Below are 115,343 nucleotides of genomic sequence, written 5' to 3' on the forward strand. Positions count from 1 at the left end.
CCCGCCATAAAGGCCCCGAGCGCCATAGACAAGCCTAACCACTGGGTAAAAGCCCCCGTGACTAAGGCCACCACCAGCGTCGAGAGTACAAAGAGTTCATTAGAGCGCGATCTCGCCACCTCATCAAACAGTCGAGGTAAGGCCCATTTGCCTAAGGCCATCAGCAAGAAGAAAGCAAGAATTCCCTTCAACAGCGCCAAGGCGATTGCCGCTAACATCAAGGGCTCATCATTATTTTGGGCCAGTAAAGGCAGTAGAATAAGTAGAGGAACGACAGCTAAATCCTGAAATAACAACACACTAACCGACAACTCACCATGGCGGCGTCTTAGCCAGCCCTGCTCGTTAAGTAGCTTGAGCACAATCGCAGTGGAAGAAAGCGCAATTGCCGCGCCGATAACCAGAGACTCAATCCAATTCTGGCCACAGGCCAACGCAACCAGCATAGTGAGTACTGTTGTGACGATGACCTGCGCGCTACCTAAACCAAATACAGTTCTGCGCATCGCCCATAATCTTGGCACCGAAAATTCTAACCCTAGGGTAAACATCAAGAGCACAACCCCAAGCTCGGCGACAGATTGCATTTGCTGCTGAGTAAACCAGTGGAACCCACTGGGTCCACTCACCACACCCGTTAATAAATACGCCAAAATGGCTGGTAAACCGATACGTCGTAACAAGGCAATCGCGACGATAGCAATGACCAGCATCAGCAGAATTTGGATCAAGAAACCATGTTCCATAGATACATTTGCTCCTGTCAAATAACTGGCATGTTAAAAAATTGGGAGGGGTGCTTTAAGCTTAACTGAGTGACATATAAAGACAAATTTTATTAGCAAATAATACGGCACACATATTGCTTAACCAAGGTAACAGTTTTTATCGCCATTTCATTTTGCTGGGGTAATCATAATGGACTTTGGCTTAGCGACAACCTTATATCCTGATGAATTTAACTATCAAACAGAGGCATACAGTCCTGTTTCCACGCCACTGGATTTGGTACAAGTTATTCAGCAACTGCACGCTAGCTTAGATCCGCGGACAGTCTTTGCCTGCTACGGCAAAGTGTTGGGACAACATCTGCCTATTCAAGGCGTTCGCCTGCAATCCACACAATATAAATTCAGCTGGGGCAAACGTTATGGAATTAGCCTTAAACGGCAACTCATCTGTGGTGGCATGCCAATTACATTGCAGTATCAACTGCTGACGCCGCTCACACCATCGCAAGCGATTACGCTGCAAGAAATTGAGCCACTACTACTGCTACCTTTGTTAAATGCCATTCAGTATCAAGAGATGTCGATGCAGGCGATGTTCGATTCCCTCACCGGCCTTGGCAATCGCCATTATTACACTCAAAGTCTGATAAATGCGGTGGCCAGAGCCCACAGAAAACAGGGCGCAGTGTCACTAATTGTGTTGGATTTGGATAATTTTAAGCAGCTTAACGATAAATATGGCCACAAATGCGGTGACTATATTTTGAAAGAGTTCGGAGACACTATCCGCAGCAGTATTCGCAGTACAGATCAGGCCTTTCGCATCGGTGGTGACGAGTTTGTGGTGATAGTACAAGGGAATATTCATGCGGCGGGTTTACTGTGCGAACGTATCGTCACAGCCACCAATGCTAATGCAAGCTTCCATCAATTTGGCGTGAGCAGTAGCTTGGGAGCCGCTGAGGCGAACGACACCATGGAAGCCGAACAACTCTATGAGCAGGCCGATAAAACCTTGTATCAAGCCAAAGCCTCGGGCCGTAATTGCTACAAGTTAAGCCCAGCCCAATTGTCTTAATCGAGCATGGATGCTGCTCACTTTCGATAAAGCACGGCAAATACACTTTGCTATCCGATTGTATGCCCATCAAATGTAAGCCCGACATCATCTCCTTGGGCACAAAATGCCTTTTCGACCCACAGACCGAGAGCCATCACTAAACGCTCGTTATAGAACAAGAACCCTACATCAGCACGTAACCATGGCGGCACAGCGCATTCTTGCCAGAGTTTTTTAAGCTCGCGACCCTTATCACGAAAATGCGGCTGGCAGCGAAATTGACCCGGTAACTGATAACGCAGGCTCACCACCTCACTCGCCTTGGGTAAACGCAGCCGAGGGCCTGCGGTAGCCAAGGTAAATGGCGCAATTTTATCTTCAAGCCTTGTTGATGCTTGAGTCAGTAAAGCCAGAATATCTTGATGCAGTTCGCGCGCAGTGATGCGTGGCGCGGCGGATGCGGTGTTTACATTATCCAGATAAAGCATGCCTGCAAAGCGGCGCAGCACACAGTCACCAATCTGGATCTGTACTTTAGCATCTTCTTTTGCCCCCATTAACTGCTGCAGAATTTGCTGTAGCTGCACATAGGAAGGCAATCCAAAGCCTTGGGATTCGATAAAGCCCCGCAGCAGTAATCCTTGCCATTCGCTGGTTTGCGTAGAGAGCTCATCAAGCTTAAGCACGGTTTGCAGGGTAAAGGGCGCCTCGGTTAACAGCTTAGGTAAACGCTCACTCACCTCGGCATCCACTATGGCCTGCTGCTCGGCGCAAAGCTGGGCGCTGCGACTTGCGGTGGTGGCGATACTGGGCCAACGTGCTTTTAGACGTGGGATAATCTCGAGGCGTAAAAAGTTACGATCGTATTTATCATCTTGATTACTTTCATCTTCAATATGCACTAACTGCCGTGTTTGAGCGAAAGCTTCAATCTGCTCACGGCTAATATCGAGCAAGGGACGCGCTTGCAGGCAAGTTCCCTTCTCGCCGAGTGGGAGCATTTGGATAGGCCCCATGGCGGCTAATCCTTTAGGGCCCTGACCACGTTTGAGGGCGAGTAGAATCGTCTCGAGCTGGTCGTCTACATGGTGGGCGGTCAGCAGCACATCCTGAGGCTTAAGGTGCTGCAATATCGCCTGATAACGCATTTTTCGCGCCTCGGCCTCAACACTCACTCTCGGCCCTAGGGTAAGTTGCACTCGTTCCACCGTGATTGGCAAACCATAGCTGGCGGCACGAGTTTGGCAGTGCTCGGCCCAAGCATCGGCATTAGGGCTCAAGCCATGGTGCACATAAATCAGCTGATAATGAAACTCGGGGTGATGTTTGGCGAATTCACTCAAACCGTAGGCGAGCACTTCGGAGTCGACGCCGCCGCTGTAAGCAAGGACTAACTTGCTCCCCGTTTGCAGCGGTAAGCTCGCTAAAAATCGCGCTATATGGGCACCCAGTTCCACCGCCACCATTGCATTTACCCTATAAAATCCATCACTCGCTGATGCTCAATTATTCCCTGCCAACCCTAAGCCTTTGTCAGCTCATCGATTAGGGGAACAAAATCCGCACCTTATTTGGCCCAAGCAGGCTCTCAAGGGCAAACACCAATTCATCGGTTGGGTTGACTCGCCAATTTTCCGCCAACCTAAATTGGCCCTTGGCCTGCGCTTGACTGTAGTTAATCACCACGGGTACGGCACCATTTCGCCATGGGCTTATCGACTGCTCGATACTTTCGAGCACGCTAGGCGTTAGCTGCGAGGCGTCTAAATCGATTTCTAAGGCGCTGGCAAAGTGGCTACGCGCCTCGCTGATATCGATAATGTTACGCGCCGTCATGCGGTTGCCACCGGCAAAATCATCGAAGCTTACTTCACCTTCGCAGATCAGGATCCTGTCCTTCTCGAGCAAATGGTTAAACTTCTCAAAGGCTTCGGTAAAGAGCATCACCTCGAGGCGTGCACTCTTATCATCTAAGGTCAGCAGGCCCATTTTTGAGCCACGCTTAGTGAGCATCACCCGGGTTGCCACCACAAGACCCGCCGCCTTCACCGTTTTGCCGCGGTCGGTTGGGTGCACGTCCTTTAAGCGCCCAGAAGTGTAATGCTTAAGCTCTTTAAGATATTGATTAATCGGGTGACCAGTTAAATATAGACCTAAGGTCTCACGCTCCCCTTCGAGCCAAATTTTATCCGGCCACGGGGTACATTCGACAAACTGCTGCTTGCTGTCCTCAGGGTCGCTATTAAGCAGACCAAACATATCATGCTGGCCAATGGCCTCGGCCTTAGCGTGCTGATCGGCGGCGCTTATCGCCTCGGGCAAAGTGGCCATCATAGAGGCGCGGTGCGGCCCAAGCGCATCTAAGGCGCCAGCACAGATAAGCTTTTCAATCACCCGCTTGTTAAGCTTTTTAAGATCGATACGGGCGCAAAAGTCGAATAAGTCTTTAAAGGGGCCGTCCTTACGCGCCTCTAAAATCGACTCAACTGGCCCCTCACCCACACCTTTGATGGCGCCGATACCGTAGACGATACGCAGATCATCATCGACGGTAAACTTAAACAGACCTTTGTTTACATCCGGCGGAATAATGGTGAGTCCCATGCGCTCACACTCATCCACTAGGGTGACGATTTTGTCTGTGTTGTCCATATCGGCGGACATTACCGCGGCCATAAACTGCGACGGGAAGTGAGTCTTGAGCCACAGAGTTTGATAGGACACAAGGGCGTACGCGGCGGAGTGAGATTTGTTAAAGCCGTAGCCCGCAAACTTTTCCACTAAGTCGAAGATTTTCATCGCCAACTCGCCATCGACGCCGTTCTTAATCGCTCCTTCTTTAAAGGTACCGCGCTGTTTGGCCATCTCCTCAGGCTTTTTCTTACCCATAGCGCGGCGAAGCATGTCCGCGCCGCCTAAGGTATAACCCGATAGTACCTGCGCAATCTGCATCACCTGCTCTTGGTACAAAATAATGCCGTAGGTGGGGGACAATAATCCTTTTAGAGATTCGTGCTGGTACTGCGAGTCGGGATAAGAAACCTCCTCACGGCCATGCTTACGCTCGATAAAGTTATCCACCATGCCCGATTGCAGCGGGCCAGGGCGGAACAGTGCAACGAGTGCAATCATATCTTCGAAGCAGTCGGGTTGCAGACGCTTAATCAAATCCTTCATACCGCGGGATTCAAGCTGGAATACCGCGGTGGTTTCATAGCGTTGCAGCAAGCGGAACGACGCTGGGTCATCTAGGGGAATAGCCTCAATCCTCACCGGTGGACGGCCGTTTTTAACCTCCACCTTGTTGATCATTTCCAGCGCCCAGTCGACGATGGTGAGGGTTCTTAACCCTAAGAAGTCGAATTTTACTAAGCCAGCGGTTTCCACGTCGTTCTTATCGAACTGGGTTACCGGGTTTTTCCCTTCGGCGTCGCAGTAAAGCGGCGAGAAGTCGGTGATCTTGGTGGGCGCAATCACCACGCCCCCCGCGTGCTTACCGGCGTTACGGGTCACCCCCTCGAGTTTGCGGCACATGTCGATAAGATCTTTCACATCCTCATCGGCATCGTAGGACTCCTGCAACGCAGGCTCGACCTCAAAGGCCTTGGCGAGCGTCATGCCAGGCTCTGGCGGAATAAGTTTTGAAATGCGGTCCACAAAGCCATAGGGATGGCCGAGCACACGGCCTACGTCACGGATAACCGCCTTGGCCGCCATGGTACCAAAGGTAATAATTTGCGATACTGCTTCACGGCCGTAGAGTTCGGCCACGTGATCAATCACCTCATCGCGTCTATCCATACAGAAGTCAACGTCGAAGTCGGGCATCGACACCCGTTCTGGGTTCAAGAAACGTTCGAACAGCAGATCGAACTCGAGGGGATCTAAGTCGGTAATCTTAAGGGCATAGGCCACAAGCGATCCTGCACCCGAACCACGTCCTGGCCCCACGGGGATACCATTATCCTTACCCCATTGGATAAACTCCATTACGATAAGGAAGTAACCGGGGAAGCCCATCTGGTTGATAACCTTGAGCTCAACGTCGAGACGCTCGTCATATTCACCGCGGCGCTCAGCACGCACTTGTGGATCGGGGAATAAGAATGCTAAACGCTCTTCGAGCCCCTTCTTTGAGCGATCAACCAAATAATCCTCAATCGACATATCACCAGTAGGGAAATTCGGTAAAAAGTACTCGTTTAAGCGAATGGTTACGTTGCAGCGCTTGGCGATTTCAACGGTATTTTCGAGCGCGGCGGGAATATCGGCAAACAGCTCGCACATTTCCTCTTCACTGCGAAGGTACTGCTGCTCGCTGTATTTTTTAGGACGGCGGGGATCGGCGAGCGTAAAACCATCGTGAATCGCAACGCGGATCTCATGGGCCTCAAAGTCTTCGGGTTTTAAAAACACCACCTGATTGGTAGCCACCACAGGAATACCCTTTTCCTGTGCCAGTCCCACCGCCATGTGCAGGTAACGCTCCTCATCAGGGCGCCCCGTGCGCAATAACTCGAGGTAATAACGGCCCTCAAAATGCTGCTGATAAAACTCGCATAAGGATTCTACTTGGGTATTGTTGCCCTTAAGCAGCGCCTTACCCACGTCTCCTTCTCGACCGCCAGACAGCAGCAAAATGCCTTCGTTGTAGGTGACAAGCCACTCTTGGTCAATCACCACGCGCCCTTGAACATGGCCACGTAAATAGGCTTGGCTGATGATTTGGGTGAGGTTTTGATAACCCTCATTATTCATTGCGATAATGGTTAAAGCACAAAACTCGCCATCAAATCCCGGCACTTGCATCCAAAAATCCGCACCGATAATCGGCTTAATCCCCGCCCCGTGACAGCCGCCATAAAACTTAACCAGACCGCAGAGGTTGTTTTGATCCGTTAAGGCCACCGCAGCCATGCCCTTCGCCTCAACTTGGGCGAGGATGGGTTTGACCTTAGCCACACCATCGGACATAGAGAAGTCACTGTGGACACGAAGATGCACAAAACGAGGATCGGACATAATTAGAATTATCTTTGAATAGCAGGTTAACAATCACTAAAAAAGCAGACTAACAAAGTCACAGCCCTTGGGCTAGTGACTTTGCTCTCAAGCTGAAGTGAAAACACTCAATCGGTGTTAACGCTCCAGTAATGCCTTGACGGGTTTGAAACTTTTACGATATTGGTCGAACACACCGTGCTCGGCGATGGCGTCAAAATGCGCCTTAGTCGGATACCCCTTATGCTTGGCAAATCCATACTGGGGATAAGCGGCATCGAGGGCATCCATCTCCCGATCGCGGGTGACTTTGGCAATAATCGACGCCGCACTGATACTCGCAATCAGGCCATCACCTTTGACTATGCTATGACTCATCAGAGACAGTCCCTGGTGCGTAAACGCCGGGCTGCGATTACCATCAACTAAGACCAACTCAGGCGTAAGTACAAGCCCGGCTACCGCGCGCTGCATGGCAAGCATGGTCGCGTGCAGAATATTGAGTTCATCAATTTCCGCAGGGGTTGCCCGCCCCACATGATAGCTTAAGGCTTTTTCACAAATTTCATCGAACAGGGCCTCGCGGCGCTTCTCGCTGAGTTTTTTAGAATCATTTAAGCCAGCAATGGGACGATTGGGGTCTAGGATCACCGCTGCGGTGACCACATCCCCCACCAGCGGGCCACGGCCAACTTCATCCACGCCCGCCACTAAACCTGTAGAGAAGGTGGCGATATCGGCGTCGGTTAACGTCTTAAATACCGCCATTAGTTCACATCCTTGGCATCAACGAGTGCTAACACCGCCTCGGCCGCTTTTTGGCTGGCATCACAGCGCAGTATTTGGTGTAAACGCTCAAACTCGGCTTTGATTGGCGCAAAATCGCGGTTTAATTCAATGCCAACGGCTTCGGCAATCTTCTCGGGCGTACAATCATGCTGAATAAGCTCTGGCACTACATCTCGCCCCGCTAACAGATTCGGCAAGGAGAAACGCTTCACCTGCATCATACGCTTAGCAATACGGTAGGTCATTGGACTCACACGATACGCCACCACCATAGGACGTTTGATCAGCATGGCCTCAAGCGTTGCCGTGCCCGAGGCTAGCAAAATGCCATCGGCGGCGGCCATCACTTCACGGGACTTACCTTCCACCATATGGATTTCCAGATCCGGTGCATAGTCTTTTAACGCTTGCTCAAACTGCTCACGACGCTTTTGATTCACTAAAGGCGTCACAAAGCGAATATCAGGAAATTGCTGTTTGATAAGTAGCGCGGCCTTCACAAAAGGCTCGGCCAATTGCTTTAATTCGCCGCCACGTGATCCGGGTAAAATCGCAAGATATTCGGCCTCAGGATCGAGCTCAAGCAACTGACGGGCGCTCGCCTTATCACTCTCTAACGGTATATCATCAGCCAAGGTATGGCCAACAAAGGTGCAAGGCACCTGATGCTTATCGTAAAAGGCCTTCTCAAAGGGTAATAACGACAACACCATATTGGTGGCCTTAGCGATTTTAAAAATACGCTTAGGGCGCCATGCCCATACCGAAGGGCTCACATAATGGACGGTTTTAATCCCCTGCGCCTTTAACTTAAGCTCAAGACCGATATTAAAATCCGGTGCATCGATACCGATAAAGCAATCGGGCTTAAGTTCGGTGATGGACTTAATCAGGGATGAGCGCACATGGAGTAAGCGTGGCAAGCGTGATAGCACTTCGACTATCCCCATCACGGCTAATTCTTCCATCGCGAACAGGGATTCGAAGCCTAAGGCTTCCATACGAGGTCCACCAATACCAACAAAACGGGCGTTGGGGTGTGTTTTTTGCAGTGCAGCCATTAAACCTGCACCTAAAATATCGCCGGAGAGTTCTCCGGCGACCATTGCAAACACTAATTGAGATTTTTTGCTCATAAACCAATCATATCTGACAAGTGAATGGCACCGCAGCGCATCTCTGCCATGGCATTATCTAAAGCAGAATATTACGAGCAGTGCCTATGAATGGCATAGTGTAGAGTCTAAGACTCTTAACGAATAATGCCGCGACCCGATGATTTAACAAACTCAATGAACGACTTAACTTGTTCATCGTTCTGCGCATCCTCGGCAAGCGCTTCAACCGCTTCGTCAACAGTTAAACTGCTGCGATATAAGGTTTTATAGGCACGACGCACCGCTAATTGGCTCTCCTTTGAGAAACCACGGCGTTTCATGCCTTCGCTGTTTAAACCACGGGGAATGGCAGGTTGTCCCGCCGCCATCACAAAGGGTGGCACATCCTGTAGCAGTAACGAACAACCCGCAGTAAAGGCATGGGCCCCGATATGCACAAATTGGTGAACGCCAGTCATACCACCGAGAATCGCCCAGTCCCCCACATGCACATGGCCTGCGATAGACGCATTGTTGGCCATAATCACGTTATTACCAACCACACAGTCATGGGCGATATGCGCATAGTTCATAAACAGGTTGTTTGAGCCGATACGGGTTTCGCTATTGTCTTGAACCGTACCACGGTGAATGGTCACATGCTCACGGATAACGTTGTTATCGCCAATAATGAGTCGAGTCGGCTCGCCAGCGTATTTCTTGTCTTGGCATTCTTCACCCACGGAGGCGAATTGGAAAATACGGTTGCCTTTACCGATAATGGTTGGGCCCTTCACCACTACGTGGGAACTTAACCAACAATCATCACCAATCTCGACACCCGCGCCCACATAACTCCATGGACCTATGGTGACGTTTTTACCAATTTTTGCATCGGGATGCACAAACGCTAATGTATCTATCACTGATTAATCTCTCTGCGGGCACACATGATTTCAGCGGAACAAACCACTTCACCATCCACTTTGGCCTCACCATAGAAAACGCCAATCCCGCGGCGCTCTTTAATCATTTTGACTTCAAAATGGATTTGGTCGCCGGGTTCAACCACACGTCTAAAACGCGCGTTATCGATACCAGCAAAATAGTACAACACACCTGGAGGCGGCACGTCATCGCTCATTGTTTTAAATGCGAGCAATCCAGTGGCCTGTGCCATAGCTTCTAAAATCAGCACGCCTGGCATAACAGGCTGAACAGGGAAATGCCCCTGGAAAAAGGGCTCATTAATCGTCACGTTTTTAATCGCATGGAGACTCTCACCTGGGGTGAAATCCAAAACGCGATCGATTAATAAAAATGGATATCTATGGGGTAGATACTTAAGGATCTCCGTAATATCCATAGTGTTCATTTGATTAGACACGAACCTAGTTCCTCAAAATTGCCTTGGGGCAATTACTCTGGTGTATTTGAATTCTTTTCCAACGTTTTAACGCGTTGAAACAGTTCATCCAATTGACGGAAGCGAACTGTATTTTTACGCCACACTTTGTTTTCCATTGCCACTGTCGCAGAAGAATACAAACCAGGTTCACGCATGTTACCTGTAATGTTTGTCGCGCCAGAAAGATGGACACCGTCGGCAATGCTCAAGTGGCCCGCAATCGCGCAGTTACCACCAATAATACAGTGTTTACCAATAGTGACACTGCCAGCAATGGTCGTGCTGCCAGCGATCGCGGTATTTTCACCAATAATATCGTTATGGGCAACCTGTACTTGGTTGTCGATGATCACACCGTTGTGGATCTCGGTATGACCTAAAGCACCGCGGTCGATGGTTGAGTTCGCACCGATTTCAACGCGATCGCCAATACGGACACCACCGGTTTGTGGAATTTTAATCCACTGACCACGCTCATTGGCGTAACCGAAACCGTCGGAGCCAATAATGGCGCCGGAATGGATAATACAATCTTGACCTAAATGAACATTATGATAGAGGGTCACATTGGCCCACAGACGAGTGTTAGAGCCTACGATGGAATCTTGACCAATCACAGAACCCGCACCAATCTGCACGTTTTCGCCGAGGATCACGTTCGCGCCGATCACCACATTAGCACCAATTGCCACCCCTTCACCTAACTGGGCAGAAGGGTCAATTTGCGCCGAAGGATGGATACCCACAGCCGCTTTGGGCGTGGTATCTAAAAACTGTGCCACACGGGCAAACCCCACATAGGGATCTTTTACGACTAACGCAGTGCCTGAGTAGTCCTGCGCGTCTTTAGCCGACAATAACACCGCGCTCGCTTGAGTTGACTCAAGCTGAGCACGGTATTTGCTGTTGGCTAAAAAAGAGATTTGACCCGATTGGGCATGTTCAAGTGTCGCAACGCTGTTGATCACTAACGTTTCATCGCCCTGAACAACGCCGTCTAATAACAGGCTTAGCTCTTTTAAAGTCACACTTTTCATCAATTACTTGCCTTTGCTTAAGGCTTCAACCACTTTGCCACTGATGTCAGCATTTGGCTTAACATAAATGACAGCACCACGCTGTAAAACTAAATCGTATTTTTCTTTTTCAGCGATAGTGTTAATAGCTTTTTGCACCTTAACTAACAGTTTGTTTTGCTCTTCACCTTGGCGACGACGTAAGTCTTCATCCAATGCTTTACCTTTCAACTGATATTCAGATTTTAACGCTTCCATCTTGCGAACCAGCTCAGTTTTTTGCGTGTCATTCATTAACGCGCCATCACGTTGCTGCTTCTCCATCAGAGAGCGCATTTCTTCTTGCATTTTCTGAACTTCAGACATGCGATCACCAAACTCAGATTTGAGAGATTGAGTGATTTGCTCACGTTGAGGTAACTGTTCAAACACAGCGCCCATATCAACAACAGCAATATTTTCTGCCTGCGCCGCTAAAGGTGCACCTAATAAAGCCAACGTCACCAGGGCACGGTTTACCATCTTGTTCAAAATAGACTCCTTGTTACCTTTGTTATATTCAGCAAAACCTGCCGAGTGTATGCCTTTTAAAAAGTTTTGCCAATATTGAACGAGAAGATCTCTGTTTGATCGCCTTCGTATTCTTTAATCGGCCATGCCAAGCTGAATACCATTGGCCCCATAGGAGACAGCCACTGTAAGCTTACCCCCCAAGATGCCCTGATACGACCCGGGTCGCTGTAGTCCTGCAACTTATCAAACTCTTCCGCTGGCAGCGTTTGATACTTAGCAAAATCGAACTCAGTATCCCATACGTTACCCGCATCGACGAAGAAGCTGGTACGAACAGAATTCGTGTAAGCCTCATCCAAGAATGGCGTTGGCACAATCAGCTCCATACTGGCCGTTGCAATGGCGTTACCACCGATTGAACGGCCAGTGTTAACTTGGATGCGGTTTGGATCACCAGGTAAGCTACAACCGTCACCCGATGGGTCTGGAGAACAAGGTTCACTACCGCGGAACAGGTAAAATGAACGCGGACCAACCGAGTTAGACTTAAAGCCACGCAGTGAACTACTTCCACCTGAATAGTAGTTTTCCCAGAATGGCAGAATTTGGTCATTATCATTAAATTGACCATAGCCGTTGCCATAACCTAAACGACCACGTGCTAACAGCACAAAACTGTGACTGCGGGTGATAGGGAAATAATAGTTAGTGTCGAAATCCGTCTTAAAGTACTGCAGATCCGAGCCTGGTACTGTCATCTTACCGCTTAAACGCTGTGACGAACCGTCCGTTGGGAAGGTGCCACGGTTTAAGGTGCTGCGGTACCAGCCTAAGCTCAGCTCGAAGTTATCGAAGCTTAAATCGGCATTCGGATCATCGTCACGGTAGATATTGTAGAAACGCAGTGCCTGTTCGTAGGCTGAGATTTCTGAAATCGTGTTATGACGATAGCCAATACCACCGTTGATACGGTTGTATTCGTTAATCGGGAAGCCTGAGTTTAACGCCACACCGTAGGAGCTGTTTTTATAGCGTTCAAGGTTAGCCTCATTCGCATCGAACTCGTTCCAGTAAACGCTACCACCTAAGCTCACTCCATCTTTGGTCCAATAAGGATCGGTGTAAGACAAGTTAACGTTCTTAGAATACTTGTTGGTGCTTAAACTCACGCCCGCTTGGTTACCCGTACCGAGGAAGTTATTTTGCTGCACACCAAACTGCAGACTTAAACCCGATTCAGTACCATAACCCACACCGGCGTTAAATGAGCCCGATGGTTGCTCTTTGACCTTAACAGCCACGTCGACTAAATCATCGGTACCTGGCACTTGAATGGTTTCGGTATCAACGGTCTCGAAGAAGCCTAAGCGGTTTAGACGGGCTTTAGATTGCTCAACCTGCGCTGAGTTTAACCAAGCACCTTCCATCTGACGCAGCTCGCGGCGCATCACTTCATCTTTAGTAACTGTGTTGCCCGTAAAGTTGATAGAGCGAACATATACACGTTTACCCGGTTTGATATTGATGTTTAAGGTCACTTCCTTGGTTTTATCATCAATTTCAGGGTAGGTTTTCACTTCAGGGTAGGCGTAACCGAAACGGCCTAAGTACTTGCTGTACATCTCTTCGGTGAAGGTCACATCACCACCGTTGTACATATCGCCCGCCTTAATTGGCAGAATCGATTTCATTAACTCTTCACGGCCCATTAAGTCGCCAGTGAGGTTAACGTCTTTAACCTTGTACTTCTCACCTTCGTTGACGTTGATGGTGATATACAAACCTTTACGGTCAGGCGTCATCGCCACTTGAGTCGAGGTGACTTCAAAGCGGATATAACCCTTGTTGTGGTAATAGGTTTTAATGGTTTCAAGGTCGGCTTGCAACTTTTGCTTCTGGTAACGACGCTCACCGAACAGATCCCACCAGGCCACGTAGTCTTTAAGCTCTAACATGCCGATAAGCTCGGCATCAGTGAACTCTTTGTTGCCAACCACGTTAATTTGGCGAATTTCAGCCGCTAAACCTTCAGTGAACTTGAATTTGAGTTCGACACGGTTACGGGGTAAATTAATCACCTGCGCTTCCACTTTGGCGCCGTATTTACCTACACCGTAGTAGAAGTCTTGTAATCCCTTCTCGATGCCCGTCAGCATAGTACGGTCTAAGGACTCACCGACTTTCACGCCTGAGCCGTCCAGACTTTCCTGTAACTGCTCATCTTTAATGTCTTTGTTGCCTTCAAAGGTCACGGCACTGATCGTTGGTCGCTCAGTGACTTTGACAATCAACACACCGCCATCATGACTGACTGAGATGTTCTCAAAGTTAGTCGATGCGTACAGGCTTTTAATGGCTTGTTGAATTTTTAACTGGTCAACAGTGTCACCCACTTTCACTGGTAAGCTTAACAAGGCAGCACCCAGTGCGACTCGCTGCAAACCTTCAACTTGGATGTCGGTCACTTCAAAGGGTTGGAAAGTATCCGCCAACACAGTCCCTGAAAACGACGCACCGACGAATAACATCGAGGCAAAAAGTTTATTCAATCTCATAGAGCACTTCTAATTATTAGTCTGTCCTTGCTCAGAGTCGGGCAAAGTCATTGAAGAGCGCGATGCTCATCAACATCAGCAGCAATGCTGCCCCAAATCTGAATCCTATTTCCTGCACCTTTTCAGACACAGGTTTACCAGTGATTACCTCAACGAAGTAATACAGCAGGTGTCCCCCATCGAGCACAGGCAATGGCAGCAGGTTAATGATGCCTAAATTGACACTGATAAGCGCGAGGAAACCGAGAAAGTAAACCAAGCCATAGTTTGCACTATTGCCCGCACCCTGTGCGATTGAGATAGGTCCACTTAAGTTTTTCACTGACACATCGCCAGTAAATAATTTGCCAATCATCTTAAAGCTCACAGCAACAAGTTGCCATGTTTTATCGGCTGCGATAGCAAAAGATTCGATTGGGCCATATTCGAGTTGCAGGCGCATATTCTCAGGCCACTGTGCCTGAGCTGGGCTTACCCCGAGCACGCCTACCTCTTTGCCATCACTATTTTTAACACTTGCAGGTGTCACGGAGATGGCAAACTGCTCGCCATTACGGCGCACTGTTAACTCCACAGGCACATTGGCAGAATGTTGAATAATGTCAACAAAAGCTTGCCAATCGGTGTAATTTTGGCCATTGATGGCAACCAAGGTATCACCGACCTTCAGGTCACTCTTAGCCGCCGCACTGCCTTCGCTGATGAGCGCAATTTGTGGCTCAATCGCAGGGCGATACACGCCCAGACCCAACGCTGTAATTGGCGACTCTTTTTCTGGGTCGAAACGCCACTCGCGGGTATCAAGGGTGTAAGTGCGAGCTGCGGTGTCTAAGCCCTGCAAGCCATTTAGCGGCGCGAGGGAGACGGTTAAGCTGTCATCGCCGATATGGCCAACTAGCGCTAAATTCACTTCTTCCCAATTGCGTACTGGCTGGCCTGAAATCGCCGTCACTTGCATTGGCTCATTCACTTGGATTTGCGCCGCTGCCGTGCCAGGTGTGGTTGAGGTAATCACAGGCTTGAGCGATGGCACGCCAATTAAGTACATAAAATACAGTGCGATAATCGCAAAGATAAAGTTTGCAATCGGCCCTGCGGCCACAATCGCAATCCGTTGCCATACCGTTTTACGGTTAAAGGCTTGGTCCTTTAACTCATCGGGTACATCTTCTACTCGCTCATCGAGCATTTTGACATAGCCGCCTAACGGGATCATGGCGATGACGTACTCAGTGCCATCTTGACCCACTTTGCGCCAAATCGCCTTACCAAAACCAATCGAGAAACGTTCAACCTTCACGCCACAGCGGCGTGCAACATAGAAATGGCCGTATTCGTGAGCGGTAATAAGCAGCCCAAGCGCAACGATAAACGAACCTAAGTTCCACAAAAAATCTAACATTCCACTCCTTATGTCGTCGTCAAATCCGCTTAAACTTCACCCAATGAGGGATTAAGCAAATTTTGCTAACTGCTCACGGGCATAAATCCGCGTTTGTGCATCGAGGGCGATAATATCATCGATGCTGGTCATCGCACGTTTAGGCACAGAGGATAAACAGGCTTCATTCATCTTAGCAATATGGGTAAAACCAATCTGTCCCTGTAAAAATGCCTCGACGGCGATTTCATTGGCGGCATTGAGTACCGTAGTTGCTTCTTGGCCTTGGGCACAAGCGGCGATCGCTAACGCCAAACAAGGAAAGCGATTAAAGTCTGGCTCACAAAAGCTTAACTGTCCGACTTTGAAAAAATCTAAAGGTTCAACACCTGAGCGAATTCTTTGTGGATAGGACATACAATGTGCAATCGGTGTACGCATATCCGGGTTGCCCATTTGCGCGATCACGCTACCATCTCGGTATTGCACCATCGAATGGATAACACTCTGCGGATGGATAACCACCTTTAATTGGTCTTTCTGGGTATTAAACAACCAACGCGCTTCAATAAACTCCAAGCCCTTATTCATCATAGTGGCGGAGTCGACTGAAATTTTCGGCCCCATCGACCAGTTTGGATGTTTACAGGCCTGCGCAGGCGTCATAGCCGCAAGGCTGGCAAGCTCAGTGGTTAAAAAGGGGCCGCCAGAGCCTGTCAGTAAAATATGGTAAATACCCGATGCAGCTAAGTCACAGCGGCCTAAATTGGACTGCACCTCTTCGGGTAAGCATTGGAAAATCGCATTGTGCTCACTATCGACCGGCAACAGTGTGGCGCCCGATGCTTTAGTGGCCTCTATAAAGAGTTCACCGGACATCACCAAGGCTTCTTTATTGGCGAGCAATACCCGCTTACCCGCCTTGACGGCAGCTAAGGTGGGCACTAGCCCCGCTGCGCCGACGATAGCGGCCATCACAGTATCCACCTCGGTGGCTGTGACTAGGGCGATGAGTTCATCCTCACCGCTACTGACTTGGATATTAAGCTCAGGGGGAAGCTTAGCTTGTAACGCTAATGCGGCCTGACTATCAACCATATGGGCGACTTGGGGGCGATAGGTCAAACACAGGGCGAGCATCTTATCGACACTCGCATTCGCCACTAAAGCGTAAACTCGATAGGCATCGGGATTAGCCGAAATCACACTTAAAGTGCTGGCACCAATCGACCCGGTTGCGCCCAAAATCACAATATTTTGCATAGCGTTACATCCAGAATGCAATATAGATTAAGGTAAACACCGGCAAGGCCGCAGTGAGGCTGTCGATGCGATCGAGTACGCCACCATGCCCAGGCAGAATGGTGCCCGAGTCTTTGATACAGGCGGCACGCTTAAACATACTCTCGGATAAATCGCCAAGCGCCGATATCAGCGCCACAAAAAGGGTGACCGCGACCACTAAACCTAATTCCTGCTCAGGCGAAATATACATCACGCCAGCGACTACAATCAGTGTCGTCATCAGGCCGCCCAGTAACCCTTCTAAGGTTTTAGCGGGGCTCACCGCAGGCATCAGCTTGGTCTTGCCGACCGCTTTACCGACAAAATACGCGCCCGAGTCCGCCGCCCAAACAATCAGCATCACCAGTAATACCAATGACCCACCATAGTAAGGCGATATTTGCGAGCTAATGGATTTGAGAGCAATCAGCGCCACAAAACAAGGCACTAAGGTGAGTTGTCCAAACATGGACTTTAGCATCGGGTTCTTTTGCCAGAGTTTGGCGCTCTTAGGGTAAGTCACCACCAACAGCAGTGACACTATCCACCACAGTGCACCAATGGCCATCACGGCAAGATAGATGGGATGAATTTGTCCCCTAAGCCAAATGGTGTCGGCGGGAACAATTAAATTCAACGCGATAAGTAAAATACCGACGGTGCAAGTAAAACTCCATTGAGTGACATCACATTGACTATCGATGATCCTGCCCCACTCCTTAGCGGCGATCAGAAACACGGCCACTAAGGCCCAAGCAAAGTACTCGACGGGGAGTAAAAAGATCGCTCCCAAAACTAATGGAATTAACCAAATTGCTGTTATTATACGTTGTTTTAGCAAAAAAAATCCCTCATGACGTTTTACAATGCGCGCATCTCATCAATTTGACTTCCGGTCAAACCAAAACGGCGCTGGCGACTGGCAAAAGTGGCAATCGCTTCATGAAAAGCCTGTTCATCGAAATCAGGCCAAAGGGTGTCCATAAACACCAATTCAGCATAGGCAGCCTGCCAGAGCACAAAATTGCTGATCCGGTAATCCCCACCCGTACGGATCATTAAATCAACTTCACTCTGATTTTGCATGCACAAATGTTCACTAAGGGCTTCTTCGGTGAACTGACTGCTGGTCATTTCGCCATTTTCCACCTTTTCAGCTAACTTTTGCGCAGCTTGCAGTATGTCCCAACGGCCACCGTAATTGGCCGCTACATTCAATATCAATCCACTGTTGCCTGCGGTTTTTTCTTCTGCTGCACGAATTTGTTTTTGTAAACGCGCAGAAAAACGGCTGATATCGCCGATGATATTCAATCTGACTTGGTTCTTATCGAGTAACTTAATTTCCCGTTGTAACACGGTAAAAAATAATTCCATCAGCAAGCTGACTTCTTTATCGGGTCTACGCCAATTCTCGCTGGAAAACGCAAATAGCGTCAGCGATTGTATCCCTAACTGACTGGCCGCACTCACCGCACGTCTCACCGCCTTTACGCCGGCTTTATGCCCCATCACTCGTGGTTTGCCCTGGGTTTGGGCCCAACGTCCATTACCATCCATAATAATCGCAACATGTTTAGGTAATGACTGTTTAACGAGTTCGGGTAATACCTCCGGTAAGCTTGTCTGAGCACAAGCATCCTGCTCAGTCGACCTAGATTGCGGATCAAATTCCACTGTGGATGACATCTATTACAACCCTTTAAAATAGACAAACGCCGTGTAGTATACCCCTACACGGCGTAGCAACTCTAGCTTATAGCGCCTGAGATTAGACTTCCATCAACTCAATTTCTTTGGCCGCTAAAATCTCATCGACCTTCTTAATGTGAGCATCGGTGAACTTTTGCACTTCGTCTTCAAAGCGGCGAACATCATCTTCAGTACATTCTTTGGCTTTTTCGAGCTTTTTCACTTCAGAAATCGCGTCACGACGTACGTTACGAATCGCCACACGGCCGCCTTCGGCTTCTGCACGAACCACTTTGATGAAGTCTTTACGACGTTCTTCAGTCAGTGCGGGTAATGGAATACGTAAGGTTGCGCCCGCTGACATTGGGTTTAAGCCAAGGTCAGAGCTCATAATCGCTTTCTCAACCGCTTGGATTGCACTACGGTCGAACACAGTCACAGACAGGGTGCGCGCATCTTCAACACCCACGTTTGCCACTTGATTGAGTGGAGTCATAGTGCCGTAGTAAGACACTTGGATAGAGTCCAGTAAGCTTGGGTGTGCACGACCAGTTCGTACTTTCGCCATTTGGTTCTTAGTCGCTTCTACGCATTTACCCATGCGCTCTTGAGCATCTTTTTTAATATCTGCAATCACGTTAAATGTCCTTCTTGGTCATTAAATAACTTATTTCGCTTTGATCAATGTGCCTTCTTCTTCACCCATGACCACGCGGCGCAGTGCACCTGGTTTGTTCATGTTGAATACTAGGATTGGCATGTCATGATCACGCGCCATCGTAAAGGCTGCTAAGTCCATTACTTTTAATTCTTTGTCCAGTACTTCAGTGTACGATAATTCATCGTACTTCACGGCTTCTGGATTTTTCATCGGGTCGTCAGAATAAACGCCGTCAACTTTAGTGCCTTTTAGCACGACTTCTGCTTCGATTTCAATGCCGCGTAAGCAAGCAGCAGAATCGGTAGTGCAGAATGGGTTACCAGTACCCGCAGCAAAAATCACTACACGGCCTGATTTTAATAAGCTGATAGCCTCAGCCCAATTGTAGTCGTCACACACCCCTTTTAACGGGATTGCCGACATCAGACGAGCATTAACATAGGCACGGTGCAGGGCATCACGCATGGCCAAGCCGTTCATAACCGTTGCCAGCATACCCATGTGATCGCCCACCACACGGTTCATGCCAGCTTTTGCTAGGCCTTCACCGCGAAATAGATTACCACCACCAATGACCACACCCACCTGAATGCCTAACTCTACCAGCTCTTTCACTTCTTGAGCCATGCGATCTAACACTTTAGGGTCGATGCCGAAGCCTTCGTCGCCCATCAGTGCTTCGCCACTTAATTTTAGAAGAATGCGTCTAAATGCAGGTTTTGGATTGGTGCTCATAATTTTTATATCCTGGTCATAACAAGACCGCAGCCATTGCTGCGGTCTTGGGGGTATTTAGCGTTGGCGATTAAGCCTTTTTAGAAGCGGCGATTTGAGCAGCAACTTCAGCTGCGAAATCTTCTTCTTTCTTCTCAATACCTTCACCCACTTCTAAACGAATGAAGTTAGTGACTTTAGCGCCTTTCTCTTTCAAGAATTCGCCAACAGTTTTCTTTGGTTCCATGATGTAAGCTTGGCCAGTCAGAGAGATCTCACCGGTGAACTTCTTCATACGACCAACAACCATTTTCTCTGCGATTTCAGCAGGCTTGCCTTCATTCATAGAGATTTCGATTTGCAGAGCTTGTTCACGAGCGACTACGTCAGCTGGAACGTCTTCTGGGTTAACGTATTCAGGCTTAGAAGCAGCAACGTGCATTGCTAGGTGCTTCAGAGTTTCCTCATCCGCTTCACCCGTTACTACAACACCAATACGCTCACCATGACGGTAAGATGCTAATTGAGTGCCGTCGATGTACTCAACGCGACGAACGTTGATGTTTTCACCGATTTTAGCAACCAGAGCAACACGGGCTTCTTCGAATTGGGCTTTTAAGTCTTCTAAAGACACTTTAGACGCTGCAGCAACGTCTAAAACAGCGTTAGCAAAACCTAAGAAGTTCGCATCTTTAGCAACGAAGTCAGTTTGGCAGTTTACTTCTAACAGTACTGCGAAACCTTCACCGTTTTTGATCAGGATAGTACCGTCAGCAGCGATGTTACCTGCTTTCTTAGCAGCTTTAGCAGCACCAGACTTACGCATGTTGTCAATTGCTAACTCCATGTCGCCGTTGGTTTCTTCTAACGCTTTTTTACAATCCATCATGCCTGCGCCAGTACGCTCGCGCAGTTCTTTAACTTGGGCAGCAGAAATTGCCATTGTTAAATCCTCTCTAAAAATTCGACTAATTTGCAGATATAAAACAGGGGCCGAATGGCCCCTGTTAACCAATCAAAATCTTGGTTAATAAGGGTGATGAGACTCATCCCGCCTTATTATTATTCGGCTTCTACGAAACCGTCTTGCTCAGCTTGAACAGCTAAATCTTGACCACGGCCAGCGTTAGCAGCTGCAGCAACAGAAGTAGTGTACAGGCGAATAGCGCGCATTGCGTCGTCGTTACCAGGAACGATGTAGTTAACACCGTCTGGAGCAGAGTTAGTATCAACAACTGCAACAACAGGGATACCCAGGTTGTTAGCTTCTTTAATAGCGATATGCTCGTGGTCAGCGCCGATAACGAATAATACGTCTGGCAGGCCGCCCATGTTCTTAATACCGCCTAAAGATTTTTCCAGCTTTTCAAGCTCACGAGTACGCATCAGCGCTTCTTTCTTGGTCAGCTTGTCGAAAGTACCGTCTACTGATTGGCTTTCCAGTTCTTTCAGACGTTTGATTGACTGACGAACGGTTTTCCAGTTAGTCAGCATACCGCCTAACCAGCGGTGATCAACGTAGTACTGATCGCAAGAAATAGCAGCTTCTTTGATCGCTTCGCCAGCAGCACGTTTAGTACCAACGAATAATACTTTACCTTTCTTTGAAGCAACGTTGCTGATGAAAGCCAGTGCTTCATTGAACATTGGCACAGTATGCTCTAGGTTGATGATGTGAACGCCGTTGCGAGCACCGAAAATGAATGGCTTCATTTTTGGGTTCCAGTAACGGGTTTGGTGACCGAAGTGGACACCGGCCTGGAGCATATCGCGCATTGAAACTGTAGTCATTTCTATTACCTTAAAATTTAGGGGGTTAGACCTCCACGTATCCCATGTCTTCGACCCCGCAGTTAACAGCTGAGGGCACCCCGAAGAATGTGTCGACACGTGTGTGATTTAGTATTTAGATAAATTGCCATGTATAATGGCCGCCATCTTTAGTCTTGCCTTGGGTTAAGATAAGCAAAAGCTAACCTTAAACAACCTGCAAGACTTAAACATAACGGCGCGCTTTATACCATAAATAGCCCTAAAGCACAAATTTTTGCATCGGGTAGATAGCGCCAATAGACATCGAAGACACAAGAGAAAACGCAATGAGTATAGTCATTAAGACAGCAGAAGAAATCGAGAAAATGCGCGCAGCGGGTAAGCTGGCCGCACAAGTATTAGAAATGATCGCCCCCTATGTTAAGGCCGGCGTGAGCACTAATGAACTCAACGATATCTGCGCCAAATATACCGAAGAGCAAGGGGCGATTTCTGCCCCGCTCAACTACCATGGTTTTCCTAAGTCGATTTGTACTTCGCTAAACAACGTGATTTGCCATGGTATTCCTAGCGACCGCGTTCTCAAGGATGGCGATATTCTCAATATCGATATCACAGTCATCAAAGACGGTTACCACGGCGATACCTCTAAAATGTTCTTAATCGGTGAAGTCAGCCCTAAGGACAAGCGCCTGTGCCGCATCGCGCAAGAGAGTTTATACCTCGCCATTCGTAAGGTTCGCCCGGGGTTAAAACTGGGAGAAATCGGCAATACTATCGAAAAATTCATCAAAGCCAGCAAAACAGGTCTTGAGAAATATTCCATCGTGCAAGATTATTGTGGTCACGGTATTGGTGCTGGTTTCCATGAAGAGCCGCAGGTTATGCACTACCGTAATGGCGATAACACCATTTTACGCCCAGGCATGTGTTTTACCATTGAGCCGATGATCAACGCTGGTCGCCACACCACAGTGTTAGACCGCAATGATAATTGGACTGTAACCACCTCAGATGGTAAAAATTCAGCCCAATGGGAACACACATTATTAGTGACTGAAACCGGTGTAGAAGTCCTGACTCTGCGTGACGAGGAAGACTTCCCGCGTATCATTAATCACTAAGCGACATACTTAGTACGTTAGGACTCAGAGGATTACTGAACACCTAACTCATCCAAACAAGGGACTCGATGAATACAGCTCTGCTAGCTAAACAATCATTAATCGAACAGAATCAAACGCTTTTAGCAAGATTCAAGGCCAAAACCCCGATTGAAGAGCTAGTGACGCAGCGCTGTCAGTTTGTCGATTCCCTCGTCAAACAGGCCTGGCAACAGCACGGTCTGGATCAATATCCCATCGCCCTGATTGCCGTTGGTGGCTATGGTCGCGGCGAGTTACATCCACACTCGGATGTCGATTTATTATTCCTGTTGGAAGGTGAGTTATCAAAGGCGGCCGAAACCGCGCTAAGCGAATTTATCGCCTTTTTATGGGACGCCAGCCTTGAGATTGGCCACAGTGTTCGCACCCTCAGCGATACTCTAAATCTGGGGCGAGAAGACATCACCATCGCCACTAACCTGCTCGAGGCTCGGTTGCTCTCAGGCCCAGAAACCCTGTTCGACCAGCTTTATGACGCCATCCGTCAGAGCGACTTTTGGACGTCGAGCCAGTTCTTTATCGCCAAACGTGATGAACAAACGGCCCGCCATGCCAAGGCGAGCGCCTTTGACCTTGAGCCCAATATCAAGAGTTGCCCCGGCGGCCTGAGGGACATTCAAACCATCGCCTGGGTTGCTATGCGCCACTTTGGCGCCTCACGCCTAGAAGAACTGGTTCAATACGAGTTTTTAGAACCCGCAGAATTGGAGGAACTGCTCGAATGTCAGCATTTTCTGTGGAAGCTGCGCTTTGCCCTGCATATGGCGGTCGGTCGAGATGAAAATCGTCTGCTGTTCGATGTCCAACGCCAAGTGGCCGAGCTCATGGGTTATGAAGACGCCACCCAACTCGCCGTTGAGCAGATGATGAAACGCTACTATCGCACGGTGCGCCGCGTGATGGAGCTGAACGAAATGCTGTTGCAGCTGTTTAAGCGGGCGACACTGGGCCAAACCAAGGCCTTAGAGATTCAAGCGATTGACAATAACTATCAACGCCGTGGTGCTTTTATCGAGGCCTTAAGGGACGATTTATTCGATAGCGGCGAAGAGATTGTACGCCTCTTTGTCCACGTCGCTAAAAACTCCAATATCAAAGGCATTTATGCGCCGACACTGAGATCGCTAAGACGCGCACGCCGGGCACAGCTGCAACCCTTGCAGGAAAATCCGCAGTGCCGCCAAGCCTTTATGGAAATTTTAAAACATCCTCGTGGCATCGCGGCCTTATCGCTGATGCACAAACACGGGGTGCTGTCGGCCTATTTGCCCGCATGGCGCAATATCGAAGGCCAAATGCAGTTTGACCTGTTCCACGCCTACACGGTAGATGAACACACCCACAGATTGCTGCTCAATATCGAGCGCTTCTCTCAGCCTGAGCAGAAGGAAGAGTTTCCTTTAGGCTCTGTGCTTATCAATCAGTTACCGAAAAAAGGTTTGTTGGTACTTGGCGCAATTTTCCATGATATCGCCAAGGGACGCGGCGGCGATCACAGCAAACTTGGCTCGAGCGATGCCCTCGCCTTCTGTAAGCTCCATGGTTTGAACGACCATGATGGCCGCTTAGTCGCTTGGTTAGTCGAAAATCACTTAGTGATGTCGGTAACTGCCCAGCGCCGCGATATTTCCGATCCCGATGTGGTGGCCGACTTCGCCAGCAAAGTACGCGATGCGGTGCATTTAAGTTATTTATACTGCTTAACCGTCGCTGATATCTGCGCCACCAACGAGAAGACCTGGAACAACTGGAAGGGCTCACTGCTACGCGACTTATATTTTTCCACCCAAAGGGTGCTTGCGCGCGGCAAAGAAAAACCCGTCGATATTCGGGCCCGAGTGCGTGAATACCAAGCCAAGGCCAAAAAAGAATTACTGCGGCGCGGCATAAAAGAAAAAGACTTAGATACTCTCTGGCAACGCTTTAAGGCCGACTACTTTTTGCGACACCAGCCGAATCAGGTTGCTTGGCATGCCGAAGCCATCCTTAAGCATAAACAGCTAGATGAGCCGTTGGTGCTGGTGTCTAAACACACGACACGCGGCGGCACTGAACTCTTTGTCTACTGTCAGGATAGACCTAAGCTATTCGCGACTGTGATGGCGGTACTCGATAATAAAAACATCAACGTCCACGACGCTAACATTATGACATCGAAGGATAATTACGCCCTCGACACCTTCGTTATCCTCGAGCAAGACGGCGCCCCCGTGAGCCAGCTCTCACGTATTCAGAGTATCCGTAAGGCCCTTGAAAAGGCGCTTGCAAGCGATAATCCTAAGCTGCCGCGCTTTAGAAAGCTGTCACGCAAGATGAAACCTTTTAATGTTCCCACTCAGGTGAGTTTCCTTGAGAGTAACCGTCATGGTACAAGTATGATGGAACTCATCGCCTTGGATACGCCGGGATTATTAGCTAAAGTGGGCGATATTTTTTATCGCTGCAACACCACCTTACTGGCCGCCAAGATCACCACTATTGGTGAGCGAGCCGAAGACTTTTTTATTTTGCAAACCAATGATGGCTTGCAACTCAATGAAACCCAAGAGAATACGCTCAAGGAAGCCTTGATTAGCGCGCTGAGCGCCATCAACACAGAGTCAACCAATTAACCAAAACGGGAGAAGTAAATGGAGGCTTTACGCCAACGTATTGAGGCCGCATTTGAAGCGCGTGCCGACATCACACCAAGCACTGTTGACGCAAGCGTGCGTAACGATGTGCAAAATGTCATCAATATGCTCGATAAAGGTGAACTGCGCGTCGCCGAGAAAATCGATGGCCAATGGCATGTACATCAATGGTTGAAGAAGGCGGTATTACTGTCATTCCGTATTTTCGATAACGCGGTTATCGATGGTGCAGAAACCAAATATTTCGATAAAGTACCGTTAAAGTTCGCCGAATATGACGAAGCCCGCTTTAAAGTCGAAGCTATCCGTGTGGTGCCATCGGCAACCGTACGTAAAGGTTCATTCATCGGTAAAAACACTGTGTTAATGCCATCTTATGTAAACCTTGGTGCTTACGTTGACGAAGGCACTATGGTTGACACTTGGGCAACCGTTGGCTCATGCGCGCAAATTGGTAAAAACGTGCACTTATCCGGCGGTGTTGGCATCGGTGGCGTACTCGAGCCGCTGCAAGCGGGCCCTACCATTATTGAAGACAACTGCTTTATCGGCGCACGCTCAGAAATCGTTGAAGGCGTCGTGGTTGAAGAAGGCTCAGTGATTTCAATGGGCGTTTATATCGGCCAAAGCACCCGTATTTATGACCGTGAAACGGGCGAAATCCACTACGGCCGTGTACCAGCTGGCTCAGTCGTGGTATCGGGTAACCTGCCATCGGCTTGCGGTAAATACAGCCTATACGCTGCTATCATTGTGAAAAAAGTGGACGCAAAAACCCGCGGTAAAGTGGGTATCAACGAACTGTTACGTATCGTCGATTAAGCGTTTCGCTACATAGCGGGATAACAAAATGCCAAGCAAGCTACTTGGCATTTTTATCAACCAAGTTCTGTTAAATTAAACGCTCTACATCCTGCCTTAACTTATTCGCCATCGCTATTGCACGCCAGCCGATTACGCCTATTGCATGTTGCGCCTTATTCACAACCACCAAAAACTCAGAGTCAGACTCATTAAGCTGCTGCAACGCATCTTCTGAAGTCGCCACATCACTAATTAAAGGAACAGAATGCTCCATGATTTGATGGGCTTTTTTACGCAAAAAAGCCCTATCCTGTTCTCGCTCGGCTGCACTGCCAATGAGAGGGCTGAGCCAATAGTCCAATAATCTTAGGGTGATAACGCCAATGAGGTGATGTTCTTCATCCTGCACAACTGCCACCTTAGCATGGGCGTGAGTCAGTAGTCGTTTAATGTCGGCTAACTCATGGTCTAAAGTGACTGTCACTACCGGGTCTAGCGCGGCAGAACCTATATGATCGCTAATACTAATTTCACGGTTAATAAGTACCTCTAAACAGGTTTCAACTATGTCAGGATCAAATAAGGTCCCTTTACCCGCCCGCAGCACTTCTGTCATCTTCGCCAATCCCAATGACGGACGATAAGGTCGATGTGATAGGATTGAATCAGCCACATCGGCAACGGCAATAATTTTAGCCTCATAAAGAATTGCTTTATCCTTCAATCCCAAGGGGTAACCCGATCCATCAAGCCGCTCATGATGCTGTAATATCATCTGTTTTATGGGCCAAGGAAATTCGACATCCTCTACTATTTCTGCTCCATGCTGTGGATGAGTTTGAATTAAGGCGTATTCTTCTTTGGATAGTTTTGAAGGCTTAGTCAATATCTGCGATGGTATGGCAAGTTTACCTATGTCATGCACCAGTGCACCGATTTTTAGCCCCTCTAAACGCTGCGGTTCAAGTCCGAGTTTTTCACCTATTAGATAACTTAATTGGGCTACCGACTTTTGATGCCCCGCGGTATAAGCATCTTTAAGCTCTAATGCCTCGGAAATGGCGCTGATAAGCTGGGTTAACGATTGGGATAATTGTTCCTTTTGCGCCTTGATGATTTTGGACTGACGAGACACCGCCCTTAAACTTCGTGGAAGCTCAATCGAGTGCCATAAAATACTCGCAAAAGTGAGCAATGAGCGGGCATCTTGACGACTGTAGGGGTCACTTCGACCAACGACGCAAATAATTCCCATCAACCGATTTCGAAATAAAATGGGTACCGCTAAATAGCGTTCATCAAGCAGTAATTTATCGAATACTCGCTCGGTACCCGCTGGCTTACCTAGGCTATTTTTAATGATAGGTTTAAAGTTTTGAGCGCATTCAAGCCAGACAAGACTTTCAGTTTCAGGAGCTTGGGTTTCTTCTTCGACTATGTCTTGGGGGCCAATCTTAGACTGGGGATATTGGGTTCTAGCCGCCAAGGTAAGTAATTTCGATTTTTCGTTATGTAAAAGAATAAATCCATGTTGACTACTACTGAGTGCAACAGATTTGGCTACAGCAACGCGGAAAACATCCTCTGGAGAAGACCTTATGACTTCTTCATTATGCTGTAACCAAACGTCGCTCGCTTGGATTGCTCGGCGATAATCTACATGCAACTCTTTAATTTTGGGATCTTCAAAATTTATCTCTGATAAGATCAAGTACCATCCATCTTCTGGGACTGCATGCAAAGCAAAATGCACATTCGTACCATTATTGTCCTGTAACTGGAAACCGATATAGCCATCGCTACGATGCTCAATATCGGCACATAAATCAGTGTCAAAAGCACTGAATAACTGACAAATGGGTTTATTAATGATTTGCGCTGCTGAGCGGTTACAGCGCTCATAAAAGGCTTGACTCATTTTTTGAACACGAAACTCTTTATCGAGTTGTGCCCAAGACAAATGCAAACCATCGGGTAGATCCATCGTTCCGACAATTAGACCGCGATTTGTTGACATCCAACCTCCATCCTTGATTAAAAATAGGAATGTAGACTTAAAAACTCATTAGGACATGAACAAAGCAAAAATCCTATTAAACATAAGGATAGCAAAGCTAATGTAAGCCACAGGCTAAAACTGAAACATAAGATCCCCATCACGGTATAGGCAAGAGCGTGCTGGGGATACTCAAATAAAATTTAACGACTTAAAACACAATGGTCTTATTGCCGTAGACCACTACTTGCTCATTCAGCACAAGTTGTAATGCTTTGCTGAGGACGCTTTTTTCGACATCTCGCCCCGCTTTGGCCATTTCAAGCGCGCTGTAACTGTGATCGACAGGGATCACATCCTGTTTAATGATGGGCCCTTCATCGAGGCAATTATTCACAAAATGCGCCGTCGCACCGATAATCTTTACCCCTCGCTCCCAGGCTTGGCGGTAAGGTGCGGCACCGATAAATGCTGGCAAGAAAGAATGATGGATATTGATGATACGGTTTGGATATTCGGCGACGAAATCCGGCGTCAGCACCCGCATATATTTAGCGAGCACCAGATAATCGGGCGCGTATTGCGACACAGCGGCCAGTAACGCCTGCTCATGCTGAATTCTGTCTAGTCCTTCGTGACTTACTAGATGAAAAGGAATATCAAATTTTTCAACCAATTCCCTTAACACATCATGATTGCCCACCACGGCTGCTATCTCAACATTCAAGCCGCCATAGTAGGCCTTCATCAGCAGATCGCCCAAACAATGGGCTTCTTTGGTGACTAATACGACGATACGCTTCTTACCCGCGCTGACCAAGGTCATATGATTTTGCGCGGGTAACACCTCCCGCAGATCCTGTAGCAATTGCTCGCTGTTAAAGTGCCCTTCGAGCTCAGTGCGCATAAAAAATCGCCCCTGAGCATTATCCACAAACTCACTGTTTTTAATGATGTTAAGCTGATGATTGAAGCAAACACTGGTGATTTTGGCGATAAGCCCTTGGGCATCGGCGCAATCTGTCATCAGGATTTTACGTGCTAAGGCGGGTTTCGCGTTCGATACTTGTTCATGCTGTGACTGCAAAATCTGATCTCCTCTATGGTCCCTTATTTGAGTGTGCCATAGCCCATTCACTCACACAGCATGAAAAGCTTATTTTTTGTGATAAAAAGTGAATTTATTGTGAGTTAACTTTATTAAACACAATAAAGCAGCGATTAATTTCAATAAGATTCAATATTAACGCCGAGTATCTAAATAACGCTGCAAGACTTTGCGTAGGGTTTCGGCTTTGGTGCCATACACCACTTGTACACCTTTGCCCATCACAATCACGCCCTTAGCACCGAGCTGGCTGAGTCGCACTTTATTGACGAGCTCAGGGCTGTGCACACTTAAACGTAAACGGGTGAGACAAGCATTGAGCTCAACAATATTCTCGCGACCGCCCAATGCCGCAATGATGGCCCTTAAGCTCTCTTTGGCACCATGGGGTTCATCGGGTTCGAGTCGTCCTGGCGTCTTTAAATTAAATGCCAAAATACTGCCCCTAAACAGCAGGTAATAAATCACCGCCGTCAGCGGCCCTAAAAATGCAAACCAGCCCGTATTGCGCGACAGGGAAAACAACAGCGTGAAATCCACCAACCCATGGGAGAACACAATACTGTGGTGAATATCGAGTAAGATGCAGACAAAATATGCCAGCCCCGACAACACCACGTGAATAAGAAATAAAATCGGCGCCACAAACATAAAGGCGAACTCAATCGGCTCTGTGACTCCTGTCAGCCAACTGGCCGCCGCAGCGGAAAGCATAATGCCCGCAACCCGATTACGCTCCGAGGGATCGGCACAGCGCCAAATCGCCAGCGCCGCTGCGGGCAATCCCCACATTTTAATCAAATAGCCGCCCGCTAAATTCCCCGCCTGCGGATCGCCCGCTAAATAGCGCGCCACTTCACCCCGAACCACTTCAGAGTTCTGTAACTGGTATTGGCCAACTTCTAAATAGAAAGGTGCATTCCAGATATGATGCAAACCAAGGGGAATGAGTAAACGTTCGAGCGCGCCATAAACACCAAAGGCGATGGCCGGCTTTTGGTAAACGGCCCAATCGGAAACACGCTCGATTAAAAGAGATAACGGTGGCCACACATGGGCAAGGATATAACCTAACCCCATCGCCAACGGAATGATCAATAAAGAGGCGCTGCGCCGCCCCTCGAAAAAGGAGAAAATCGCAGGCAGGCGAATATATTGGCTCCAGCGCACGGCAAAGCAAGTCACGCCACCAATCAACATGCCGCCAGCAATCCCTGTATCTAAGGTTTCCATGCCAAGTAGTAATTGGGTCGGCAGTTGATAAAGATCCGCTAATGCGGCTAAGGTGGCCGTCATCACCCCATAACCAAATACGGCAGTAAAAGCGGCGATGCCTTGATCGCGGCAAAACCCTATCGCCACCGCCACCGCAAACAACATGGGCATGATGGCAAAAATCAGCTTGCCAACCGCCAGCATCAATACGGTTAGCACCTCAGGCATAAAAGGGATTGGACTTACGGTTAAGCCCAGCATCACACCCGCCGCGGGCAAAATGGCAATAGGGATTAACAGCGCCTGACTTAAACGCTGGGCAAATTTAAACCACTGTTGAGTAACGAAATGGCCTAAGCGGCGCGTCCGGATTTGACGATTTGATTCCAGCTTTCCAGCCATTTTATCGCTTCGACCTCAGGTTCCATGGTTTCACAGGCATCAATTTCAAGACGCGCCACAACGGGTTTAGCACCTAACTCACTGAGCAATTCATCTACCGATTTACCCGCACCGCAAAAGGTATCGTAACTCGAATCACCAAGTGCGATTACGCTGTATTTCAGCTCAGGCAGATAAGGCGCCGTCTCCTTAAGATGATAATACCAAGGCTGGATATCGTCGGGTAAATCCCCTTGCCCTGTCGTCGAGGTCACCACCACTAACAACTCATCCTGTGGTGGCGTAAATTGGCTAATTTCATTCGGTTGCCACAATTTGGCGTCATAACCAAGTTCTGTCAGCGCTTTTTCTAAGGTTTCGGCGGTAAATTGTGCGCTACCATACACAGTGCCGAACACCAGATTAACTTTTTTCATGATATACTCCGTGCCACATGCGTAAACGCAACTTAGCTGAAGTTACTTTATTGTGAGGCTTTAGGGCAAGCAACAAGGTAAAAATTTTATAAATCAAGTTATTGAGCATGGGGAAGCAAACTGATGCGACAGAGCAATAGGCAAAAACACCTCAAGCACCAACATAAAACCACCCAAATACGACGTAAACATTACTTTCACGCCGCCCAGCAAAATCTGCAATTACCGCCTAACGCCTCGGCGGAATACTCGACCTTAGCCAGCTTGATATCCAACCTCAAAGCAACCGTTAGTTAAGACCGCCGAATGTTGCAGTGAATTGCATGCAACTAGACATATCTCCAAGATGCAAGCTTAAGTCAGCACTCGCCTTAGGCTAGAAGTATCTTTAAGCTAGGAGTCGCCTCTTAAGCGACCACAGACCCTAAATGCCCAAACAAGCATTGCCTTAAACGGTCGTCGTTTGCTCTGCAATCAACACACTTGGCTCGCAACAAAGTACGGCATCATCCCAACCCAGTCCTGAAAACACGGTTTCCCATTCTGGCTCAAGCTCGGTTTCAATACTTAAGCGCTCAAGTGTCACCGGGTGAGTGAAGGTTAACTTTTTCGCAATCAACCACAGTCGATTGAAATCGAAATGCGCGCGGAAGAACGCATTTTGCTTACCATCGCCGTGGGTGGTATCGCCAATAATCGGGTGACGTAAATGCGCCATATGGCGTCTGAGTTGGTGCTTACGCCCCGTTTTTGGACTCAGTTTCACTAACGCGAAGCGACTAGTTGCATAACGCCCCGACGGATAAGGAATTTCGGTATTTAATAGCGGCTCATATTGAGTCACAGCGTCCTGCGCGGCCTTATCTTGATTGGCAAACTTGTCTGCCACCTCATCTAATTCGACTTTGAGCGCATAATCCAACACACCACTCTCATGCATATTGCCACGCACCAAGGCCAAATATTGTTTTTCAATACTGTGGTTGGCAAATTGCTCGCAAAGGGCGTTGGCTACCTCTCTGCTTTTGGCAAATAACAACACGCCCGAGGTGGGTCTATCTAAACGGTGTACCGGAAACACATGGCAACCAACAAGATCCCGTGTCAGTTGCATCGCAAAAAAGCGCTCACGCCGCGCTAAGTAGCTGCGATGAACCAATAATCCCGCGGGTTTATGAATAGCTACCAAGTGCTCGTCTTGATACAAGATACGCAGCTCTGGCGCAGGCTCTGACTGTTCGTCGTTCTCGCTTGGATTGTATTTATCCTCTGGCATATCCAGCCAATCATCATCTAGGTTCATTTAACAACATATCCAATTCATTTAAGACGGCGATTAAAGGTGTTAACGCCGCTTGTTCTGACCACACATGTTCCGCCATTGGGGCTATCGCAATTTTGCTTGGCAAAGGTTGCCCCGCATCGATAAGGGCTTGCATGCGCGGAATAAAGATAAACTGCAACCATTGTTCTAACGACATAAGATCACAGGCAAAAGGCGCCGTACTGGCCATGGCTTCATCACTGGGCGCACGAGTAGACCAAAGCCCGGCACTTTGTAACTCGTGGGCAATTTGGGCTAGTTTGGATTGAGTTTGGCTGTAAAGCATCGATATAAGGTCCATTAAGCCACGGTCATTCGACAATTAAGCGTTGCGACTGAGGCGATAAAAGTGTGGCAATCATACCATCGCGCACAACTTCCCCCTATAATGTCGCCAATTTATTGAGCCTTTTTGATTGATATGGCAGCCAAATGACTGAAATTACCACGCTTAGCCAATTTTTAACGACCGCCAAAACCCAATTCCAAGTCTATGAATTAGGACGAAGAGTACAGCACATCGATATGCTGGCCTTCCATCAAATCGAATCATTAGTCACACCCTACCCTTACCCAATTCAAGGGCATGCCCAATTTGCCATCGTGTTTTGGAACGAAAGCCAACAGCACTTTATTTGGTTCCTAAAACTACCGTTAGACGAACAAGGACTGCTTTCGCCTGCGCCGCGCTCACAGTTTATTGAAATGGTATTAACGGCACTGGGGCAAGATCCGACTCAACCCTTAACCGATGAGCAACAGGATCGCCTCGCTAACAATCCGTTTAGCTTTAAGCCCAGCCAAGAAAAACTGGCGGTATTTAACGCCTTAGTGCGTAAACAATTAGGGTTAAGCGCTTCTATTCAATATGAATTTGCAGTGCAATATCTCTCGGGACAAATTGCACCGAGTGAATGGCAGCATATTGGCCTGCAAGGTTTGAGCGACGTATGTGTTCGCCTTGGTGAGTTAGATCACGAGCAGCAACTCCTTGCCAGTTTTGACAATAGTGCGATTGAAGTGCAAATTGCCCTGTGCCAATGTCTCGAACATCTGCATTTAACAGAAGGACTTGCGAATAAACTTTATGCTAAGTTTGTGGCAGCTCCTCCCGAGTACCAAGCCTATTACTTACGCGCACTCGCTTCTCATACCGAATTGAGCCAACAAGCCCTCGCCCATCTTCAGCAAACCGAGCGCTTAGAGGCCAATGAACTCATCAGTATCGCAGGCCGAAACTGGACGGTATTAAAGCAAGAGCTGAGTCGCAGTATTTACCTCGAAGCATTGGCGCGACAACCCCAGGCCTTTTTTAATCAGATCTTTGCTGATATTGTGGCGATACCGAGTTTACGCAATCACTTATTGGGTGAATTAAGGAATCCCAATCGGAGTGTTCAACTATCACAGGCCATTGGTGGCTTGTTTAAGGCTACAAGTAAATGATGTCAGATCTGCTGTTAATTATTGCGCTAATTGTGGTTGCGGCCTTCTTTTGGCAATTACGTCAAATGGCAGAATTAAGCCGTATTTTTGCCGAAAAAGAATGTTGTAGACAAAAAGTACAACTCTTAGCCATCGCAATGGAAACGGCTCGCCCCAGCCTTGGCGGCACGACAGGGATCTGTTGGAGGGCAAAATACCTATTCGAATTCAGCACCGATGGCATTAACCAATACCGCGGCCATATATGGATGCTAGGGAAAAAAGTGCAAAAGATTGAATGGCCTATTTTCCCAGAGCCAGAATGGCAAGAAGCACCAATGGCCAAAGGCAAGTTTGGTGGTTGCGGCAGCCAAAGTAGCTGTAGCTCGGGCAAATGCCATTAATTGACTGCCGTAGACCTTTGAGTTGAATAGACAATGCCGAGTCGTATAGATAACACTCAGCTATAGCTCGGCTCTACATCCGTACTCAATCAGCTTTATCTGCACGAATACCAAAAAAGAAAGGGCGTGGTCATAAGACCACGCCCTTCTGTTCTCTGTTAAGCTATCCCGCTATTTTCGTGCTCCCTGCACCATCCATGCGTCAACTTGCGTCCTGCATCATCCCTGTTCAATCCGTGATATTTCCCTGTACTCAACGTACTTCCCTATCTCTTGGCGTTCCTTTTACCAAGCTTGCTCTTTCCTGAGCGGTTCCAGCATCATCCGTGAAATAGGTTCAGTAGCATCCTTTCTATTGCACTCCATGTGCCATTGCAATCCTATGCAATTAGGCTATCTATCCCTGATAGTCTTTCCTTCCGTGGTTCGCATCGCTTTCATCCTGAAAGTCTCTCCTTACCACTCCATCAGTGTTTATTCCTTAAACACTGTCCAGTCATCCTGACTGCTAACTTCCTGTTCGCTGTAGTTCCGTCTACAAATGAATTCTACGACAGCTACGGCTGGCCAGCTTTCGTAAAAGCCAAAAATCTAAGCTGCCATATTAAGTTCACACAGGGGGAAATTTATTAACGTTTTGATTAAAAATAATTTATTAAAAACAATATTGTCATTGTCAGTCAAAGAACTTACAAATTACTTACACACTTGTGAGATATATCTCACAAAGACAATGGCAATTTTTATCCTTGTCAAACATTTTGACATCCAAAAAATCTGAATCCCCCTGACACAATTATCTCAATAAATAAGCAGAAATCCGTCACTTTATAGAATTACGTCTGTATCAACATATAAAAATGGACAATATGACCTAATTCATGTTGTGAAGCAGAAATTAATGCTGTTCATTCTAGGGCGTGTTGGCGTTTCGAGATCAGATGTTGTTCGTTCTGGCAAGCACGTGCTCGCGAAACCAGGAATGATGTGTCGTTATTCTCACCCAATGACAAGCAGCTCTTGTGGTAGAAAATATGTATAAACGACTCCGCTTGTAAACGTTACAGGCGTTATTATACCAATCGTATTAAATATCTGTTCATTCAGCGGGAGTTAAACGGGCTTTAGACAAGGCGAAGACTTTTACTTCACCTAAACTTCATCAAACCGTACAGATCTTTGCCTAATTGTCTGCTGTATTGCAGCCCAAATATCTCAGCAACGCCAACACGCACTAGCCAAATAGCCATGACTCGAATTGCAAAAAAGAAAAGGGCGCACCGTGTGCGCCCCATTTATTCTCTGTAAGCCATCCTGCTCAGTTTGAGCTCCCTGCACCTTCCATGCGTACGTTTGCTTCCTGCAATCGTCCTTGTATCCCTTTTCCCTGTGTATGGAAAACCATAACACTTAATCCGTTGCACCGAAAATCCTGCTTCGGTTATAACCACATCCTATGGTTCGTCCTCGTCGCATCCTGCTTAACACCATCCATAGTATTAGTACAAGCTGTTCACCTTATACTTATCCTTTAACCCAAGGCTTAACACTTTGAGTAACGCTTAATCCTTAAGTTTGGCTTTTATCATCCTGAAACCTGCCATACCAGCAGATATAAATTCCATATCATCCATGAGAAAGCAGCCCTGCTTTTCCTTAACCTATCCTAGGCATATGACAGCTTTCCTGCAGTCAGAGATTCAAATCCAAGAATCTTAATTCGTCGCTTCTTGCGTCCCTCTCGCCTGTATTGCAATCCCTGCTATCCGTTTGTTTTGGCGTTGAGTAAATTCTACGTGGTTCTCGCTATTTTTGTTTCGCTTAAAGAACACACGCTAGCGCATTTTTCATACAACCACGTTTTATTCAAACATAACACAATGATTTTAAATACACTTTAAAAACTATGATTACAAAACAGTCAGTGAGAAAACATTTTATCCTACAGGCTTTGTAAGCGATCTCTCACACGGAAGTAAGCTTCCTACTTGCCATACAAATTCAGCGTTTGAGTTTTCCGGTGAGAATTTGTGCAAACATCACCCAATCGCCCATCAAACTGTAAAGCGGATATTGAAATGTCGCGGGGCGATTACGTTCAAAAATAAAGTGACCCACCCAGGCAAATCCGTACCCTACGACCGGAGTTAATAACAATAATCCCCAATGGGAAGTGACTACCGCCATGACAATTAATAACAAAACCAGAATGCTGCCAATAAAATGTAGCCGCCTACAGGTCAAATCTTGGTGCTGCGAAAGATAAAAAGGATAAAACTCAGCAAAAGAGCGATACGGTTTATTCATCTTGTTGACTCGTATAAAAGAGCAATTGTCCTGCAACACTGCCAATATTAAGTTCACCCAAAGACACAAAATCATGCATTAAAAAAAGACGAGTGTGAGCTTCCTGCGCGCTAAAGACCCCAACACCTTCAAGCTCAGGTTGTTCATCACACCAACTCACTACGGCTTGCACGAGTTGATGCCCTAAACCTTTATGCTGTTCGTTGGGTGACAAGGCAATAAACTGCAGAATGCCGCACTGCTTACTCGGCAACAGCTCTAAAATGCTCGATTCCTTCTTTATAATCGCTTGAGTAGATTGCCATCCTGTACCGAGCAACATTTTGAGTCGCCAGTGCCAATAGCGACCTTCACCTAACGGTACCTTTTGAGTCACAACACAAGCAACGCCGACTAATCGCGTCTGATGAAAGAGTCCTATTAGTGCTTGTTTTTCCTGCCAAAGTGTATTGAGTTCCTCACGGATCGCTGCGCGTAACTTTTGTTCATAAGCGAATTTGTCTGAAGTGGACAAAGCATCCACAAAGAAAGGGTCGTCATGATAGGCGTTATACAGAATCGAAGCGGCAAGGCGTAAATCTTCGGCGGTGAGGTAAACTGCACGGCACTCATCCAAGGTATTATTGTCCATTATTAGAATTCCTTGATTTAGATCACACTCTTATGAGTAGTAATCAATGTATCAAGTAAACCAAAAAGTGCAAATTTTAATCATAGATTGCTTTTTCTAGTGAGTTGCATACCCTAGATAAAGGCACGCAGAGAGGATGTAAACATGGATACAACACCCGTCGATATGAGCCATTTATTTGAACAGTTAGGATTAGCCAATCAAGCTCAAGCCATTACACAATTTATTGCGACCCACAAACTTTCACCACAAACACATTTAACTGACGCCCCATTTTGGACTCAGGCACAAAAGAGTTTTCTTATTGAAGCGTTAGAGGCTGACGCGCAATGGACCGAGCTTATTGAGCAACTTGACGCACAATTAAGAAGGCCCTAATAATTTAGGGCCTTGTTTAATATAGTGAAGTTGTTAAATCTTGCTGTAGGCGGTATCACCCCAACCCACTAGCACATTATTGCTTAAGACGATTGGCGTGCATTCATCCTTAGTGGTTTTACCGTCACTGTGGGCATGCTGGGTGCGATAAAAGAGTACCAACACTTCTTTATCGGCTTGGCCGCCATTCTGCTGCAGATAAGATTCGCTAAAATCCGAGGCGCCCATTAAGGTCATCACTTGGTCTTTGCTCATACCAAGGCTGAGCTTAGTCAGATTATTGCGGTTTTTATCCTGTGTTATTTCCCAAGATTCGCTGCTATCCCACTTAGATTCACTGTCGCCGACATTGACCACACAACCACTAAGACCTAAGCTTGCTAACCCTAAAAATGTGACCGCGATGAGTTTGCGATTAATATTTGCGTTCATATTATGACTTCCTGTGTACTTGTTATAAAAATGCTCAAAAAGCAAAATCAATGCCAAAAAGCAATGTGTTGATTTATAAGAACTAAAATAATCAAGCTCCAGTGAGTTAGTGAAAAATACGATATAGATTAAGGAATTTCACTTATTATGAGTCCCATTGACCAAGTGTTAGCAGCAGCGTGCGCCCTCGAAGCCAGCGGTAAAACCCCAAGCCTTGCCCTGATAAAAAGCCGCGTCGGTAACAAAATCCCCATGCCGCTGCTAATCCAAGGGTTACAGCAGTTTAAATCGATACCTAAAGCCGAGCGTGAGCGTTTAGCGGCCCAAACTCAGCCCGTGGTTGAAGAAACAGACACCGCCGAAGCTTCGCCACTCACAGTCGCCACACTGGCGCAACAGTTAGCCCAGTTGCAACAGGGTATTGAGCAAGCTTTCGCGTTAAAAAACAACGAGATCATGCAACTCAAAAATGAACTTATCGAGCTGAAACAACGTGTCAGTCAACTCGAATCCCAAGGAAAATCCGCTTAATGTTTGTCACCGAATTGCGCTTTGAATGCTTTGCCGATACCACCATCAGTGCGGCAGAACGTGCCATCAATCAATTACTGGAAGCCTACCGCGCTAATGGCCAAATCCTTGGCCGCGAATTTGCCGTGGCCTTTAATGAGGGCGAATTTCGAGTACGCTTACTCATGCCTGAAAAAAACAGTTTGAATCATCGTTATCACAGCCCTTGGGTGAAAAAAGCGCTGGCGGAATTAACCGAGGCTAAGCTACTGGCGCCACGCGAAAAATTCATCGGTCAGGATATTAATTCTGAGGTGAGTAATACTGAGCCACCCAGCTGGCAGCTGCTCTACACTAGCTATGTGCATATGTGCTCGCCCCTGCGAAGTGGCGATAACTTGCTGCCCATTCCGCTGTACCAAATCCCCGCCACCTTTAATGGTGACCATAAACGGGTGATCCGCTGGCAAACCGAGTGGCAAGCCTGTGATGAGTTACAAATGGCGGCAGCCACTAAGGCAGAATTTGCCGCGCTGGAAGAATTATCCAGCCCAAACAGTGATTTATTTAGAAGAGGTTGGGACTTACGCGGCCGAATCGAATACCTGACCAAAATCCCCACCTACTATTATTTATATCGCGTCGGGGGACAGGATCTGCAATCCGAGTTAGCTCGCCCCTGCCCACGCTGTGGCAGTCACGACTGGAAACTCGACGAGCCGCTATTAGATATGTTCCACTTTCGCTGCGAACCTTGCCGCATAGTGTCTAACTTGTCTTGGGATCATCAATAACTGACCCATTGATGAATGGCAAACTCGGCAGGCTAAATAGCCGAGCCGAGTTTACGAAACAGGTTTGCAAGAGGCTTTTCAAGAGACCTTTGCAACATTTACCCCGCGCTTAACGCTTACCTATCAGGTTGTGCCACATACGTTTAAAGCTGGCAAAAATCCCCGAATGTTCGAGCGCCGGCATAGGTAATTCTTCATGTTTGACGGGCGGCGCGATACGTGGCGATAACGCCTCAATAAATTCAGCTAAACTCGGCGCCAATTGGGCAGAAGGAAGCTCGCCGGGAATTTCAACCCAGACACTGCCATCGGCATTATCAACGGTTAGCATCTTATCGCCCTCATCGAGCAAACCTATAAACCAAGTTGCTGGCTGCTTGAGCTTTTGCTTCATCATTAAGTGGCCGATAATATTTTGCTGCAGAGCATCAAAATCCGCCTCGTTCCATACCTGCAGCAATTCGCCCGTGCCCCAGGGTGAATCAAACAGCACGGGCGCCGCAAAATATTCACCATAAAAGTCATTGATATCCGGCCACAGTTTTAGCTCAAGCGCATGTTCAACATTCGCAAAACTGCCTAGCTGTTCACGCTTAACCGGGAGCCAAGACACCGCCTCATCGGACGCTTCATCAAACTCACCTTGAATACACAAAGATGGCTCGCCCTGCGGGTAATATCGTGGTAATTCGCCTAAAGTTGATAGGTAGGATCGATGGTAATTATCTAAAAATTTATCGAGAGCAGGCAGACAAGACACTTAAGCACAATCCAATTTCGGGTATAATGTGCGCCTATTTTGACATGGAAACAGTATTGATGACACACAATCACGATCCCTATAGTGATGCAAAAGAGCTTGCCGGCCTAACCTTAGGTAAAGCCACGGATTACCAAGCCGAGTATGATGCGTCGCTGCTGCAAGGGGTTCCTCGCTCACTTAACCGTAACGCTATCAACCTCACGGCGGAAAGTTTGCCTTTCCACGGAGCCGATATCTGGACGGCCTATGAGTTGTCATGGCTAAACGCCAAGGGCAAACCTATGGTGGCAATTGCCGACATTCAGCTAAGCCATGAAAGCCAAAATCTGATCGAGTCAAAATCCTTCAAACTGTATTTAAACAGTTTTAACCAAACCAAGTTCGACAATATCGAAGCTGTGCAAAAAACCTTAGTGCAGGATCTCGGTGAATGCGCCCAAGGCCAAGTCACAGTGAAGATTATTGAGCCTAAGAGTTTTGGTATTCAACGCGTCGTCGAGCTGCCAGGCACTTGCATTGACGATCTGGATATCGAAGTCAGCGACTATGACTTTAACCCGGATTATCTAGAAAACAGCACAGATGACAAACAGATTGTTGCCGAGACACTCAATTCTAATCTGTTGAAATCAAACTGCTTAATTACCTCTCAGCCGGACTGGGGCAGTGTGATGATCCGTTATCAAGGGCCTAAAATCGATCGCGAAAAGCTACTGCGCTATTTGATTTCGTTCCGCCAACATAACGAGTTCCATGAGCAGTGTGTCGAGCGGATTTTTGTCGATTTAAAACATTACTGCCACTGCACTAAGTTAACCGTTTACGCCCGCTATACCCGTCGCGGAGGCTTAGACATTAACCCTTACCGCAGTGATTTTGAACACCCTGGCGAGAGTCATCGCTTAGCAAGACAGTAAGCTGATTATATTTTTTAAAACAAATTCTAAGCTCTAAATCAGTTGTAATCATGACTAAACTGATCTAGAGCTTTTTTGTTGTTGCTCGTCGAACTCGCATCAAGTAACAAGCGACGCAACCATTGATGGCTTGGGTTTTGTGTATATTTGCTGCTCCACACCATATACAAATCAATAGGTCTCGTTTTCAATGGCATAGGTAAAATCTGCAAACCAAAAATTTCAGCGTATTGACTAGCGTATCGCAAAGGCGCAATACCTATCGCCTCACTTTTACCTACGGTTGCAAACATACTTAATAGGGATGACTGCTCGCTGTACATCTTGCGCCTAGGCAACACGCCTTCTGTAAACAAGTCCCCCGCAGTCAAATTAAAACGCCGCAAATTTAAAAATACGTGTTTCTCCTCAAAATACTGTTGATTGGTAATGGCACCTTGAATACGAGGATGCTGCTGACTAACAATGCATACCAATGTCTCGGTAAAAAGTAATTTACTCGAGAGCAAACTTTGCTGCGCGGGTTTAATGTCAATCGCCACTGCAACCCGCTCAAGTAAAATATCACGGTATAAATCCACCTCTTGAGGGGGGGATACACGGAAAATCACTTCAATATCCATATTCTGCAATAGGGACTGAACCCCAGCTTGCAAAGCCTCAATAACTGATTCATTAGCATAAACATAAAAGTGCCGCTAACTTGAGTGAGGTTCAAAATGTTCAAATCCCAACAAAACACTGTCAATGTCGGTCATGGGCTGTTCAAGCTTACGGTAAATCTCACGTGCAACCGCTGTCGGTTCGATCCCGCGCCCAACACGAGTAAACAATGACTCTCCTACCCATGCCCTCAATCGACTAATGGCATTACTTACCGACGATTGGGTAAGGTCCAACTCCTGTGCAGCCAGCGTAAATGAGCGGGTGCGATAAACCACCATAAACACTCGCAGTAAGTTCAAATCTAATGGCTTTTGTGTCGGCATAGGATGATGACTCATTCACAAGATGAATATTACAACCCAAGCTAACTCGAGTTATCTAAATACACAAGCTGGCTATACTCAAATCATTAACAACTTGGTTACCCTCCTAAGTAGGAAATATTATGCAAAAATCTCTAATCACAATGAGTATTATCGCAAGCTTTGCCTTTAACGCCGCAGCAGCTGAACATGAGCACGAGCATATCAGCCTTCACTATCAGGGAAAGGCTGCAACTGAACACACTATCAAGGCGAATAAAGCCGCAGCGGATAAACTGAATTACGCAGATAAAAAAGCCTTTGAAGAGTTTTCGAAGAATCTTATCGCCGAACTCGATGAACCTACGGCAGCGATTTTACGGGCAGACTTTAGTTTTATTAGCGATAAAACCCCCGATACAGTAAACCCTTCCCTTTATCGCCAAGCTCAATTGAATATGGTCTCAAACGGCCTATACAAGGTTACTGAAGGTATTTATCAAGTTCGAGGTACCGACTTAGCCAACTTAACCCTTATTCGCGGTAAAACGGGCTGGATCCTTTATGACGTACTACTCACCAAAGAATCGGCAAAGTTGTCCCTAGAATTTGCGCTTAAACACTTACCAGAGGGCAATGATTTACCCGTGGTCGCGATGATTTACTCCCATAGTCATGCGGATCATTTCGGTGGTTCGCGCGCCATTAAAGACATGTACCCGAATGTCAAAGTCTATGGTTCCCATAACATCACCAAAGAAATTGTTGACGAAAACGTCCTCGCAGGAAATGCCATGAGCCGCCGCGCCGCCTATCAATACGGCGCCACATTAGAGCGCAATGAACAAGGAATTGTCGATGCCGCACTCGCAAAAGGCTTATCCAAAGGCGAAGTCACCTATGTAAAACCCGATATCACCCTTAACAGCAAAGATAAATGGGAAACGCTAACTATCGATGGTATCGAAATGGTGTTTATGGATGCCTCGGGCACAGAAGCTGCGTCGGAAATGGCCACCTATATTCCCGCAATGAAGGCTCTATGGACGGCTGAACTCACCTACCATGGCATGCACAACATTTACACGTTACGTGGTGCAAAAGTCCGGGATGCCATCAAATGGTCTAAGGATATCAATGCATTGCTAACACGCTTTGGTGATGATGCGCAGGTATTGTTTGAAGCCCACTCTGCGCCTGTCTTTGGTAATGCAGATGTCAACGCCTACTTAAGAATGCAAAGGGATAACTATGGCCTAGTCCATAATCAAACCCTACGTTTAGCCAATAACGGCGTCGGCATCCAAGATATTGGTGATGCGATTCAAACCACCATCCCCAAGGCAGTACGTGATACTTGGTATACCAATGGTTATCACGGTACCTATAGCCACAATGCGAAAGCCGTATACAACATGTACCTCGGCTATTTCGATATGAATCCAGCCAACTTAAACCCACTACCCACAAAGGATGAATCAGCCAAATTTGTTGAGTATATGGGCGGCGCTAAAGCCGTGCTGAAACATGCCCAAACCGACTATGCCCAAGGAGAATACCGCTTTGTAGCCACCGTACTCAATAAAGTGGTGATGGCAGAACCGAATAACAAAGAAGCTAGACAGTTACTTGCCGATACCTATGAACAACTGGGTTATCAAGCAGAAGGCGCAGGATGGCGCAATATTTACCTCACTGGCGCCCAAGAGTTAAGGGTAGGTATTCAACCCGGCGCTCCCAAATCAGCCTCGGCAGATATTTTAGGCGAAATGGATATCTCAACTCTTTTTGACTTTCTCGCAGTGAGAGTGGATAGCATCAAAGCCGCTGAGCTTGGGCTGTTAAGACTTAATGTGATTAACCCAGACACTAAAGACATTCTCTATGTAGAGCTAAGTAACGGTAACTTAAGTAATATTAAAGTTGATAAGCCACTCGCGGCGGATAGCGATCTCTATATTGATAAGCGTGACATTACAGGTATTTTACTGGGTAAAACGACCCTTAAAGACTTACTGGCCAATGGTCGCGCTAAATTAGAAGGCGATAAAACCGCTTTTGGTAAAATCATGTCAAGCTTAGTACAGTTCGATCCAAACTTTGAAATCGTCCCGCTACCAAGTGCAAAGTAAATAACTCAACGCCCTGAATTTTCAGGGCGTTTTTATAGGATAAGGCGTTAATCTAAAGCCCAAATTAGTTTGCCGATATTGTCGCTGGAGGAGTCGCTTTACACTCTAGCAGTAACTGCTGGAAATGCGCGCCTAAATCCTGCTGAGCAAATTTTTCAATGGCGAGAGCCATTTGCTTAAGGCTTTGCATGGCTTGCTCGACGCCCTGCTGTTCGATCAAACTTTTGGCATAGGCAGCCGCATCCGCACCCTTTTGCAACAGGCTTGCGACTTGATCGAAACTCACCTTTTGCTCCATCACCTTCTGTAAATCGTCGAGTAATTCCGCCACCTTAGCCGACTCCACTAAGGCGCCTTCGACGCTCACTAATTTACCGAGGGGGTCTTGGCTGAGTTTTTCGGCCACACAGGCCGACACAGTGCCCGCAGCCGCACTTTGGGCGACCACATCGAGTCCGCGGCTGCGGATTTGCTCAACCACTTGTTGTAGTTGGGGATCTTGAGCAAGCCATGCCTGCTCTAATTGCTGTTTTTCATCGCCACCAAAGTAGCCACAGCCACCGAGCAGTAGCAAAGTGGTGGTCGATAAAAGGCATTTGAATTTCATGATTAACAACCTTGTCAGTGAGTTCTCTGGCGTGACTATAGCGAGCTAGGTTTAATCCAAAATGAAATATGAGCGGAGGAATAACAAAATCAGTGAAAGGGCAAGAAACTGAATTTAAAGCACTAATTCAAAACACTAATTCAAAACACTAATTCCAAATACTAATTATAAGTACTCATTTAAAACACTCGTTGAAAGTGCTTTGAAAGGTTTGCGTAAAGCAGTGATTCAAGAACAAAGGCGACCTAAGCCTTAGTGCGAAGGCCACACTAGATAGCCGAGCACGCCGCCAGTAATGCAGTGATACTGGTCAGTTGCATCGAAATAGTCACCTTCGACAAGCTGTCATCCTGCACTAAGCTATCACCAAACACTAAACTGAGTCCAAAACGATATTCCTCATCAAGTCGGCCAAAGTAACTCTGCCAATGTTGGGCATGGGAGCTTGTGGCATCCTGTGCAGTTTCAGGTTCAATCAGCAACTTAATATTGGAATAAAGTGGAATACGCGACGGGAGTTGAAGATACGAACTGAGCATAGCTTGGCTCTGCGGAGCAAAGTTCCCTTGCTGCTTAAGTTCGACACTGTTACGGGGTTCGGCAGTTTGCTGCACGCCATCATCAACCGCCAGCAAACTGTTTGGTGCTAAGTCAAAGGCAAAGGATTTCAGCGACTGTGCTAAGCCCAAACCCGTTGCCTTGATGTAGGATTCCTTAAGAGCCCAAAGGTCAAAAAAGCGCTGCCGCTGCGCATCTTCACCTTCAAGGGCTAATAAGCTTTCGGCTTCAATCGGGGAAAAATAATGATTCAGGATCGGGTAAATATGAGTGCTGGCGCGGTAGCGCTCGATATCCACGCCCAAGCCTAAACGGGGCAACGTGGTGTTAGCGGTTGCGTCCGTGTCATCGTCTTGCGCCAAGGCAATCAACAACCAGTCGCCACTGTGGCTTAAGTTAAACTCAATGCCAGTGCTCAGAAACTGCTCATGGCTGAGGCCGGGTTTGCCCTTTTCACCGTATTCAAAACACCAGTCCTGCGGCGCAATCAGTCGTTGGGAGGAGCAAGGTGAAGATCCAGCGCGAGATTGCAGTCCTTGAGATAAGGCGCAGCGCAGCGCCGCTCGCACCAATAAACCGTTCATCTGCGCCTTGGGCGCCCGGTAACGCGCCACTTTTGCGCGCTCGTCCTCACTCAAGAGCGCCATACACGCATTCGTGCTAGCCACATCCATTTCGGTTAATGGAATAAAAAAAAGCTCAATATTCATTCATTTATCCCAACAATCCTTGAGTTTAGCGGCTGTACTATTCTACTTAGTTCTACTCGCCTGACGAGCAGTATCTTAATTTTTTTCTAATTCTATGAATTTAAATGACTCTTTAAACTTAAGTCCCGTGCTGAACAGGAGTTTAATGCCCTTGAACAGAATCATTTGAATATTAAAAAATCATTTCAAGTCCCATATGATTGTATCGAGCCGAAACCTCAGGTAATCTGCATCACCATTGTGCGTAACAAAACACATAGCTCACGGGTTTTAAGCCTAGATTAAGCATGAGTCAACACTCCGCTTTTGCAGGCAAGTTTAAGCAGTCCCGATAGATTATGTAGGATGAAAATAATAAAGATGGGACAGCACTAACAAGATGAGTTCTCGAAAAGTGGGTACTCAAGCCGCGGATCATGCTCAGGCCGACAAACCAAGCCCTGAGCACAAATCCGCCCCCAAAACGGCTAGGCACCGCAATGCCACCACCACGCCGGAGATGCGACACTTTATTCAGCAATCTGAATTAAGTGTGAGTCAGCTTGCCAAAATTTTAAATATTACCGAAGCGACCGTGCGTAAATGGCGCAAGCGCGAGTCTGTGAACGACAGCCCGAACACCCCGCATCACCTCAATACCACCCTCACGCCGATGGAAGAATACGTCGTGGTGGGACTGAGATATCAGCTCAAACTGCCGCTCGATAGACTACTTAAAGCAACGCAAACCTTTATCAATCCCAATGTGTCCCGCTCGGGGTTGGCCCGCTGCCTTAAGCGTTATGGGGTTTCGCGCCTCGATGAGTTCGATCAAGAGCTTGTGCCTAAACAGTATTTTAATCAATTACCTATCAGCCAAGGCAGCGATGTTCAGACCTACACGGTCAACTCCGAAACCTTGGCCAAGGCGCTTGCCCTGCCAAGTACCGATGGCGATACCGTAGTACAAGTGGTGTCACTCACCCTGCCGCCGCAATTGACCGAGGCCGAACCTAAATCGGTACTCCTTGGCATAGATAGCAAGGCGGATTGGATTTATATCGATATTTATCAAGACAGTAACACCCAAGCGGCCAATCGCTACATCGCCTATGTGCTGAAGGATGGGCCGTTTCATCTGCGTAAATTGCTGGTACGCAACTACCACACTTTTTTAGCCCGCTTTCCTGGCGTACAAACCCCAAAAGCCATCGCTAAATCCCTTAATAAGGCAACGGCCAAACGCTTTGCCAGTGGAGACTCGTTATGAGCCATACCCCTTCACAGCCTCAATTATCAACCGATGAAAAAGCCGATAAGAGACTGAATAAACGCTTAAAAGATATGCCAATTGCCATCGTTGGCATGGCGAGTATCTTTGCTAACTCCCGCTATTTAAATAAGTTTTGGGATTTAATTTGCGACAAGATTGATGCCATTACCGACGTACCCGAATCCCACTGGTCGATTGATGACTATTATGATGCGGACAAGTCCAAGGCCGATAAGAGCTACTGCAAACGCGGCGGGTTTATGCCAGAGGTTGACTTCAATCCGATGGAGTTTGGTCTGCCACCCAATATTTTGGAACTCACCGATAGTTCACAATTACTCTCATTGGTCGTCGCCAAGGAAGTCCTACAGGATGCCAATTTGCCAGACGATTACGACCGTGACCGCATCGGCATTACCCTAGGGATTGGCGGTGGCCAAAAGTTAAGTCATAGCCTCAACGCGCGCCTGCAATATCCAGTGCTGAAAAAAGTATTTAAAAGTAGTGGCCTGAGCGATGAAGATAGCGAGCTGCTGATCAAAAAATTCCAAGATCAATATGTCCACTGGGAAGAAAACTCCTTCCCCGGCTCTCTCGGTAACGTGATTGCCGGACGCATCGCCAACCGTTTCGATTTAGGCGGAATGAACTGCGTCGTCGATGCCGCCTGCGCAGGTTCGCTTGCCGCCATGCGTATGGCGCTGACCGAACTGACCGAAGGTCGCAGCGATATGATGATTACCGGCGGTGTCTGTACCGACAACTCGCCCTACATGTATATGAGTTTCTCAAAGACGCCGGCTTTTACCACCAACGAACAGATTCAACCCTTCGATATCGATTCTAAGGGCATGATGATTGGTGAAGGGATCGGCATGGTCGCCTTAAAACGCCTCGACGATGCCGAGCGCGATGGCGACCGTATCTATGCGGTAATCAAAGGCGTTGGCGCCTCATCTGACGGTAAATTTAAGAGCATTTATGCACCGCGTCCCGAAGGCCAAGCCAAGGCATTAGAGCGCGCCTATGATGACGCAGGCTTTGCGCCGCACACCGTTGGCTTGATTGAGGCCCACGGCACAGGCACAGCCGCAGGCGATGTGGCCGAATTCAATGGCTTAACCTCAGTATTCTCTAAGGATAATGAGCAGTTACAGCATATCGCTTTAGGTTCAGTTAAATCTCAGGTCGGTCATACTAAGTCCACCGCGGGCACGGCGGGTGTAATTAAGGCAGCATTGGCACTGCACCATAAAGTCTTGCCACCAACGATTAACGTCAGTCAGCCTAATCCTAAATTAAACATTGCCCGCTCGCCCTTTTATCTCAATACCGAGGCACGCCCTTGGATCCAACGCAGTGACGATACGCCGCGCCGCGCAGGGATCAGCTCCTTCGGTTTTGGGGGCACTAACTTCCATTTAGTGCTCGAAGAATATCACCCCGAGCACGCGCGCGATGAGGCCTATCGCCAACGCAGCGTGGCACAAAGCTGGCTGTTTGCCGCCGCAGACAAAACCGCGCTGCTTGCCGAGTTAAAAACCGCGCTACAGCAAGCAACTGCCGCCAAGGCAGATCTGTCTGAGGCGCATTTTGTTGCCTTTGCAAAAGCCTACGTCCTGCGTGAACTCCCCCCGCAATCGGCCCGTCTTGGTTTTATCGCCAAGGATTATGCCCAGTTACAGACTCTGTTAACCCAAGCGATAGCGCAGCTAGAATCCAATAGCGCCGAGAGCTGGCAATTACCTTCTGGGATCAGCTACCGCGCCAAGGCCTTAGTCAATGAGCAAACCAAGATCGCCGCACTATTTGCAGGCCAAGGCTCGCAGTACCTGAATATGGGACTGGAAATTGCCAACAACTTCCCCGAGCTTCGCCGCCATATCCACGCCAGCGATAAAGTGTTTAGCGACCGTGGTGAGGTTGCGCTTTCAAGCGTGCTGTACCCTATCCCCGCCTTCGATGATGAATCGAGAAAAGCGCAGGAAAGTGCGTTAACCAATACCCTTTATGCCCAAAGCGCCATCGGCGCGCTTTCAATGGCACAGTACGCCCTATTTACTCAGGCAGGTTTCGCCCCAGATATGCTCGCAGGCCATAGTTTTGGTGAACTCTCGGCTATGTGCGCCGCTGGCGTGATCTCAATGGATGACTACATCAAGCTTGCCTTTGAACGTGGACAGGCGATGGCGCAGTCACCACAAGATGCCAACTCAAGTCGTGATGCTGGCGTCATGTATGCTGTTATTCTTAAGCAAAAACAGGATATTGAGGCTATCAACGGTTGCCTTGCGCAGTTTGAAGGCGTCAAAGTTGCCAACTACAACTCACCCACTCAGCTGGTGATTGCAGGCGCTAGTGCCGCCACCCAACAGGCGGCTAAGGCCATTAGCGAGTTAGGCTTTAAGGCGATTACCCTACCCGTTTCCGGCGCCTTCCACACGCCATTGGTTGCCCATGCGCAAAAGCCCTTTAGCCAAGCCATTGATAAGGCTCAGTTCAACACGCCAAAGATTGCCCTTTATGCCAATGGCACAGGCGAGCTGCATCCCACCGATGCTAATGCCATCAAAGCGGCCTTTAAAGATCATATGTTGCAATCGGTGCACTTTAGCGAGCAGTTAGAAGCCATGTATGCCGCTGGCGCACGGGTGTTTGTCGAGTTCGGTCCGAAAAACATTCTGCAAAAGTTGACAGAAAATACCCTAGCCGCGCAGTTACAAGAGCTTTGCCTTATAAGTATTAACCCCAATCCTAAAGCCGACTCCGACAGCCAACTGCGCAGCGCTGCAGTGCAACTGGCGGTTGCTGGGGTGAAACTGGGTGAAATAGACCCTTATCAAGCCGAATTGATTGCGCCTGCAACGCCTTCGGCGATGAATATCAAGCTCAATGCGACTAACTACATCAGCCCAGCGACCCGCAACAAAATGGTCGATTCGCTGCAATCGGGCAAAATTACCAGCCAAGTGCAGTATGTGGATCGCCTCGTTGAGAAAGTGGTTGAAAAAGTCGTTGAAAAACCCGTGATTGTCGAAAAAACTCTAGAAAAGGTTGTCGAAGTGGAAAAGCCAGTGGCACAAAATAGCAATACTATTCAACAGCAAACGCCTGCACAGCCAACCAACTTTACCGCTGGACAGGCGACTCAAGATGCCCTGAGCGCCTTTTTTGCCGCCCAAACCCAGGCCGCGCAATTACATCAACAATTTTTAGCGATCCCGCAGCAATACGGCGATACCGTCAGTGCTCTGATGGCAGAACAAGCCAAAATGGCAAGCCTTGGCATCGCTATTCCAGAGAGTCTACAACGCTCGATGGAGCTGTTCCACCAGCATCAGGCACAAACCCTAAAGAGCCATGCTGAATTTATGCAATTGCAAACCAGCAGTAGCCAAGCAGCATTAGCCCTGCTCGGACAAATACCAGCGCTTCAGGTTCAAGCCCCCATTCAAGCCGCGGCACCAATGGCGGTGACAAAGCCTGTCGTTCCAGCGCAGGCGCCCGTGGTTCAAGCATTGCCCGTAGAGCCAAAAGCGACTATTCCGCCTGTGAATGAGCCCCAAATTCAGCAACCTCAAGTTGCCCAGCCGCCATTAGCGCAACCACAAGTGCAAACTGTGGCGACAGCAACCCGCGTGCTTTCCGAGAAGTCAGTAGTGCAACAAATTGAGACCGCCATGCTTGCAGTAGTTGCCGATAAAACTGGCTATCCCGTTGAAATGCTGGAACTTAGCATGGATATGGAAGCCGACCTTGGTATCGACTCCATTAAGCGCGTGGAAATTCTAGGCACAGTACAAGATCAATTGCCAAACCTGCCAGAACTGAGCCCTGAAGATCTCGCCGAGTGCCGCACCCTAGGGGAAATTGTGGCGCTCTTTAGCCAAGCGACTCCTGTAACCGCAGCGGCCACAGTTAGCCATGCGACACAAAATGCAGTACACGCTAGTCCAGTAGCTGCAAGCCCAGCGGTTTCTAATGATGCAATTGAACGCACTATGATGGCGGTGGTGGCCGATAAGACCGGCTATCCCGTTGAAATGCTGGAACTCAGCATGGATATGGAAGCCGACCTTGGTATTGATTCTATCAAGCGCGTGGAAATTCTAGGCACTGTGCAAGATGAATTACCGAACCTGCCAGAACTTAGCCCGGAAGATCTCGCCGAGTGTCGCACCCTAGGCGAAATTGTGACGCTCTTTAGCCAAGCAATTCCTGTAGTATCAACAGCCGTAACAGCTGCCGCCACAGTTAGTCCTGCAATACAAAGTGCAGTCGCTGCAAGTGCGGCGGTTTCAAATGATGAAATTGAGCGCACTATGATGGAGGTCGTCGCCGATAAGACTGGCTATCCCGTTGAAATGCTGGAGCTCAGTATGGATATGGAAGCCGACCTTGGTATCGACTCCATTAAGCGCGTGGAAATTCTAGGCACAGTACAAGATCAATTGCCAAACCTGCCAGAACTGAGCCCTGAAGATCTCGCCGAGTGCCGCACCCTAGGGGAAATTGTGGCGCTCTTTAGCCAAGCAACACCTATAGTATCGACAGCCGTAACAGCTACGGCCACAGTGAGCCATGCAATACAAAGTGCAGTAGCCACAAGCTCGGCGGTAGCTGTAAGCACAGCCGTATCCGATGGCGAGATTGAGCGCACTATGATGGCGGTGGTTGCCGATAAAACGGGTTATCCCGTTGAAATGCTGGAACTGAGCATGGATATGGAAGCAGACCTTGGTATCGATTCTATTAAACGCGTGGAAATTCTAGGCACGGTACAAGATCAACTGCCAAACCTGCCAGAACTCAGCCCTGAAGATTTAGCCGAGTGCCGCACCCTAGGTGAAATTGTCGCCCTCTATGCTGGTTCGCAATCAGCAAGTGAGGAGCAACAGCAAAACCATGCAGCGCCAATTCAAGAGGCAAGTGCAGAAACCGTCGAGGACACCATCGACCTGCCGCCCCATAGTGAGGTGATGCTAAAAAAGTTGCCAGCGGCGGCTGAGTTAGCGCGCATCATAGCAACTAGCGATGTTCAACTGACGGCAAACAGTTACGTCGTTATCGGCGACGATGGCCACAACGCGGGGGTGATTGCCGAAAAGCTTCACGCCCAAGGGGTTAAGGTTGCGGTTGTACGCTCACCCAAAACAGTTGTGACCAGCGCATCGCCACTCGATAGCCATATTGCCAGCTTCACGCTGGAGGCGATTGATGATGAAAGCATTTGTGAGGTCATCAATCAGATTGAAGCGCTTGGCCAAATCGCTGGCTTTATTCATCTGCAGCCACAGCATAAGTCCGTTGCCGATAAAGGTGCAGGCTTAGTGCTGGCAGACGAAGCCAAAGCCTCGGTCGAGCAAGCCTTCTTGTTCGCCAAACACTTACAACCACTTTTAACTGAACGTGACTATTGCCGCTTTGTCACTGTTAGCCGTATCGACGGTGGCTTTGGCTATATCGGCATGGACGAGTCGGCAGGCGCTCTTATTAGCCAGAGTGAACTCAACCAAGCGGCGCTCTCTGGCCTCACTAAAACCTTAAATCACGAGTGGCCGGGAGTGGTCTGCCGCGCACTGGATATCGCGCCAAACTTGGACGCTAAAACGGTCGCCAATGCGGTAGTGCAGGAATACTACCTCCAAGATGCGCCAGTCGAAGTCGGTATTGATAGCGAGCTTGAGCGCACCACCTTAGTTGCAGGCAATGCTGTGCTTCGCCGCAGTGGCGCCTCTCTCTCGTCTGCGGACAAAATCCTCGTCACAGGCGGCGCTAAGGGTGTTACCTTCGAGTGCGCCTTAAGTTTAGCGAAACGCTGCAAGGCACATTTTATCCTCGTGGGTCGTAGCGCCCATCAGGGGATACCCGCTTGGGCTCTGGGTAAAAATCGCAACGAACTCAAAGCCGCTGCCATCGCACATCTGCAAAGCCTGGGTGATAAACCCACACCCAAACAAGTGGATGCCTTAGTTTGGCCAGTACAAAGCAGCCTTGAAATCAGCCATGCCTTGCAAGCCTTTGAAGCGGTGGGCGCCAGCGCCGAATACTTAAGCCTGGATGTTAACGATCCTGCTGCCATTGCCAGCATTATTGCACCTATCAGCGCCCTATCGCCCATCACGGGTATTATCCACGGCGCGGGTGTACTTGCCGATAAACATATTCAAGACAAAACCTTAAGCGAACTTGAGCGGGTTTATGGCACTAAGGTGACCGGACTTAACAATCTGCTATCGGCACTGGATCTTAGCCAGTTAACGCTTATCGCCCTGTTCTCTTCGGCGGCGGGTTTTTACGGCAATGCCGGCCAGAGCGACTACGCCATGTCTAACGACATTCTCAATAAGGCTGCGCTGCAAATTGCGCAGCAATTGCCACAAGCCAAGGTGATGAGCTTCGATTGGGGTCCTTGGGATGGCGGCATGGTCAATCCAGCACTGAAGAAAATGTTTATCGACCGTGGAGTTTATGTCATTCCACTCAAAGCGGGTGCCGAGTTATTTGCCAGCCAATTATTGAGTGATACAGGGGCGCAGCTGTTGATCGGAACCGATATGCAGGGCAATACCGCTAATACTGTTGAAGCTGCATCAGCAAAAAAGCCTGAAGCGGATCTAACCACGGCGTTAGATCCGCAGCCTATGGCCCAAACGTTGTCGCAGAGTATTCGCATCATGCGCAGCCTCGACCCTAAACGCATGAGTTTTATTGAGGATCATTGCATTAATGGTCATGCGGTGTTGCCAACGGTGTGCGCCATTGATTGGATGCGTGAGGCTGCCAAGGCCCATTTAGGTAAGGCGGTGAGTGTCAGCGATTATCGACTGCTCAAGGGGATTATCTTCGATGAGGCGCTGCTTGCACGCAATGCGCCTATTGAGCTCGAATTGATGCTGACGCCGCTTGCTAACACAACACAGCAATCGACTGAGGTGTTAGCCGCGTTGATAAGCTTTGAAGGTCGCCCGCAGTATCAGGCGGTGTTAGTGGCGCAGACGGATGATATGCCAGACGCGCAGCGTTTCGAGGTTGGCGAGTTGCATTCTCTGATGCAGGAGATGCCACAGCAACCCGCTATTGCGAATCGAGAGTCGCTCTACAGTGATGGCACACTGTTCCATGGTCCAAGGCTGCAAGGCATAAGCGAAGTGCTCGCCTTTGATGACCAGCAGCTCATCGCTAAGGTAGCACTGCCAGCGGTGGCATTAGTTGACTGCGGCGAGTTTGCGCCAAATCTTGAGGATAAAGGCACACAACCCTTTGCCGAAGATCTGTTATTGCAGGCCATGCTCGTGTGGGCACGCCTTAAATATCAAGCGGCAAGCTTACCCAGTGCCATTGGCGAGTTTGTGTCCTATTCGCCCTTAGGTTTTGGTGAGAAGGCGGTATTAGTGCTAGATGTGCTCAAACATTCGTCCCGAACACTTGAAGCCAATATTGCGCTTTATCATCAAGATGGCCGATTAAGCTGCGAGATGAAGCGAGCAAAAGTCACGATCAGCAAGACGCTTAACCAAGCGTTTTTGGCCAATAAACCTCAGCAACAAACGATAGTGCAGGCAGCAGTCCAAAGCACGGCCGAGGTAAGTGTTAAGTGACACTCGACCCAAGCGCAAATGCCGCATTAAGCAATGCGGCACTAAACACTCCGCATCCCAATGCCAAGCCACTGCGAATAGCAGTATGGCTTGGTGATGAGTGGCTTAACAATGCACAAACCAATGTCAGCAAGCTGCAGCAGTTGATGGCTTGTCGAATTCAGCTCAATGTGGAAGATAAGCCACTAATTAATGAGCTATCTGATGAGCCAACACTGGTCGCCTTGCTCACAGAGCAGCTCGCCCATATTGCGCAAAAACAACTTGTTGAAATTCGCTTTGAATATCAACAGCAAGTTCGTAGTCTGTATCTGCTTGATGGACTGCTTGCCGCGCAGTTACACCTGCATGCCGAGGCTTATATTTCAGCATTAGCGCAAATCCAAGCTGAAACAGCTGAAGAAACAAATACTATCAATACAAATACAGTCGAGCGCTGCTTAAATAGCGCTTTTACCTTGGCGAAACGCGATTGTGCTCAGGCGGTTAATGGCTACGCGCAGGCAAGCAATCTTGCCAGTCAGTTGAATGTATTAGCTCAAGCGGTTGAGGCATTAAGTCATCGCAGCCTCAAAGGTATTGCCCCAATGCTTGATGCGACTGATGCAGCACAACTGGCTGAACAGCACGCTAAACCGCACGCTGAAAAACCCGTAAAAACCGCGGAGCTAGGCTATTGGTTTACAAAGCCCCATCAGGCAAGGGTGTTAAGCCTAAATCTCTTTGGTAAAGCCCCTCAAGCGAGCACCGCCCAAAGCCTTATCTTGACCCAAGGCACTCGGCTTATCCCTCAGCCGTTGCTCAATGCCAACAGACTGTTTATTCCCATCAGCGGCAATACACTTGAGTCTTTAACGGTACAGTTATCACAACTGATTGATTCATTAGATTTATCGGCAAACTTTCCCGATACAGATTGGCTTTGCAGCCAAGGCCGTGATTGGTTTAAGCGCTATCAAGCAAAGGATGAATTGGCTTTAGTACTGATGGCGGACTCCCTTGAGGAGTTAATGCAAGAAGCTAAGGCGATGCGCGCTTATATTGAAAAGACGCAACAGACTCCTGCGCCAACTCCAGCCCAAACGCCAGCGACCAATCTAGTCTTTAAGACCCCGGCGGGCAGTTATTTTGCGGCCTCGCCCCTTGGTGATAAAGGCTTAACCTTTGTCTATCCTGGCGTCGGTACGGTTTACCCGAATATGTTCAGCGACTTACATGGCTATTTCCCTGAGCTTTATCGCGAGCTTGAACGCGAAGGGGATTTACCCGCCATGCTGCAGGCCGAGGCGATTTACCAAGGCGCTGCTTATGCGAAAACTGCAATTAATGTAAGCGTAAAAGACGCGGCAGACATGAGCTTAAGCCAGCTTGCGATTAGCGGTGTTGGCGCCAGTTACCTTTTTAGTCGGCTGTTGACTCGAGTCTTTAATATCCAACCACAACTCGCTCTGGGCTATTCCATGGGCGAAGCGGCCATGTGGGCAAGTTTGGATATCTGGCAAACGCCACATGCCCTGATTCACGCCACCCAAAACAGCGCCATCTTCAATCTGGAGATTTCAGGCCCACTGCTTGCGGTGCGCCGTGATTGGCAATTGAGTGAAGATGCTCCGCTGGTGTGGAACAGCTTTTTAGTGCGCGCCTCTCGCGCCGAAATTAATGCCCTGCTGACTGATTTTCCACGGGTTTATCTAGCTATCGAACAGGGTGATACCTGTATTCTCGCGGGCTGCGAAGCAAGCTGCTTACAACTCCTTAAAAGGCTGAATAAGCGTGGCATTGCCAGCAATAAAGTCACCGCCATGCATACTCCGCCCTCGCAGTCACAGCACAGTGCTATCCAAGGGTTTTATACCTTGGGCATAAAGGCGAATGCCTGCGAGACTCAGGTGCGTTTCATTAGCGCGGCGCAGCAAAGTACAGTCAGCATCGACAGCCAAAGCATTGCCAAGAGTATTGCCGATACTTTTTGTGCGCCGCTGAATTTTACCCCGCTGATTAACACCGCGTATCAACAAGGTGCGCGCTTATTTGTTGAGGTGGGCGCCGATCGGCAAACCAGCACACTTATCGATAAAATCGGTCGCCAACTGGAGTTGGGTGCCGATGGCGTTCAAACACAGGAACAACCGATATTAGCCATGGCATGCAATGCCAAGGGCTGCGATACGATCACCAGTTTACTCAAATGCTTAGCTCAACTTATCAGCCATAGAGTGCCACTCTCCCTTGCGCCGCTAATGCCTCAATCGGCAGATAAGGCTACAGCGAAAACGATAGTGCCACATTCTGTCAGCACCAGCGCATTAGGCGGCCATTATTCAAACGTATTCCAAGAAGGAGAACCCCTTTGAGTTCTCAAATGCATGCTCACCCTACTCTGCAAGACGGCACCGCAGTGCCAAACGACCAGCGCCAAAGCTCAAAGGCGATGCCAAAGATCGCCATCGTCGGCCTTGCCGTTCAGTATCCCGATGCCGACACACCTGAGCAGTTTTGGCAAAATCTGCTGGATAAAAAAGATTCACGCAGCCAAATTGATGCGGCCAAACTCAATGCCAATCCAGCGGATTACCAAGGGATTCAAGGCCAAGCCGACCGTTTTTATTGCGATAAGGGCGGCTATATCCGCAACTTTCATTTTGACCCACAGGGTTATCAGTTGCCGCCGACGGCCTTTGACGGGCTCGATGAAAGCTTTTTATGGGCATTAGATTGCAGTAAAAAGGCCCTGCTGGATGCGGGCGTAGATTTAACGGCGCCATTGCTTGAACGCACAGGGATAGTGATGGGCACGCTGTCGTTCCCGACCGCAAGCTCCAATGATCTGTTTTTACCGATTTACCATCAAGCGGTTGAAAAGGCATTAAAAACCAAGCTTAATCAACCCGAATTTTCTCTAGAACCCTTCGCCAATGCGTCAATTGCGGACACACAACTGGCAGCCAATGGTGCCATTGCCCATACCGCGTCTAAATTGTTAAGCGATGCCCTCGGCCTTGGCGGTGCACAGCTCAGCCTCGATGCCGCCTGCGCCAGTTCTGTCTATGCCCTCAAATTGGCCTGCGATTATTTAACTACGGGCAAGGCCGACATGATGCTCGCGGGCGCGGTATCGGGCGCCGATCCCTTCTTTATCAATATGGGATTCTCGATTTTCCACGCCTATCCAGACCATGGGATTTCGGCGCCTTTCGATAGCAATAGCAAAGGCTTATTCGCAGGCGAAGGCGCAGGCGTATTAGTGCTTAAGCGTTTAGAGGATGCCGAGCGCGATGGCGATAATATCTATGCTGTGGTCAGTGGTATTGGCTTATCGAACGATGGCAAGGGCCAATTTGTCTTAAGCCCCAACAGTAAGGGCCAAGTGCAAGCCTTCGAGCGCGCCTATGCCGCCGCCAACACCCACCCGAGCAATATCGAAGTGATTGAATGCCATGCCACTGGCACACCGCTGGGGGATAAGGTTGAGCTCACTTCGATGGAGCGTTTTTTCGAAGATAAACTCGGCGGCACTCAGGCGCCGCTGATAGGTTCGGCTAAATCCAACCTTGGGCATTTACTCACTGCTGCTGGCATGCCTGGGATCATGAAAATGATCTTCGCCATGCGCTCAGGGCAACTGCCGGCGAGTATCAACCTTAAGGCGCCGATATCATCGCCTAAGGGATTGTTTAGCGGTAATAATATCCCTACTCAGTTGCAGGCTTGGCCCGATAAAGCAGGCAATGATCGTCGCCATGCAGGGGTGTCTGTATTTGGTTTTGGCGGCTGCAATGCCCATCTGTTGTTGGAATCCTATCAGCCGACAGCGCACAGCGCCGAGAAGCAAGCCAACAAACCAGTTTATCAGCAGCAAGCATTAACCGTTATCGGCATGGCGTCGCATTTTGGGCCTTTAGCCTCTATCAATGCGTTGAATAAGGCGCTATTAGCCCAAACAGATGCCTTTATCCCACTGCCGCCTAACCGCTGGAAAGGCTTAGATAAACATCCCGATATCTTGCAGCAATTTGGCCTAAATCGCGCGCCCAAAGGCGCCTATATCGAGCAGTTTGACTTCGACTTTTTGCGCTTTAAAGTGCCGCCCAATGAGGATGACAGACTTATCTCCCAGCAGCTTTTGCTGATCAAAGTCGCCGATGAGGCGATTCGCGATGCCAAGTTAACCGCTGGCAGCAAGGTCGCCGTGTTAGTGGCGATGGAAACCGAGCTTGAACTGCACCAATTCCGTGGCCGCGTGAATTTGCATACCCAACTGGCGGATAGCTTAAAGAAACAAGGCGTTCACCTCTCCAATGATGAATACCTCGCCCTCGAAGCCATCGCCATGGACAGCGTGCTCGATGCCGCCAAGCTCAATCAATACACCAGCTTTATTGGCAATATTATGGCGTCGCGCATCGCCTCGCTGTGGGACTTTAACGGCCCAGCCTTTACCATTTCAGCCGCCGAGCAATCGGTCGCCCGCTGTATCGATGTGGCGCAAAACCTGCTGTCCCAAGAGGTCCTCGATGGCGTAGTGATTGCCGCTGTGGATTTAAGCGGCAGTGTTGAACAGGTGATATTGAAAAATGCTCAAATCGCCGTTGATCTCGATGCTAACAGCGCGAATCCACAATGGAAGGTGGGTGAAGGCGCGGGCGCTATCGTGCTGACCAGCCAGCAAGCGAGCAAGAGTGTTCAAATGGGTTACGGGAACATTCTAGGTCAAGCATTTGGCACAAATCATCAGCTGCCCAAGCTGTTAGATTCGCTGATAACCGAAACAGCTAATGCCAATCCTTCAGAGCCCTCTGCCATCCATATGGTTGAGCAATGTATTTCCCCAGAGGAGCGACTGCCCGCAGAGCAGCTATTAGCGCAGCTTAATCTGATAGGGGCGCCATGCCACCGAGTCGCCAATACCCTTGGACATAACTTTGCCGCTGCGGGTATGGCCAGTCTTCTGAGTGCCCTGTTGAGCCTAAAGAATGGGTCTGCGGGTTCAGATAAAAACGCCGCTAAACAGGCATTAGTCTCCACCCAAAGCCAAGGCGTGAACTCGCTGCTGCTGTTAAGTCAGACTGCAACGCAGGCGGCGCAACTAGAACAGCGCCTTGAGCAAGATTTAACCTTGAGTGAGCAAAAGCATTTAATCAAACCAGTGACGCTCGGTGGCCGCGATATCTATCAACATATTGTGGATACGCCACTGCCAGCACTTGTCGCCATCCAAGGCAAAATGCGCCAGTTGCAGCCTTTAGGCCAACAGGCAACACAAACTAAGCCCACAGAACAAGCAGCACTTTATATCAGGGCAGAAAACGTCACCCCATTTGCCACACCAATAGCAGTAGAGAGCGGTATGTCATCTAACGCACCACACCAATATTCGGCGGCACCCTTGGCGCAGGATAGGGCGTCGCAGGATAGCGCGGCACTGTTACAAAACCAGCAACTGTTGCAAAACCAGCAATTGGCCCGCGAGGCGCACTTAGCCTTTTTACAGAGCCGTGAGCAAGGGCTCAAACTGGCCGATGCGCTGTTAAAAGCGCAATTGTCCCAGACGACACAAATAGGGGCTGTTACACCCCATGTTGCCCCCAGCACAAATGTCGCTCCCACGGCGCAGCAAGCTGTATCAGGCCCAGAATTAAAACCAGAGTTAAAACCTAATCACGCGAATGTCGCTCCCTACACACCACCCGTTCCTGCGGATAAGCCCTGCATTTGGAACTATCAGGATCTGGTGGAATATGCCGAGGGTGACATTGCCAAGGTCTTTGGTGCCGATTACGCCATTATCGATAGCTACGCACGCCGGGTGCGCCTGCCAACCTCGGATTATCTGCTGGTCTCGCGGGTGACTAAGCTCAACGCGCAAATGAACCGCTATCAGCCGAGCACTATGACCACAGAATACGATATTCCTGTGGATGCGCCCTTTTTGGTCGATGGCCAAATTCCTTGGGCGGTGGCGGTCGAATCGGGCCAGTGCGACTTAATGCTGATCAGCTATTTAGGTATCGATTTTGAAAACAAAGGCGAGCGCGTCTATCGTTTGCTCGACTGCACCCTCACCTTCCTTGGGGATCTGCCCCGCGGTGGCGACACCCTGCGCTACGATATCTCCATCAACCACTTTGCCCGCAATGGCGATACCCTGCTATTTTTCTTCTCCTACGAATGCTTCGTGGGCGATAAGCTGATCCTAAAAATGGACGGCGGCTGCGCGGGATTCTTTACCGATAAAGAACTGGCCGATGGCAAAGGGGTGATCCGCACCGAGGCCGAAATTAAGCTACGCGAGCAGGCACAAATTGCACTGGCCAATGAATATGCCCGAAACGGCAATAAGCCACGCTTCACACCACTACTTAACTGCGCGCAAACGGCCTTTAGCTACGGCCAAATCCATCGTCTATTGAGCGCCGACATTGGTGGCTGTTTCGGCGGCGAACATGCGGCGCATCAGGCAAAGTTTGGCCTCCAGCCTTCACTGTGCTTCGCCTCGGAAAAATTCCTGATGATCGAGCAAGTCAGCAAGCTCGAAGTGCATGGCGGCGCTTGGGGCTTAGGCTTGATTGAAGGTCACAAACAATTAGCCCCTGATCATTGGTATTTCCCCTGCCATTTCAAGGGCGACCAAGTGATGGCCGGCTCCCTCATGGCCGAAGGTTGTGGCCAGTTACTGCAATTCTTTATGCTGCATATTGGTATGCACCTAGGTGTCACAAACGGTCGTTTCCAACCCCTTGAAAACGCATCGCAAAAAGTGCGCTGCCGCGGTCAGGTGTTGCCACAATTTGGCACGCTCACCTATCGTATGGAAGTCACCGAAATTGGCATGAGCCCTCGCCCCTATGCCAAGGCGAATATCGATATCCTGCTCAATGGCAAAGTGGTGGTGGATTTCCAAAACCTCGGGGTGATGATTAAAGAAGAATCGGATTGCACCCGCTATTCGCAGAGTCATTATTCGCAAAGCCATTCTTCACAAGGCAGCTCTTCGCAAAGCAGTTCTTCACAGAAGAATACTCACCAAGCAGCAAATATCGACAACCAAGCGGAACAAGCGCCGCTGATGGCGCAAATCCCAGATGTTGCCGCTCCCTTGAATAAAGGCGTTGTACCGCTTAAACATGTGAGTGCGCCGATTGCGCCAGCAGGCTCTAAGTACGCCAACCGCGTGCCCGACACCCTGCCGTTTACGCCTTACCATTTGTTTGAATTTGCCACCGGCGATATTGAAAACTGCTTCGGCCCCGATTTTAGTATTTACCGTGGTTTAATCCCGCCGCGCACGCCTTGTGGCGATCTGCAACTCACCACCCGCGTGGTGGCCATTGAGGGCAAGCGTGGCGAGCTGAAAAAGCCATCCTCCTGTATTGCCGAGTATGAAGTGCCCAGCAACGCTTGGTATTACGCTAAAAACAGCCATCATGCCGTGATGCCTTACTCTGTGTTGATGGAAATCTCATTGCAGCCCAATGGCTTTATCTCGGGTTATATGGGCACGACCTTAGGATTCCCGGGGCAGGAGTTATTCTTCCGCAACCTCGACGGCAGTGGCAAGTTACTGCGCGAAGTGGATTTACGCGGTAAGACCATAGTCAACGATTCGCGCCTGCTATCCACCGTGATAGCTGGCAGCAATATCATTCAAAACTTTAGCTTTGAACTGAGCTGCGATGGCGAGCCCTTCTACCGTGGCAATGCGGTTTTCGGTTACTTTAAGGCCGATGCGCTTAAAAACCAGTTGGGTATCGACAATGGTAAAATCACCCAAGCTTGGCACCTTGAGCGCGGTATAAAAGCCGACAGCCAAATCAATCTGTTAGATAAAAACGGCCGCAGTTTTGTAGCGCCGCATGGCAAGCCACACTACCGCCTCGCGGGTGGTCAGTTGAACTTTATCGATAAGGCCGAAATTGTAAAAACTGGCGGTAAGAAGGGACTGGGATACTTGTACGCCGAGCGCACTATTGACCCGAGCGATTGGTTCTTCCAGTTCCATTTCCATCAGGATCCAGTGATGCCAGGCTCCCTCGGCGTCGAGGCGATTATCGAATTACTGCAAACCTATGCCATAGACCAAGACCTAGGCGCAGACTTTAATAATCCGAAATTTGGCCAGATCCTGTCAGAAATTAAATGGAAGTACCGCGGTCAAATTAATCCATTAAACAAACAGATGTCGCTGGATGTGCATATCACCAGCATTGAAGATAAAGACGGTAAACGCATCATCAAGGGCGATGCCAACCTAAGTAAGGATGGCCTGCGCATTTATGAGGTAACCGATATCGCTATCTGCATCGAAGAGGCATAGCGCTAGCGCCAAAATTGCAGCATTAACCACAGTTAGCTTAAGAGCAGTTAGCTTAAAAACAGCACACAACTGCCGCAGTGCAAGGGAATAACCTCACTGCGGCAAACAAATTCAGGCCCCAAACACCTAAAAGTGAACAGCCCAAATGACGAATACCACACTCGATAATAACTCTCTCGATAATAATAAGCTCAGTCCTTGGCCATGGCAGGTTGATGAAGCCGCCATCAGTTTCGATATCGATTCCCTTGGCAAAAAACTTAAAGACCTCAATCAAGCCTGTTACTTAGTCAATCATGCCGAAAAAGGCCTAGGCATTGCCCAAAGCGCCGAGGTGGTGGGTCTTGCGGATACTGCCGCCAGCAATGGCTTACACAAAAGCAATGGTTTGCATCCTGTCAGCGCCTTCGCCCCCGCCCTTGGCACCCAAAGCTTGGGTGACAGTAATTTTCGCCGCGTGCATGGGGTGAAATACGCCTACTACGCAGGCGCTATGGCTAACGGTATCGCCTCGGAAGAGTTAGTTATCGCTCTTGGTCAGGCGGGCATCTTGTGCTCCTTTGGCGCGGCGGGGTTAATTCCATCGCGCGTAGAAGCCGCGATTAAACGCATTCAAGCGGCATTGCCCAATGGCCCCTACGCCTTTAACTTGATCCATAGCCCGAGTGAGCCTGCGCTGGAGCGTGGCAGTGTCGAACTCTTCCTCAAGCATCAAGTGCGTACGGTTGAAGCCTCGGCATTCTTGGGCTTAACACCGCAAATCGTCTATTACCGCGCCGCGGGCCTGAGTCGCGATGCCAACGGCGAGATTGTGATTGGCAATAAAGTGATTGCTAAAATCAGCCGTACCGAGGTGGCCACCAAGTTTATGGAACCCGCCCCCGTTAAGATGCTGCAGCAATTAATGAACGAAGGGCTTATCAGCGAAGATCAAATGCTAATGGCGCAATCTGTGCCCATGGCCGATGACATTACCGCCGAAGCCGACTCAGGCGGCCACACCGACAATCGCCCTCTGGTCACGCTATTACCGACCATTTTGGCGCTCAAAGATACCATTCAAGCCAAGTACCAGTACAAAACACCGATCCGTGTGGGCGCAGGTGGGGGGATCGGCACGCCCGATGCGGCGCTGGCGACCTTCAATATGGGCGCGGCCTATATTGTCACTGGCTCAATCAACCAAGCCTGTGTTGAGGCGGGAGCCAGCGAACATACCCGTAAATTACTCGCCACCACCGAAATGGCCGATGTGACTATGGCGCCCGCCGCCGATATGTTCGAGATGGGCGTTAAGTTACAAGTGGTTAAGCGCGGCACCCTATTCCCAATGCGCGCCAATAAACTCTATGAGATTTACACCCGCTACGACTCGATTGAGGCGATCCCGGCAGAGGAACGACAGAAGCTGGAAGAGCAAGTGTTTCGCGCCTCATTAGATGAGATTTGGGCAGGCACTGTGGCGCACTTTAATGAGCGCGATCCTAAGCAAATTGAGCGCGCACTGGATAATCCAAAACGCAAAATGGCACTGATTTTCCGCTGGTATTTAGGTCTTTCGAGTCGCTGGTCAAACACGGGCGAAGTCGGCCGCGAAATGGATTATCAGATTTGGGCAGGCCCCGCCCTCGGCGCCTTTAATGCTTGGGCTAAAGGCAGTTATTTAGATGATTACCGCGAGCGCAATGCGGTCGATTTGGCTAAACATTTAATGCAGGGCGCCGCCTACCAAGCACGGATTAACCTGTTGTTATCCCAAGGGGTAAGTATTCCTGTCAGCTTGCAACGCTGGAAACCACTGCAACGCTGCTAATTCGCTTTGGTAAACCTTATTGAGCGGGTTAAGTGAAAACTTAACCCGCTTTTTTTGGGGTTAAAATTGGGGTTTCATTTTTGGTTCGATTACGAGTTCAGTATCAGCTCGGCATGGTTGCTATCAATCAATCGAATAAATAATGCCAAAAGCCGATTTGAGTTCTGTTTCCGCTCTGCATTGTCACTTCAGTGGCACGCCATAAAACCATCCCTGGGGGCTCAACGGAAAAATCCCTTTTTCCGATGGCCACTGCCGTGACAATGCTCGCCTGCAAACTATCAAATACATACGGCCTGATTTTAAAATGGATTACAGAAACGAACTTTGATGGACGAGATTTCCCCTCGATTCCCCTACTGCAACTCTTACCGAATCGCAGGTAAAAATTGCCTATCACGCTTATATCAACCAATACTCCCGTCAGTACAGCATTTAAAAATAATCTTAATATTCAATAAATTAAATTAAAACCTCAAAGTTGGCATTAAGCTCGCAATATCCCCTTTGTGAGTTTATTGCTGGATTGAATGATAACGGGATGTAAGACGTAACCTAGCTCGCTCGAGGTATATGTGCAAAGTGAAAGTAGACAGAAAAACCGAAATAAGACAAAGGAGGTGGCTATGTTAGGTTGGACCTTAATGTTTCTGGTTGTGGCCATTATCGCCGGACTGTTTGGATTTACGGGGATCGCTGGCGCCGCAGCGGGGATCGCAAAGATTATTTTCTTCCTATTTATTGTATTACTCGTGATTTCCCTGCTGGTCAATGCCCTTAAGGGCAAGGCACCACGCGCTTAAATTGGATAAAAGGAGAATCGATATGAAACCTATGACCATAATTACCACCGCATTTTTAGCCTTATTATTAACTTTTGGGCTGTCAGCCTGTAGCGACAACCACGCCGAGGATGCAGGCGAAAAAATCGATGAAGCCATCACTGATACTGGCAATGCGATTGAAGATGCCTGTGAAGAACTGAAAGAAGGCGTTAAAGCGAAAGATACCCGCTGCTAGGGCGAATGACTGAGAGTTGTGAGTCACGCAAACGAGCAAGGGGAATCACAGCTCGAGTGAGTACCACCGAGCCACTTTATCGCGACAGTCATTGGTTACGATAAAGTGGGTTTCCCTGAGGCTCGCCGTTTATCGATGGAGGAGATGCCAATGCTGAGTAAGATCCACATTAAGTATTTCTATCTGTTCGGAGCGCTATTATTTGGCTATTTTGCCGTAACGGGGCATTCTCCCATTCTCACCTTTATTTGGGCATGGTGCAGCCTTTCCCTCGCCCTTGTCGGCTCGGCCTATTGGTTTAATCTCGCCAGTATTTTTAGAAAACGTCAGGATGGTTCCATCCCTTGGTATATCCGTTGGGGCTTTATTCCGTTTTTATTAGGATGCCGACTCTATAATCTCTGGGCACGCCGCCGCGATAGCATGCCTTCAATGCAAGCCATTGATAAATATCTGTACTTGGGTAGCCGCTTAAGCGCTGCCGATTTACCTAAACTGAATCGTTATGGCATTAACGCTATTTTAGATGTCACCGCCGAATTCGACGGCCTCGATGTGTCCCTGTATGAGGATCATATCGACTATCTGAATATCCCTATTCTTGACCACAGTGTGCCGACTAGCGCCCAATTAAATCAGGCGATTAACTGGTTACATCGCCAAGTACGCGCCCAAAAGCGGATATTGATCCACTGTGCGCTCGGCCGTGGGCGCTCCGTAATGGTGCTGGCCGCTTATCTTGTATGCCGCCGCCCCGAACTCAGTTTTGCCGAGGTGCTGCAACAGATTAAAAGCATTCGTAAAACCGCAGGGTTAAATCGCTGGCAACTTAAAGCGTTGGAGCAGATGTACACTCAAGGGGAAATCAAACTGCATAAGCGAGCCTGGATTATCGCCAATCCCGTCTCTGGCGCAGGTAAATGGCAGAGCCATGGCGAACAAATTTGCACTGAACTGAAACGTTATTTTGAGGTGCAGTTAGCGCTCACCACACCAGAGATTAGCGCCCAAACCCAAGCAAAAAAAGCCCGGCTTCAGGGTGCCGATATCATCATCGCTTGCGGTGGCGATGGCACTGTTACTGAGGTCGCGGCGGAGATTATCGACACCGATATCACCTTAGGCATTATCCCCCTTGGCACCACCAATGCCCTATCACACGCCCTCTTTGGTTTAAGCAGTAAGCTCAATGCCGTCTCCCAAGCCCTTGATAATATTATCCAAGGCCAGACACAGACCATAGATACGGCGCGTTGCAATGAGCGGCTGGTGTTGCTGCTGGTCGGCATTGGGTTTGAGCAGCAAATGATTGAGTCGGCGAGCCGCGAGCGTAAAAATGCCCTCGGCCAACTCGCCTACCTCGATGGTTTGTGGCGCGCGGTGAACACCGACACCAACCTCGAGTTGCAGCTGACTTTAGATGACCAAGCCCCAATGACAGTGCAAACCCACAGCCTAGTGGTTGCCAATGCCGCGCCTTTTACCAGCTTACTCGCCCAAGGTAAGGGCGAACCCAATATGACCGACGGCTTGTTGGATATCACTTGGTTGGATTCAAATAATGAGCCGAATGAACAGCTTATCAGTCTGGCTGAACTGGCTTTTACCGGCTGGATTAAAGAGGCCGCCAATAGCGACTCTGCGCCCTCGGCCAACGCGGGTAAAGTGAAACATGCCCACGCTAAAAGGGTGAAGATCAGCAGTCAGCCCCCATGCAAGTATGTGATTGATGGCGAAATTTGTGAGCCAGAGGAACTCAATATCGATATCCTGCCCGCCTCTTTAAAAGTGTTTGTGCCCTATCAAGCGCAAAATGATGAACAACAGTCAGAGCCCAAAATAAGCTAACGCATTCAGAATCAACGCTGAACCAAACTCTGAATCAAAGCTGAATCAATGCATTAGCTTATTTTCAGGCATTTAATGTAGGTTACTACTTGGCGACGCTATTGCTAACGGAATCTTCGCTAACGGTATCTGCATCAGCGGTTTGAACGTCTGACTCCTGCTCATATTTACTGAGCTTGTTATAGAGGGTTTTAACGCTGATCCCAAGCTGCTCGGCGGTGTCGGTTTTATTGCCCTGACTCGTTTCAAGCGCTTGGTAAATGGCGATTTTTTCCAGCTCTTCAAGGCGCATACCTTGGGGGATCACTACATTTTCCTCCGCAGTGGCCTCTTTATCTAAACTGGGCGTCAGCTGTAAATGCTCAGGGGTAATCTCATGGTCCGCCAGAATATAAGCGCGCTCGATAGCATGCTTTAACTCGCGCACATTACCGGGCCAAGTGTGGGCCGCAATCGCCTCTAAACTTGATGGCGAGAACACTTTACTCTGTTTTTCCGCCGCATTGCGATAGGCCAGAAAATGCTTCGCAAGTCCGACTATATCTTCCCCGCGCTCCCGCAATGGCGGCACTTGAATGGGGAAATGCGCTAAGCGAAAGTACAAATCCTCCCGCAGCTGCCCTTGCTCAATCGCCACTAAAGGATCGCGGTTTGTCGCCGCCACAATACGCACATTCGCCTTGAGCACCTTAGGGCTGCCGACAGGGCGATATTCATTATTTTCGAGCACTCTTAATAGCTTAACTTGATGCTCAAGGGGCATCTCGGTGACTTCATCGAGGAATAAGGTGCCGCCTTCCGCCTGCTCAAATACCCCTTGGTGATCACGATTCGCGCCGGTGAAGGAGCCTTTTACATGGCCGAAGAGTTCACTATCGACCAATTCTGGGCTCAAGGCGCCGCAGTTAATCGCAATATAGGGCTTATTCACCCGCGGACTGGCTAAGTGAATGGTATTAGCGACCAGTTCTTTACCCGCGCCACTCTCACCGATAATCAGCACATTACTCTCGGCGGCCGACACGCGGCGGATAGTGCGATACAAGCGGTGCATAGGTAATGAGGAGCCCACCAGCAGACCATATTGGTCTAATTCGCTGGCAAAGGGGCGAATACGCGTCGAGGTATTGGCAACCAGATGCTGGGCAAAATCCGCTAAGGTTTCGCACAGCAACGACATATCGATGGGCTTACGGAAATGGTAGCCCGCATATTTGGACAAGAGTTTATCGAGGTGAGGATTCGGCAGGCCGTCGGAGAGGAAAATAAACTCCACATCCGCAATGGCGCTCGACTCGAGTAAGGCTAAGTAATCTTCACGACTTAGACGGGGCAGCTCAATGATCGCCACATCGATACGATTGGCCTCCAGCTGACTAATCCAAGATAAATCATCGGTACTGCGTAGCTTGTTGTAGGTCTGCGCGCCTTCGAGCTGCACTAATGCCTGCTCGGTTTCGAAGTCCTGTAGATGATAGAAAAGCGTTGGTCGGATCATCTTGTGCCACTCCCTGTGAATGAAGCACCACTGTATGCCAGCCGTGAAATTTTAACAATCTCAACGGTAAGAGTTGCCGATAATAAGCAGCCCACTAGCGACAATGGATAAATATGATCAGTTAAATCAAGTCATTAACTTATCATTAAAAAGTGAACGAAATATGCATAGCAGCTGAATGAAGCTGATATTTCCATAAAAACTTGGGCAATCCGTGTCGGCGGAGCAGCCCAAACTACCACAGGAGGTCGTTATGACGTCTAATGTTGCGCAACATCAGACCGAGTTGAGCGCCGATATTAAGCTGGTTAATGAGTTAATCGAGCTGACCCAAACCGGCGTGGATTTTTATACTCGGGCCAATACCACTGTCGATGACTACAGCCTAAAACGCATTTTTATCGCCCAAATCAAGACGTATCAAGGGATGCTGGCGCGATTTAGGCAACTGCTCGCCCAATCATTACAACAAATGGGCCCGAACTCGGTGCCGCCGTCGCAGACTCGGCCCTATGCCGATGTCGATGCTTTACTTCTCAAACAACAACTCGCCGATGCCCTCGTCGTGCTCTGTGAGCTTGAGCGTCAGCGCCTTAGCCACCTCAAACAGTTAATTAAAAAGGCCAACCACCCGAGGTTAATCAGCCAATTGGCCGAAGATATTGCCTGGCTACAAATCCATTTGGATACCTTACACCTGCGTAGCCAAGCCCTGTAAGGCAGCCATGCCAGCCAATAACGCGGCCAACTGAGCCGCGTTTTTGTTGCCTGCGATCTATTTGAGCTTAACGCCTATCCCACTTAAGCCCAATCGCTTAATCACCCTCGGTAATATTTACATTTTGTCGGTAAAAAGCGCCGATTTGACGATTAAGCCAAACACCTAAAACAAGTGCAAACAACACTTAACCCATTTAAAATCAGTAAGATAAAAACATTGGCACGATTCACGCTTTAGTATCTTCGAGATAACAACGGAGGATATCATTATGAAAAACACGACAACTTTAGCTTTAACCACCTTACTTGTCGGTTCTATCAGTTTAAATGTGGCCGCCGCACAGGATTGGAAAGACGATGCCAAAGATGCTTGGATCGATGGCAAGGCCGAAACGACTTTGTTGCTCAATACTAACCTCAACTCCTTTGACATTATGACCGACGTGAAAAACGGCCATGTCACCTTAACTGGTCAAGTAGAGAGCAGTGTCGATAAGGCGCTCGCCGCTGAGCTCATCAAAAGCTTAGATGGGGTAAAAGGGGTCGATAACAAATTAACCGTGATGAATGAAGACGAAGGCACCAGTGAGGTGGTGAAGACCCTAACCGACTCTAAGGTTGCAACAGTCGTGAAAACCCGTCTGTTGTTCTCGACCGACGTATCGGGCACCCAAATTAATGTCGACGTTGCCGATGGCGTAGTGACCTTGCAGGGTGAAGTGGCTAGCGATGCAGAGCGTCAATTAGCCCTGACCATTGCCAAAAATACCGATGATGTGAAAAAGGTCGTCGATAAAATCAAAGTCAAAACCTCATAATGGTCCTGACATGCAGCCCTTGCTAATTCAGCGCTTGCCAATTCAACGCTTGATATTAGTCACTCGGGCAAAAACCACAAAACCAGCTTCGGCTGGTTTTGTTTTATCGGCGCGATGTCATGTTAATCATGCCTTAGGCTTCGGCTTCCTGTTCGATGCAGAAGGTAAACTCATAAAAATGTTGTCCATTTTCGATGCTTATCGCCATAGTGCCATATAGCCCTGTGAGTTCACCCGCACCTGAATGGGGGACAACCTCAAGGTGTAATCGGTTTTGACCATCAGTCATAATGCCAAAATGTTGCAGCACAAAACTGCCCTGTCTGCCGCACAGTTTTCCCACGACTTGCTCAATCGCCACGTAACCCGCAGAGCCTTTTACCGCTGTCATAGCACTGAGCATTTCGCCTTGGCTGCGAGCTTCTAGCTCACCATAAAAGGTTTTATCTAAGGTCATTCTGCCCAAGTTCACGCCGCCCACACCTGTGGCATAGGCATTCTCGGGATTGAGCTTAACATCAAATTTGCCCGTGACTTTGGTCATTTCCATGACACGCTCCTTGTTTTAATTTTATGTTTTATGCCAAAACCTTAGCTTTCCCAGCCGCTAGGTGAAATAAATACCTCAGCCGTAGCTGAGGTAAAATTAACTTAGCATAAGCCCAGATATAAACCTAATTCAGTGCTTTGATTTCCGACTCACTCACACCGACTTCAAGGGTTTTAGCCACATTCGGCTCCTCTGCCATAGGTTGACCAGCCGCCCTATCGCGATAGGTGATAGCAACTTTAAATGGGGCTTCAAAGGGATACACGGGTTCAATACTATCGACTTCGATGCGATCGCCAATAAACACACTACCTAAGTGCTGTAATCGATTTTGGCCATAATCTAAGCTGAATAAACCGAGGTACACAAATACCCCCGAACCTTGATTTTTGACAATAAAAGGCGCCACAAAGGGCATGGTTTGCTGTTTAGGATCATCCTGCAATGGCACATCGCTTTGGGTATCGGGCTCTAATGCGGGGTCAAAATTAAGCGGTGTGATCCGCATATAATCTAGCAATACCCTGCCCTTTTCATCACCTTGTTGATAATCCCCCAGCGCAAATTCCGTTTGCTTGATTTTAATAAAGTGCGTCAACACCACGGGCAGTTGGCTATCGGGCAGCTTAACTTCAAAGGGATTGGCCGTATTTAAGCTAAAGAGTTTCAGCATCACCTCGGAGGCGTTCGCCACCGGTTTGACCTCACTTGGCACCACTGATTCGATGGCATCTTCATTGGAAGATAATGCCGCCTCTTTGGCTTTTGCCTTAGCATCGGCCTGCGCCATGGCCTCATCGTATTGCAGCACTTGGCCATCTTCCATGACCATGTAGATATCATCATTGGTCATATCAAAACGATAAATGCCAACGGCAAGAATACTGAGCACAAGGACAGTCGCCGCTATCGTTAATTTAACAAACATACTCATTCTTTCCCCCAATATCCTAGTCGCGGCATGTTTCACTCTTATGATAAAAACCGCCTTGCTCATAGCATCAAAAAATTGCTCTTCCTACAAGGTCAAAGCCGCTTATTTTTGCTTTTAGTCAGCACAAGTTCAGCAAGTTAACCCATGCTGATATATATATGATTTAGACTTTTCATTCCCGTTCCCAATCGGGCTATAATTCTGTCCGCAAAATGCATCAATCCCATAAAAATATTGCCGAGCTTTTAAGGATTTTATCGCCAATGACCAATGCATCGACCAGCCCTTTTGCTGTGTTAAACCAAACCACTGCAAACTCGTTTAATGAACAGAAAAACTTGATAAAACGGGTGTTTAAAGGTAAGCCTGTGCAATGTCCAAGCTGTAATCAAACCCTCAAAGTCATCTTGCCGGAGACAGCTAAAGCCGAACAGGCAGCAGGTATTTTCTGCCCCAAAGGCTGTACCGATATCGAGCTAGACATGGAGGCCGTAGCAGGTATCTAAGCCTTCCTTTTGGACGAGTGCAATTGTCCACGAAAATAATGGCGGTAATATCCCACGAGATTACTGCCAATAAACAACAGCTCCATCAATACCGCCATGGGCGAACCCACTAAGATATTGTGGCACAACCAAAAACTGGTGCCGACTATCATCAATAAGCGCAGATTTTTATCCGCCTGACAAAAGGCGGCGCGGGTTTGAAACAGCGTTCCAATACAACTTATCACGCTCACAAGCCCGCTATAAGTTAAGCCGCTCATCAGCACTGCCGCTCCACTAAAAAACCACATGACTTTTTTTGACGTTGTAAAAATGCTGGTGAGGTAACGCACTGTGGCAATCCCCATTAGCCCTGCGGCCGTCCATTGTGCCAATAAACAAAAATGGATGGAGATTAGGATGCCCGAGACGAATAAACAGGCGACGATGCGCTCACGCGTCTTAAATTGAAACGACATCAAATCGAAAACGATGGCAATCGCCACCAATAGTTGTGACAGGGTAAAAGCACTCAAGATAGGCTCCTTTAGGGTTCAATATCGACTTATAAAATAAGCCGATATATTCAGCTGTGACTCAAACTTAGCGCCGATGAGCATGAAGGGGATGACCTAAAAGTGCATTAACTTAAGTTAACTGGCAGAAGATTTTACCGTGAATCTTGCAAACGTCTGCGGATCCGCGACAGGCTAATGGCGGTAATACCAATATAATTGGCCAGTTGGGCATGGGTTAAACGCTCAACCCAGAGGGGAAAGTATTCGAGTAAATGTAAGTAACGTTGCTCTGGTGTATTGAGCAGCAAAAAGGCTTCTTTTTGTTCTTTATACAATAATTGCTGTTTGAGTAGCGAAAGTTGTACTCGCTGCATCGTTAGCTCGTTTAATACGGCAAGTGGCATTTGCACTAGCCGACAAGCAGTGACGGTTTCTAACTGATAGGGCGCAACCTCCTGCTTTAACCAACTGCTGTATAAGAAACACAGTTCACCTTCGAAGTAAAACTCCTTGCAGCGCTCACTGCCCTCTTGGGTATAGTGGCAAGCGCGCACTATGCCTTCCACCACAAAATAGGCAAAGGTTTGGTGCTCGCCTTGGGGTAACAAGCACTCGCCAGGCTGATATGAAAGCGCCCTTGCGTGGGTGAGTAGCGGCGCTAAACGTTCAGGCTCGGCCCCTAAGGCGAGCAAATATTGCCAAAGGGGTTGGATTGCCAGCTCAGTTGCCGCCTGATGCGCCGATGCAGAGTGCGCCGTCATTGCATCACCGACTTTGCCATTCACATTCGACCAAGGGCGCTTGGTGTGGCGCATCCTTAAGGCCTAAGGCCACCTTAAATACCCGATTCGGTGGAATGATGCCGACGCCTTTTGGGGTGCCAGTCATCACAATGTCGCCGTCTTCTAAAGTGGTAAAGCGTTGTAATTCTTCTAGAATCGTCTGCGGATTATAGATCATTAACTCAGTATGGCCCGCTTGTATTAACACTCCGTCTATCGTTAAGCTGAACTCAAATGCCGTGCAAGCATCATCGATAGCAACAAAAGGGCTAAAAAGCGCCGCGCCATCGAAGGCTTTAGCCTTTTCCCAGGGGAGTCCCTTGGCTTTCAGTTTGCTTTGCAGCTCTCGCTTCGTGAGATCCAGCCCTACCCCAACGTGGCTAAAACGCCCCTGCTGATAGATAAAACATAGCTCAGTTTCATAGTGCAGTGTCTCACCTAAATGCTCAGCATGCAGCACTGTGCTAATTGCCGAGTTAGGCTTAAAAAACACCACCATATCTTCGGGAATGTCATTACCCAGCTCGTGAATATGGTCGACATAATTACGCCCGATACAGAGAATTTTACTGGGGGAGATCGCCTGGTTTTCTAACATCACGGTTTTCATCAAAACTCCTTTCATGATTCAGCTGCGCAATATAATTATCCGCATCGAGTAGGTTAAGACTTTACACTCGCAACTCTCTGCTACACTTATGTTTATACCCCAATAAAAACAAGCAACTAATACTTGTGGTACGGCGTATTCTTCCATTGTCCACTCGATGTTACCGCCTGATTTGGCAGACATCATAGACGAAAAGGTCGATGACTCAATGTTAACACTCAGTATCAAGCAAAAAATGCTCTTAAGCTTCAGCGCAATTGGTATCCTGTTATTAGCAGGCAATAGTTTCTTCTACCATTCGCTCCATCAAGTTCAAATTAGTTATAGCAATATCGAAACGCTCGCCATACCCGTTCAGAAACAAAGCAATAACTTACAACTCGTGCTCGTTAAAATGTCGCGCCTTGCAACTTTAGCCCATAGCCAAAATGACACCGCCGAGCTAACGCAAAGCCAAAAAGGATTCAATGCGCTAGAGCATAAATATCAAAGCATTGAAAACGAGCTGAAACAGATGGTTAGCGACCAACCTCAGATGCAAACCTCGCTGAAAGAAGCTCAAAAACGCTACCAAGCCTACCAACAACAAAGCCAAGATATGTTTAGTGCTAAGCTTGCGAATGAACAAGCAAAGCAACATTATCAAACACTTTTTAATCAGTTTATTGAGGCAAAAACGCAAGCAAGTAATGCAATGATCGATTTGGAGACTATCTCATTGCCCGATAATCCGGCACTTTTAGAGGAAATAATCGGAACAGGGACCCGCATTGACGATATGCTTTACACATTAACCAACACAATGTCAGAGTTAACGCATGCTCAGGATACTGATACGATAAACTCGCATAAACAGGATATTGCCTTATTGCTAGGAAATTTAAGTACAAACTTTACCTTTTTAAAACAACAAGCTTCGGGGATCGACACCCTAGGGTTACTGGAAATTTTTGAGCAACAAGCCACTCTATTCAATCGGTTACTTTCAACTCCAGGCGAGCTATATCAGGCACAACAGCAAGTGGTAGCTAACCACACTCAAGCTGAGCAGCATTTTAAAAATGCGGAACAAGAATTCAATGCCAATACCCTAGCGTTAGATAAATTATTGGCCCTAGCAGACAGACGCTTTAGTCTGTTACAAAACATAGCAAATGATGATATTCAACGAGGTCAAACACTGGCTATTGTGCTAGCAGCCATGTTTGTGTTTATGGTCAGTTCTATTTCCTTCTTTACCCTAAGGGCCATGTTAGTACCACTCACTCTGGCAAATAGTGCGCTGGCAAATATCGCAAGGGGTGACTTATCGAAGAGAATACCTAAACGCCATAATGATGAATTTGGTACGCTTATTGATAACATGAATATGCTTTGTGATGACTTGGCTAAGCTGTTAACCCATATCAGTAATGACGCCCATTCGCTAGATAACTCAGCTACACAAACTCACCAACAGGGCCAAGGCATTGCAAACGCAGCCTCGACACAAATTGAGCGGATAAACGGTACCAAAAACCTCACAGAGCAAATGTTTACCAGTTCGACTCTTGTAGCGGAACAAGCTAGTGGCTCGGCAAAACAGATAGTCCAAGCATCTCAACACAGCAATGAAGCACAAAATATTGCCGCCAATAATCAGGCTAAAATAGCAGAATTAAGTACAGGTTTGAGTGAATCAGTCGCCATCATGTCGCGACTCAGTTCCCACAGCCACAATATTGGCAGTATTCTCACAACCATCAACAGCATCGCAGAACAAACCAATCTGCTGGCGCTCAATGCCGCCATTGAAGCCGCAAGGGCGGGGGAACATGGTAGGGGCTTTGCTGTTGTTGCCGATGAAGTGAGGTCACTAGCATCACGAACCCAAGCATCGACCGCTGAGATCCAACAGATGATCTTAGCTTTACAGCAAGAAACCTCGACGGCTGCAACAGCCATTAGCTCAGGCCAAAAACAGGCCAATGATTGTGTAGAGCAAAGCAAAACGTTACATGAGGCCATCGCCCAAATTGAAGCTACGCTTAGTGCAATTAATGAGATAAGTTTACAAATTACCCAAGCTGCCCACGAACAGTTAGATTACAGCAGACATATTGAATCCAGCATGGCGGAAGTCGCATCGGCTGCGGATCAAAATGCTCAGGAAGCAATGGATATGGCGAAGCGCAGTAATGAAGTGACTCAGTTAGCACATTCACTCACTCGCTCAATTGAACGATTTACGCTGTGATAGCAAGCCTTGAAATAGGCAAAGCAACACCGCCGTTAATAATTTGGCTTTAAGTTTGGGCGTGTTGACGTTTCAAGATGAGATGTTGTTCGTTCTGGCAAGCACGTGCTCGCGAAACGAGGAATGATGTGTCGTTATTCTACTCAAATGACGAGCGGCTCTTATGACAGAAAGTAACAGCAAGAGCTTGCTAGACGAACCCTTCGGGCAGTATTTGGTTGGTGTTTCTGCGGCGTTATCCCCCAGTATCTAGAATGTAATATCTAGAATATCCAAAACACTGCCTTTGCTTTGTAAAAGACAGGTTACCCGCCCGCAGAAACCTCAACCAGCATCAATAATGACCATAATACATAGCTTTAAACTCACTGAAATTTAAGCATATTCCATTAAAAACTCATCAAGTTGTTCGTTAGCTATTTCAATTTCATCGCCTTCGAACTGCGCAATATGGAACATTCCCTCACCTTCGTTGGTCACGGGTATATTGCTGATCCCTATGATAATGCCATCGGTTGGCGCGCGAATGGCTACGCTATCACCGCCATGCGGACTCACAATATGGGCGATAATGTATCCCTTGTTAACCCGCTGCCCGAGTTTAAGCTTCATATTCACCAAACCATCGGACTCACTGCGAACCCAATAACTGCGTATTGCACTCACGCTGGCGACCTTGTTACTGACTCGCCCCTTGAGCATACCAAGGCTGCGCATCACATTGAGTACGCCCTTGAGCCCCGACTTAATCGCAAGCTCACTAAAGCGCAGTGCCTCACCCGCCTCATACAAAATACAGGGAATACCCTGCTGATTCGCATAGCCACGCATCGACACGCTGCGCGCCTTGGAGTGCATGATAAGTGGCGCGCCGAAGGCATTGGCCATGGCTAACATGGTTGCATCGCCAGTATCGCAGCGGATCTGCGGCAAGTTGTCTCTATGGATAGCGCCTGTATGTAAATCAATCACATGGGTCGCATGCACCAATAATTGGGTAGCAAAAAGATTGGCTAAACGGCTCGCCAGCGCACCTTTGCTCGAGCCGGGGAAACAACGATTGAGATCGCGCCTATCGGGTAGATAACGGGATTGTTGAATAAAACCAAACACATTGACTATGGGCACAACAATCAGAGTGCCAGTTAGATTCTTCGGATTGACGCGTCCCAGTAACCGACGACAGATCTCAATACCATTGAGCTCATCACCATGGATGGCGGCGCAGACTAACAGTGTCGGGCCGGGTTTGAGGCCGTGGAACACTTCCACATGAATATCGAGTTGGGTATCGGTATAGAGCTTAGCGGCGGGGAGTTTTATCCCCATTTGCGTGCCCGCAACGACTCGCTTGCCTTCAATTTCAAACGCTTCGCGTTTTTTTACCATAGTCACTCCCTGATGCTATCCCTAAAAGCGCCATACGGCACTTTGTCTCTCGCCCCAAAAACTGAGCCGATTACCGTTCAAAGTGAGCAAGCCAAGTCTTTAATATCTGCTGCAATATTTCACGCTCAGCACTAGAAACACCAGCCAATAACGCGCTCTGACATTGAATATGTTTGGGCAACGCATCGTCAATCAGAGCCTTACCTTCAGGAGTTAATGACACATGCACGGCGCGACGATCTTCCTTGCTGTGCTCACGGGCAATCAGCCCTTTATTTTCAAGCCGGTCTAAGCGACTGGTCATGGCTCCTGAGCTTAACATCATGCTCTGATACAGCTGCGAAGGTGATAGCATATAAGGCTCGCCCGAACGTCTGAGTGTCGCGAGCACATCAAACTCCCCCTGACCTAAACCAAATTCGCCGTGGCACAGGGCTATGGCGTTTTCCATATATTTGGTTATGCGCGCGATGCGGCCTAACACCGCCATCGGGACCAAATCCTCTGTCACCCCTTGAGCCTGCCACTGCCCAAGGATTTTATCCAATCCGTCTTCAACTGGAGTAGACATTTGCTTTGTATCGAGTGGTGGTGAGTCATTTGCCATAGCATTATCTCTATATAAAGATTCTTCACATGCTTCGCATTTTATCGCCTAATTTAACGATTTGTATATGCAGATACTTTTAGTGGGCGGATAAGATTCAATTTCGCATAAAAAAACCGCCCAATTTGTAAAAATTGGGCGGTTCAGGTATCAAGCTAACAGCTTCAACTCAAGTCGATTAAGACTTTTTCACAAAGCAAGTCAGGATCACGATGCGAGTGCCATTCACACGGCCCTCGATATGCTCAGGATTGTTGGTCAACGAGATATTGCGAACCGCTGTGCCGCGTTTTGCCACAAAACTGGTGCCTTTGACGTTGAGATCTTTAATGATAACTACGGTATCGCCGGCGTTTAGTACCGCACCGTTGCTGTCTAAGGTCGGAGGCGTATCATCGCTCGCTGCAGCGGCCTCGGCATCGCCCCAAGCGCGCAAATCCTCTTCCAGATACAGCATATCCAGTAAATCCTGCGCCCAGCTTTCGCTGCTTAGGCGTTTCAGCATGCGATATGACATCACTTGAACCGCCGGTACTTGGCTCCACATGCTGTCGTTTAGACAACGCCAGTGGTTCATGTCCATGGTATCCGGCGCTGCGATTTGGCTGCTGCAATTTTCACAAATCATGATCTCGTTTTCATGACCATCGGAAGCCGGTAAGTCATAAATAGAGAGTTCGACGTCACTTCCGCAGAGTTCACATTTGCCGCCACAGCGAGTTAGCAATTCATTTTCAGTCATTTTTTCTGTCTACATGCGTAATAAAACGCGGATTATGCCATAAATTGGCTTTTCACGGCAGGGGGGAAGGCAAGATAACCCTATTTTTTATATGAGTTATCTGTTTCCCCATCCTTTAGAACGACATTTAATCCTTAAAATTCATAAGCTAAACTGAGCCTAATATCACGCCCCGGCGCGGGAATTCCATCCGATAGAAACGGCGTCACTTGCTGGTTAGTCAGGTTTTTTGCCATTAAACGCACGCTGAGTCCTTTTAGAGTCTCTTGGGGCTGGTAGGCTAAATATATATTTTGTAAGAAGTAATTCTCACTTGGGGACTCAGCGTTAAAAATATCACCCTGAGGCACATTATCCTGCGCATCGTACCAAGTGCCCTGCCAAGCGACTGAGATGTCATCCGTAATGTACATGCCCACACGCAAGCGAATATCCAGCGGCGCAATGTTGGCAAGGTATTCGTCCTCGCCTTGGCTGTCTCTGAGCGATCCCCTGTGCTCACCCTGTAACCAAGAAACGGCTAAGTCACTGAAGAAATCCTGATAACGATATTGAGACTCGAGATCGGCGCCGTAGATATCATAGCCGTCAAGATTGGTGTAACCACTTTGAATCGCTTGATTTGGGTCGGACTTTGCCCCGCGGCGCTGGGCAATATCGTCACGCCCCAAGTTGGCAAAGAGGGTCACTTGGGTTGAAAGCGTATCTTGGGCGGCAAAAAGACTGGTTTGCTGCGTCATCAAGCCCAGTTTAAAGGCGTGCAGACGCTCCACATCGATATCTCGGCTCGTGCCAGTAATGCTCGCCTTGGCGTATTGCACCGCATAGATTTCATCGACCACTGGCGCTTGTAAGCTGTAGGCGTAATCGAAATTCACTCGAGTATTCGATGTTAACTGGTAGTCGATTCCCAATCGCGGTGAAAAGCCCGAATGGTGGGTCGAACTGTAATCGTGCCCAGCCTCGATATCGTTGTAATCGGGGGCAATGTTGGGGCGACCAATGCTGTAGATATAGTCATAGCGTAGTGAAGGAGTAATGGTCAGCTCATCCGTCACGCTAATCGCATCGCGCAGATACACTGCATAGGTATCCTGGCGCCCTTCGGGCTGATAATAAGGGGTGTACCAACCGTAGTTTTTCTCGGGATTTTTCTCATAACTTTTGTTAAGCACCATTGAATCCCTATCGAGACTGCGGAACTGCAACCCGGTTGTGAGCTCATGATCCCCAATAATGCTTAAGTTGTTGATGTCAATGTAGTCACGCTTGTAATCCAACCAAGATTCATGGCCGAAATTGCCGACGGAGACAGTCATCTTTTCCCACGCGATTGGCGGCCTGATCCAGTGACGTGCATTGGCAGAATGGGAAACCACAATTTGGGTATCAATTAAAGGATTACTCGGTGAATAGCGATAATTCGCCGACCAAGTATTGTCTTCATAGGTGTTGTAGGCCGTGGTGGCATAGAGCGCCTGTTCATAGGAGCCATATTTACGGATGTTATAGTCAGAAATTGCGGGCATAGGCCCACGACGATTGGCCCAAGGCTTACGGCCTTCGTCGAGATAATGGGTCAAGCTCAACATGAGTTGATGGTCGCCCTGCTCGTAATCGAGTTTGCCGAGGTAATTATTTTGCTCATAACCTGAGTATTCAAATTCATCACCGTTGGCGAGCGTCACATCCCCCGCATCACGACGAGTGACATGCAATAAACCTGAAAGTTGTTTATTAGCTCGTCCATAAACCGTTCCCGTGTAGCTTTGGGCGTCGTTATTACTGGCATAACTGGCTTTGACTCGGGCACCAAGGTTTTGATTGTAATTTAGAAAATCATCGGCAGATTTAGTCACAACATACATGGAGCCACCAAAGCCGCCGTTACCCGAGCGGACATCGTGGGCCCCTTTAATCACTTCGACTCGCTTGATTAAATCGGGATCTAAAAAGAATGACCCATAACGATACTGCTCAAATCCCACGGGGGCGTTATCGACATAAATATTAAAATCTTCGGTTTCGCCAAATCCCCACAGGTTGATACGCTCGCCACCACTGCGAGTCCCACCATCGATATGGGCACCAGCCATATCATCGATGACCTCAGCAAATGTGGTCGCTTGCATCTCTTCAATTTGATCCATCGAGATGATCGCCTCGCCCGGCTTAGTCATAGTGGTCGCTCGGCGGTATTGCTGGCCATGTACTTGTAGTATCTCAATCGGCTCGACCTTAGGTGCTCCCAATACTTCTTTGGCATTGAGTGGCAACGCAGGCAATATAGTTAAACCCGCACAGCCAATCATTGTTTTCGCTATCCTGCTCTTAGGTTGATATCCCATCTCCCCATCCCCTGTTACATAGTGTAAAAAATAGGGCGGCATTATAGGCATCAAAGCAAAAGATGAGAATAATTCTCACCTAGCTTTACATGTAAATCACAACCTGTTGGTAACTGCCGGGAAATGCTCGAAGAATTTGCAATATCTACGCGCATTTGTTCAACTCGCACTAGCCTGTTTTGATTAACGGTCGGAATCCCAGTCTCAAGCACCTCAAAGGTTTTATGGACATGACTAAATTAACCGCAGAATCCCAAACCGAGTTGGCATTTACGGCCGCCAGCTTAGATTTTCTCAAACGGCTGGCGCTCAATAACTCCCGAGACTGGTTTAAAGCCCATCAGGAAGAATATGAGAATAAGGTCAGAACCCCGGCACTGCATTTTATCGAGCAAATTCAGCCTGATATTGTTGCTATTTCCCCAAGATTAACGGCAGTTGCCAAAAAAGTCGGTGGCAGCTTAATGCGCCCGCAGCGCGATAGCCGTTTTAGCAACGACAAAACGCCCTACAAGACCAATGTGGGGATCCAGTTTAGGCATTTTCAGGGTAAAGATGTTCATGCACCAGGGCTGTATTTACACATTGCCGAGGATGGATGTTTTATTGCCGCCGGTATTTGGCATCCCGAATCCAAGGTGCTGAATGCCATTCGGACTTGTATCGATGAAAACCCCAACGGCTATCAAAAGGCGCTGCAGACCTTAACCAGTCAAGGATTTGTGATGGATGGTGATAGTTTGACGCGCCCGCCTAAGGGATTCGATAAACATCACCCCATGCTGGACGAACTCAAACGTAAGGACTTTATCGCGCTAAAACCAATCCCCTTTGAGCGACTCTGCCAAGCCGATGCCGCTCGCTACTGCGCCGAACAATTCGCCCACTGTAGCCAATTGATGGCCTACTTGTGCTTCGCCCTCGAATTGGACTTTTAGTTTTTGCATAAGTGTTTGCGTAAGTTTTACAGTTGACGAGGCCAAGCATTCACTTGGTCTCATACTTATCGATTTTGCTTAAGCCCTATTTCCCATCAATCGGTTTAAGTGGCGCCAACGCCAAACTCTTAAGGTATTCGCTTAATACCTCAAATGCATTATCCAGCAGGGCATATTCCTTCGCCTTGCCTAGCACTCTAATCCCTTGTAATTGAAGCACTAAAAAAGCCGAGAGTGACTCAGGCTGAACCGATTGAGATAACTCGCCCTGTAGTTGACTGTAGCGTAAAACATCGGTGAAATTACTCTGCAACTGGACAAATAAACGCTGGCACTCCTGCTGCACGCAGTCATCATCGAGGCATTTTTCCATCACCGCATTCTGCATAAAGCAGCCGTACTCTTGCTCACGCTGCAAGGCCACAAATCGCGCTAAATAGGTCAAGATTTCACTCAGGCCAGCCTGTGCGTGCAGTATTTGCTCCTTCGCCCCAAAGGAATAATGGTCGAGATAAAAGCGCAGGGATTCGCGATACAAACTCTGTTTATCGCCAAAACTGTTATACAAGCTGAAGCGATTAATCCCTAAGTGTTCGACCAGATCGGCAATCGAGGTCTCGGCAAATCCCTTTCGCCAAAACAGCTCCATCGCCTGAATAAGCTTTTCCTGTCTATCAAAATTACAACTGCGTGCCATGGTCCAAACCTAGATTGATGCCTGCATTAAACGGAATATCACGGGGTAAAAACATTCTTGACTGACCGTTTAGATATGGCGTAAATTCTATCCTAACCGATCGTTCCGTTAAAGCCCTATTTGGCCAAACTTACAGATTCAGAGAAGGAAAGAGCATGAAGCTTTATGAATTAGCCCCTACGCCAAGCGCAAGACGCGTGAGTATTTTCCTCGCCGAAAAAGGCATCGACATTCCGCGTGTGAGTGTGGACATTCGCGGCGGCGAAAACCTCAGCCCTGAATTTAAAGCCAAAAGCTTAAACGGCCGTATTCCTCTGCTCGAACTCGACGATGGAAGCTATCTATGTGAATCCGTGGCTATTTGCCGCTACTTAGAAGAAATCCATCCGAGTGAAATATCACTCTTTGGCAACAGTCCACTAGAGCGTGCCAGAGTCGAAATGTGGCAGCGCATTATCGAGCTACAAGGGTTGATGGTCGGCTTTCAAGCCTTTAGAAATCTGACGGGTATTTACAAAGACAGGGAAAATTGCGTCGAAGCCTGGGGCGCAGAATCACGCCAACGGGTCATTGACTTCCTGCCGACCTTAGACCAACAATTAGCCAAATCAAGCTATGTGGCGAGCGATAACTTTACGATTGCCGATATTTCTGCATACGTTTTTATTAGCTTTATTAAAAACTTAGATATTCTAGTGGATGACACCTTGCCCCACATTCAGGCATGGTTTGCGACAGTGGCCCAGCGCCCAGCGATAGTGTCGCTTACCCCCAAAAACTGACAGCGATGCCCTATTGGGCAGCCAAGTTAAGCATTAACCAGTTAAGACTTAAGGGATAACTATGATTGATTTATATACCGCCGCGACCCCGAACGGTTTTAAAATTTCCATCGCGCTCGAAGAAATGGGTCTCGACTATCGAGTGCATAAGTTAGATTTCAATACTAACGAACAGAAGCAGCCTGAGTTTCTCGCCATTAACCCTAATGGCCGTATTCCAGCCATTATCGACCGAGATAACGAGGACTTTGTGGTGTTCGAGTCCGGCGCAATTCTTCTGTATCTGGCGGAAAAAACCGGTAAGTTCTTACCAGACGATCCTAAAAAGCGCTCACAGGTCATTCAATGGCTCATGTTCCAAATGAGCGGTGTCGGCCCGATGATGGGTCAAGCTAACGTGTTTTACCGTTACTTCCCTGAAAAAATCCCCGCGGCCATTGAACGTTATCAAAAAGAAGGTCGACGTTTGTTTGAGGTAATGAATATCCAGTTAGCCAAGCATCAGTATCTGGCTGGCGATGAATACACCATTGCCGATATCGCGACTTGGCCTTGGGTGCGCATCCATGAATGGAGCGGCATCAACATGGAAGGACTCACTCACCTACAACGTTGGTTAGACGAACTAGCCCTGCGTCCCGCCTGCCAAAAAGGCATAGTGACACCTCCGCCCTCAGTATTGAGTGATGAAGAACGTGCTAAGCAAATCCAGAAAATGGTGACTAAGTAGGTCATCCTTTCCTCACCCGCGCATTCGTTTTCCCATCAAGCCCCAACTCAGCATTGGGGCTTTTTTACTGCTAGCGATACGTAAAACTGCTACACTCTGCGCCACTTATTGATTTGCTTGGCCATATTCATCCCAACGGCTGGATGTCACTCGGCCGAGCCCCTTTTCAGGCTAACTTTATGGGCAATCCAAACGGCTTATCATCAGCAATCATGGCATCAACAGTGAATATCGAACCGCAAACCCTCGCGCAAAAACGCGGATTAAGTTATGCCAATACCATTAAGTTATTGTTCGATGAGATTTTAAATACCAAGCAACCCGCCGACCGAGTGCTCGCGAACTACTTTAGGGAACATAAAAAGCACGGCTCTAAGGATCGCAAAGTGATCCGCGAATCCTTATTTAGCCTGTTCCGTTGGTGGGGCTGGTTTAAAGCCACGGGCGATCATCAACAGGCGCCCCAATTTTTTGCCATGCTCAGTGCGAGCGCCTTAATCGAAGCCCATCCATGGCAGGACATCGCCCAAGCCTGGCATGAACTCGCACAATCGACTGTTGATTATCAACAACTTCAATCCCTTAGCGCTAACAGCTTAACGGATAAGTTGGCACTGGTACGGCAGCAATTTCCCGAAGTGTCCTTCGAACTCACAGATTTATTACCCGAATGGTTTTGGCAGGTCTGCCCGATTGCCCCAGAGTTGCGTCCAAATCTCATCGAAGCCATGTCTAGCCGCCCACCGATTTGGGGACGCGCGCAGGGAATAGATAGCCAATCGGCAGTCAAACAACTGCAAGTGCTAAAGATAGATGCGAGCCTCAGCCCCTATTTTGCAGATGCCATTAACCTTGGCACTAAGAGCATGAATTTCAATGAAATATCAGTCTATAAAGAGGGCAAAATTGAGATCCAGGATCTAGCCTCGCAAGTGATAGGTCAAATTTGTGCACCAGAGCCCTGGCAGCACTGGTGGGATGCCTGCAGTGGCGCAGGCGGAAAAACCTTGCAATTGCGATCACTGATGCAAACGGCCGCGACTAAGCAAAACCCATTAGTAGGCTCAATTGTCTCATCAGATATTCGCGCCCACGCCTTAGAAGAACTCAGCAAACGTGCCCAGCGGGCAAGATTTGATGGCATCAGCATTGCGCGCTGGCGTAGTGATGCACTGCCGGTCGATGCCAACCATTTTGATGGGGTTTTAGTCGACGCGCCCTGTAGCTGCACGGGCACCTGGCGCCGTAATCCCGATATGCGCTGGCTCGACAGCCTCGATGCCGTCACTGACAAGGCCGCACTCCAGCTGGATATTTTAAGCCGCAGCAGTAAGGCGGTAAAACAGGGCGGAAGCTTAGTCTATGCCACTTGCTCATTGTCGCCTGTAGAAAATGAGCAAGTGGTTTGCGCCTTTTTACAACAACATCCCGAGTTCAGCCTAGTGCCGATCCGCCACCCCTTTACCGGCGAACAAACAGAAATGTTGACCGTGTGGCCCTTCGAAGCCAACACCGATGGAATGTTTGTGGCGCGTATGCAACGCAAGCAGTAGCACTAACTCCTTATTTTTTATCAGAACTTGGCACTCATATTCTGAGTGCCATTCTTTTTTCCTCCACCCAATATGAATGCGCTTTTTCACTTATTCATTTAATAATCATCAAGATAAACCCTACGGCGCGGGGTAAAATCGCCAACGCAATTCCACAGAGACGTATCACCCCTTCTTGGACAAAACTTTTCACCATCAGTGATTAAATATTTCGCTTTAGCTTAATCTCGCCTTTGGGTAAAAAGATCGGGTGCTGAGAATGGCACAGGTATTTTTGGAATTTTGACCATGTCACACTCCTATGAATTTGACGACGATGATGCGCCATGGGGCGATAACGTCAAAGGTAAGCAAAAAAACAAACGCGTAAAACAACGTCGCAGGGATACTAAGCGCCGTTATTCAGATGATGCAGAGGTGGATTTCTATCAGCATAAATCGAAGTAACTGAACTACGACCCGTTTGCCTGAGCAAATTCGAGCTTTATAAGCAGTCAAATCCGAGCAAGTTGGATAACCTCCAACTTGCTAATTAAACTAAGTTATCCTCTATCCCTTCTGTTTTAATTCAATTGTAAAATCAATAGGCTAATAAGCTGATTTGCCCTATGCTCTTTAGGGTTTACTCATGCCTTAGTCGGCAAAACTACATTACACATCTTTACGGGTTTAAAGGATGATCCCATGGAAAAACAACGCCCCGATTTTATCTATCCCCCAGGCAGTATGTTGATGCACTCGCCCTTAGTGTTGAATAAAGCCGATATGTACGGTTTTTTTCTCAAGGGAAAGCTTGTCAACCTTCAGCGCTCTATCGATAAAACACTCAATCAAGTGGCCGGAAGTGCCATGTACTTTAAAGTGCTATCGCCCTACGTACTGACAACTTTTACCCAAATCGAGAAAGCCTATTCAGAAGACCCAACCGACTGGGCTAAAGGTTGGATCCAAGAAACCGACATCATCACTTGGGTCATGGTCGGTCGCCAAGACAATAGCAACAGTGCATCGATCAGCCATGTGTATTTTCAGCCACTGCATATTTGGGTAAATGATGCGATGGCTCTGATCAATGGCCGCGAGTTATTCGGTTATCCTAAGTATTTGTGTGAATACACTATGCCCGCGGTTGGTGAACCATTAACTCGCCTCTCCTTGGCCACAAAGAGCTTCTTACACTTTAGCCCTGACACTGAGCTTGCCATGCACCCGCTGATTGAGGTGAATTGCAATGCCAAGCCCGAGGCGCAGCTCACCACGCTAGAAGCCATAGCCCAAACTTGGCAACTCTTTAAAGAGCAAACGGATTTTATTCCAGAGCTGGATAAGCTCGGTGAGGAGCAACTATTTCATTTGCTGTTCAAACCAGCCATTGACCAAGTGTTTTTAAAGCAGTTTCCGGATGCTTCAGGCCAAAAAGCGGTTTATCAGGCGATTACTGCGGCGCCGGCACAAGTCAATAAAGTGCACAGTGTCGCCCTATTGGAAAATGACTTTGTCGCCACTATTTTTGATAACGCTAGCTTCCCACTCAAAGAGACCTTAGGCGTCGAGGTTGGCGAGCAGCATGTATTACTGCCCTACCATGTGAACTTTGACTTTGAAGTGCCACCTGGCGAAGTACTGGTCGATAACTCTGAAGTCAAAAAACAAAAAATTGCCATTCTCGGCGGAGGTGTCGCCGCCATGACCGCCGCCTGTTATCTCACCGACAGACCCGGCTGGCAGAATCAATATGAGATTGATGTCTATCAATTAGGCTGGCGTATCGGCGGCAAGGGCGCAAGTGGCCGTAATGCCGCGATGGGGCAACGGATTGAAGAGCATGGCCTGCATATCTGGTTTGGTTTTTACCAAAATGCCTGCGCCTTAATGCGTAAAGCCTATGAAGAACTAGACCGCCCGCCCGAAGCGCCGCTGGCGACCTTCTTTGATGCCTTTAAACCCCATAATTTTATTGTGCTACAGGAAGAAATTAATGGTCGCTCCGTTAGCTGGCCAATCACCTTTCCAACACTCTCAGGGATCCCAGGAGATGGCACCGAAACCTTAACCTTTTGGAAGGTAGTTAAGGCCGCCTTTGCTTGGATAAAAGAATGGCTAAAGGACATGGACTCCCTACTGGAGGCCGATGAAAAAGCCATGGCGACACCGAAAAACTGGCTCGATACCAGCTGGTTTGAACGACTTAAGGATAAGTTAGAGGATTCGGTAGAAGATGCGATGGAATCCCTCGACGCTCTAGGTGACAAGCTAGAATGCCATTTTAATCAAATGATTGGCCGTGAATGCGATGAACATGTCCACAGCGAGAGTGACGATGGTTTGGTCGAGTCCGCCGTCGATGCCCTGCACCAAAGGCTAGTTAAACGCTTTAGCGACCATTTAGATACTAACGATGATTTGCGCCATCTGTATATTGCCGTCGACTTAGGCTTAACCATCTTAAAAGGGATGTTTGCCGATGATGTGTTTGAAAAGGGTTTCGATGCCATCAACGACTACGATTACCGCGAATGGTTAATCAAACACGGTGCGAGTCAAAAATACACGGTCGACAGCGCGCCAGTGCGCGGTTTTTATGATCTGGTGTTTGCCTACGAAAAAGGCAATTTTGACAAACCGAATGTCGAAGCAGGCACCATTATCCGCTCTATGCTGCGTATCGCCCTGTGTTATCAAGGCGGGATTATGTGGAAAATGCAAGCTGGCATGGGAGATGTGGTCTTTACCCCCTACTATGAAGTGTTGAAACGGCGCGGGGTTAATTTCCACTTTTTCAATCGTGTCGATAATTTAGAATGTCGCAATAACAGCATTCAAGCGATTGAAATCACTGAGCAAGTTGCTCTGGCACCTTCGGTCAAAGAATATAATCCACTCGTGGATGTGAAAGGCTTAGCCTGCTGGCCAAGTACCCCCAATTACGATCAGCTCGAGCCTGAGCAAGCCGCATTGCTAAAAGCCCATGATATTAATCTTGAGCACTTCTGGAGCGATTGGGACAATCTATACGAGGCGCAATTTGGTCAGGCGCTGCCGAAAAAACGTCTGCAAAAAGGCGTGGACTTCGACAAAGTGATTTTTGGTCTGTCTCTTGGGTCTGTCCCCCATGTGGCGAGTGAGGTCGTGGCGCAGAGTCCGGCGCTCAAAACCTGTGTCGACAAAGTACAGACAGTCGCGACCCAAGCCTATCAACTGTGGATGAATCAAGATCTTAATGGTATTGGTTGGCCAAATTATTCTGAGGATGGCGAGCAGCCTGTCTTATCGGGCTTTACCGAGCCCTTCGATACGTGGGCATCAATGGACCAATTGCTCGATAAAGAAGACTGGCGCGGCCTAGAGCCTAAAAATGCCAGTTATTTCTGCTCAGCTTTACCCGTGGATGCCTATCCTCCAAGCACGGATATCGGTTTCCAGCAGCGAAAAACCGCCGAAGCTAAGGCTGGCGCCATCAACCAGCTCAATACGGAAATTCATAAGCTGTGGCAGCATGTTGGCGACACCTTCCCCTGGGAATGGTTGCACGATGAACAAAACCGCCAAGGCGAAGCGCGATTCGATAGCCAATATTGGCGCGCCAATGTGGATCCTTCGGAGCGTTATGTCTTGTCCGTTAAAGGCAGCTCACAATATCGGATCACCACGGATGGCACAGGTATCGACAATCTGTATATGACGGGTGACTGGATTAAAACCGGTCTCAATGCCGGTTGTGTCGAGGCCGCTACCATGGCGGGCATGCATACCGCTAAAGCTATCTGCGGCCATCCGGCGATTATCAAAGGCGAAAAAGACTTCGCCTAAATGCAAAGGGGCTGCGTTATGGAGCCCCTTTTTAGTCCAAATCTTTGAATGTGTTCAAGCTCAGAGAGAAGCTATCTCTCCTGCGCGGCTATCGGCGTATTCTTGGCGACGTTTTTCCATTCGCGATTGATATAAGTTGCTATCGGCGCAGCGCAGCCATTCGTGGGGATCAGACACATCACTATTGATGGCAAAGCCAAAACTAAACTGACAATCCTTTAAGCCTTCGGCGGCAAATTGCGCCGTTAATCCCTTTAAGCTGCTGGTTAAGGTCCCCATGCCATTTGCAGGTAGAATGAGCACAAACTCATCGCCGCTGATCCGGTAAATCTTAAGGTGAGCAATGTTGGTCGCCTGCAAAAACTGTACTAGATTTTGCAGTAAACGGTCCCCTTCCTGATGCCCTAAGGTATCGTTCACCATTTTAAGGCTGTCGACATTGAGCAGCACCAACGCCGTTGGTTGTACAACCTTATTGGCAAAGGTTAATTGCGAATTCATATATTCATCAAAAGCATAACGATTGCCCACCCGGGTTAAACCATCGAGTCGGGCCTTCTCCCAGGCTATGCCTAGCTCTTCAATATGGGCATTACGCTCTTCGGCCAACAGTTTAAGTTTGTTCGCTAATGCAAGGGATAACAGCAGAGCATCCACAGTGCCACCCAGCAGTGTCGCAAACTCGGCATGTTCAATAAAGTCAGGGGTGATCCCCATATTGCCCGGTAAGATAATTACCGCGGGCAGTAGCAAACAGCTAAAGGCCATAATGAAATAGCGAGCGGGGGCAAAGCCTTTCATCAAGCACACATTGCCACAGGTGATCGCTAGCGCAATCCACAGCATGATTAAGACTGAGGCAATAATCGCGGTATAGGGCAATAACCAAATACTAGTCGGCAAGGCTAAAACACACGCAACTAATAAGTATTGGCTCAGCCTCCATAATCGGGGCGAATAGCTAGGCAACTGTAAGAAGTGCTTGTAGAACATGATGTTAAATATCGGCAAGCTGATAAAAAACAGATGATGTAATTCAAGCTGATGGAAGTTAAATAGATGCGCTGGTAAATGGAAGGTCAGTGCCCAGCCACCAAAATAGATCAATACATAAAGACCATAATATAAAAATGCCTTATCTAAAATTGATATGTAAATCAGTAGATTGTATAGAGCGATAAAGAGCAATCCCCCTAAACAAATCAGTATCGCCATGGCCACACGGTCGTTGGTTAACTGGTGTACTTCTTCCGACTCTATCGCCAATTCAGGGGCGGAGGAATAATAGCGGCTACTGAGCCGAGTCACTAACCAATAATCAGTCCCCATATTCAGTCGTACTTTACGGCCGTAATCGAATAAAAATTCATAGGGCGCATAGTAACCACTGTGGGCCGTTTGCACAGAGCCATCACTGCCAAGTAACCAATAATCAACGGATTCTACAATCGAATTACTGGCATCCACCACCCAATGGCTTTGGCGACTATTGACCATGACGGGTGATACCATCCAATAATCACCACCCGAAAGGCTAACTGAGTTAGCCTCTGTCAGTTGTCCCATCCACAGGGTCACGTCATTAAAATGTTCGGGAGGAAGCTGTTTCGCATCAGCATGAAATAAGTAGGGGGAATCCAACGCAATTTCAGCGCTATGGGCAAACGGACTAAATGTCCAAAGAAGCAGCAAAAAGCACCAAAAATGTTGCAAGTTAGGTTTACTCATAGGTATTTAAGTTTATATACCAGCGTCTCATTCCACGCAGAAAATCAATTTAAAGTGTTAACTTTATGACTACATTTTATTTTTTACAATTGATTAGACTAAATTAGTCGGCAATTGGGTGCCTTATGATGATATTTTAGTCGTTAACTTAAGGGACAACACCTTAGCCTCAATATCAGACGTTCACTTGGATACCTATGGCACCATTATTGATGATTTTAGCTGCACAATTATTGATTGCCAGCGGCAACCTATTGGTAAAATTACTTGAAACTAATGCGCCCGTATTTCAACTTGTGCTTTATCGCCAATTATTTGCCACGCTTTTGGTGCTTCCCTTTGTCTGGCGTTTACAGTGCAATCTCAAATTAAGTCCCTTTTACAAGGTGCATTTAAGTCGAGCGCTATTAATCGGCTTAGGCAATGCCATCTTTATGTTGGCGGTATTGCATCTGCCCCTGGCAACAGTCACCGCGGTCATTTATACCTCACCATTATTACTGTTGTTATTGTCCGCTTTCTTTTTAAATGAGCGTATTGGTTATCGTCGCACCGTTGCGGGGATTATTGGTTTTACGGGCATTTTGCTGATAAGCCAACCGACAGAATTTAACCTCTACATTGGCTTGGCCTTTTTTGGTGCCATGACTTCGGCAACAAACAGCCTGATTTTGAAGGCATATTCAACCCATGAGCATCCCTTTTCAACACTCTTTTGGTCTAATGCCTTTGCGATGGTTTTTCTGATACCGGCAACTTGGTACGAAGGCGCCGACTTTAGTCTCCCCGTCGCACAGGTTGGCCTGACCTTAGGGCTGTTTTATATCGGTATGACCTACCTCATCATCCACGCCTATCGGCTCGCCGATGCAAGCCAAATGGCCCCTGTGGAATATACAGGCCTTATTTTTGCCGCATTGTTTGGTTGGTGGTTTTTAGATGAACACTTAAGCATTGTGGTCTGTACTGGCATTGGGCTGGTGATTTTTTCCTCCATCCTGCCAAGCTACAGTGAACTGAAAGCCAAATGGAAAAGCCGGCGAAGTTAACCTTGGCCGGCTTTGAAATCGAAGTGGCCGCAGTGTAGGCCACTCAATAAAGGCGAGATTTAGAAGCGGAATTTACCGCCGATATAAACGCCATCTTCGAAGGTGAAATCACGGGCATTATCGTATTCAAAGGCAATCTTACGGTAACCCACATAAAGCGCCATATTGGGGTTGATATTGTATTGCACCTTAGAATCCAACTCGTATTGACCATCGACATTACCGAAAGACAATACCGATGGCGCATAGTAAGCGGCGGCATGCAAAGAGATATTTGGCCCTAACGCTAAGGCATAACGACCGCCCACTGACACAGTACTGCCATTTGGCGCATCGTCTGCCCACAATTGGCTTAACTTAGCACCGACTTCAAAATGATGCACGCCCGCATCGTGGGTCATGTGCATTGCGCCTTGGGCAATATGACCGCTGTCGTCTGAATAAATATATCCTAATACTGCATTGACATCTTTATTCACTTGCAGCTCTAACTCAGTAGAAACCACATCGTTGTTTAACCCAAGATTAAATTCTGACGCATTCACCTGCAGTGCGGCTGCACTCAATAATAAGACACTTGCTACTCTGAACTTAGCCATAAAAACACCTCAATAATGACTGTGGGTAATGGCGCGGATCATACCGAATAAAAAAAGAAAATCTGCATATTTAGCTAAGAGTCGCGAAGATTTTTGAATTTGAAACCAAACAAAAACCGGTAAGAAACATCAACAAAACCCAAATTAAACAAGTCGAAAACATTTAGGGTGCAGGCAGCCGATCTCCAACTAAAGATTGCATTATGCCGTCGATATCGACACTTTCCTGTAAGGCTAAGTAATACCAACCCACGGTATTCCCCGTACCTCTAATACTTAAATAGTTCCGCCAAAAGTGAAATCCGGCCTTGAGTAAATTCACTCGACTGGCGTTGTTTTCCTCTCGAATGGTGGCAAATAACAGGGCAATCCCCTGCGCTTTAGCCACTTCAATCCGCTTAAGGGTAAGCCCTTGGGCTATGCCACGGCGGCGGTACAATGGCGAGACCACCAGATAACCGAGTTCCCCCACAGGGCCAGAACCCGCCTTAATCGCCGCGCAGCCAACCATCTCACCCTCGAGGGTTTTCGCCAATATCACGGCGCGGGACTGAGCAAAGGACTGATGGTCGAGGGGATGCGCGTTATCATCCCGTTGATCGATTAAGGCCGCTGCAACCGCCAATTCGGCTGCGTTTTGGCAAAGGACAAATTGAATATCGTTTTGATTCATACCAATGAGTTAAACAAGTTAAAGCCACTTAGAGATACAGTATCGTCGCCATGCCGAGAAAAGTGAAAAAGCCCACTACATCGGTCACTGTAGTTAAAATCACCGAGCCAGAGAGCGCCGCATCTTGGTTAAATCGCTGCAAAACCATAGGGACAAACACCCCTGCCAACGCCGCGACTGCCATATTGATCAAAATCGCGCAGCCTATCACTATGCCTATAGTGCTGTCGGCAAACCACCAGCCCGATACCAGTCCAATCACAATCGCCCACAGGGTACCATTGACTAAGCCAATGCCTAACTCGTTCTTCATTAACGAGAATAAGTTACCCGCAGAGATCTGCCCCATCGCCATACCGCGGATCATCAAGGTAAGCGACTGACTGCCGGCAATCCCGCCCATGGATGCGACTATCGGCATCAACACCGCAAGTGCCACCACTTGAGATAAGACGTTTTCAAATAATCCAATGGTGGCCGAGGCTAAAAATGCCGTGAGTAAGTTAATCCCTAACCACACAGCGCGGCGCTGCGCACCTTTGATGATAGGAGCGAATAAGTCGTCGGACTCATCCATACCCGCGGTCGCCATTAATTGCGCTTCGTAATGTTCACGCACTAAGGCGGTCGCGGCCCTTAGGGTGACACGGCCAATTAGCTCCCCCGCCTCATCAATAACGGGTAACTCAATTTCACGGCTATGTTCTATCGCCTCGGCGGCATCGAGTAGCGTGGTATCCGCGGTTAACGCACGACTGTCTTCCGATAGCAGTGAAATCAGTGGCTCGGAGGGATCATGCTTAAAAATATCATAACGCCTTACCGTACCTAGGTATTTATCCGCCTCATCGACAATAAATAAATTATCGTTACAGTCGAGTTCAATTCGCCTGAAAAACCGCTGCGCCTGAGCCACAGTCGCCTTATCGCTGAGCACTAACATTTGATGATCGGTATAACGACCAATTTCGTTTTCCGAATATTGGTCGTACAACTCAAAGCGCTGCCGCTGACGTTCGCCCATTTGTGCTAAGGCGCGGTCGGTAAAACTTTCGGGGAGATAATCACTCCACTCAATCAAATCCTCAGGACTGAGCTGCGCAAATAGCAGATCCACCTCATTGTCGGGCATCTGCTTTAGGATGCCCATACGCGGATCGGCGCGCATTAAACTCAGCACCGTCACACGGTCACTAAACTCAACCTGTTGCCAACGCTCGTAACGCTCGTCTAAGGGTAAGGACTCCAGCACTAAGGCAACCGTGCCAGGCTCAGCTTCATTTAAGATTTCACTGAACACCTCAGCCTGTTCTTCACCTTCAACTTCAGTGAGTTGTTGAACAACCTGCCCAACATCGGCCTGTGTGTTTGTTTCGTATTCGGCTTCATGTTCAGTCACATAAACGCCCTTCTGCTGAGATAAAAATTAGCGTAACTATATTGATATTGAAGAAGATTAGCAAATACGCAAAATAAATTGCGCACAAATTGATTGATAACAACTTAATTGTTATTTATGCTAATCATCACAACTAAGGAGGTAATGATGACATCGACTATCTATAGCCACAGCGCAAACGACATTCAAGGCAATCCAACGGCACTAGCGCAATATCAAGGCAAAGTAATTTTAATTGTAAATACCGCCAGTGAGTGCGGTTTTACACCACAGTACAAAGGCTTAGAGGCGCTTTATCAAAAATATAAAGCACAGGGATTTGTGGTTTTAGGCTTCCCATGCAATCAGTTTGGTGCCCAAGAAAAAGCCGATGAGAAAGGCATCCAAAGCTTTTGTGAACTCAACTTTGGCGTGAGTTTTCCCCTATTTTCAAAAATTGAGGTAAACGGTGAGCATACTCACCCTTTATACCAGTACCTTAAAAAAGCGGCACCAGGCGTATTAGGCACAGAACGGATTAAGTGGAATTTCACTAAATTCTTAATTAATCGTCAGGGCGAAGTGGTGGCTCGCTTTGCGCCAACCACAAAACCAGAGGCCATTAGTGACAAGATAGAAACGCTTTTAAAATAATCCGCACGCTATCTCATTGAAACTTTACTATTAAATAAAAAGTTAAGTTATTTTTTATTTTCGATGGAACTTTAATTCTATAAGCCCCTCAAACATATTGAACAGCGAATGTCTTTTTCATGTTCATCATTCTCCCTGGGGCTTCTAGCGCGGCCCCCTTGACCTAGGAAGAGGTCACTAGGCAACCAATTGGTTGCCTTTTTTTATGTCTATGTTTTATATGTAAAATAAATGTAACCATTCCCCAGTAACTTAATTTGCTGACGCCTGCAAGGCAAAAATAATTTTAAAATTTTTTAGCTGCAAACTGAACTTTATCAAAAGGCCTTAGTCTGACTATATGTAAGGATTAACAAATCCGCTTTAATGCAGAATTGATTGCTAAATGAAAACGTTAGCAAAGGATTAAATGGATTAAATATGCCGTTTAATTTAATGAAACAGTTTCAAGTTATTGCATAGAGTCGAATTGGTTGGTCGTTCATCATCATCTCCCTTTTGGGAAGCAATCGAATACACGCTAGCGCACTGCATTCCTTTGTCTCCTACCTTGATTCTTTTATGGCAACCTTAGGTTGCCATTTTTTTTAGCTCCATTTTATCCCTTCAACATCCTATCCAATTGCACTTGAATCGAAGGATGGTATCCCGCCCGCGCACTGGCATAGATTTGTTGTAACTCAGTGTGATAGCCGGCAACCTGCAATTCGGCATAAAGTGGACGGACAAACTTGCCGCGGCCAATGCGCTGTAAGTAAGCACTTAAGGCGGGTAACACAGGGTCATAATGATTGCGGATAGCGACCCTAAACCAATCGCAGGCAATTTCAGCATTAGTAGACTCGGTAAACTTAAAGCTATCGTCCAAATCCATCAGTTGTACCTGCGGCACCACTTCGGGTAATTGGGTCAAAAAGTATTGCCAATGATGAACTCGCCAACCTTTTACCTTAAGCTCGCTGGCCGCTTTGCCCTTTAAGAAATCATCCAAGGCGCTATCCACTTTATCTAAACTTCGCGATGTGGGCCCTACATAAGCTTGAGGCAACCCTTCACCATAAATCCATTCCAGCAGTTCGGCTTCACTTATCTTATCCGGATAGGCTTCGACTAAAGCCACTTTTGCATATTCGACAAACACTTCGGTGGTGATCGCCTTAAAGGCGAAGTGCTGCACATAGGCAAACAGAAACTTATCGAACTCGGCTCGCCCGAGGCGATGTTCCAACTCATGGACGAACATCGAAGCCTTATCGTAAGTAAAACGGTTAAAAGCTAAGTTAGGATCGGCGTGCTGCACATTGGCTGGCAACGTTTGCCGATGGAGCGGTAAAACGGCCATTTCTTCTTTTAAACGACCAAATTCAATAACCCATTCCAGCTCAGCCTGCTCCTTGCCATAGACTTCTTCGACAATCCGATTGGTAAAATAGGTCGTAAAACCTTCATTTAGCCAGAGATCGCGCCAAGTGGCGTTACTGACCAGATTGCCCGTCCACGAATGTGCTAACTCGTGGGCGACCGTCGACACTAAACTTTTATCCCCCGCAATCAGAGTCGGGGTTAAAAAGGCTAAACGCGGGTTTTCCATGCCACCGAAAGGAAAACTTGGTGGCAAGATGATCATGTCATAACGCTCCCACGCATAAGGCCCTAAGAGTGACTGCGCCACATCCAGCATATGTTCGGTATCGGCAAACTCTGTTGCTGCGGCCTCTAGCATGCACGGCTCGGTATACACACCGCTGCGCGGACCTATGGCTTGAAAGGCTAAGTCACCCACCGCTAAAGCTAGCAAATGGGTGGGAATGGGCTTTTCCATCTCGAATAGGAATTGCCCCTCGAGCGGCGTATCAGGGTCGTTCATTGCACTCATCACGGCGCGCATGCCCTTTGGCACTTCAACGTGCGCATCGAAGGTGATCCGCACCTTTGGCGAATCCTGCAAGGGGATCCAACTGCGGGCATTAATGGGCTGAGACTGGCTAAAGAGATAAGGCAATGCTTTGCCCGCCGTCTGTTCAGGCATAAGCCACTGCAACCCTTCAGCTTCCGGTGAGGTTTGGTAACGAATATAGATTCGTTCGCACTGCGTTTGGGGTAACTGGATGACTAATTTCTGCCCGAGAATGTCATCGGCCGCATCTAGATGAAATACCAGCGCGGCTTCATCAGTCGTTACCGATAAAATGCTTAAATCGCGACTATCGAGCCATAGCTCACCAACCTTTGCTTCAAGATAGTGCAGTGAAAGAATCGCTTCCCCAAGCAGAGTACGAGTCGCAAAGTCGACTTTTAGCGCGAGGGATAAGTGTGTGACCTGCACTTGATCGCTATTAGCAAAGGAATGGTAATCGCGGGTTAAATCCCATGTTGCGGGTGCAATTGGCATTTGCTGGTTTTCTAAAGGTATCACTTAGCTAACCTGTGAAGAGTAAATTATCTAGTCATATTATCGGACGCTGATTTACCGACGCGCAATCGAATAAAGCTTTTCCCACATCCTCATTTTGTAACAATGCTTGAATCCAAGTCTTGCCATAATCAACTTTAGTTAACTTATAAAATTAAAATTTACATATTTTTCAACGCATAAAGGTTCTAATAAAAAATATTTTCAAAAATTTTCTATTTTTGCTGAACTAATTTCTCGCCCTTGAGTCAGATATTATGAACCGAATCTTTGCAATGAGTTTCTTCGTTCATCATCATTCTCCTTTAGATGGTTTCTAGCGCGACCGTCCCCGGATTCCGAATTGGAATTTACAGCAACCTTATTAGGTTGCTTTTTTTATGTCCTTTTATACCAATCACATTAAATATCTAATCAGTTCAGAGCTTTCGCCTTGTCTAAAGCCCGTTTAACTCCCGCTGAATGAACAGATATTTAATACGATTGGTATTACAGTCGTCAGCGCCAGTCAGCAATCTCCCAAAATGATAACCCTCTACTGAAGTTGGTAGTTTAGGGCCCAAAAACAAAAAGGGCCTCCGAAGAGACCCTTAAGGTTTAGCGATTAAGAATTACAGGCGGATGCCTAACTGTTCTAAATCTTTAGCAACTACGCTCTTAGGCAGAGTCACATAACCGTCTTTTTCTACCACTTGCTGACCTTGCTTAGACAGCACATAACGGATGAATTCTTTTTCCATTGGTGCTAAGTCTTTGTTTGGTTGCTTGTTCACGTATACATATAAGTAACGTGATAATGGGTAAGTACCGTTAGCGGCGTTTTCTGCAGTCGCTTCGATAAACTCGTTACCTTTCTTCGCGATAGCAACGGCTTTCACGCCAGCAGTTTTGTAACCGATACCTGAGTAACCGATAGCGTTCAGTGATTGAGACACTGACTGAACCACTGAAGCAGAACCAGGTTGCTCGTTTACGTTGGCCTTGAAGTCACCTTTACACAGGGCGTGCTCTTTGAAGTAACCGTAAGTGCCTGATACTGAGTTACGACCGTACAATTGTACGTCTTTTGCTGACCAATTACCGTCAAGACCTAACTCGCCCCAACGTTGGATGTCGCTGCTACCACACTTGTGAGTAGAAGAGAAAATACCGTCAACTTGTTCAACAGTTAAGCCTTTGATTGGGTTATCTTTGTGTACGAATACCGCTAAAGCGTCAATCGCAACACGAACTGCAGTTGGCTTGTAACCGTAGTGTTTTTCGAAGGCTTCTTCTTCGTTAGGCTTCATTTTGCGGCTCATTGGGCCGAATTGTGAAGTACCTTCAGTTAATGCTGGTGGCGCAGTAGAAGAACCCGCAGCTTGAATTTGGATGTTTACGTTAGGGTACATCTGTTTAAATTCTTCAGCCCACAGAGTCATCATGTTGGCTAAAGTATCTGAACCAACAGATGATAAGTTGCCTGATACACCACTTGCTTTCTCGTAAGTTGGCAGAGATTGATCAACAGATGCCATTGCAGTGGCAGAGAATACACCAGCGGCTGTGAGGGTCATCGCGCCGACAAGCTTTTTCAGTTTCATTATGTGCTCCAGTAATAAGCTAACTAATTTCTAACTTAAGTTTCTTCAGACGCAGCCAGTATCAATCGCTACAATGACAATTCTATGTCCAAGATGTGACACTTAGATGACAAAACACATTTTTCGCATTTTTTTGAAAAAAACCTCGCATTGTTAAAGTGTCAAAAGCAAAACAGGCCATAATGGCCTGTTTTATATGTAAAAATAATATGCGTTTCTTTGACAATTATTTTTTGCGTTCAATCAAATGGGATGGGATCACAAAGCTAAAAGTACTGCCTTTACCCAATTCACTGCTGATATTGAGCTCACTGTGGTGGTGACTCAGGGCATGTTTCACAATAGCTAAACCAAGGCCACTGCCACCGGTTTGCCTTGAGCGCGCACTGTCGACACGATAAAAGCGCTCGGTTAAGCGGCTAATATGCTGCGGCGCGATCCCCTCACCCGTATCAGTCACACTAAAGAGGCCACCGGTTGCCACACTACGCCATTGCACGGTAATTTTGCCGCCGGGCTCTGTGTAGCGAATCGCATTCGAAATCAAATTAGAACAAGCACTTCGAAGCTGCAGCTCATTGCCATGGGAATTAAGTCCCGCCTCACAGTGGAAGCTTAGCTCGTACTTGTCCTGCGCCAGCGCCTTAGCCTCTTCCTTTAAGACTTCCATCAACTGCGCCATGTTTACGGTGTTTTCAAGGTTGATATCCGCCGCATCTTCGATGCGTGATAACACCAACAGTTGCTCCACCATCGACTGCATTCGCCGCGTTTGCTGCTGCATTAAGGCTAAGGGCTTGGCGTTCATCGAACCGGGTTCTGCCATGCTTTGCATCATCTCTAAATAACCCTGCAATACTGTGAGCGGGGTTTTCAGTTCGTGTGACACATTAGCGACAAATTCTTTACGCATGCCTTCGAGTTGCCTTATCCGTGTAATATCGCGGGCAATGAGCAATAACTGCCGATCGCCATAGGCCATAATACGGATTTCGAGCAGTCTTCTATCGGATACGGGCGAGGCCAGCTCTAAGGGATCTTTATATTTTCCGGCTTTGATATAGGCCGAAAAATCAGGATGGCGGATCAAGTTATCGATGCGTTGACCATTATCCTGTGGCCAGACAAAGCCTAATATCAGCTGAGCTAACCTATTGCACCATAAGATATTGTGCTCAGAGTCGAGCACGACTGCCGCATCGGGCAAGGCCTCGGCTCCTTGACGAAAACGTCCTAGCAAGGCGGCTAGTTGGCCCACACGACGACGGTTTTTGCCCTGTAGACGGTATATGCCGTTAAACACCCCTTCCCAACTGCCACTGCCTTGGGGAGGCGTTAATTTTCTATCTCGCCATAACCAAAAATTGAGACGTGCTAACTGACGGTAATGCCAGAACACGAGTCCTAGCAATCCAATGATAAGTATCCAGAGGGGTTTCCCTACCAATAAACCAATTAGCAAACAAAGCAGTAAAAACACCGCTAAGCGCGAAAACAGCCGGTACCCTGAATAAGAGTCGAACATAAATAAACCCAGACATCAGGCTAAATAGGAGGAGCACAAGATAGCGTAAAAGCTAACCTGTGCCTATCTCTTATTTGGCACTAAATGCGTGTAGAGAAACGATAACCTGCACCACGAACCGTTTGAATGAGGCGATCATGCCCCGATTCTTCAACTGCTTTACGCAGCCGACGGATATGCACATCCACGGTTCTGTCTTCTACATACACATTGGTTCCCCAAACGTTATCGAGCAGCTGTTCGCGGCTGTAAACACGTTCAGGGTGTGTCATAAAGAAGTGTAATAAACGGAATTCCGTTGGCCCCATATCGAGTACGGTATCGCCAACACTCACCCTGTGGCTCACTGGGTCGAGTAACAATCCTTGTACATCTATGGTTTCTTCGAGGCGGGTCGGCGCGCTACGGCGCAATACAGCCTTGATACGTGCCACCAGCTCCTTGGGTGAAAAAGGTTTAGTGATATAGTCATCGGCGCCCACTTCGAGGCCCTTAACCTTATCTTCCTCTTCACCACGAGCGGTTAACATAATAATAGGGATCTGACGGGTAAACTCATCCTGCTTGAGGCGTTTGGCCAATTGAATACCACTTCCACCAGGAAACATCCAATCCAACAAAATCAGATCGGGGTAAGGCTCCTTTAGCAGCGCAATGGCCGAATCAAAATCTTCCGCCGCAGAGGTTGTAAACCCATGCTGTTCCATTACAAAAGTCAGCATCTCGCGGATGGCTAACTCGTCTTCTACTATCAATATCCTTGCAGTCATAAGTGATTTTCTGTCAGTGAATGTCAACACGACTATTATTAGTCATTTTTATTACAGATTTATGAATTAGCATGTCACTTGAGCAATATTGTCGCGATAATTGTCATATTAAGTTTATATAACTGTTTGTTTATCGCAATAAAAAAGGAGGCCTAAGCCTCCTTAATTCAACCTTAACACTGAGATTAGAACTTGTGTTCTAAACCAATACCGATGTATTTGTCATCATCAGCATTCGCTTCTAAAGAGCGGTTAGTATAGAAAGCAAACACTTTCGTTGGCTTACCTAAGCTGTAGTCCGCACCCACTGACCATGAATCACCTAAGTCTTCCATGTCTTGGTATTGTGCTTTTAAGGTCACAGCGTTGATATCGTAAGCAGCGCTTAACAGGTAACCATTCACGCTGTCAGCGTCCACTGGTAAAGCGTTTTTGTAGGTTTGTTCCTGTTGTTGGTACATACCACCTAAGGTTAAGTCAGCGATTTTACCTTGTACCGATGCACGCATGATTTTGTAACCTTTTACGTCAGAATCGTAAGCGATAGCGGCGTAGAAAGGTGATTTTTTCAGTTTAGCGTCACCGTACATAGCGGCTAAGCTGAAACCATCTTGGGCTTGTTGGTCAGCATCGCCTTCAGCTGCGTAAGTTGCACCGAATACGAAGCCACCGATTGAAGGTGTCAGGTAAGTTGCAGTTTGACCTAAACGGTTTTCACCTTTGAACAGGCTCTTTAAGTCACCTGATAAATCGTTGAACTGGTCAACGTTACCTTGAGAGATCTTTAACAGAGTGTCGTTACGACCAACAGAGAAAGAACCAAATGCACCTTTTAAACCAACGAATTGGTTACGGGCTTTGAAGTTGTCGCTTGTTGCAGAGCCAGTATCAACTTCGTACTCTACTGTGTAGAACGCTTCCAGCGAGCTAGACAGTTCGAAATCACCCTTCACACCAAAACGAGAAGCATTACTCTGAATAGTTGTTGTAGAATCACCTTTCTCATCGTTTGATTGAGCGGTAACGTTCAACTTACCATAAACAGTCAGTGGCTCAGCGGCATAAGCAGAAGCCAGAGTTGTAGAAGCTAGCGCAGAAGCAAGTAGAGTTTTACAAAAAACGTTCATCATTTAATCCTTTCGACGTTATGTTCGTCTTGGTTATTGGTTTGGAACGACCGAAAGTTTGCAATGAATCTGTTTCAGTTTTATTTCAATTGTGACAACTTGGGTCAGCCACCACGAAACCGCACTTCCCCTCAAAGATAAAACCTAGGCATACCAAGGGCTGCAGGCATATTTTTTTCAATGTTACATTTTGATGAATTCTGCAACCGAGGCAAAATTTAACGATTTAAGGTAGGTTTACCCCGCTGCAACTATGCCGTAAACTGCGACTTTATTTTTCCAATGAGCGCATCTTATGTGGTTTAAAAATCTTACTCTTTACCGTTTCAATAAACCTTTTTCCATCGAAACAGAAGCACTTGAAACCGCACTCGCCGATTTCACATTCTCCCCGTGCGGCAGTCAAGACGTCAGCAAATTTGGTTTTTCCAATGCCTTAGGTAAACAGGGCAGCACCTTAGTGCACAGCGCCAACAATCGTCATCTTATCTGTGTGACGAAAGAAGAAAAAATTCTGCCTGGCCAAGTGATTAAAGAATCATTAGAAGAAAAAGTGGCGCAAATTGAAGACGAAGAAAATCGTAAACTCGCCAAAAAAGAAAAAGATGCGCTTAAAGATGAAATCATCACTAGCCTATTGCCACGCGCCTTTTCGCGTCGCAGCCAAACTCGTGCGCTGATTTTACCTGAGCTGGAAATGATCTTGGTCGATAGCTCTAGTGCCACTAAAGCCGAAGAATTATTAGCCTTATTACGTAAGGCCTTAGGCAGCTTGCCTGTGATCCCATTAAGCTTTAAAGCGCCAGTTGAATCCAATCTCACACAATGGTTAAAGGATGGCTGCGCCCCCTTACCCTTTGAAATGCAAGATGAAGCCGAGTTAAAATCGGCCGCCGATGACGGCGGTATCGTGCGCTTTAAGCAGCAAGATTTGAAAGAAGACGAAGTACTTGCCCACCTCGAAACCGGCAAAGAAGTGCATAAACTCGCCCTGCACTTTGGCCAATCGATTGCGCTACTGCTGCAATCCGATGCCAGCGTAAAACGCTTAAAATTCTCCGAAGAATTTAGAGCGGGTAATGATGAGCTAGGGAATGAAGATCCAATGGCACGCCTCGATGCCGACTTTGCCTTAATGGGCAGCGAGTTAGTGGCGCTGATGCACGCACTGGTTTCAGCATTAGGTGGCCTTGAAGAAACTCAAGCTTAAGTTTTAAGGGCTCACATTAAACAAAAGCTCAAACGATCTGATACTTAAAAAGAAAGGCGCCGCAGTGGAAGTTCATTGCGGCGCCTTTTTAGTCTCTATGACAGAAATAACACGTTGGCAGCGATTCGAGTGAGCTAACCTAAAGTCCACTCACTCAAATCGCAAACGAACTAGCTTTTCGTCAGCAGTTCACCTTTATTATCGAACGGCCAATCAATGCCAAGCCAGGCTTTGAAGAAGGCTTTTTGCTGCTTAGTCGCCTTTGCATCGCCTTTTAGCACTAGCTTACCGCTTTGCTTCTCGCCTAAGGTTAACGCCACCTGCTTGATTTTGTCGTTGTTAAATAAAGTGATTTCAACTTTATCTCCCACTTTAAAGTCTTTGATGCGCTTATCAAAACCTTGCGCAGTCACCTTTAAGCCATTAATCGCGAGGATCTCATCCCCTGCCACAATACCAGCCTGCCAAGCGGGGCCATTACGCAAGACTTGAGAAAGCACCAAAGAGCCATGTTCGCTGCTTAAGGTCATGCCCGTAAAAGGCTCAGCTTTAGAGTCTTTACCGTAGGACATCACTAATCCCGCCTGAGACAACAGGCTTGAAAACTCAAGGCTCAGCGGACTATTCACATGGCTCTGCCACCACGGGCCATAGTCTTTACCCGATAAGTCCTTCAGGATCTGCTTTACATCACTCACAGTGTAACCCTTAGGCACGCGGTAATCCTGATAGAGTTTACGGTGTACGTCGCGGTATGAATGGGCAAGATTCGAATCCGTCAGCAGAGAAAAATCCAGTGCCAATGAGGCTAAATAACCTTCGGAGTAAATATTCACACTGTGGTTGATGGCATAATCACCACCCGTGCTGCTCCACTCCCCTAAACTGGCTTCGGCAACGGATTGAATTTCGCGCCCCGGTGTTAGCTCACTCTTCTCGATGCGTTTGGCGAGATCTTCTAAAAATTCCTTAGGCGTCATCACACCTGCACGCAGCAATAACTGACCTTGGAAATAACTGGTCGATCCCTCGGCAATCCACAAAAGTTCGGTCATGTTTTCATGCTGATAATCGTAAGGGACCAAACCCGCTGGACGATAGGCTTTCACGTTCCAAGTATGAATAAACTCATGGGACGCCGTGCTTATAAAGCGTAGGTAATCCTTACGCTCGCGAAAACTAAAGCGCGGCAGTTGAATAACCGTCGAGTTTAAGTGTTCGGTCGCGCCGCCCGCACCACTGGTGGCATGGACCATATACACATAACGATCAAAGGGGTAACCATCCCAAATCGCCTTGGCTTGACCACTCAATGCGGTTAAGTCTTTCACCACCTTATCGGCATCGTAGTTGCCTTCGCCCCAAAACACGAGTTCATAGTCTTTGTCGTTGGCGCTGAATTGCTTGTGGAGACTCACTCCTGTTTCGATAGGAGAATCAATCAGTACGTCATAGTTAGGGGCAACGAAAGAATGCGCAGTGTTACCTGATGACATGCCGGAATAACTCTGCCAATGTTCGGGAACCTTTAACTGCACGGCCACAGGGTCTGTCCGAAATTGCGGGCTATACATAAATACGCCACTGGCATCGAGATAAGCGTGGCTCGCATCGATATGGCGTACACGTTGACCTAATTCATTGGCGTAGAGTTGATAACTCACAGTCACACTGACGGGTTTATCGAGGGCTATTTGCCACTCGCCACTGGCGCTACGTTTCCATGGAAGACTGTTACCTTGACTGTCTTTCGCGCTAAATAAACGCACACCATCGGATAGGGGTAACACTTGATATTTCCCCGTACGCCACACGGGAAGATTAACCGTCAACTCACCCGCGTTAGCTTCGGGAAAAGTCACACTCACCTGCGCAAGGTGATGTTCTGGCTGGCTTAAATCAATTTTATAATCCACATCGGCTAAAACAGTTGTCGAACCTAATGCACTTAATATCAAAACAGATAATCTACTGGGTTTCACTCTGACTTCCTTCCGTCTTCTGTTATTATGCTTCTTATATTTTTTCCAAGTATAACAAGTCGATGTAGCATCCTCATTAGGCGCTAACAAAAGCTAACAAAATAAGTTCCTTGACTTAGGGAATATAGGGCCACCTACACATGCGTAAACTCATTGTTATTTTCGTGACCTTGTTGATGTCAATTTCGTTTCAAACAAGGGCTGCCGATCTCGAAGCCGAAGAAATAGAATTGCGTGAAACGCCACAGAAGATGTACGACAGGCTTAATCAATCCCTCTCTTTTCCTATTGCCTTTAAGAACCGCGAACAGTTTGAGCGCGCCGCCAAGGAACAAGGTTATAGCAGTGAAGAGTTCGAACATATTTTGCAGTTACTGGCGCGATTGAATATGGAGCCGAATGTAAAATCTAAGGTCGGGTTTCAAGACGCTAATACCCTTATCGAACTGCTTGCAAGCATAGCGCAAACGCCCTTTCAACAAGCGACTGTCGCCATGCTAAAAGGCCGCTATATTGGCCGCACTGAACAAAAATACCAAGAGGCCATCGCCTTTTATAATGAGGCACTGACACGGATTAACGACAGTTACGATGTCGAGTCCATGCTGCTTAAGCACACCATTCATGAACACTTAGGCGGTCTACACCTCGTTATCCGCCAAGATGTGCCTGCCTTAATGCATTTTCATACCTATCGCGATATCGCCTACAAGCTCAGGAACGATTATTTGATTGCGGCGGCCGAGTCAAAACTCGGGCATTATTACAATAAAAATCAACAACTCACTAAGTCATTACAGCACTATAGCGAAGCGATTCGCTTATCTAATCGCTCCAATTATCCTTCGATGAAAACCCATTTGCAGTTGCAACTGGCCAAGGTTTATCGCGATTTAAAACAATGGGATGAAGCGTTAAAAAACGCCCATGAGGCCGCCGCAGGCTTTAAAAAACTGGGCAACGACACTTATTTATCAAGCTGTATGACAGTGATCGCTATGGTGTATGGCGAACAAGGGGATTGGAACCGGGCCATTGATTACTATCTCAACGCTCAACAGCTTGATGCTAAACGCGGCAACTACATTGCCCAGGGACTTAACTTTCATAATTTAGGCCAAGCCTACTCGCACCTAAATGATGAAACCAATGCCCTTAAGTATTTGCTTATGGCAAACAAAGTGTTTGTGGAAAAACAAAGTCATCATTACTTAGTTTATAACGAGTTACTGATCGGCGAGGTAGCTCAATCCAAGGCTGATTGGCCACTCATGATGAGCCACTCCGAAAATGCCTTGGCCTTAGCAACGGATTTAAATTTGCTTGATGAGCAAAAATCGGCATTGACGCAAATCGCCCTCGCGGCAGAAAAAATGCAGGATCAAACCAAAGTCATCAGCACTCAAAAGCGCATCATAGCGTTAAATCAAACCGCTAAAAATACAGCTAACGATCCTGCTGTCGCATCTTCGGTTTTGGCCGAGCAGCAACTAAAGCTCGAACTCAGTATGCTACAAAGCAAACTGAATGACGCTGTTGAAACCACTAAAAATACCAACAAATTACTCGCTTTTAGTGGCTTGATTGCGACCATTTTGCTTGTGGGTATCGTAATATTACTCATCCAACGTCGCAAAAATAGCCGTCAAAATGAGGCCTTAGTTAAATTAAGTTTGCAGGAGCCCTTCACTTCCCACCAAGGCTATGCTGCGCTGTTAAAGGATCTCGCTCCAAACCCAGTAAATTCGCCCACAACCGCCCTCGCCCTGATCGAATTTGGTGAGCATGTGAGCACCGACCTGAATCATGGTCAATATTTTGCCAATGCGATTACCCAGCAATTAACTCAGCACATCGGCGATTGCCTTTTAATGCCAGTATATGTGATCCGCCAAGGGCTATTTGCAGTAAGATTTACAGAGGTTATTGAGCCGCCGCAAATGTTACAAACATTGCGTCGATATCTTGATGGCAAAGACATAAACTTTAACTTCAATATTGGCTTTATCAATTTGCCACTGCTAGCCAAAGCAGAAATTAAAATCGACCCTAAATTGCTCTTTGAAACAGTACAAATGGCATTAGCTGGCGCTAGGAGCTTACCTTGCGATGCTAGCCATTATGTCAGTCTGAGGGCCTTAGATTTTGTGCCACCCACTCTCTTTGCCAATCCTTTATTCTTGCATTTGGAAAAGGGAATTGAACGCGGCCTCATTAGAGTCGAAACAAATGTAGCAAAAGAAGATATTGTTTGGCCTTGCTGGGAAAATAACCAAGTCAGACATTTATTAGAAAATATTTGATCAATATCGACAATTAATCACCATGGTAAGAGCAAAGCAATTTGCACTCTACAACCATTGTTATAACATTAGAAGCATGTGAGTTTACCGCTAATCTGGACAGAGGACGTCATGCTTGTTAGCCCTGCAGAGTTAGGAAAATACTCCGGATGAAGGATTCCAACGCGACAGTTACACAACTGGCACTACTTCAGCAAAAGCTTCACTCGGCAAAATTGGCCTTGGATGAAGTAAACGAAGACAGGAATGCTAAGTTACAAACACTACTCCAATTTATTGGTCATTTGAGTCTTGCCTGCAAAGGGCAAAATTTAGAACTAGACAATAAACTTGCCAAACTTCGCCATAACTTAAATACCTTTGAGCGAGTCGATGAGGCATTGCCGGAATTAGTCGATGTTGAACGTCTACTAAAAGGTCAGTATCACCATGTCATGGTGCAACTTGAAGAAAGTCGCGCGGGGCTTGCACAGGTTATCCGTCAAATCCAGCGGGTAAACTCTGCCCCTGAAAAACTCAAAAAAGAAGTTAACTACTTCAAGCAAGATCTGGCTAAACCTTTCCACACTGTGTGGGAATATATTCCTAAAGTAAAACAAATCATTGGCTTCTACGATACCATCCTGCAGCAGCAGTTCAATGAGACCGAAAAGCTCGATGTCTTGCCAAAGCATAGGCAACTCGCCCACGAGCTGGCGCAGATGATTTCAGAAATTGAGTTTCGTAAAGACCAACGCGACCAAGTACTGGTGATTAAAGAGCAGTTAGCGTCTGAGGTCGAAATCGACACTTTGCTCGAAGCCTATCAAACGATTTTGTCTCTACTGCTTGACAATATCGCCCGCGAAAAATCGGCCTCGCAAGAGTTTTTGTATGCGCTAAACGATGCCTTAGCGGCAGTGCGCGAAGTGGTAAGCGAATCCTATAATCATAATCAGCGCAGCTTCCAGCTTAAGACACAGCTTAATAGAGAGATAAACTCTCGCGTTGATAACGTAGGTGAAGCCATTATCGACACCGACGATATTGTCGATCTCAAAGCCCAGCTGACCGAACAACTCAACTCCATCCGTTCTGCCCTTGCCCGTAAAGAAGCACTCGAGCAGCGTGAGCAAGCCCTATTACGCAAGTCGATGGAGACCATGCGCAAAGAGCTGAACGAGTTGAGTAATGAGGCTAATACCTATAAAGAACGATTATTCGAGCAGCAAAAACTCAATCTATTAGACAGCCTAACTCAACTACCCAACCGTGCCGCTTTAGAAGAGCGCATGGAGCTTGAGTACCGTAATTATCAACGTCATAAAACCCCACTGTGGATAGCAGTGGCCGATATCGATCACTTTAAGAGCATCAACGACAGCTTTGGTCACAGCACGGGCGATAAAACCCTGCAAGTTATTGCCATGGCATTGAAAAATTCCCTAAGAGATACCGAGTTCGTTGCCCGCTATGGTGGTGAAGAGTTTGTTCTGATTTTGCCAGATATTGACAGCAGCGATATTGGTCAACTTTTAAACAGGGTCCGTGAAAAAGTAAAAAATATTCCATTTAAATTTAAAAATCAGCGGATTACAGTTACAGTATCTATAGGGGCTGCGCAGGTTATGGGGAACGAGCTCATACATGAAACCTTCGAGCGCGCCGATGCAGCACTCTACAAAGCAAAACATGAAAGCAGAGACAGGGTTGTGATTGACGTATAACAAAGCCAGCCTATACGTCGCCAGTTATCACTCCTGTCTATACGAAGGAGTGATAAATGATAGTAAAAGTCAGCCCTAAGGGCAGCATGGATCAGCTTTCACAACTTGAAGTTGATCGCCTTAAAAAAAGCGCCAAAAGCGCCTTATATCAACTGTATCGTAACTGCTCCCTCGCCGTACTCGCCGCGGGTCTTAAAACCGACAACTCTAAAGCGTTGTTCGAGCAATACCACAACTTCGATATTCACGTGCTGCAACGTGAACGTGGGGTTAAGTTAGAACTTATCAATCCCCCCGAGCAAGCCTTTGTCGATGGACAAATTATCACAGGTATCCAAGAGCATTTATTTTCGGTGCTGAGGGATATCCTTTATATCAGCGACAAATACGACACCCTAAAACACATAAATCTCACTAACGCGAGCCACATAACTAACGTAGTATTCGATATTTTACGTAACGCCCATGCCATTGCACCGATGAAAGACCCGAACGTAGTCGTCTGCTGGGGCGGCCACAGCATTAATGCCATCGAATATCAATATACTCGCGAAGTGGGTTATCAACTCGGCCTGAGAGAACTCGATATTTGCACCGGCTGTGGCCCAGGCGCGATGGAAGGCCCAATGAAGGGCGCAGCCATTGGTCATGCAAAACAGCGGATTAAAAACGCCCGTTATATTGGTCTCACCGAGCCGAGTATTATTGCCGCAGAGCCGCCCAACCAAATTGTTAACGAGCTGGTGATTTTACCCGATATCGAAAAACGCCTTGAAGCCTTCGTACGCTTAGGCCACGGCATTATTATCTTCCCCGGCGGAGCGGGTACCGCCGAAGAGTTACTGTATATTCTGGGGATTTTGCTGAACAAAGAAAATCAGCAAACCCCCTTCCCACTGGTACTGACAGGCCCCAGTGAGAGTGCGGACTATTTCATTAAAATTGATGAGTTTATCGCCGCCACCTTAGGGCCTGAGGCTCAACAAAAATACCGAATCATTATCGATAATCCCGCCGAAGTCGCGCGAGTGATGAAGCAAGGTATGGAGCAAGTAAAAAACCATCGCCGCGCCACTGGCGATGCCTATCAATATCAATGGGGGCTAAAAATTGAACCCGAGTTCCAACTTCCGTTCATCCCCAGCCATGAGGTGATGGCCAACTTAAATTTGCATTATCAGACGAATAAAGCTGAGCTAGCGGCCAATTTACGCAAAGCGTTTTCGGGTATCGTTGCGGGTAATGTAAAATCAGACACCATTAAGCAAATTGAACAATTAGGCCCCTTCCACATTAAAGGGGACCCGCATTTAATGGAATTGATGGACAATTTGCTAGGGGCCTTTGTTGCCCAACATAGGATGAAACTGCCGGGTAGCGCTTATGTTCCCTGCTATCAAATAGTGAAATAAAACAATAACCGCCAATGAATAAGTTTTTAATTATCGATGGTCTCAACTTAGTTCGCCGGATTTATGCGGCAATCCCAGATGAGAACGATATGGACAGTTTAACGGAGCGTGTGAGTGTCGCCTGCACTAAACTGCTGCGCATTCACCACCCTACCCATGTCGCTATCGTCTGGGATGGTGATGAGATCTCTTGGCGTAAACAACTTTATCCCGATTATAAAAAGGGCCGTAAACCTATGCCCGAGCCTCTGGCCGCGGGCTTACCTGCACTGCAAGAACATCTTAAAAGCGTACAAATTCAATCGATTTATGCCGCCGCCGAAGCCGATGATGTTATTGCCACACTTGCGATGAAAACCGCCAAAGCCCAAGGTGAAGCCGTTATCGTGTCCACCGATAAAGGCTTTAGCCAACTCAATCATCCGCGTATCAGCCAATGGGATCATTTTAATCAGCAATACCTCAACATCGCCGAACTTGAGCAAAAGCTAGGAGTAGATCGTAGCCAATTTCTTGATTTAATGGCACTAGCTGGTGATAGCGGCAATAAAATCCCAGGTATTGCAGGTATCGGCCCCAAATCGGCGGCCGAACTACTCCGCACTTTTAGAACTCTAGCGGCGTTGTTTTCCTCTTTGCCCAATCTCGGCGCAAAACAAGCCAAAAAACTGGCCGAAGGTCGAGATATGGCGCGCCTTAGTTATAAATTAGCCCAGCTACAAACCGATTTACCCTTAAACATCAATCTAAAAGATTTTCGGTTCAATGGCCCCGCCAACACGCCGCAGGTCGATTAGCGCCTCTTGTTAACACTAAGTTGCAATAAAGCCGTTTACCTCAGGTCATCAAAAGCGTATTTTATTGGTTTGCCAAATAACACATTGGATATGCAAAGGAATTAGATTCAATGAAATCAAAAGCTTCGGTTATTATTGGTAGCATATTTGCCGCCTATGTCGCCTTCGTCGCTGTAGTGGTTCTTGTATATGAGCCCACCCCGGATGAAATGGATTGGGAAGATAGGCAAGTCTATAACAGCCAGAAATTAAATGATTTAACCCTCGGGCAAGATATCTCTGCCGTCAAAACCCTGTTTGGTAAGGCCGATTTTACAGAGGCCAAATCCCTTAAGGAGGGTCAACTACAAGTACTCTTTTATCGTACTCACCATGAAAAATCCGATGGCGTAACCACAAAAGAAGAATGCACCCCACTGATTTTTAAAGACGATAAACTCGTGGCATGGGGTGATGATACCTATAAACAGTATCTCGACGCTGGCACCGATATCGTAAGCCGCACCGCCAAAGAGGTCGAAAGCTCAAGCAAAAATTGATTTGGCTCTGATATCGCCATCATCCCTAAGCTAAATATCCAAAGCTTATTGAGCTATCTCCAAAAACGGCAATGTAAATCAATACATTGCCATTTATGTTCCAGAACTGCTTGGAAGCGAGATAACTTTATCGTCAAGTTTGCAGAATGAATTGTCATTTTCCCCTGTGACACGCAACCCTTTAATTTAATAAAAACCGTCCCTGAGGCTCGACTAAAACCTAGATGTTTTAAAAGGTCACAGGTACAACAATGACAATCTTAAGTATCTCTCTAACTGTTCGTGCAGCTAAAAAGCTTTTGCCCCATTTTGTGTTAGCAACGACCATGATTTAACTCTTGTTACACATCTCGTTGACCAAACTTTAGTAATGCACAAAGTGAGTAGAGTTACTGTGGTTATTCAGTACGAAATCAGGCCTAAGCTAGTATTATGAATCCCACAACTCAAATATTTGGTCAAAGTTCCACTATTCAAATCTTTCATCTGTATTTCGAGCTCGCTCTTCTTCCCATTTTCGCTCAATGTCTATCCAGCTTTGTAGGGATGCTTTCTTTGAACTAGCCCATTGTTGAACTTTTGAATCGTCAAAATTTTCTAATTCAACATATACAGAGAGGCGCGCCTCAAGGAAATTAGCATACGACCCATGAATCGTGCTAGCTCTGCGAGTTATATCCATTTTTTCCAGTACCTCTAAGGCATTAGGGCTGATGTTCAAAAGCAATCTCGCTTCTTTGGTCAGTTGGTATACTTCGTTTTCTTTTCTATACGGCGATATTATCTCGGCAACAATAGGGCATCGTTTTGATAGGTTACTTCCACACCATTCAGAAATAAGTTCAAGTGGTATTGATGGTGTTTGGTTGCATTTAAAAAATGTGACTGCACGTTCCTGACAATTCCCTTTTTCATCGAGTAAGCTATCAAGAACAGCCTTAGGATTAGACTTCATTAATACATCGATTGTCTGAGGAAGATGATTCCCAATACTAAACAGTGGTTGCTGCTCAATCATACGTTCG

At 47.6% G+C, this 115,343-nt stretch carries 90 protein-coding genes and 1 pseudogene (2 of these 91 running past the window's edge); 38 read left to right on the top strand and 53 right to left on the bottom strand.

Translation table 11 applies throughout. The features are described from left to right. Positions 1–746: the 5' portion of a monovalent cation:proton antiporter family protein gene (locus tag EYR25_RS13425; RefSeq protein WP_023267400.1), read on the bottom strand. Its footprint begins 1,204 nt before the window's first position; the window shows 746 of its 1,950 coding nt (coding positions 1–746); its start codon is at positions 744–746; its stop codon lies off the left edge, out of view. Positions 747–918: 172 nt separating this feature from the next. On the opposite strand from EYR25_RS13425, the gene dgcS reads away from it, so the two are divergent. Continuing rightward, on the top strand, positions 919–1,809 hold the full coding sequence (gene dgcS, locus EYR25_RS13430) for a diguanylate cyclase DgcS (protein ID WP_133180702.1): 891 nt from the start codon (positions 919–921) through the stop codon (positions 1,807–1,809). Positions 1,810–1,859: 50 nt separating this feature from the next. Here dgcS and tilS read toward each other — a convergent pair whose 3' ends face one another. From tilS to rpsB, 17 genes are all read right to left on the bottom strand, one after another. After that, a complete protein-coding gene (gene tilS, locus EYR25_RS13435; protein ID WP_133180704.1) occupies positions 1,860–3,257 on the bottom strand; it encodes a tRNA lysidine(34) synthetase TilS in 1,398 nt (465 codons plus the stop codon). Positions 3,258–3,336: 79 nt separating this feature from the next. Next, entirely contained in the window at positions 3,337–6,813 is a 3,477-nt protein-coding gene (gene dnaE / locus EYR25_RS13440) for a DNA polymerase III subunit alpha (RefSeq protein ID WP_133180706.1), read from the bottom strand. A gap of 117 nt (positions 6,814–6,930) precedes the next feature. Continuing rightward, a complete protein-coding gene (gene rnhB / locus EYR25_RS13445) occupies positions 6,931–7,560 on the bottom strand; it encodes a ribonuclease HII (protein ID WP_023267396.1) in 630 nt (209 codons plus the stop codon). After that, on the bottom strand, positions 7,560–8,717 hold the full coding sequence (gene lpxB, locus EYR25_RS13450) for a lipid-A-disaccharide synthase (RefSeq protein WP_133180709.1): 1,158 nt from the start codon (positions 8,715–8,717) through the stop codon (positions 7,560–7,562). The genes rnhB and lpxB overlap by 1 nt, the downstream gene beginning before the upstream one ends. A 116-nt stretch (positions 8,718–8,833) precedes the next feature. Continuing rightward, on the bottom strand, positions 8,834–9,604 hold the full coding sequence (lpxA, locus tag EYR25_RS13455) for an acyl-ACP--UDP-N-acetylglucosamine O-acyltransferase (RefSeq protein WP_133180711.1): 771 nt from the start codon (positions 9,602–9,604) through the stop codon (positions 8,834–8,836). Next, a complete protein-coding gene (fabZ, locus tag EYR25_RS13460; protein WP_039978282.1) occupies positions 9,601–10,065 on the bottom strand; it encodes a 3-hydroxyacyl-ACP dehydratase FabZ in 465 nt (154 codons plus the stop codon). The genes lpxA and fabZ overlap by 4 nt, the downstream gene beginning before the upstream one ends. Before the next feature lie 32 nt (positions 10,066–10,097). Beyond that, positions 10,098–11,123 carry a UDP-3-O-(3-hydroxymyristoyl)glucosamine N-acyltransferase gene (gene lpxD, locus EYR25_RS13465; protein WP_133180713.1) on the bottom strand — a complete coding sequence of 342 codons (1,026 nt, stop codon included), beginning with the start codon at positions 11,121–11,123 and terminating at the stop codon, positions 10,098–10,100. A 3-nt stretch (positions 11,124–11,126) separates the two neighbouring features. Further along, positions 11,127–11,624, bottom strand: a complete 498-nt coding sequence (locus EYR25_RS13470; protein ID WP_023267391.1) for an OmpH family outer membrane protein — start codon at positions 11,622–11,624, stop codon at positions 11,127–11,129. Between the two features lie 65 nt (positions 11,625–11,689). Beyond that, positions 11,690–14,170: an outer membrane protein assembly factor BamA gene (gene bamA, locus EYR25_RS13475; RefSeq protein WP_133180715.1), complete on the bottom strand. Its 2,481-nt coding sequence runs from the start codon at positions 14,168–14,170 to the stop codon at positions 11,690–11,692. A 31-nt stretch (positions 14,171–14,201) separates the two neighbouring features. Then, on the bottom strand, positions 14,202–15,572 hold the full coding sequence (rseP, locus tag EYR25_RS13480; protein WP_133180717.1) for a sigma E protease regulator RseP: 1,371 nt from the start codon (positions 15,570–15,572) through the stop codon (positions 14,202–14,204). Positions 15,573–15,623: 51 nt separating this feature from the next. Further along, positions 15,624–16,814, bottom strand: coding sequence for a 1-deoxy-D-xylulose-5-phosphate reductoisomerase (gene ispC / locus EYR25_RS13485; protein ID WP_133180719.1), 1,191 nt, complete (start codon positions 16,812–16,814; stop codon positions 15,624–15,626). A gap of 4 nt (positions 16,815–16,818) precedes the next feature. Next, entirely contained in the window at positions 16,819–17,676 is an 858-nt protein-coding gene (locus tag EYR25_RS13490; protein ID WP_133180721.1) for a phosphatidate cytidylyltransferase, read from the bottom strand. A 20-nt stretch (positions 17,677–17,696) separates the two neighbouring features. Then, the gene (gene uppS, locus EYR25_RS13495) at positions 17,697–18,524 is read right to left on the bottom strand and encodes a polyprenyl diphosphate synthase (protein WP_011623389.1); all 828 of its coding nucleotides are present in this window, start codon (positions 18,522–18,524) and stop codon (positions 17,697–17,699) included. Between the two features lie 82 nt (positions 18,525–18,606). Further along, positions 18,607–19,164 carry a ribosome recycling factor gene (gene frr, locus EYR25_RS13500; RefSeq protein WP_023267385.1) on the bottom strand — a complete coding sequence of 186 codons (558 nt, stop codon included), beginning with the start codon at positions 19,162–19,164 and terminating at the stop codon, positions 18,607–18,609. Between the two features lie 30 nt (positions 19,165–19,194). Then, positions 19,195–19,923, bottom strand: coding sequence for a UMP kinase (pyrH, locus tag EYR25_RS13505; RefSeq protein WP_011717690.1), 729 nt, complete (start codon positions 19,921–19,923; stop codon positions 19,195–19,197). A gap of 70 nt (positions 19,924–19,993) precedes the next feature. Next, positions 19,994–20,845: a translation elongation factor Ts gene (gene tsf, locus EYR25_RS13510; RefSeq protein ID WP_011623392.1), complete on the bottom strand. Its 852-nt coding sequence runs from the start codon at positions 20,843–20,845 to the stop codon at positions 19,994–19,996. Between the two features lie 119 nt (positions 20,846–20,964). Further along, positions 20,965–21,693, bottom strand: a complete 729-nt coding sequence (gene rpsB / locus EYR25_RS13515) for a 30S ribosomal protein S2 (RefSeq protein WP_011071784.1) — start codon at positions 21,691–21,693, stop codon at positions 20,965–20,967. A gap of 308 nt (positions 21,694–22,001) precedes the next feature. Here rpsB and map point away from each other — a divergent pair, with 308 nt between their 5' ends. From map to dapD, 3 genes are all read left to right on the top strand, one after another. After that, positions 22,002–22,799, top strand: a complete 798-nt coding sequence (gene map, locus EYR25_RS13520; RefSeq protein ID WP_023267383.1) for a type I methionyl aminopeptidase — start codon at positions 22,002–22,004, stop codon at positions 22,797–22,799. A gap of 68 nt (positions 22,800–22,867) precedes the next feature. Continuing rightward, a complete protein-coding gene (glnD, locus tag EYR25_RS13525) occupies positions 22,868–25,453 on the top strand; it encodes a bifunctional uridylyltransferase/uridylyl-removing protein GlnD (protein WP_133180723.1) in 2,586 nt (861 codons plus the stop codon). 18 nt (positions 25,454–25,471) lie between these two features. Beyond that, positions 25,472–26,296, top strand: a complete 825-nt coding sequence (gene dapD, locus EYR25_RS13530; protein WP_133180726.1) for a 2,3,4,5-tetrahydropyridine-2,6-dicarboxylate N-succinyltransferase — start codon at positions 25,472–25,474, stop codon at positions 26,294–26,296. Between the two features lie 70 nt (positions 26,297–26,366). Here the strand turns inward: dapD and EYR25_RS13535 are convergent, their stop codons facing one another. From EYR25_RS13535 to EYR25_RS13550, 4 genes are all read right to left on the bottom strand, one after another. Then, positions 26,367–28,295 carry an HD domain-containing phosphohydrolase gene (locus tag EYR25_RS13535; protein ID WP_133180728.1) on the bottom strand — a complete coding sequence of 643 codons (1,929 nt, stop codon included), beginning with the start codon at positions 28,293–28,295 and terminating at the stop codon, positions 26,367–26,369. Between the two features lie 190 nt (positions 28,296–28,485). Then, positions 28,486–29,361, bottom strand: coding sequence for a formyltetrahydrofolate deformylase (gene purU / locus EYR25_RS13540; RefSeq protein ID WP_084294880.1), 876 nt, complete (start codon positions 29,359–29,361; stop codon positions 28,486–28,488). 156 nt (positions 29,362–29,517) lie between these two features. Further along, positions 29,518–30,999 carry a PTS transporter subunit EIIC gene (locus EYR25_RS13545; RefSeq protein WP_133180730.1) on the bottom strand — a complete coding sequence of 494 codons (1,482 nt, stop codon included), beginning with the start codon at positions 30,997–30,999 and terminating at the stop codon, positions 29,518–29,520. Further along, complete coding sequence (locus EYR25_RS13550) at positions 30,951–31,415, bottom strand: flavodoxin (RefSeq protein WP_133180732.1); 465 nt, start codon at positions 31,413–31,415, stop codon at positions 30,951–30,953. Before EYR25_RS13550 ends, EYR25_RS13545 begins: the two co-directional genes overlap by 49 nt. A gap of 123 nt (positions 31,416–31,538) precedes the next feature. Here EYR25_RS13550 and EYR25_RS21220 point away from each other — a divergent pair, with 123 nt between their 5' ends. Further along, a complete protein-coding gene (locus tag EYR25_RS21220) occupies positions 31,539–31,712 on the top strand; it encodes a hypothetical protein (RefSeq protein WP_039978277.1) in 174 nt (57 codons plus the stop codon). Positions 31,713–31,863: 151 nt separating this feature from the next. Here EYR25_RS21220 and truC read toward each other — a convergent pair whose 3' ends face one another. Further along, a complete protein-coding gene (gene truC, locus EYR25_RS13555) occupies positions 31,864–32,718 on the bottom strand; it encodes a tRNA pseudouridine(65) synthase TruC (RefSeq protein ID WP_133180734.1) in 855 nt (284 codons plus the stop codon). Continuing rightward, positions 32,705–33,025 (bottom strand): YqcC family protein, encoded by a 321-nt coding sequence (locus EYR25_RS13560; RefSeq protein WP_133182872.1) that lies wholly within the window; start codon positions 33,023–33,025, stop codon positions 32,705–32,707. Before EYR25_RS13560 ends, truC begins: the two co-directional genes overlap by 14 nt. A gap of 146 nt (positions 33,026–33,171) precedes the next feature. On the opposite strand from EYR25_RS13560, the gene EYR25_RS13565 reads away from it, so the two are divergent. After that, the gene (locus EYR25_RS13565) at positions 33,172–34,185 is read left to right on the top strand and encodes a DUF3549 family protein (protein ID WP_023267375.1); all 1,014 of its coding nucleotides are present in this window, start codon (positions 33,172–33,174) and stop codon (positions 34,183–34,185) included. Beyond that, positions 34,182–34,568 (top strand): DUF3301 domain-containing protein, encoded by a 387-nt coding sequence (locus EYR25_RS13570; RefSeq protein ID WP_089067404.1) that lies wholly within the window; start codon positions 34,182–34,184, stop codon positions 34,566–34,568. Before EYR25_RS13565 ends, EYR25_RS13570 begins: the two co-directional genes overlap by 4 nt. A gap of 2,001 nt (positions 34,569–36,569) precedes the next feature. Here EYR25_RS13570 and EYR25_RS13575 read toward each other — a convergent pair. Continuing rightward, positions 36,570–36,875: an Mpo1-like protein gene (locus EYR25_RS13575; RefSeq protein WP_023267373.1), complete on the bottom strand. Its 306-nt coding sequence runs from the start codon at positions 36,873–36,875 to the stop codon at positions 36,570–36,572. Continuing rightward, positions 36,868–37,506 (bottom strand): GNAT family N-acetyltransferase, encoded by a 639-nt coding sequence (locus tag EYR25_RS13580; protein ID WP_133180736.1) that lies wholly within the window; start codon positions 37,504–37,506, stop codon positions 36,868–36,870. The genes EYR25_RS13575 and EYR25_RS13580 overlap by 8 nt, the downstream gene beginning before the upstream one ends. Positions 37,507–37,650: 144 nt before the next feature. Here EYR25_RS13580 and EYR25_RS13585 point away from each other — a divergent pair, with 144 nt between their 5' ends. Next, entirely contained in the window at positions 37,651–37,884 is a 234-nt protein-coding gene (locus EYR25_RS13585; RefSeq protein ID WP_133180738.1) for a DUF2789 domain-containing protein, read from the top strand. A 33-nt stretch (positions 37,885–37,917) separates the two neighbouring features. Here EYR25_RS13585 and EYR25_RS13590 read toward each other — a convergent pair whose 3' ends face one another. After that, on the bottom strand, positions 37,918–38,316 hold the full coding sequence (locus tag EYR25_RS13590; RefSeq protein WP_039978274.1) for a DUF3192 domain-containing protein: 399 nt from the start codon (positions 38,314–38,316) through the stop codon (positions 37,918–37,920). A gap of 147 nt (positions 38,317–38,463) precedes the next feature. Between EYR25_RS13590 and EYR25_RS13595 the strand changes: the two genes are divergently transcribed. Continuing rightward, positions 38,464–38,847, top strand: a complete 384-nt coding sequence (locus EYR25_RS13595; protein WP_023267369.1) for a hypothetical protein — start codon at positions 38,464–38,466, stop codon at positions 38,845–38,847. Next, the gene (locus EYR25_RS13600; RefSeq protein ID WP_023267368.1) at positions 38,847–39,620 is read left to right on the top strand and encodes a Zn-ribbon-containing protein; all 774 of its coding nucleotides are present in this window, start codon (positions 38,847–38,849) and stop codon (positions 39,618–39,620) included. The genes EYR25_RS13595 and EYR25_RS13600 overlap by 1 nt, the downstream gene beginning before the upstream one ends. Positions 39,621–39,729: 109 nt before the next feature. Here EYR25_RS13600 and syd read toward each other — a convergent pair whose 3' ends face one another. Beyond that, entirely contained in the window at positions 39,730–40,380 is a 651-nt protein-coding gene (gene syd, locus EYR25_RS13605) for a SecY-interacting protein (protein ID WP_133180740.1), read from the bottom strand. 59 nt (positions 40,381–40,439) lie between these two features. Here syd and queF point away from each other — a divergent pair, with 59 nt between their 5' ends. Further along, complete coding sequence (gene queF / locus EYR25_RS13610) at positions 40,440–41,300, top strand: NADPH-dependent 7-cyano-7-deazaguanine reductase QueF (protein WP_086902359.1); 861 nt, start codon at positions 40,440–40,442, stop codon at positions 41,298–41,300. A gap of 38 nt (positions 41,301–41,338) precedes the next feature. Here the strand turns inward: queF and EYR25_RS13615 are convergent. After that, positions 41,339–42,289, bottom strand: a pseudogene (locus EYR25_RS13615) (LysR family transcriptional regulator). Positions 42,290–42,411: 122 nt separating this feature from the next. Here EYR25_RS13615 and EYR25_RS13620 point away from each other — a divergent pair. Further along, entirely contained in the window at positions 42,412–44,400 is a 1,989-nt protein-coding gene (locus tag EYR25_RS13620) for an alkyl/aryl-sulfatase (protein ID WP_133180743.1), read from the top strand. Between the two features lie 64 nt (positions 44,401–44,464). Here the strand turns inward: EYR25_RS13620 and EYR25_RS13625 are convergent, their stop codons facing one another. Both EYR25_RS13625 and EYR25_RS13630 read right to left on the bottom strand, forming a co-directional pair. Continuing rightward, positions 44,465–45,007 carry a hypothetical protein gene (locus EYR25_RS13625; protein ID WP_133180745.1) on the bottom strand — a complete coding sequence of 181 codons (543 nt, stop codon included), beginning with the start codon at positions 45,005–45,007 and terminating at the stop codon, positions 44,465–44,467. 269 nt (positions 45,008–45,276) lie between these two features. Next, entirely contained in the window at positions 45,277–46,275 is a 999-nt protein-coding gene (locus EYR25_RS13630; RefSeq protein WP_133180747.1) for a 4'-phosphopantetheinyl transferase family protein, read from the bottom strand. A gap of 379 nt (positions 46,276–46,654) precedes the next feature. Here EYR25_RS13630 and EYR25_RS13635 point away from each other — a divergent pair, with 379 nt between their 5' ends. From EYR25_RS13635 to EYR25_RS13670, 8 genes are all read left to right on the top strand, one after another. After that, positions 46,655–47,524, top strand: coding sequence for a transcriptional regulator (locus EYR25_RS13635; RefSeq protein ID WP_133180750.1), 870 nt, complete (start codon positions 46,655–46,657; stop codon positions 47,522–47,524). Next, positions 47,521–55,128, top strand: a complete 7,608-nt coding sequence (locus EYR25_RS13640; RefSeq protein WP_133180752.1) for a type I polyketide synthase — start codon at positions 47,521–47,523, stop codon at positions 55,126–55,128. The genes EYR25_RS13635 and EYR25_RS13640 overlap by 4 nt, the downstream gene beginning before the upstream one ends. Positions 55,129–55,274: 146 nt before the next feature. After that, positions 55,275–57,482 carry a PfaB family protein gene (locus tag EYR25_RS13645; protein ID WP_165953577.1) on the top strand — a complete coding sequence of 736 codons (2,208 nt, stop codon included), beginning with the start codon at positions 55,275–55,277 and terminating at the stop codon, positions 57,480–57,482. 8 nt (positions 57,483–57,490) lie between these two features. Continuing rightward, the gene (locus EYR25_RS13650) at positions 57,491–63,442 is read left to right on the top strand and encodes a hotdog fold thioesterase (RefSeq protein ID WP_425057227.1); all 5,952 of its coding nucleotides are present in this window, start codon (positions 57,491–57,493) and stop codon (positions 63,440–63,442) included. 145 nt (positions 63,443–63,587) lie between these two features. Continuing rightward, positions 63,588–65,255, top strand: coding sequence for an eicosapentaenoate synthase subunit PfaD (pfaD, locus tag EYR25_RS13655; protein WP_133180759.1), 1,668 nt, complete (start codon positions 63,588–63,590; stop codon positions 65,253–65,255). 626 nt (positions 65,256–65,881) lie between these two features. Then, positions 65,882–66,058, top strand: coding sequence for a DUF1328 domain-containing protein (locus EYR25_RS13660; protein WP_011626732.1), 177 nt, complete (start codon positions 65,882–65,884; stop codon positions 66,056–66,058). A gap of 22 nt (positions 66,059–66,080) precedes the next feature. After that, positions 66,081–66,275, top strand: a complete 195-nt coding sequence (locus EYR25_RS13665; RefSeq protein WP_023267356.1) for a hypothetical protein — start codon at positions 66,081–66,083, stop codon at positions 66,273–66,275. Between the two features lie 150 nt (positions 66,276–66,425). Continuing rightward, complete coding sequence (locus tag EYR25_RS13670; protein ID WP_133180761.1) at positions 66,426–68,123, top strand: diacylglycerol kinase family protein; 1,698 nt, start codon at positions 66,426–66,428, stop codon at positions 68,121–68,123. An 85-nt stretch (positions 68,124–68,208) separates the two neighbouring features. Here the strand turns inward: EYR25_RS13670 and EYR25_RS13675 are convergent, their stop codons facing one another. After that, positions 68,209–69,621, bottom strand: a complete 1,413-nt coding sequence (locus tag EYR25_RS13675; protein WP_133180763.1) for a sigma-54 interaction domain-containing protein — start codon at positions 69,619–69,621, stop codon at positions 68,209–68,211. Positions 69,622–69,874: 253 nt separating this feature from the next. Here EYR25_RS13675 and EYR25_RS13680 point away from each other — a divergent pair, with 253 nt between their 5' ends. Together EYR25_RS13680 and EYR25_RS13685 are read left to right on the top strand one after the other, a co-directional pair. Then, positions 69,875–70,339, top strand: a complete 465-nt coding sequence (locus EYR25_RS13680; RefSeq protein ID WP_133180766.1) for a hypothetical protein — start codon at positions 69,875–69,877, stop codon at positions 70,337–70,339. 271 nt (positions 70,340–70,610) lie between these two features. Next, a complete protein-coding gene (locus EYR25_RS13685; protein WP_133180769.1) occupies positions 70,611–71,159 on the top strand; it encodes a BON domain-containing protein in 549 nt (182 codons plus the stop codon). Between the two features lie 133 nt (positions 71,160–71,292). On the opposite strand, the gene EYR25_RS13690 is transcribed toward EYR25_RS13685, so the two are convergent. Continuing rightward, complete coding sequence (locus EYR25_RS13690) at positions 71,293–71,709, bottom strand: DUF3224 domain-containing protein (protein ID WP_133180771.1); 417 nt, start codon at positions 71,707–71,709, stop codon at positions 71,293–71,295. A 124-nt stretch (positions 71,710–71,833) separates the two neighbouring features. Continuing rightward, a complete protein-coding gene (locus tag EYR25_RS13695) occupies positions 71,834–72,643 on the bottom strand; it encodes a hypothetical protein (protein WP_165953499.1) in 810 nt (269 codons plus the stop codon). A 263-nt stretch (positions 72,644–72,906) separates the two neighbouring features. Between EYR25_RS13695 and EYR25_RS13700 the strand changes: the two genes are divergently transcribed. Further along, entirely contained in the window at positions 72,907–73,149 is a 243-nt protein-coding gene (locus EYR25_RS13700) for a hypothetical protein (protein ID WP_023265783.1), read from the top strand. On the opposite strand, the gene EYR25_RS13705 is transcribed toward EYR25_RS13700, so the two are convergent. The 3 genes from EYR25_RS13705 to EYR25_RS13715 form a co-directional block, all read right to left on the bottom strand. Beyond that, entirely contained in the window at positions 73,146–73,664 is a 519-nt protein-coding gene (locus EYR25_RS13705) for a YgjV family protein (protein WP_133180776.1), read from the bottom strand. The genes EYR25_RS13700 and EYR25_RS13705 overlap by 4 nt on opposite strands. 134 nt (positions 73,665–73,798) lie before the next feature. Then, positions 73,799–74,407 (bottom strand): Crp/Fnr family transcriptional regulator, encoded by a 609-nt coding sequence (locus EYR25_RS13710; RefSeq protein ID WP_133182874.1) that lies wholly within the window; start codon positions 74,405–74,407, stop codon positions 73,799–73,801. Positions 74,408–74,411: 4 nt separating this feature from the next. Continuing rightward, positions 74,412–75,038: a fumarylacetoacetate hydrolase family protein gene (locus tag EYR25_RS13715; RefSeq protein WP_133180779.1), complete on the bottom strand. Its 627-nt coding sequence runs from the start codon at positions 75,036–75,038 to the stop codon at positions 74,412–74,414. Positions 75,039–75,246: 208 nt separating this feature from the next. On the opposite strand from EYR25_RS13715, the gene EYR25_RS13720 reads away from it, so the two are divergent. Then, a complete protein-coding gene (locus tag EYR25_RS13720) occupies positions 75,247–77,274 on the top strand; it encodes a methyl-accepting chemotaxis protein (RefSeq protein ID WP_133180781.1) in 2,028 nt (675 codons plus the stop codon). Positions 77,275–77,649: 375 nt separating this feature from the next. Here EYR25_RS13720 and EYR25_RS13725 read toward each other — a convergent pair whose 3' ends face one another. From EYR25_RS13725 to EYR25_RS13740, 4 genes are all read right to left on the bottom strand, one after another. After that, positions 77,650–78,663: a succinylglutamate desuccinylase/aspartoacylase family protein gene (locus tag EYR25_RS13725; RefSeq protein ID WP_133180784.1), complete on the bottom strand. Its 1,014-nt coding sequence runs from the start codon at positions 78,661–78,663 to the stop codon at positions 77,650–77,652. A 70-nt stretch (positions 78,664–78,733) separates the two neighbouring features. Beyond that, on the bottom strand, positions 78,734–79,270 hold the full coding sequence (locus tag EYR25_RS13730) for a MarR family winged helix-turn-helix transcriptional regulator (protein WP_133180786.1): 537 nt from the start codon (positions 79,268–79,270) through the stop codon (positions 78,734–78,736). A 178-nt stretch (positions 79,271–79,448) separates the two neighbouring features. Continuing rightward, complete coding sequence (locus EYR25_RS13735) at positions 79,449–80,012, bottom strand: PhnA domain-containing protein (protein ID WP_023265774.1); 564 nt, start codon at positions 80,010–80,012, stop codon at positions 79,449–79,451. Positions 80,013–80,146: 134 nt separating this feature from the next. Beyond that, positions 80,147–82,360 (bottom strand): TonB-dependent receptor domain-containing protein, encoded by a 2,214-nt coding sequence (locus EYR25_RS13740; protein ID WP_133180788.1) that lies wholly within the window; start codon positions 82,358–82,360, stop codon positions 80,147–80,149. A gap of 230 nt (positions 82,361–82,590) precedes the next feature. On the opposite strand from EYR25_RS13740, the gene EYR25_RS13745 reads away from it, so the two are divergent. Continuing rightward, positions 82,591–83,298 carry a DUF2461 domain-containing protein gene (locus EYR25_RS13745; RefSeq protein ID WP_133180790.1) on the top strand — a complete coding sequence of 236 codons (708 nt, stop codon included), beginning with the start codon at positions 82,591–82,593 and terminating at the stop codon, positions 83,296–83,298. 85 nt (positions 83,299–83,383) lie between these two features. On the opposite strand, the gene EYR25_RS13750 is transcribed toward EYR25_RS13745, so the two are convergent. Further along, entirely contained in the window at positions 83,384–83,995 is a 612-nt protein-coding gene (locus EYR25_RS13750) for a TetR/AcrR family transcriptional regulator (RefSeq protein WP_133180793.1), read from the bottom strand. A 155-nt stretch (positions 83,996–84,150) separates the two neighbouring features. On the opposite strand from EYR25_RS13750, the gene EYR25_RS13755 reads away from it, so the two are divergent. From EYR25_RS13755 to EYR25_RS13775, 5 genes are all read left to right on the top strand, one after another. Further along, positions 84,151–84,777, top strand: coding sequence for a glutathione S-transferase (locus EYR25_RS13755; RefSeq protein ID WP_133180795.1), 627 nt, complete (start codon positions 84,151–84,153; stop codon positions 84,775–84,777). 61 nt (positions 84,778–84,838) lie between these two features. Then, entirely contained in the window at positions 84,839–85,507 is a 669-nt protein-coding gene (locus EYR25_RS13760; RefSeq protein WP_023265769.1) for a glutathione S-transferase family protein, read from the top strand. A 179-nt stretch (positions 85,508–85,686) separates the two neighbouring features. Beyond that, on the top strand, positions 85,687–87,060 hold the full coding sequence (locus EYR25_RS13765) for an RsmB/NOP family class I SAM-dependent RNA methyltransferase (protein WP_133180798.1): 1,374 nt from the start codon (positions 85,687–85,689) through the stop codon (positions 87,058–87,060). A 288-nt stretch (positions 87,061–87,348) separates the two neighbouring features. After that, positions 87,349–87,507 (top strand): hypothetical protein, encoded by a 159-nt coding sequence (locus tag EYR25_RS13770; protein WP_011626757.1) that lies wholly within the window; start codon positions 87,349–87,351, stop codon positions 87,505–87,507. 237 nt (positions 87,508–87,744) lie between these two features. Then, on the top strand, positions 87,745–90,870 hold the full coding sequence (locus EYR25_RS13775) for an NAD(P)-binding protein (protein ID WP_133180800.1): 3,126 nt from the start codon (positions 87,745–87,747) through the stop codon (positions 90,868–90,870). 60 nt (positions 90,871–90,930) lie between these two features. Here EYR25_RS13775 and EYR25_RS13780 read toward each other — a convergent pair whose 3' ends face one another. Further along, positions 90,931–92,598 (bottom strand): diguanylate cyclase, encoded by a 1,668-nt coding sequence (locus EYR25_RS13780; RefSeq protein WP_133180802.1) that lies wholly within the window; start codon positions 92,596–92,598, stop codon positions 90,931–90,933. Positions 92,599–92,795: 197 nt separating this feature from the next. On the opposite strand from EYR25_RS13780, the gene EYR25_RS13785 reads away from it, so the two are divergent. Further along, entirely contained in the window at positions 92,796–93,647 is an 852-nt protein-coding gene (locus EYR25_RS13785; protein WP_133180804.1) for a DMT family transporter, read from the top strand. A gap of 59 nt (positions 93,648–93,706) precedes the next feature. Here the strand turns inward: EYR25_RS13785 and EYR25_RS13790 are convergent, their stop codons facing one another. From EYR25_RS13790 to EYR25_RS13800, 3 genes are all read right to left on the bottom strand, one after another. Further along, complete coding sequence (locus EYR25_RS13790; protein ID WP_133180806.1) at positions 93,707–94,246, bottom strand: YfaZ family protein; 540 nt, start codon at positions 94,244–94,246, stop codon at positions 93,707–93,709. A 163-nt stretch (positions 94,247–94,409) separates the two neighbouring features. Beyond that, entirely contained in the window at positions 94,410–94,919 is a 510-nt protein-coding gene (locus tag EYR25_RS13795) for a GNAT family N-acetyltransferase (protein ID WP_133180808.1), read from the bottom strand. Between the two features lie 28 nt (positions 94,920–94,947). Next, positions 94,948–96,318 carry a magnesium transporter gene (locus EYR25_RS13800; RefSeq protein WP_023265626.1) on the bottom strand — a complete coding sequence of 457 codons (1,371 nt, stop codon included), beginning with the start codon at positions 96,316–96,318 and terminating at the stop codon, positions 94,948–94,950. A 147-nt stretch (positions 96,319–96,465) separates the two neighbouring features. Between EYR25_RS13800 and EYR25_RS13805 the strand changes: the two genes are divergently transcribed. Beyond that, the gene (locus tag EYR25_RS13805) at positions 96,466–96,951 is read left to right on the top strand and encodes a glutathione peroxidase (protein WP_133180810.1); all 486 of its coding nucleotides are present in this window, start codon (positions 96,466–96,468) and stop codon (positions 96,949–96,951) included. Positions 96,952–97,549: 598 nt separating this feature from the next. On the opposite strand, the gene EYR25_RS13810 is transcribed toward EYR25_RS13805, so the two are convergent. The 5 genes from EYR25_RS13810 to EYR25_RS13830 all read right to left on the bottom strand — a co-directional run bounded on the left by EYR25_RS13810 (position 97,550) and on the right by EYR25_RS13830 (position 104,372). Next, complete coding sequence (locus tag EYR25_RS13810) at positions 97,550–99,343, bottom strand: M1 family metallopeptidase (RefSeq protein ID WP_133182876.1); 1,794 nt, start codon at positions 99,341–99,343, stop codon at positions 97,550–97,552. A 632-nt stretch (positions 99,344–99,975) separates the two neighbouring features. After that, positions 99,976–100,947: a PstS family phosphate ABC transporter substrate-binding protein gene (locus EYR25_RS13815; protein WP_011626766.1), complete on the bottom strand. Its 972-nt coding sequence runs from the start codon at positions 100,945–100,947 to the stop codon at positions 99,976–99,978. 226 nt (positions 100,948–101,173) lie between these two features. Beyond that, positions 101,174–102,472: a phosphate regulon sensor histidine kinase PhoR gene (gene phoR / locus EYR25_RS13820; protein WP_023265629.1), complete on the bottom strand. Its 1,299-nt coding sequence runs from the start codon at positions 102,470–102,472 to the stop codon at positions 101,174–101,176. Positions 102,473–102,552: 80 nt separating this feature from the next. Then, positions 102,553–103,242 (bottom strand): phosphate regulon transcriptional regulator PhoB, encoded by a 690-nt coding sequence (gene phoB, locus EYR25_RS13825; protein ID WP_011623460.1) that lies wholly within the window; start codon positions 103,240–103,242, stop codon positions 102,553–102,555. 185 nt (positions 103,243–103,427) lie between these two features. Next, entirely contained in the window at positions 103,428–104,372 is a 945-nt protein-coding gene (locus EYR25_RS13830) for a porin (protein WP_165953500.1), read from the bottom strand. Positions 104,373–104,664: 292 nt separating this feature from the next. On the opposite strand from EYR25_RS13830, the gene rdgC reads away from it, so the two are divergent. Then, a complete protein-coding gene (gene rdgC, locus EYR25_RS13835; protein WP_133180814.1) occupies positions 104,665–105,579 on the top strand; it encodes a recombination-associated protein RdgC in 915 nt (304 codons plus the stop codon). Positions 105,580–105,749: 170 nt separating this feature from the next. Here rdgC and EYR25_RS13840 read toward each other — a convergent pair whose 3' ends face one another. Further along, on the bottom strand, positions 105,750–107,561 hold the full coding sequence (locus EYR25_RS13840) for a M61 family metallopeptidase (RefSeq protein WP_133180816.1): 1,812 nt from the start codon (positions 107,559–107,561) through the stop codon (positions 105,750–105,752). A gap of 140 nt (positions 107,562–107,701) precedes the next feature. On the opposite strand from EYR25_RS13840, the gene EYR25_RS13845 reads away from it, so the two are divergent. From EYR25_RS13845 to EYR25_RS13865, 5 genes are all read left to right on the top strand, one after another. After that, positions 107,702–109,864, top strand: coding sequence for a tetratricopeptide repeat protein (locus tag EYR25_RS13845; RefSeq protein WP_133180818.1), 2,163 nt, complete (start codon positions 107,702–107,704; stop codon positions 109,862–109,864). 149 nt (positions 109,865–110,013) lie between these two features. After that, the gene (locus EYR25_RS13850; RefSeq protein WP_023265634.1) at positions 110,014–111,570 is read left to right on the top strand and encodes a GGDEF domain-containing protein; all 1,557 of its coding nucleotides are present in this window, start codon (positions 110,014–110,016) and stop codon (positions 111,568–111,570) included. A 56-nt stretch (positions 111,571–111,626) separates the two neighbouring features. After that, positions 111,627–112,982 carry a nucleotide 5'-monophosphate nucleosidase PpnN gene (ppnN, locus tag EYR25_RS13855; RefSeq protein ID WP_133180820.1) on the top strand — a complete coding sequence of 452 codons (1,356 nt, stop codon included), beginning with the start codon at positions 111,627–111,629 and terminating at the stop codon, positions 112,980–112,982. A gap of 14 nt (positions 112,983–112,996) precedes the next feature. Continuing rightward, positions 112,997–113,779, top strand: coding sequence for a flap endonuclease Xni (xni, locus tag EYR25_RS13860; protein ID WP_133180822.1), 783 nt, complete (start codon positions 112,997–112,999; stop codon positions 113,777–113,779). A 110-nt stretch (positions 113,780–113,889) separates the two neighbouring features. Continuing rightward, entirely contained in the window at positions 113,890–114,318 is a 429-nt protein-coding gene (locus EYR25_RS13865; protein ID WP_023265637.1) for a DUF3192 domain-containing protein, read from the top strand. A gap of 469 nt (positions 114,319–114,787) precedes the next feature. Here the strand turns inward: EYR25_RS13865 and EYR25_RS13870 are convergent, their stop codons facing one another. Next, positions 114,788–115,343, bottom strand: the 3' portion of a protein-coding gene (locus tag EYR25_RS13870; protein ID WP_133180824.1) for an esterase/lipase family protein. Its footprint extends 3,512 nt past the window's final position; only the last 556 of its 4,068 coding nucleotides appear in the window; its start codon lies off the right edge, out of view; the stop codon is at positions 114,788–114,790.

Origin of the sequence: Shewanella decolorationis (genome assembly GCF_004354305.1) — a bacterium.
In the GTDB taxonomy this organism is placed as follows: Bacteria; Pseudomonadota; Gammaproteobacteria; order Enterobacterales; family Shewanellaceae; genus Shewanella; species Shewanella decolorationis.

Excerpts from the sequence above, each read along its gene's own strand:
- dgcS (WP_133180702.1), top strand. The coding sequence starts at position 919 with ATGGACTTTGGCTTAGCGACAACCTTATATCCTGATGAATTTAACTAT.
- tilS (WP_133180704.1), bottom strand. The coding sequence starts at position 3,257 with ATGGTGGCGGTGGAACTGGGTGCCCATATAGCGCGATTTTTAGCGAGC.
- dnaE (WP_133180706.1), bottom strand. The coding sequence starts at position 6,813 with ATGTCCGATCCTCGTTTTGTGCATCTTCGTGTCCACAGTGACTTCTCT.
- rnhB (WP_023267396.1), bottom strand. The coding sequence starts at position 7,560 with ATGGCGGTATTTAAGACGTTAACCGACGCCGATATCGCCACCTTCTCT.
- lpxB (WP_133180709.1), bottom strand. The coding sequence starts at position 8,717 with ATGAGCAAAAAATCTCAATTAGTGTTTGCAATGGTCGCCGGAGAACTC.
- lpxD (WP_133180713.1), bottom strand. The coding sequence starts at position 11,123 with ATGAAAAGTGTGACTTTAAAAGAGCTAAGCCTGTTATTAGACGGCGTT.
- EYR25_RS13470 (WP_023267391.1), bottom strand. The coding sequence starts at position 11,624 with ATGGTAAACCGTGCCCTGGTGACGTTGGCTTTATTAGGTGCACCTTTA.
- bamA (WP_133180715.1), bottom strand. The coding sequence starts at position 14,170 with ATGAGATTGAATAAACTTTTTGCCTCGATGTTATTCGTCGGTGCGTCG.
- rseP (WP_133180717.1), bottom strand. The coding sequence starts at position 15,572 with ATGTTAGATTTTTTGTGGAACTTAGGTTCGTTTATCGTTGCGCTTGGG.
- ispC (WP_133180719.1), bottom strand. The coding sequence starts at position 16,814 with ATGCAAAATATTGTGATTTTGGGCGCAACCGGGTCGATTGGTGCCAGC.
- uppS (WP_011623389.1), bottom strand. The coding sequence starts at position 18,524 with ATGTCATCCACAGTGGAATTTGATCCGCAATCTAGGTCGACTGAGCAG.
- pyrH (WP_011717690.1), bottom strand. The coding sequence starts at position 19,923 with ATGAGCACCAATCCAAAACCTGCATTTAGACGCATTCTTCTAAAATTA.
- tsf (WP_011623392.1), bottom strand. The coding sequence starts at position 20,845 with ATGGCAATTTCTGCTGCCCAAGTTAAAGAACTGCGCGAGCGTACTGGC.
- rpsB (WP_011071784.1), bottom strand. The coding sequence starts at position 21,693 with ATGACTACAGTTTCAATGCGCGATATGCTCCAGGCCGGTGTCCACTTC.
- map (WP_023267383.1), top strand. The coding sequence starts at position 22,002 with ATGAGTATAGTCATTAAGACAGCAGAAGAAATCGAGAAAATGCGCGCA.
- glnD (WP_133180723.1), top strand. The coding sequence starts at position 22,868 with ATGAATACAGCTCTGCTAGCTAAACAATCATTAATCGAACAGAATCAA.
- dapD (WP_133180726.1), top strand. The coding sequence starts at position 25,472 with ATGGAGGCTTTACGCCAACGTATTGAGGCCGCATTTGAAGCGCGTGCC.
- EYR25_RS13535 (WP_133180728.1), bottom strand. The coding sequence starts at position 28,295 with ATGTCAACAAATCGCGGTCTAATTGTCGGAACGATGGATCTACCCGAT.
- EYR25_RS13545 (WP_133180730.1), bottom strand. The coding sequence starts at position 30,999 with ATGGCTGGAAAGCTGGAATCAAATCGTCAAATCCGGACGCGCCGCTTA.
- EYR25_RS13550 (WP_133180732.1), bottom strand. The coding sequence starts at position 31,415 with ATGAAAAAAGTTAATCTGGTGTTCGGCACTGTGTATGGTAGCGCACAA.
- EYR25_RS21220 (WP_039978277.1), top strand. The coding sequence starts at position 31,539 with ATGCGACAGAGCAATAGGCAAAAACACCTCAAGCACCAACATAAAACC.
- truC (WP_133180734.1), bottom strand. The coding sequence starts at position 32,718 with ATGAACCTAGATGATGATTGGCTGGATATGCCAGAGGATAAATACAAT.
- EYR25_RS13560 (WP_133182872.1), bottom strand. The coding sequence starts at position 33,025 with ATGCTTTACAGCCAAACTCAATCCAAACTAGCCCAAATTGCCCACGAG.
- EYR25_RS13565 (WP_023267375.1), top strand. The coding sequence starts at position 33,172 with ATGACTGAAATTACCACGCTTAGCCAATTTTTAACGACCGCCAAAACC.
- EYR25_RS13570 (WP_089067404.1), top strand. The coding sequence starts at position 34,182 with ATGATGTCAGATCTGCTGTTAATTATTGCGCTAATTGTGGTTGCGGCC.
- EYR25_RS13575 (WP_023267373.1), bottom strand. The coding sequence starts at position 36,875 with ATGAATAAACCGTATCGCTCTTTTGCTGAGTTTTATCCTTTTTATCTT.
- EYR25_RS13580 (WP_133180736.1), bottom strand. The coding sequence starts at position 37,506 with ATGGACAATAATACCTTGGATGAGTGCCGTGCAGTTTACCTCACCGCC.
- EYR25_RS13585 (WP_133180738.1), top strand. The coding sequence starts at position 37,651 with ATGGATACAACACCCGTCGATATGAGCCATTTATTTGAACAGTTAGGA.
- EYR25_RS13590 (WP_039978274.1), bottom strand. The coding sequence starts at position 38,316 with ATGAACGCAAATATTAATCGCAAACTCATCGCGGTCACATTTTTAGGG.
- EYR25_RS13595 (WP_023267369.1), top strand. The coding sequence starts at position 38,464 with ATGAGTCCCATTGACCAAGTGTTAGCAGCAGCGTGCGCCCTCGAAGCC.
- EYR25_RS13600 (WP_023267368.1), top strand. The coding sequence starts at position 38,847 with ATGTTTGTCACCGAATTGCGCTTTGAATGCTTTGCCGATACCACCATC.
- queF (WP_086902359.1), top strand. The coding sequence starts at position 40,440 with ATGACACACAATCACGATCCCTATAGTGATGCAAAAGAGCTTGCCGGC.
- EYR25_RS13620 (WP_133180743.1), top strand. The coding sequence starts at position 42,412 with ATGCAAAAATCTCTAATCACAATGAGTATTATCGCAAGCTTTGCCTTT.
- EYR25_RS13625 (WP_133180745.1), bottom strand. The coding sequence starts at position 45,007 with ATGAAATTCAAATGCCTTTTATCGACCACCACTTTGCTACTGCTCGGT.
- EYR25_RS13630 (WP_133180747.1), bottom strand. The coding sequence starts at position 46,275 with ATGAATATTGAGCTTTTTTTTATTCCATTAACCGAAATGGATGTGGCT.
- EYR25_RS13635 (WP_133180750.1), top strand. The coding sequence starts at position 46,655 with ATGAGTTCTCGAAAAGTGGGTACTCAAGCCGCGGATCATGCTCAGGCC.
- EYR25_RS13640 (WP_133180752.1), top strand. The coding sequence starts at position 47,521 with ATGAGCCATACCCCTTCACAGCCTCAATTATCAACCGATGAAAAAGCC.
- EYR25_RS13645 (WP_165953577.1), top strand. The coding sequence starts at position 55,275 with ATGGCTTGTCGAATTCAGCTCAATGTGGAAGATAAGCCACTAATTAAT.
- EYR25_RS13650 (WP_425057227.1), top strand. The coding sequence starts at position 57,491 with ATGCATGCTCACCCTACTCTGCAAGACGGCACCGCAGTGCCAAACGAC.
- pfaD (WP_133180759.1), top strand. The coding sequence starts at position 63,588 with ATGACGAATACCACACTCGATAATAACTCTCTCGATAATAATAAGCTC.
- EYR25_RS13660 (WP_011626732.1), top strand. The coding sequence starts at position 65,882 with ATGTTAGGTTGGACCTTAATGTTTCTGGTTGTGGCCATTATCGCCGGA.
- EYR25_RS13665 (WP_023267356.1), top strand. The coding sequence starts at position 66,081 with ATGAAACCTATGACCATAATTACCACCGCATTTTTAGCCTTATTATTA.
- EYR25_RS13670 (WP_133180761.1), top strand. The coding sequence starts at position 66,426 with ATGCTGAGTAAGATCCACATTAAGTATTTCTATCTGTTCGGAGCGCTA.
- EYR25_RS13675 (WP_133180763.1), bottom strand. The coding sequence starts at position 69,621 with ATGATCCGACCAACGCTTTTCTATCATCTACAGGACTTCGAAACCGAG.
- EYR25_RS13680 (WP_133180766.1), top strand. The coding sequence starts at position 69,875 with ATGACGTCTAATGTTGCGCAACATCAGACCGAGTTGAGCGCCGATATT.
- EYR25_RS13685 (WP_133180769.1), top strand. The coding sequence starts at position 70,611 with ATGAAAAACACGACAACTTTAGCTTTAACCACCTTACTTGTCGGTTCT.
- EYR25_RS13690 (WP_133180771.1), bottom strand. The coding sequence starts at position 71,709 with ATGGAAATGACCAAAGTCACGGGCAAATTTGATGTTAAGCTCAATCCC.
- EYR25_RS13695 (WP_165953499.1), bottom strand. The coding sequence starts at position 72,643 with ATGAGTATGTTTGTTAAATTAACGATAGCGGCGACTGTCCTTGTGCTC.
- EYR25_RS13700 (WP_023265783.1), top strand. The coding sequence starts at position 72,907 with ATGACCAATGCATCGACCAGCCCTTTTGCTGTGTTAAACCAAACCACT.
- EYR25_RS13710 (WP_133182874.1), bottom strand. The coding sequence starts at position 74,407 with ATGACGGCGCACTCTGCATCGGCGCATCAGGCGGCAACTGAGCTGGCA.
- EYR25_RS13715 (WP_133180779.1), bottom strand. The coding sequence starts at position 75,038 with ATGAAAACCGTGATGTTAGAAAACCAGGCGATCTCCCCCAGTAAAATT.
- EYR25_RS13720 (WP_133180781.1), top strand. The coding sequence starts at position 75,247 with ATGTTAACACTCAGTATCAAGCAAAAAATGCTCTTAAGCTTCAGCGCA.
- EYR25_RS13725 (WP_133180784.1), bottom strand. The coding sequence starts at position 78,663 with ATGGTAAAAAAACGCGAAGCGTTTGAAATTGAAGGCAAGCGAGTCGTT.
- EYR25_RS13730 (WP_133180786.1), bottom strand. The coding sequence starts at position 79,270 with ATGGCAAATGACTCACCACCACTCGATACAAAGCAAATGTCTACTCCA.
- EYR25_RS13735 (WP_023265774.1), bottom strand. The coding sequence starts at position 80,012 with ATGACTGAAAATGAATTGCTAACTCGCTGTGGCGGCAAATGTGAACTC.
- EYR25_RS13740 (WP_133180788.1), bottom strand. The coding sequence starts at position 82,360 with ATGGGATATCAACCTAAGAGCAGGATAGCGAAAACAATGATTGGCTGT.
- EYR25_RS13745 (WP_133180790.1), top strand. The coding sequence starts at position 82,591 with ATGACTAAATTAACCGCAGAATCCCAAACCGAGTTGGCATTTACGGCC.
- EYR25_RS13750 (WP_133180793.1), bottom strand. The coding sequence starts at position 83,995 with ATGGCACGCAGTTGTAATTTTGATAGACAGGAAAAGCTTATTCAGGCG.
- EYR25_RS13755 (WP_133180795.1), top strand. The coding sequence starts at position 84,151 with ATGAAGCTTTATGAATTAGCCCCTACGCCAAGCGCAAGACGCGTGAGT.
- EYR25_RS13760 (WP_023265769.1), top strand. The coding sequence starts at position 84,839 with ATGATTGATTTATATACCGCCGCGACCCCGAACGGTTTTAAAATTTCC.
- EYR25_RS13765 (WP_133180798.1), top strand. The coding sequence starts at position 85,687 with ATGGGCAATCCAAACGGCTTATCATCAGCAATCATGGCATCAACAGTG.
- EYR25_RS13770 (WP_011626757.1), top strand. The coding sequence starts at position 87,349 with ATGTCACACTCCTATGAATTTGACGACGATGATGCGCCATGGGGCGAT.
- EYR25_RS13775 (WP_133180800.1), top strand. The coding sequence starts at position 87,745 with ATGGAAAAACAACGCCCCGATTTTATCTATCCCCCAGGCAGTATGTTG.
- EYR25_RS13780 (WP_133180802.1), bottom strand. The coding sequence starts at position 92,598 with ATGAGTAAACCTAACTTGCAACATTTTTGGTGCTTTTTGCTGCTTCTT.
- EYR25_RS13785 (WP_133180804.1), top strand. The coding sequence starts at position 92,796 with ATGGCACCATTATTGATGATTTTAGCTGCACAATTATTGATTGCCAGC.
- EYR25_RS13790 (WP_133180806.1), bottom strand. The coding sequence starts at position 94,246 with ATGGCTAAGTTCAGAGTAGCAAGTGTCTTATTATTGAGTGCAGCCGCA.
- EYR25_RS13795 (WP_133180808.1), bottom strand. The coding sequence starts at position 94,919 with ATGAATCAAAACGATATTCAATTTGTCCTTTGCCAAAACGCAGCCGAA.
- EYR25_RS13805 (WP_133180810.1), top strand. The coding sequence starts at position 96,466 with ATGACATCGACTATCTATAGCCACAGCGCAAACGACATTCAAGGCAAT.
- EYR25_RS13810 (WP_133182876.1), bottom strand. The coding sequence starts at position 99,343 with ATGCCAATTGCACCCGCAACATGGGATTTAACCCGCGATTACCATTCC.
- EYR25_RS13815 (WP_011626766.1), bottom strand. The coding sequence starts at position 100,947 with ATGAAACTGAAAAAGCTTGTCGGCGCGATGACCCTCACAGCCGCTGGT.
- phoR (WP_023265629.1), bottom strand. The coding sequence starts at position 102,472 with ATGTTCGACTCTTATTCAGGGTACCGGCTGTTTTCGCGCTTAGCGGTG.
- phoB (WP_011623460.1), bottom strand. The coding sequence starts at position 103,242 with ATGACTGCAAGGATATTGATAGTAGAAGACGAGTTAGCCATCCGCGAG.
- EYR25_RS13830 (WP_165953500.1), bottom strand. The coding sequence starts at position 104,372 with ATGATGAACGTTTTTTGTAAAACTCTACTTGCTTCTGCGCTAGCTTCT.
- rdgC (WP_133180814.1), top strand. The coding sequence starts at position 104,665 with ATGTGGTTTAAAAATCTTACTCTTTACCGTTTCAATAAACCTTTTTCC.
- EYR25_RS13845 (WP_133180818.1), top strand. The coding sequence starts at position 107,702 with ATGCGTAAACTCATTGTTATTTTCGTGACCTTGTTGATGTCAATTTCG.
- EYR25_RS13850 (WP_023265634.1), top strand. The coding sequence starts at position 110,014 with ATGAAGGATTCCAACGCGACAGTTACACAACTGGCACTACTTCAGCAA.
- ppnN (WP_133180820.1), top strand. The coding sequence starts at position 111,627 with ATGATAGTAAAAGTCAGCCCTAAGGGCAGCATGGATCAGCTTTCACAA.
- xni (WP_133180822.1), top strand. The coding sequence starts at position 112,997 with ATGAATAAGTTTTTAATTATCGATGGTCTCAACTTAGTTCGCCGGATT.
- EYR25_RS13865 (WP_023265637.1), top strand. The coding sequence starts at position 113,890 with ATGAAATCAAAAGCTTCGGTTATTATTGGTAGCATATTTGCCGCCTAT.